This is a genomic window from Bergeyella anatis, assembly GCF_036016955.1.
In the GTDB taxonomy this organism is placed as follows: Bacteria; Bacteroidota; Bacteroidia; order Flavobacteriales; family Weeksellaceae; genus JAYWXI01.
This window is the reverse complement of the sequence record NZ_JAYWXI010000005.1, coordinates 1-114,235: the sequence shown is the minus strand read 5'-3', so window position 1 is coordinate 114,235 and position 114,235 is coordinate 1. Positions and strand designations below refer to the sequence as shown.

Here is a 114,235-nt window from a genome sequence, read left to right as displayed (position 1 = left end):
CTCCGATGGGAGCAAAATCCGGAAAACAAGCAGTATCTGATCAAAATGCTTTACTATCTTAAAGAAACCGGACGCATTAGCGTCGGTGATTTTTCGGAAGAAATCCTCTCTCTGCTGCAGCTCCCTTCCGACCACCAACGCCTGAAAGAAATCGAACGACGCTACAACCTAAACCTCCGTCACCCCAAAGGCGAACGGCTAAACCTCTACAATCATATCGAAAACTGCGTGATGGCATTTTCGGTAGAAGGCAAAGAAACCGATTTCCTGCTTAACTTTTTGGAGAACCTCTACGGCCTTACCCAAAACACCGGCGTAACCGTAAAGGATTTCATCAAATATTGGGATGAAGAAGCCCACTCGCTCGCCATACAAGCCAGCGAAAACGTAGATGCCATCAACCTGATGACCATCCACGCGGCTAAAGGATTAGAGTTCCCCGTGGTTTTCCTTCCCTTCCGCCACAGCCATAAAGATGGCGAATTCAACGAATGGCTGGAAGTCGAAGGCTTAAACCAACTTAAATCCGTCAACATCGAAGGATTCAAAAAAGAATTGGAAAGATACGACGAAGAAATCCTAAGCTTTAACGAAGAAAACGCCTACAAAAACAAAATCGACCGGCTCTGCCTCCAATACGTAGCCACCACACGCGCCGTAGAGCAACTTTTCCTCTATTTGGAACGACCGCCCAAAGCCGGAAGCAAACTGGAAATCTACGATTATATCGAATCCCTAAACCCTGAAGATTTGGACGAATTCGACCTCTATCCCGCCGAAAGCTTCGCCAAACACCACACCGAAAAAACTTCGCGGCAAGAGACCTTGGAAATCCCCTCCATTGCCTTTCCGAACCGAAAAAAAAGCCAAATCCTTATCGCTACCCCTTCCAAAAACTACCAAAACAAAAAAGAAGCCGTCCGCATCGGCATCCTCGCCCACAGCGTTTTGGAAAAGATCCGCACCACCGAAGATCTTCCGAAAGTCCTCAATCAGTACCTGATGGAAGGCCTGATTTCATCCGAAGACCTCGCCCAAATCCAATCCCGTCTAACAAACGTAATGAACGATAAAGAATGGGCTCCGTTATTTGCCCCCGGTTTAAAAATAATCAACGAAAAAGAAATTATGGTTACCGAAAACGGCCAAACCGAAATCTACCGCCCCGACCGACTGATTGAAACCCCCGAAGGCCTTATCCTTCTGGACTTCAAGACCGGTGCCGAACAACAAAAACACGAAAAACAAATCGAGCGCTACAAAGCCGTCATCGAAAAAACCGGACGAACCGTTTGCCAAACCCGCATCATCTACCTCTAACGGTAGAAATCACAAAGCAATGCCGGAATTTCGGATAAGTGACGCACCACCTTAACTCCGGGAGCCTGATTCCCCTCCCGAAACACGTCAAAAAAAACAGCCTTCATCCCGAAGGCAAAGCTCCCTTGCACATCCGCCACCCAGTCATCCCCTATCATCAGACTTTCGCCCTTCTGCGCCCCCGCTTTAGCCAAAGCGTAAGCAAAAATAGCCTCCTGAGGCTTGCGCACCTGAATTTCATCCGCACTGGTAATGGTATCAAAATAGCGCTTAATCCCCGAAAGTTCACATTTACGATGCGTTACCTCCTGAAAACCATTGGACAAAATATGCAAACGATACCCCCGGGAAGAAAGATCATCCAAAAGAGCTAACGCTCCGTCCACCAGCTCGTTATAGTAAAGAATTTCGTCTAAAAATTCGGATTCGAAACGATCCGCCAACGCCCTATCGTCAATCCCGAAAGCTAAAAACGTATCGTAAAAACGATGCGCCCTTAAATAAGCCTTATCGATCTCGCCATCCCTTATCTGAGCCCAAAGCCTTTCGTTAACGGTAAAATACACCCGATGAAAAGCCTCGAAATCCAAAGCGTAACGCATCGCCAATGCTTCCCGCCGAAAAAGTTCTTTTAAAGTCAAGTAAGCGTTTTTGCGGTGGTCCCAAAGCGTATTATCCAAATCAAAAAAAAGATGCCGTATCATAACGGCACAAAGGTAAGTTTTAATTTTTTGAAACCAAGGCCTGCCCAAACCGCCCGTCCAAAACCGTAACCGCTTTGGAAAAGCGAAGTAAAAAATCAATTGTTTTAGGGTGAGGCTTCAAGGTTTTCCGCTTCAAAGTGTCATTTTTTTTCATAGGCAAAATTATTTTCACACCCTTAGAAACGGATAAAATCGACAAATATTATTTAGTCAGAATAATTCGGTGCTCTTCCGCCATTTTCCTCAGGTTGATCAAGGCGTAACGAACCCGTCCCAAAGTCGTATTAATACTACTATCGGTCTGCTCGGCAATTTCCTTAAAACTCAAACCGTCAAAAAAACGCAACCGCAAAACTTCCTGTTGATTTTCGGGAAGGTGTTTCATCATCCGATTAAGATCCGAATAAATCTGAGCCGTTACCATACGATCCTCAACACTCTCCGAAGGCTCGCGAAGCAAATCAAAAATGGAATAATCCTCGTTCTCGAATGTCGTTTCCGATAATTTCGGATTCTTTGAACGGGCACGGTAATAATCAATGATCAAATTATGGGCAATACGCTTGGCCCAAAGCAAAAACTTCCCTTCTTCGTTGTAACGCTTTTCCTTCAACGTTACAATGATCTTCATAAAAGTATCCTGAAAAATATCATTGGACAAATCCTCATCCAACAACTTGTAGTAAATAAAAGCGTAAAGTTCTTTCTGATAGCGGTCGATCAACTCCGCCAAAGCCCCCTCGTTACCATTCTGATAACAAGAAACAAGCAAACTATCGGACCATGTTTTCATAACCTTATCGTTTACGGCAAATCCCCACAAGACGCCCCATGCAAGAAATTAAGCCTCAATAAATAGTAAAGTTATGCTTCGATAGTCAATTCGTTTTTTAGATTTTCCGGCGGTAAAATTAAAAAAAATCGTCAAAATTTAACTTATGTTAACAGAAAAATAGTTTTCCCCGCCAAACTCATTTTTTGAAAACCACCAAAGGCACATTGAGCGTTACCCCAAAATTAAGCCCTTCCAGCCGCTTTTCGTTTAGCCGGGCCGCACCAAAAGGAAGCGCATACCCCACGGAAAAATCCAAAAGCCCAAGCACGTTTAGCCCGGCTTTAGGCGATGCATATTTCGACGTGGCCTCCACCCCCACCAAAAAATAATACGGGTAAGAAACATCCCTCGGCGCACCAAAGTTAAACAAAACCTCCCCCTGAATCTTCGGAAGTACCGCCCCTTTGCCGTTAACCGAGCCCATCAATGCCGCCGCACCCGCCCGCCAAAGCACCTGATCCTTCCGAAGGAAAAGCACCCTTCCCCCCAGCTCACCGAAGCTCTGGTTTTGGTAAACATACCCCGCATGAACCAGAGGATGCACAGCCACCGCCTGCGCCGAGAAAAAACTCCCCCAAAACAACATGATCAACAAACCAACAATACTTTTCTTCATTTCTTCAAATCAATCTGTAACAGACCCCAAAATTAACAATAAAATAACCGGCACAAAAAAAACCGTTGCATTTTCGTCAGCCAAACGGTTTTCCAGGGATTCCGACGGGCGGGGAATCCTCATCGTCGTTTTCCCAAATACAGAGTATTTAACTAAAAAACAAAAATTTGCATAATCGAAATGCAATTTATAGATTTATCATCGAAAGTTAAAAATCATTACCTATTTATCTCATTAGAGGCTAAAATAGTATGTGATTTTTAGTAAAAGTAGTATCAACCTAATAAAAACAAGTAAAAATGGCACAAGAGAACACCATTTCTGTAAACTTCAGTACAGAAGAAATCAAAAAAGTGAAAGACGCTATCCGCACCATTGCCGGTGTTTTGGAAGGTAAAGTAAAGAGCCTTACGCCTACGGAAAGGCAAGGTTTCGGGCGGGTAAAGTACGAAAAGGAGATCTGGATCGACCGTGTGAAACTCCAAATGGACGCCAACCCGACCAAAGTCCCTGCTTATGTGGACAAAACGGAGTTCGACCAAGACTACGCCGCCCACAAACAACTCAACGAACTCATCAACCTCTTAGATCAACAGCTGCAACTGATGAAGGATACTAACCTTCTATTGGGCTACGATTTGGACGGAACGGCCCTGATGTTTTACCGTGCGATAAAGGTGGCCGCTACCAATAACGACCCCGGAGCAGGCACCATCTACACCGACCTTAAGCAACAATACCCCGGCGGAAGGGCAAAAGCCCCCGTTGCCAAGCCCTCCGAACCGACTAACTAACCCTTCTGATTCCCCTTGCTTACGGGTAAGGAGGTTCTATTTTAGGGGGACAGGAGGCGTTATTTAAAACCCCGCCCCCCCTTTGGAAGGGCTAAGCAACCCCTTCGGAAGGGGTAAAAAAGGGGTTGATAAGGGGGCAACAGGTCGTAAACTACGGGATAAAAGTCCGTTCCGAAGGGGACTAACCAATAAAAAACAATAACAAAAAAGATAAAACATGAAACAAAAATTAACCCTTTTGGGTCTGTCCGGTCTGCTGTTATTAGCAGGCTGTAGGGCAGACGACATGATAACCAATGCCAAACGGCAAGAGGATTTGGCAAAGAAATTCAGTGTCTTTACGAAGACAACCGATAATGAAATGATCGACTATCCCAGTGGATTTGCACGGTTGGCATTACGGTACGATAGTTTGCATCACAAAAACCTATCCGGGAGGCGTGCACTGGAGCGTCTTAAGACCCTTTCCAAAAAGAATGAAGTAGCTCCGACAGCGGTAGAAGCCGAAGCTTACATCGATTTTAATATCCGCTCTCAGACCATTGTTGAGAAAAATGGGGATAGGTGGGTCGTTTTCCCCAGAATAAAAGGCGGTAAGGTCGCAGAGTTGGTCGCCGGAGTGCTCTCGGAAGAGGAGACCCAGGTTCATTTCTACAGTCTAAAACCCGATACGGAAATTTATAAAACCAATGCGCATCTCTTCGAGGGAAAATACAGGAATAGATACGCCTCTAAGGTCAACCAGACTAATCTCTTTGAGCTGTTACCCCTGACGGTTTGCAGTAGAAAGCAAAATCAGATGGGTGAATGCATAATAGATGAAGTCATTATAGCCCCTCCCTTTCCTGATACAGGTGGCGGCGGCGGTGGTGGCGGTTGGTTTTTAGGTAGCGATGAGGGCAATGCGGGTGGAAGTGCTGGTGGTGGATGTACTAAGTACGCAATGTGTATGTCTGATAATAATAGCGGAGGTGGTGGCGGTGGCAGCGACAATAGCCAACCGCCTCCACCACAAAATCCGCCCACAGACCCTTGCGAAAAAGCCAAAACTGGTGTTAATAATGCCAACGAAATAGCAAAAAACACTAAATTTACCTCTGCTAAGAACGGGATAATGGCAGCATTTAATAATAACGGTAAAGAAAACGGGGTAGCCTTTGGTAAAGATTCTCCTAATGGAGCATTAAACGCTACAGAAGTACAGAATTACCAACAGAACAGCGGTACGGTAATCAGCCCTTACGCTTACCCCGTGGCAGACATGCATAACCACCCTAATGGTAACCCACCATCTGTAGGAGATGTTTATAGTATGATGCAACATCATCTGGAACATGGGAGTTTTAGCACCCGCTATGTAATAACTTCGGACGGCAGTATGTACGCACTAATAGTAACGGATACCGAAGCTATAAGAAAGTTTCTACAAGATTATCCGCCTTCCCAAATACCTGGGCACAACCCAAATTTTCCAGAAGCATTATCTAATGAATGGAATAACATAAGGTTTGATTTCTCTGAGTCAGGAGCATTAGCTCATATTCTAACCAAATATAATGCGGGAGTATCTTTGAGTAAGGCGGATAGCAATGGTAGATTTAGAAATATCAATGTTAATGAAAGACATGACCCACAAGGTCCAACTTATACTTATACACTATGTCCTTAAAAAAATTATTTATTATGAAACATTTATTGAAAACCACTTTGTTATTACTCTTATTAAGTTTTAATTTTTCTTGCTCTCAGCAATTACAAATGAAAACATTATCTGATGCTAAAAAAATTGAAATTAATAAAGCGAAATTCATAGGAAAGCCTTTGAGTTATTTATTGGCTACTATTAAAGTTCCTATTAAGTCAATACAAGCCGTTCCTAATAAAAATAAAAGTGAAATTAATACATTAACCTTTAGGTATATTACTTATGACGAATATCGTAGAGTATGGATTAAAAATAGTATTGAAGAAGGTCCCACTCAATTAGTTGTTAAATTTAATCAAAATTGGGAGACATTAGGCAACTTATGTAGACCTAAAGAAAATCCCCAATGTGCAGAGTGGTTGCCTGAAGATGAGAAAAATTTGGGAGATTTAATCGTTTATGATATAATTGTTCTCGGAAAAAACTAAAATAACAAAAGCCCAGCTTTATAAAGCTGGGCTTTTAGCAAAAACCATTATGAAACATTTATTAAAAACCATAGTTCTATTATGCTTATGTTTATTAAACTACGCATGTGCACAACAATTAAAAATTAAAGAACCTTCTGAAACAAGAAAATTAGAGATCAATAAGAAAGATTTTATAGGAAAACCTTTGAGCCAATTATTAGCAACTATCAAAGTTCCTATTAAGTCAATACAAGCCTATCCTAATAAAAATAAAAATGAAATCAACAGGCTTACTTTAAGATATATTACTTATAATGAGTACAATAAAATATGGAGCAAAAACAGTATTGAAGAAGGACCTACTCAATTAGTTATTATCTTTAATCAAAATTGGGATTTTATAGGACAGAGATGCTATCCTAATAAAAATCCCCAATGTGCAGAATGGCTACCTGAAGATGAGAAAAATTTGGGAAATTTAATCATTTATGATATAGCTGTTCTCGGAAAAAACTAAAATAACAATAGCCCAGCTTTATAAAGCTGGGCTTTTAGCAAAAACTATTATGAAACATTTATTGAAAACCACTTTGTTATTGCTCTTATTAAGTTTTAATTTTTCTTGCTCTCAGCAATTACAAATGAAAACATTATCTGATGCAAAAAAAATAGAGCTAAACAAAAAAGAATTTGTAGGAAAAAAACTCAATTATCTTCTCAAAAATGTAAATATAGAAATTCAATCCGTTATTCCTATGCCTAATAAAAAAGTTAATGAAGTTAATCGACTAAGTTTTCTTTTTGTTCCTATTGACACCTATAAAAAAGCGTATGGAACTCCTTTATCAAAACCGACAAGATTAGTAGTTATATTCAATCAAAATTGGGATTTTATAGGACAGAGATGCTATCCTAATAAAAATCCCCAATGTGCAGAATGGCTACCTGAAGATGAGAAAAATTTGGGAGATTTAATCGTTTATGATATAATTGTTCTCGGAAAAAACTAAAATAACAATAGTCCAGCTTTGTAAAGTTGGGCTTTTAGCAAAAACTATTATGAAACATTTATTAAAAACCACAGTCCTATTATGCTTATGTTTATTAAACTATGCATGTGCACAACAATTAAAAATTAAAGAACCTTCTGAAACAAGAAAATTAGAAATCAATAAGAAAGATTTTATAGGAAAACCTTTGAGCCAATTATTAGCAACTATTAAAGTTCCTATTAAATCTGTACAAGCTACACCTAACAAAAATAAAAATGAGGTTAACAGACTGAGATTTAGGTATATTACTTATGATGAGTATCGTAAAACATGGGGTAAGGAAATTGAGGATAGACCCACTCAGTTGGTAGTAGTATTTAACCAAAATTGGGAGCTAAATGGAGAAAGGTGTTTTGTAAAAGAAAATCCCCAGTGTGCAGAATGGCTGCCTGAAGATGAGAAAAATTTGGGAGATTTAATCATTTATGATATTTATGTTCTGGGAAGAAACTAAAATAACAATAGCCCAGCTTTATAAAGTTGGGCTTTTAGCAAAAACTATTATGAAACATTTATTAAAAACCACTTTGTTATTACTCTTATTAAGTTTTAATTTTTCTTGCTCTCAGCAATTACAAATGAAAACATTATCTGATGCTAAAAAAATTGAAATTAATAAAGCGAAATTCATAGGAAAACCTTTGAGCCAATTATTAGCAACTATTAAAGTGCCTATTAAATCTGTACAAGCTACACCTAACAAAAATAAAAATGAAGTTAACAGACTGACATTTAGGTATATTACTTATGATGAGTATCGTAAAACATGGGGTAAGGAAATTCAGGATAGACCTACTCAGTTGGTAGTAGTATTTAACCAAAATTGGGACACATTAGGCAATTTATGTAGACCTAAAGAAAACCCCCAATGTGCGGAATGGCTGCCAGAGGATGAGAAAAATTTGGGAGATTTAATCATTTATGATATTTATGTTTTGGGAAAAAATTAAAATAACAATAGTCCAGCTTTATAAAGCTGGGCTTTTAGCAAAAACTATTATGAAACATTTATTAAAAACCATAGTTCTATTATGCTTATGTTTATTAAACTACGCATGTGCACAACAATTAAAAATTAAAGAACCTTCTGAAACAAGAAAATTAGAAATCAATAAGAAAGATTTTATAGGAAAACCTTTGAGCCAATTATTAGCAACTATCAAAGTTCCTATTAGATCTGTACAAGCTACACCTAACAAAAATAAAAATGAGGTTAACAGACTGAGATTTAGGTATATTACTTATGATGAGTATCGTAAAACATGGGGTAAGGAAATTCAGGATAGACCTACTCAGTTGGTAGTAGTATTTAACCAAAATTGGGACACATTAGGCAATTTATGTAGACCTAAAGAAAACCCCCAATGTGCGGAATGGCTGCCAGAGGATGAGAAAAATTTGGGAAATTTAATCATTTATGATATAGCTGTTCTCGGAAAAAACTAAAAAAATAAAGCCCAGTCTTGTAAGACTGGGCTTTATTTTTTTAGTAAATATTGTCATTCATGACACACGAACCCAAAACGGAATTAAAGGTCAAAAACCTTCTTAATATCCTCTACTCTGTCTAATTTCTCCCAAGTAAAGAACTCCAGGTCTTTTATCGTTTTTTCATTCGAACGTCCTTTGTTAAAGGTTTTATCCGCCACGTAGGACTCGCGCCCCATATGCCCGTATGCCGCCGTTTCCTGATAAATGGGATGACGTAATTTCAAATTCTTTTCGATAGCGTAAGGCCTCAAATCAAAAATGGATAGTACTTTTTCGGCAATTTCTCCATCCGTAAGCCCCACTTTCGACGTCCCGTAAGTATTAATGTAAAGTCCGCAAGGCTCCGCCACTCCAATCGCATAAGACACCTGAACCAAAACCTCATCGGCCACCCCTGCCGCCACCAAGTTTTTAGCAATATGACGGGTAGCATAAGCCGCACTACGATCCACTTTAGAGGGGTCTTTACCCGAAAAAGCACCGCCTCCATGAGCGCCTTTCCCTCCATACGTATCTACAATAATCTTGCGCCCAGTAAGTCCCGTATCCCCATGAGGCCCACCAATAACAAATTTGCCGGTCGGGTTAATATGGTACTTAATCTGATCGTTAAAAAGATTCTGTATTTCCAATTTCTGCTTGGCTTTAACCCTCGGAATAAGAATATCGATTACATCTTTTCTTATCTTCGCAAGCATCGCCTCATCACTTCCGAATTCGTCGTGCTGAGTCGAGACTACGATAGAATCAATCCGAATGGGGCGATGATCGTCCGAATACTCTATCGTCACCTGGGATTTAGAATCCGGACGCAAGTACTTCACCGCATCGTTTTCCCGCCTAAGCGCCGCCAACTCCCTCAATATACTATGTGCCAAGTCCAAGGCCAACGGCATATAATTATCGGTCTCGTTGGTCGCATAACCAAACATCATGCCTTGATCCCCTGCTCCCTGAGCCTGAGCCTTAGCTTCAAAATCATCCTCGTCCACAATGCGATCCACCCCTTGGTTAATATCCGGTGATTGATCGTGTATCGCCGAGATAACCCCGCACGAATCCCCGTCAAACATGTATTCGCCTTTGGTGTAACCTATCGTCTTAATCACTTCCCGGGCAATCGACTGAACGTCCAAATAGGTTTCGGATTTAACTTCACCGGCCAAAACCACCTGCCCCGTTGTCACAAGCGTTTCACATGCGACCTTGGAATGAGGATCGTAAGCCAAAAAATGATCAATAAGCGCATCAGAAATTTGATCGGCAACTTTATCCGGATGTCCTTCCGAAACGGATTCGGATGTAAATAAATAAGGCATTTATCGTTTCTTTTATTTAAGATTAAAATTAAGAAAAATCCGTACCGTCGGCAGACTGCTAAAAGAAACTAAAATAGAAAAATCTGTTTTAGCATTTTTTAAAGAGGTTGCAATCAGTACAAATTTCTCCTCCTGAACTTTGTGCCTGCAAATTTATAAAAGATTTTATTTACAGCAAAAACTATTTAAGTTCATCATACTTTATTGCTTTCATATCTAACTTAAGATATTTTCCCTGATTATCAACGCCCTTAGGGTTACTTACTCCCATAAGCTCCAAAACGGTTTTGTAGACCATGCTTGTTGATACAACTTTATTTACCTCAACACCTCTATTTTTAGTTTTATATAGCGGTGAGTACCAAATAAAGAATGGCACCTGAACGGCTTCCCTATAATCTCCATGGATGTACTTATCGTCTTTTTTGATTTGGCCGTGGTCTGAAACATAAACTAATACGGCGTTGGTTTTCTCAATCTGCTTCATCACTTCCCCCATTACCTTATCGGTATATCTTATGGAATTGTCGTAACAATTATCCAATTGCCCTTGGTATTTCCAATACTCCTCTTTCTCTGGATATTTATCACAAGAATAAGGATGACTGCCATTGATGTGCATTACAATAACCTTCCTCCTTTTTGAGTTTTTATTTAGAGCCAATATACTCGACAGCTCCGGCAGCAAACTTTCATCAAACCCGCTAATCCATTTTTTATTTTTAGAGAAAGAAGCTATTGCCGTTATCCCAGCCGCCCCACCTTGCGTGCTCAGCCAATAGGTATCATACCCTTGGTGATTAGCTGCATTCACAATATTATCACTAATAGACAATATATTTTCTTTATAGTTATCTATATCAATATTACTTAGAATGATAGGCACTGCTAAATTCGTGATAGCCGCCGGAGAATAGGCATTATTATAAACTTCCATGTTATGCTTCTCAGAAACTGCTATAGGGGTAGTATTCCTTCCATAGCCGTACAACGACATATTTTGCTTCCTTGCAGACTCTCCAATTAAAATCACAATATTCTGAGGCAATCCTTCTTCACTATCCAACGGAGACAAATTATATTGTACTTTATTCTCCGTTATGAGCTTTAGCTCTTCTCTTAGATTATATGCTTTTTGTAAATCACTAGCATGGTAGAAGACATTTTTAATCATGCTTCCCCCGCCTTTATTACTAATATACTTATGTTTTGCATGAAAAAGCAGTGGCAACAATACCCAAACAAACGAATATAAATATATTGGTGCTCTTTTAAAGTTATATATTTTCTTTGATAGCTCTCTAATAAAAATAAATACTAAAACCACAAACAATACAGCCGCTATAATAGGTAGTATTAAAGTTTTAGACATACTAAGGCTTTCCGAGAGGTTAGTATCTAGTACGCTCATTATCATTCCTACATTAAACCCCTGTTCATATATAAACAGGCATGATGCGGAAATCATAAAATTAACACCCAACAAAAACAATAGTAAAAAAACTATCGATTTGAAAAAATAATTCCCTCTATATAAAATACTACAAAAAGTAATTATCGAAAAAAACATCACACCATACTCCACAACATTTCTTACCACATCCAATGCATTAACACTCTTAGAAGAACCGTCTAACAAATAAGGATACGACGAAAAAAAACCGACTATGTAGATTACAAAAGATAACAGTCCAAATAGATAGATTTTTTTACTATTAAATGTATTATAAAAGAAATCCATATTCTTTTTTAATCTGGTCTAATGTTAACATAATCTTTTGGAGCTTGTGTGTAGTTTAGTTTCGGCTGAACTGAATCTCTAATCATTTTAACCAACTCATCAATAATCTTCTGTTTATAGGTTGGCTTATAATACACCATGCTGATTTCCCGACAAGGAAACGGCTTTCTAAAGCGGAAAACCTTTTGTTTCTGCTCCTCAGAGAATTGATTTTTCGCTAACTCCGGAATGATAGAAACCCCTCCCACCTGGTCCACCATCTGAACCAAGGTATTAATATTAGAGGCTAGAAATTCCAAATTTTTAGGTTTAAGGGAATTTTCTTTCAAATGGCAAATATTCTCAAACTGAGTCCGCAAACAATTGCCTTCTTCCAACAGCCAAACCTTCTCCACATCGATATCTCCGGGAGCCACGAAACGGTCCTCTTTGTTTTGGCTGGAATAAATCATCAACTCTTCGTTGAAAAGAAAATCTTTATAAAACTCATTAGCCGCGTCATACGGTGTGGAAATAATCCCTGCATCCAACTCGCCCGATTTCAGCCCCCTGATGATGTTTTCCGTCGTCATTTCCTTAACTTTCATCTCAATTTTGGCGTTTTTCTCCAAAAAATCGAAAATCTCCACAGGAAGAATGAACGTCGATACCGTAGGTATAATCCCTAAATTGAGTTTCCCTCCCAATACGTTATTGAGAAGATCCGCTTTATTCCTTAATTCATTCACCGCATCGATAACCTTACGGGCTTGTTCGATAATCTGATGGCCTACATCCGTCGTCCGTATCGGATGGGTTGTCCGATCGAAAATCTTAACATCCAGCTCGTCTTCAAACTTCTGTATCATAGCACTCAGCGTCGGTTGCGTAATAAAGCAAGCCTGAGCCGCCTTGCCAAAGTGTTTATACTTGTCTACCGCTATAAGATACTCTAATTGCTGAATGTTCATGTAATTACTTATTATCTATCACAAAGATAGGACTTTTTGGATTATAAAGAAATTTTGCCCTAAATTTGAATACTGCAATAAAAACACGGTTCCGATGGATTCAAAAAAAATCACCAGCTCGTCAGGAGCACCCTACTATGAACATCAAGACTCCCAAAGCGTAGGCGCCAGGGGGCCGATTTTGCTTCAAGATTTCATGTTACAAGAAAATCTTGCCCACTTCGTAAGAGAGCGCATCCCCGAAAGAGTCGTTCATGCGAAAGGGACGGGAGCCTACGGAACATTTACCGTAACCAACGATATTACCTCCTACACCAGAGCAAAGCTTTTTTCCAAAGTCGGTAATACTTGCCACCTCTTCGCGCGTTTTTCCACCGTTGGCGGAGAGAAAGGAAGCGCCGATACCGAAAGAGACCCCAGAGGTTTTGCCGTGAAATTTTATACCGAGGATGGCAATTGGGATTTGGTCGGCAACAATACCCCGGTATTCTTCATCAAGGACGCCAAAAAGTTTCCCGACTTCATTCATACTCAAAAAAGACATCCGAAAACCAACCTGAAAAGCCCTACCATGATGTGGGACTATTGGTCGCTAAACCCCGAAAGTCTTCATCAGGTTCTTATACTGATGTCCGACAGAGGTACTCCGTTCGGCTACCGCCATATGCACGGTTTTGGTTCTCACACCTTTTCTATGATTAATCATCAGAACGAAAGAGTATGGGTTAAATTTCATTTTAAAACCAAGCAGGGCATCAAAAACTTCACTAGCGAAGAGGCCAATGCCATGAAAGGCGAAAACCCCGATTTTGCCCAAGAAGATCTCATCCGAGCCATCGAAAGCGGCAATTTCCCCAAATGGACCCTCTACATTCAGGTGATGACCGAAGAACAGTCGAAAGATTTCCGATGGAACCCCTTCGATGTTACCAAAGTATGGTTCCATGATGAATTTCCTCTGATTGAAGTGGGCGAAATGGAACTCAACGAAATCCCGACCAATTACTTTGCCCATGTGGAACAGGCCGCCTTTTCTCCGAGCAACCTCATTGACGGAATTTCATTTTCCCCTGACAAAATGCTTCAGGGAAGACTTTTTTCCTATCCCGATGCTCAGCGCTACCGACTCGGCGTTAACGCTCATCAATTAGAAGTCAACCGTTGCCCTTTCGGCGTTCATAATTACCAAAGGGATGGCCTGATGGCTGACGCCAAAAGCTATGGCGACGCCCCCAACTATTTCCCCAACAGTTTCGAGGACAGTAAAACACCGCCCTCCTACAAAAGCTACGATTACGAACTAGACAGCAACCAAGTCGCCCACTTCAACCGAAACGAAAACGACGACGACCATTACACCCAACCCGGTTTGCTCTATTCCAAAGCCATGAACGAAGACGAAAGAAAGAGTCTCGTTCGCAACATCGTAGAGCACATGAAAAAAATTGAAGGCCCCAAACAAAACGAAATCATCAGCCGACAACTATGCCATTTTTTCCGTGCAAACATCGAATTAGGCATGAAGATTGCCGTGGGATTAAACATCCGTATCGATTCGGATATGCTGAATCACACCCGCTTGTAAAACGCTAATTTTCATAAAATTTTAAACCAAAGTTTTAAAATTAAAATATATTTTACTACTTTGTCATTGCATAAAAAAAATTATCTCTCCGCTTATGAGCCATTTCGAAACGATTTCCCTATATCAAGATGCTTTTGTAACCACCATTACCATCAACCGTCCCGAAAGCCTAAATGCGCTGAATGCCCAAACCATAAGGGAATTAAGCCTTGCTTTGGATCAGGCCGGTAAGGATCGGCAATGCCGGGCAATTATTCTTACCGGGGGAGGCGAAAAGGCCTTCGTGGCAGGAGCTGACATTAAAGAGTTTGCCAACTACAATGCCTCGCAAGCCGAGAACATGGCTCGGGTTGGACAAGAGCTACTGTTTGATAAAATCGAGAACCTAAACAAACCCGTCATTGCAGCGATAAACGGATTTGCATTAGGCGGAGGATTGGAATTGGCGCTAAGTTGTCATTTTCGATACGCTTCCAGTCAAGCCAAACTGGGGCTTCCCGAGGTTACCCTTGGGCTCATTCCGGGATATGGTGGAACCCAAAGACTTCCCAAGCTCGTCGGTAAAGGCTTGGCCAACGAAATAATTTTTTCCGCCAAAATGATTTCCGCCTCACGAGCCAAAGAAATCGGACTCGTCAACGAAGTCTATCCGCCCGAAGAATTACTCGAAAAAACCAAAGAAACTGCCTTTCAAATTGCCAAAAATTCACCTATGGCTATTGAAGAAGCCATCAAAGCCGTAAACCTAAGCGACACCCCCAACGGGTTTTCCTACGAACAAAAAGCCTTCGGTGAACTTTTTGAAAAAGAAGATAAAACCGAAGGCGTTAGAGCCTTTCTCGAAAAAAGAAAACCCAACTTCTAAAGTTATGCACAACAAATTTGACATTGCGTACCTCAAAATGGCTTTGGAATGGGCCAAACTTTCCTACTGCAAAAGAAAGCAGGTTGGCGCCCTCATCGTAAAAGACCGCACCATCATTTCCGACGGTTACAACGGAACCCCCAGCGGATTTCCCAATCAGTGCGAGGACAAAAACGGGCAAACGCATTGGTACGTCCTCCACGCCGAAGCCAATGCCATACTGAAACTCGCCAGTTCCACCCAATCCGCTAAAGACGCCACCTTGTACATTACCTTATCGCCTTGCAAAGAATGCAGCAAACTGATTCTGCAAGCCGGCATTTCCCGTCTGGTATACATTGACGAATACTCGGATGACGATGGCATTTCCTTTCTGAAAGAACACCATATCGAAGTGGTAAGAATTCCGAAAGAAGACTTATAAACACAAAACAAACAAATGATGAATTGGGACGAAAAAATTAAAGACTTTGAAAACTTTTTAAAATTTGAACGCCATTTTTCCGACAACACACTCGACGCTTACCTCAGGGATATCCGAAAACTAAAAGAATACGCCGAAAATCACCTTCTTGTCGGCCCCGAAGAAATCTCTTACAATCATCTTCAAGAATTTTTGTTTCAATTATCGAAAGAAAAATTCAGCGAACGCTCCCAAGCCCGATGGGTCTCATCCGTCAAAGCTTTTTTCCGCTATTTGGTGGAAGATGAAGTACGCACGGACAACCCGGCTTCACTACTGGAAGGCCCCAAACTGGGACTCTACCTTCCCGATACCCTAAGCTCCGAAGACGTTAACCGCATCATCAAAGCCATCGACCGCTCCAACCCTTTGGGACAAAGAAACTATTGCATCATCGAAGTGCTTTATGGCTGCGGACTGCGGGTATCCGAACTTATTGATTTAAAAATTTCCAACATCAATTTCAAAGAAAATTACCTAAAAGTAGAAGGAAAAGGCGACAAAGTAAGATTCGTCCCTATGGCCGATTTTACCGCAACGCTCATTAAAGACTATATCGACAACGTAAGAGCCCACTACAAAATAAACAAAAAATGCGAAGATTTTCTCTTTCTAAACAGCAGAGGCTCAACCATGTCCCGCGTCATTGTATTCATCATCATTAAAGAATTGGCCGACAAAGCCGGAATCAGCAAAAAAATATCCCCTCACACCTTCCGTCATTCCTTTGCCACCCATCTCCTGCAAAACGGTGCCGACCTGAGATACATCCAAGAAATGTTAGGCCATTCCAGCATCACGACCACGGAGATCTATACCCATCTGAAAACGGAAGAACTTCGGGACGTCATCCTAAACTACCATCCAAGAAATAAAAATTAACTAACTTTCCAAACCGATGAAAGCCCTGACATACTGCCCCAAATGCGGCCAAAACACCCTATTGTGGGATGGCGAAAAGAAATGGTCCTGCCGCCATTGCGATTACGTGTTGTTTCATAACTGTGCTGCAGCCGTAGCGGTGGTCATCCGCTGTGGCGACGAAATCATGCTCACCAGACGCAACCAAAATCCGGGGCTCGGAAAACTCGATCTCGCAGGCGGTTTTGTCGACCCGAAAGAAAGCGCCGAAGAAGCCTGCATCCGTGAACTGAACGAAGAGCTAAAAATGGCTCTAAATCCAAAGCATCTCCGTCTGCTCATGACCTTGCCCAATGTTTACCATTACAAAGGCATCGATTACAACACTTTGGATATTTTTTTCGAATATTCCGTGGAAAATAAAACCTCGCTTTTAGACTTGGACTACAGCGAGGTTTCCGAAGTTGTTTGGCTTCACAAAAACGACCTGAATATGGACGACATCGCGTTCGATTCCCAAAAAAGATTTTTCGGACACTACCTCAACTCGTAGCTTCCCGAATCTAAAATCGACTGAAAATAATCCTCCAGCATTTTTTGCTCCTGAGGAGAAAGCCTCGCTTCCGGGTGCTTTGCCACATACCCCGGAACAGGCATCGAACGGCGATTGATACTAGCCACCGCCTTCTCCAACATGCCTTTTTTAAGCTCTTTATTATAATCGCCCCAAACGGAAAAATTAAGATGCCGACGCCCCCGATCCACATTATGGTTTATCGACCACGATACCGGAGCCACAAAAGCATAAAAAGGATAAACCGTCTCGTAAGAATGGCAATCGTAGCAAGCCCGGCGAAGCACCTGGCGAACCGGCGAGGGCGAATCAAAACGAACCACAAAACTTTTAGAAGCCTCCAAAGGAGGCGTCGTACGATCCACCGGGACAAACTGAATCAAAGCACCCACGATTATCACCCAGTAAAGCCCATTAAAAAACTTCTTCATCGTCTGTTGCAATTGAGTTATAGCGGTGTCACCTCCGACTCCACTTTCAAAGGAGCCGAGGTACTGCCCGTTTTTAAATCCCACACTTCCTTATTCTCCCAAAGCGGACGAATCTCCACAATTTTAGGAAATACGTAAACGCCTTCGGCTTCCACCTTGTTTTCAAAATCCGTCGGATCCCAATGCCCGTTTCTGTTATCATCCACCAAAAGGCGAAGCTGGTAGCGGCCGGGCTTCAACTCCGTAAAACGAACCAATGCCTCTTCGGAAAGCTTCGAAAACTGTACCTTGTCCCCCTTTTCACTGAGTAACTGCACCCAAAAAGGAGCTTCGGGCTTATGTTGCAAATCCAGCGTTAGGATTCCGTAGTTTTCGGCTTTGTCAATTTCAAAATTAAACTGATACGATTTTCCCACTCCGGTATAATAAGATTTCACCGTTTCCTTGGGAATGGTCAGGCTGTATTTTTTTCCGATTTCGAAGGCGGAACGAATTTTAATTTTAAAAGGATTGCGCTCAAGCGTCTCAACCGTAAACGGACGACTTGTCAAGCTGTCTTCCACAAGTTTCCATTTGGCAGATTCCAAATGGGCAATAGGATAATTGGCCTCAATTTCAAGAGCACTATTCGGAGGCAGCAGATTTCCGCTCGCATTAGACAAAGTCATCTCCTTAACCGCTCCCGCCCGATAAAACAAAGACGCTTCCCCCGATTTTCCATCGGCAGTATATGCAAACTTCAAATTCTCACTTCCCGAGACCCCGAGGTCTTGAGCCTGTGCATCAAACCAAAGACGAACGGTATCCGACTTAGGATGGTGGATAAGGTTATACGTTTTCAATTTCTCACTCAGAGGCTTAACCTCCACACGGCTGGGATTTCCTTCAAAAAGAAGCATCGCCCCGCCATCCATGTCTTTCATCTCCTTATAACGCAAGGGCTTTCGAACAGGAAATATCCTCAAATCCAACCCCGAAAGACTCTTCTGCAGCTCCAAAGGCTCCTTCAAAAAAGCCACCGCCTCTTTACCCACGTCATAAACCGAATTCTGATTCTCATCATTAAAAGCCAAAAGACGATAGCGCCCCGCCGAAAGATAATTCAATTCAAAATAACCATCGGGATCCACCTTGGCAATGTAATAAGGTTTCTTCGCATAATCCACCGTATCTTTTTCCTGATAAAGCCCAACCACGTAATTAGCCTTGTCGGCAGTTTCCTTTTTTTCGTTTTCGGATCGTCTTAGCATCCCGTCAAACACCTCCCCACTGACATAAAGATCATCCAAACGATCCCCCGTAGAAAAAGCAAAGTTATAATACGGCAGAATATTCCCTTCATTCAAATCCGCAATAGCATTCCCAAAGTTGAAATTATACGTCGTATTCGCCAATAAATCCCCCTCCCATTCAACCAAAACGTAACGGTTCCCCATCGAGGTTGGCAAAATCCGTTTTAATTTCAACGGAGGCGAAATAATAAGGTTCTTAGAAGCGTCTTTTAGCGTAATATACTCATCGAAATTCAAACGCAACTGTTTCAAATCCGTAGGCACCCCCACACGCGACGTATCGATATTAGAACTAACAAAACGAGGCGCCAAAGTATCCTTGGCTCCGCCCACAGGAGAGCCCACTCGTGCGCAAGCCCCCAGCATCAACCCCATCCATACTAATAGAAAAAAATTCTTCATCAAAAGATTTTGTACAAATTTAGGGAAATATTATTCGCTACCATCCCCTGCTTCCTCCGCCGACGGAAGCGTATCGCCCATTACCTGACGAAACTTCGCCATCTCATAAGGAAAAGGCTCGAACAAAGCCGAAAGCGCAAGCGCCGAATAAACCCGCTGAGAATATTTATTCCCAATCGCCACAATCGTTACCTTAGAATCCTGCAAATGAGCAAACACCGAATTACTCCCGTGCCACCACCCATTATGATACGTTAGGCGCCGCCCATCCTCAAAAATTTTCATCCTAAATCCCAAACCGTAATTATTCACGCCGGCCTTTTCATTGCTGTAAGGCACAAAAACCTGAGCCATCAAATCCTCCTTTAAAAATCCCTCAGTATACATCGCACGTGAAAAACGGTACAAATCCCTCGGGGTAGTATAAACGTTTTTGTCCCCATAGATTAAATCCAACCGATCATAAGGATAAACCCGAGGTCCTTTGCTGTAAAACGATTTTGAAGCCCGCAGCGTATCTTTAGCCTGAAAGACATAAGTATGGTTCATTTTCAGAGGGCGGAAGACCATTTGCCGCGCCGCTTCAGGAAAATCAACCCCCGTTACCTTCTCAACAATCAAAGCCAAAAGAGCATAATTGGTATTGCAATACATAAATCCAGTGTCAGGATTCCGAGCCGCCTCGGGTTTATACCGAATCAAAAGATCGAGCACCTCCGAGTTGTGAATAAATTTTTGAGACAACACAGGCTCCTTGGCCTCAATATGGTCAATAAAATGCTCGTACTTAGGAAGCCCGCTTCGATGATTCAAAAGCATTTTCACCGTGATTCCCGGATAAGGAAACTTCGGAAAAAAACGGGTCAAAGGATCGTCCAAACCCAACATTCCGGCTTCCGCCAACTTCAAAACCATCATGGCCGTTATCGTCTTGCTGACCGAAGCAACATGCAAGGGCGTATTTCCATCAATCGGTTGCGTCTGGCCTTCCTGAGCAAATCCACGGTAGTTTTCATACACGATCTCGTCGCCTTTCGCCACCAATAGCCCGCCCCACAAATCGCCGTCACTCCAAACCCGTTGGTAATATTCCGCCAGAGCCATCGTCAATGAATCCTCCTGCTTGCGAAGCACCGGCTCGTCCAAAACAACCCGCCCGAAGTTGGGAAGATTAGTGGCCGCTTCCCCTTCCGCCGTCCCTTCTTTTTTGGCGCAATGCCAAAAAGACCAAATAATCCCTAAACAAAAAATGCCTCTGAGTATCTTTTTCATTAGCCAACAAAAATCCACTTTGATTAAAGGTTGCAATTTAAGGGATTTTGAGAAATTCAAAAAAAATAAAATTATAACCTACACGCCCGAAAACCGATCTAAAATCTTATCGACAATCACCTGAGCCAATTTTTCTTTGCTCTGATGCGTCCAGCCAGCAATATGCGGTGTCACTAAAACTTTATCCGACTGTAAAAGATAGTGCAACTCTTCCTGACCTGCTTCCAAATGTTCGAAAGAAGATTTCTCAAACTCCAAGACATCCAGTGCAGCCCCTTTAATTTGCCCCGCCTCAATGGCTTTAACTAAATCTTTCGTTTTAACATTTTTCCCCCGTGCCGTATTCACCAAATAAAACGGTTTACGCATCTTGGCAATAAACGCCTCGTCCACCATGTAATGTGTCTTTTCCGTCAAAGGTACATGAAGCGAAACCACATCCGCCTCAGCCTGCAACACCTCCAAAGGAACCTGCGTAGCATAAGCATCGGACAAACCCGAAAGAATATCATGAAAAATCACCCGAACCCCGAATCCCGAAAGCCTCTTGGCCGTAGCCTTCCCCATATGCCCATAACCGATAAGCCCCACTGTTTTGCCGAGCAATTCGTCCCCGCGATTCTCCTCTCTCTTCCAAATGCCACGCTTCACCTCCTCGGACGCAATGAAAAGACGGTTCATCAAAACAAGCAAAGAGCCCAAAACCTGTTCGGCCACCGCATCCCGATTGCCCTCCGGAGAATTAATGAGCGCTATCCCCAAAGTCTCAGCCTTTGCCACATCGATATTCTCCATCCCCGCACCGACTCTCGCAATGAATTTAAGATGCGACGCCTGATCCAAAAAACGAGCATCAATCGGAATCCGGCTACGGAGAATAACCCCCTCGTAGTTCTTAATCTTGGACAAAACCTCATCGTAACAAGACGTATGATCCTCCTCCACCACAAAACCACGAGCCGAAAGCTGTGCCGAAATCAAAGGGTGATTATGATCCAACTGCAAAATCTTCATTCGCCGAAAAAATTTAATGATTTCCAGAATTAAGACTGGAAGAGTTTTTTCAGCTCCACCGAGTCGGCCGCCTTCATCCGTCCTGAAAGAATCAGAGACAACTCCTTACGCCGCAAAGCCGCATCGTACCGTTGCTGTTCCAACTCGGTCTCCGGCTCCATCTGAGGAATCGGCACCGGCTTGTTGAATTCATCCACCGCCACGAAAGTATAAATCCCCTCGTTGGTATGAATCTTTTTCCCCGCAATAGGATCATCCAACCAAACATCTACATAAACCTCCATCGAAGTAGAAAACGCACGCGAAACTTTCGACTCTAAAATCACAATCCCCCCTTCCGGAATAGGGTAATTAAACGACACATGATTAACCGACGCCGTAACCACCCGACGCTTGCAATGACGCGTCGCCGAAATCGAAGCGCAACGGTCCATCCTCGCCAAAAGCTCACCGCCGAACAAATTTCGAAGCGAGTTGGTCTCGTTAGGTAATACGATATTAGTCATCACCGTAAGTGATTCTGATGCTTTTTTGATCTTAGACATGAAAATATATTGTATTTTAAATTATCCGATTAACGCAGGCTATCCTTAACCTGCAATGAGTCTCCTAAACGAAAGGCCTCCGTAGAATCTCTTTTTAAGGAATCTTTTTGGGCTTGCTCTCGGTGAATCGGCACTTCATCCCCCCTATCCGGAAAAGACAACTTCCCAAAAAGCATCTCCCTTTGGGTAAAAGCCAAAATCAAAAATCCCCCCAAAGGCAAAATCAATAAAAAAGCCCACAACAAAGCATTTTTAATTTGATATTCGGTGGATTTCGGAGACGTTTTTCGTTTAAGCTGATGAAGATTAATTTCCTCCAAACCATAGAAATCAGGGGTCTCGTCCTGTACTCTCTCCCCTTCAAACCGCAAGCGTTCTTCCAAAAAAACAAATTTCCCCAAACCCTCCAGCGAAAAAGAGCGTTTCTCCGCCATATTCGCCTTCCAAAAAGTCACCACCTCAGAAATTAGCGTCAAAGCTTGCCCTCGGGAAACCCCTTGCTTCTCAGCAACATGATCCGCCAAAAGATTTCCTCCCTCCAAATCTCCCTCTTCAAAACGAACCTCTCGCGCCGGAGGAAGAAGATGACCAGTCGATTGATCCAACTTTGCCTGCCCTTTCCCCAAATAAAAAACGCCAAACGAAGGCACCTCCGCCCGCCCATAACGCCTTAAAAAAGATGCGATAATGATTACGATATCCATATTAAACGCAAATTTAGTCTTTTTTGGTAAACCGCCCGTCCGCCATCTAGTATTTTTCCACCGTAAAAAACCAAAGCCCAAACCAAAGCGTCCATACCGAACCTCTTTTTAAAACCAAAAAAGGGAGTGATTTTTTGTTCACTCCCTTAAACCAACCTATCCAAAAGTAAAACTACCTGAACTTCAAAGTCATCCCCAGCATATAATTAGTTCCCGCCTGAGGGTAAACAATCACCCCGTCATAAACATAACCGTTATTGGCGTACTTACGATTCAAGATATTATTGACCATCAAGTTAATCCCCAAATCATAACGATTAAACTCCATGCGATAGCCCACCAAGGCATCCAGCACATTATAACCCGGTAATTTCAACTGATCATTTTGGGTATTGTCAAGGTATTGGCGACCAACATACTGATTGGTTAAGGTCACATCCAGTTTCTCCAAAGGACGGTAAGCCACCGAAACCGAACTTATAAAGTTAGGCGAGTACGAAATCGCCGTATCACCATGGTTTTTCGCCACCAGCACCGTCGCTCCCGAAGCATCTGTATAAGAATCCTCCGTCTTGTAATTTTTGTTTCGGTTTTGGCTCAAGGTCATATTCCCCGAAAGTGTAAGGTTACGAGCAACTTTTGCCGATACAGCCGTTTCCAATCCCAACCGGTAAGACTCTCCGGAATTCTCCCGAATCATCGCTCCCACATCATTGATCTTCCCCGTTAAAACCAACTGGTTTTCGTAGTACATCAAATAACCGTTAGTGCTAAACGTCAGCCAACGCCCCACCTGCTTTTCAACGCCCAATTCGACATCGTGGAGCTTCTCCGCCTCGGTCTTCAGATTCGCAATCAAATCGCCTCGGTTAGGCTCACGATGCGCATGGGCATACGATAAATATACCTTCCCCTGTGGCAAACGGAAATTAACTCCCGCTTTCGGATTGAAAAACAACCAATTACGATCAATATCAGCTCCCTCCGAAGGATTATTCTTAATCTCCGTATGATAGCCTATGCCCCTAAACTGCACATCCGCAAACATATCAAAACGCCCCAAACGATACAAAGCCTTACCATACCAAGCCATTTCGTTTTTCAAAGAGCGATTAAGGTAATAGCGGTGTTTATTCGGAATATTAACCCCGTAATCCCGAACAGAAGTCACCTCCCCAAAATGATCCCCCAAATACTGATTGGTAGCCAACCCAAAATTAAGCTCCAAATCGCCCGTTTTGCCATAAAGGTTAGAAATCACACCATAAAAATGGTTATCCAACCATTTGTAACGAATCAAATCCGCACGGGAAACCGTAGCGCCTCCAAACTCAAAAGCCTCCAACTGGTAACGGTTCAAACGATCGTTCTGACGGTAATTTTCATAATACCCCTTCCCCCGGGTATAATGCACGGTGGTCGCCAAATTCCAATTCTCCGAAAAAGCCTGCTCCCAAAGCAAATGGTAGTGGTTCTGTCTGTAATTGTCCGTTTCGTTATCGTAATACCCCGTAACGCTACCATCCACACCATAAATCGCCCCAGAATAATTGGTTTTCGGATTTTTCAAAAAATCTTCCCAAGTAATTCCGTTCCAAGCCTGATACGTCTTCTCCTTCCCTCCGAAAGCCATAAACCGCAGTCGCATACGCCCCTCTTCAAACAAAGCCGTAAAATTATAGGATTTAAGATCCGAAAATGCCCGATCGATATAGCCGTCGGATTGCGTCATCGAATAACGCCCCATTAAGGAAAGTTTGTTATTGAATAATTTACCCGAGCCCAGTTCAAAGGCATGACGGCGGGTATTAAATGAACCGTACGATTGGTTCGTCAAAGCATACGCCTTATCTTCAGGATCTCTGGTGAGCACATTCACGCTGGCTCCGAAAGTCCCCACCCCATTCGTGGAAGATCCAACGCCGCGCTGGATAACGATATTGGAAGCCGAAGAAGCCAAATCCGACACATTGACAAAAAACGTCCCGAACGATTCGCTGTCGTTGTAAGGCACCCCGTTGAGCATAACGTTAATCCCTGCACCTCCCGTACCTCGAATCCGCCATCCCGTATACCCCACACCATTTCCTGCATCCGAAGTCGATACGACCGACATTTGGTTTTTCAACAAAATAGGAAGATCCTGAGCCAGATTCTTAACCCTCAAATCCCGTTCTACATTAATGATTTCTTTAGTCACCGGAAGGCGTTTAACGAAACTTACCGTTTCAATCGTTTCCACCTTTACAGAATCCTGCGCCTGTTCTTGCGCATACCACACCGCCGGACTTACACAAAGCCCCAAAATAAAAAATCCTTTCATTCTTTATAAATTGTTTTAAAATTTATCGGAATAAAAGGGGTTCTTTCAGATTATGTCGAGCCTTAACCTACGCCTAAAGATTCGAAAAACGCAAAATTTCAGCATCAAGCCGTCTCACCTCCCTAAACAGCATTACCTGTTCCAGGTTCATTGGGTATAATCTCAGCCGCCAGAGCAGCACCCCCTAAAATTCTGGTCGCGAAAATACAATTTTTTACCTTAAAAAAACAACCCCTATTTTGCACCTTTCTACCTAAGCAATTTAGTCAACCTAAGGATTCAATCCCACGGACAGATACTCAATACACCTTACGAAACATTCTCAAAAACAGTTCAAAAGAGTTTATTTCGAGAAACTTAGCGCTAAGAGTTTTAGCTTGTTATTTATACTAAATCTAAATTATACCTCTTTTCAAAATCCTTAATTATTTGTAATTTTGAAACTTTATTAGGTATTAACAATCCAAAAATTTTTAATGACATGATTTTTGACCTTGATATGATCAAAAAAGTGTACGCGCGCTACCCGGAAAGAATCGCAGCAGCGAGAAAAGCCGTAGGAAAACCGCTAACACTTGCCGAAAAAATCCTTTACGCCCACCTTTGGGAAGGAAATGCTACACAAGCCTACGAAAGAGGAAATTCCTATGTGGATTTTGCTCCGGACAGAGTGGCCATGCAAGACGCCACGGCTCAAATGGCATTGCTTCAGTTCATGCAAGCCGGCAAAAAGAAAGTAGCAGTGCCCTCCACGGCTCATGCCGACCACCTGATTCAGGCCAGGGTAGGCGCCGAAGCCGACCTTCAGGAGGGAATCAATAAAAACTCTGAAGTTTTCAATTTCTTAAGTTCCGTCTGCGACAAATACGGTATTGGCTTTTGGAAGCCCGGAGCCGGAATCATCCACCAAGTGGTATTGGAAAACTACGCCTTCCCCGGGGGAATGATGATCGGAACCGACTCGCATACCGTAAATGCCGGCGGACTCGGAATGGTTGCCATCGGCGTAGGTGGTGCCGATGCGGTTGACGTAATGGCCGGAATGCCTTGGGAGCTAAAAATGCCGAAACTTATCGGTATCAAACTAACCGGCAAAATGAACGGATGGACTTCGGCAAAAGACGTCATACTGAAAGTCGCCGGCATCCTTACCGTAAAAGGAGGAACCGGATGCATCGTTGAGTACTTCGGAGAAGGCGCCCAGTCTTTATCCGCAACAGGAAAAGGAACCATCTGTAACATGGGGGCCGAAATCGGAGCCACCACGTCGACTTTCGGTTACGACGATGCCATGAGAAGATACCTCGCCGCTACCGGAAGACAAGAAGTTGTAAACGAAGCCGATAAAATAGCCGAACACCTCACCGGTGATGCTGAAGTTTACGCTAATCCCGAACAATATTTCGATCAGGTTATCGAAATCAATCTTTCTGAACTCACTCCTCATCTTAACGGGCCTTTCACTCCGGATTTAGCCACTCCTGTCGCTGAATTTAGAGAAAAAGCGCAAGCCAACGGATGGCCTTTGGAGGTGGAATGGGCTCTGATTGGTTCTTGCACCAACTCGTCTTACGAAGACCTCTCCAGAGCAGCTTCCATCGTAGAAGATGCTGTTGCCAAAGGAGTTAAACCCAAAGCCATTCTTGGAATCAACCCTGGATCCGAGCAAGTAAAATTCACGGCTGAAAGAGACGGCTTCTTGGATTCGTTCCGAAAATTTGAAAATGCCAGAATCTTTACCAACGCTTGCGGACCGTGCATCGGCCAATGGGATAGAGAAGGTTCGGAAAAAGGAGAAAAAAACTCCATCATCCACTCATTCAACCGAAATTTTGCTAAAAGAGCCGACGGGAACCCCAACACGCACGCTTTCGTGGCATCTCCCGAAATGGTGGCTGCCGTAGCCATCTCTGGACGATTGGATTTCAACCCGATTACCGATACGCTAACCAACGAAGCCGGAGAGCAAGTTAAATTAGACGAACCTAAAGGCGCCGAACTTCCAGCCAAAGGTTTCGATGTGGACGACAACGGTTATCAAGCTCCATCTGAAGACGGTTCTGCCGTACAGGTTTTGGTCGACCCTCAGTCCGACAGGCTTCAACTTTTAGAGCCTTTCAAACCTTGGGACGGTAAAAATATCGAAGGAGCAAAAGTATTGATTAAAGCCTTCGGCAAATGCACCACAGACCACATCTCGATGGCTGGACCATGGTTGAAATACAGAGGTCATCTCGACAATATTTCCAACAACATGCTCATCGGTGCGGTCAACGCCTACAACATGGAAACCAACCTCGTGAAAAACCAATTGACCGGAGAATACGGAGAGGTTCCTGCTGTACAAAGAGCCTACAAAGCCGCTGGAGTTCCTTCTATTGTGGTAGGTGACGAAAATTACGGGGAAGGTTCTTCCAGAGAGCACGCCGCTATGGAACCAAGACACTTAGGCGTAAAAGCCGTACTGGTTAAATCCTTTGCAAGAATTCACGAAACCAACCTGAAAAAACAAGGGATGCTGGCACTGACGTTTGCCGATAAAGCCGACTACGATAAAATTCAGGAAGACGACACCATCAACTTCTTGGATTTGGATCAGTTCGCCCCAGGAAAACCGCTCACGTTAGAATTTATCCACGCCGACGGAAGCAAAGACACCGTCATTGCAAATCATACTTACAACGACCAGCAAATCGGATGGTTTAAGGCCGGATCAGCATTGAATCTCATCGCTGAAGAAGCCAAGAACAACTAACCCGAATGGCAATTTCGGTCAAAACAAAAAACGCTTCGTCCCAAGGACGAAGCGTTTTTTTTATCATTACTCACATCTAAATTAAATTCAGCATAAAAACCTCCCCTAGTGCTTACCCAAACTAAAATTTAGTCTTCACTTATCCCGTTTGACTTTAAGGCAAGCCTAAATTCTTTTTCAAATAAAATTCAAATTCCCTCTTCTATTCAACCGATTGTTCCAAAGCCGCCCAAACAACATCATTGGCAGGAACCGGCGCCGTTATTTCAATCGGATGTTTAGTCACCGGATGCACAAAAGAAAGCCTTCGAGCATGAAGAGAAATTCCGCCATCCGGATTCGACCGAGGAGCCCCATACTTCAAATCCCCCTTAATCGGAACCCCAATCTTGGACAACTGCGCCCGAATCTGATGATGACGCCCCGTTTCCAAATCAATCTCCAAAAGCTGATACCGCTCAAGAACATGAATTAATCGGTAAGATAAAATGGACTCCTTCGCCCCTTGCGTCGCACTAGAAAAAACAATCGCTTTATTGTTTTTTTCATTTTTCTTCAAATAATGAACCAACCGCTGAGAAACCGGTATCATCTCTTTAGGCACCACCGCCCAGTAAGTCTTCTTAATCTCCCTGTTTTTAACCATTTGAGTCAAACGGGTTAAGGCCTTTGACGTTTTAGCATAAATCACCAGCCCCGATGTCGGACGATCAATCCGGTGCACCAACCCCAAAAACACATTCCCCGGCTTGGCATCCCGCGCTTTGATAAACGCTTTAATACTTTCCAATAAAGACTCGTCCCCCGTCTTGTCGCCCTGTACCAGTTGTCCTGCTTTTTTATTCACCACCAAAAGATGATTGTCTTCATACACAATCTGAACCGCCTCAAACCCCTGTTGTCTATCCATAATTTACGTTTACTTAGGAGCGCCCCGAAATCCGTGGACGGTTAAAAATAGAAATCAAAACTCCGGCAAACAAACCAATACTCTTAATACCAGAAAAACGACTCTCCTCGGGAAGAAAAGCGCCCACCACGCAAAATAAAGCCGCCAAATACATCGGATAAACCATTTTCCGATTCACCAGCGAGGGCACCATCATAAAAAAACTCGCCCCGATAAGCACATAAAAAACCTGCCTATAAATAAAGTAATTAACCTCCGGAGAAAAAAGATTCAACCAGCCCACCACAATGCAAAACAAAGCGCCAATCGATAAAATCCCCTGAATTGTTCGACTATCCATCATTTAGTATTTTTCGTTTTCGTTGGGAAAATCTACCGCCTTCACGTCTGCCACATACCGAGACACCGCCCCCGTAATCTCCGAATAAAGATCAAGGTAGCGTCTCAAAAACTTAGGCGAAAACCCTTGATTCATCCCTATCATGTCATGATAAACCAAAACCTGACCATCGCAGTCCGCTCCCGCACCAATTCCTATCGTAGGAATGGTAAGACTCTCCGAAACCTTTTTCGCCAAAGTCGCAGGAATTTTTTCCAAAACCAATGCAAAACATCCCAAAGATTCCAAAAGTTTTGCCTCTTCCATTAGCTTTTCGGCCTCGGCTTCCTCCTTTGCCCGAACCTTATACGTTCCAAATTGATAGATGGATTGTGGCGTAAGCCCCAAATGCCCCATCACCGGAATCCCCGCATTTACAATTTTTCGGATGGATTTTTCAATCTCGGCCCCGCCTTCCACCTTAACCGCATGAGCCCCGCCTTCTTTCATCATCCGCACCGCCGAATCCAATGCTTTCTCCGGATTGCTTTGGTAAGTCCCGAAAGGCAAATCCGCCACCACCAACGCACGCTCAACCCCTCGGATAACACACTGAGTATGATAAATCATCTGCTCCAGAGTAATCGGCAAAGTCGTTTCGTGCCCCGCCATCACATTTGCAGCAGAATCGCCCACCAAAATAGCATCCACTCCGCCGGCATCCACCATTTTGGCCGTGGTATAATCGTAAGCCGTAAGCATCGTGATCTTCTCCTTGTCGAACTTCATTTTCCGCAAGGTTTCCGTCGTAATCTTCTTTATTTCCGAATGTACAGACATAATAATTTAGTATTTAAAACAAAAATTAAAGCCGGATGAAACTCCAGCTTTTTTTCTACATGACCACGTGTCCTAATTTTATCAGTTTCTCGTGGTTTAAAATCTTAATGTTACGCCCCTCCGTCTCAATCAGCCCGTCATGCTTAAATTCCGAAATAAGCCGTATCGCACTTTCCGTAGCCGTCCCGATGAGGTTGGCAATTTCTTCCCGAGTAAGCGAAATCTTTATGAATCCCTCCGGATCCGTCCCGAGTTTCAGCTCCAAAAGGAGTAAAATCTCAGCCAAACGCTCCCGAACCGTTTTCTGTGCCAAAAACGTAATCGTATTGGATGACTCTCCCAGTTCGTAAGCAAATTTCTGAAGCATCGTAAAAGACAGCTTGGAATCCACCTCCAACATATGAAGAAAGACCTCCCCGGGCACAAAAACAACCTCTACTTCGGACATGGCCTCGGCTTTCGCCTGAAAATTCTCACCGATTAACAAAGAACGATACCCAATCAGATCGCCCTCCTTTATAAATCTAAGAATTTGGTCTTTACCGTACACTCCCGATTTGGACAACTTAATCGTTCCCTTGGTAACGAAATAAACGCCATCTGCATCTTCATTCTCATCAAAGAGCATCTCTCCCTTGCGAAACGAAATCTCCTTACGAGCCTGGACATACTTATCAAAATCCTGCGGAGAAAGCATCTCGCGAAAAGCATTTTCATTGAAAACACTCAAAAGATTTTGCTCAATCAACTCCTGTTTCTCTATCGACATATAAATCTCATGATATTTATCAGCAAAAATACTACATTTTAAAATTTACAACAAAGTTTTTTGTTATATTTTTGCAAGTCAATTTCCAAAACACCGTGTCAAAATCATGTTACCACTGCGGTCAGCCCGCTGAAAAAGAGCAGATTAAATTCGACAACAAAACATTCTGCTGTAACGGATGCAAGTCGGTCTACGAGATTCTGAACATGAACAATCTCGGAAATTTCTACGCTCTGAACAAGAGTTCAGGCATTCGTCCCGACGAAAACGCCTCGCAATTCGACTACCTCGACACGCCCGCTGTTTTCGATAAAATAACCGATTTTTCCGAAGGAAATACCACTTTGGTCACCTTTAAAATCCCCGTGATTCATTGCAGTTCCTGCATTTGGCTTTTAGAAAGTCTCCAAACCCTGAATCCCGACATCCATTATACTCAGGTGCATTTCACCAAAAAAAACCTACAAATTTCCTTCAACCATCAAAATTTAAAACTCAGCGAACTAGCCAAATTCCTGACCAACTTAGGATACAAGCCCGTAATTAACCTGGAAACCGCCGACAAAAAAGAAGAAAAAATCGACAAATCCCTCCTTATCAAACTGGCCATTGCCGGCTTTACTTTTGGCAACGGAATGTTCTTCAGCTATCCTGAATACGCCGAAATACTAATGGGAACCACCGATTTTTGGATGGAAAAATACAAACACCTTTTCCGCTTCATCATGTTTCTTTTGGCTACCCCTGTGGTTTTCTATTCCGCATCCGACTACTACAAATCCGCTTGGTACGGTCTTAAAAACGGCATCATCAACATTGATGTTCCCATCGTGCTGGGGATTCTCGTACTCTACGGAAGAAGCATTTATGAAACCCTTACGGATTTCGGCCCCGGCTACTTCGACACCCTCTGCGGGCTCTTATTTTTCATGCTTTTAGGGAAAGTCTTTCAAAAAAGAACCTACAACGCCTTGGCTTACGATCGGGATTACAAATCGTTTTATCCGATTGCCGTTACCAAAGTGGAAACCGGCGGAAAACAAAACAACATTCTGCTCTCCGAGCTCAAAATCGGCGACCGAATCCTTGTAAGAAACCAAGAAATCATCCCCGTAGATAGCATCCTTATCAGTGGAGAGGGCCACATTGACAACAGTTTCATCACCGGTGAAAGTGCCACCATCGCCAAACAACCGGGCGATAAAATTTTCGCTGGAGGTAAGCAAATCGGCTCGGTATTAGAACTCGAAGTCATCAAAAACGTTGACCAAAGCTACCTCACCCAACTTTGGAACAAAGAAGCCTTCCGAAAACACGAAAACGGCCTCGACAACCTTACCAACAACATCAGTAAATATTTCACCCTCGTCATACTGGGCATCACTCTGATAGCAGCAATCTATTGGGGACGCCTCGATTTTGAAAAAATGTTCCAAGTCGTTTCGGCCGTCCTTATCGTCGCCTGTCCCTGCGCCCTGGCACTTTCAGCCCCCTTCACCCTGGGACACATCATGCGAATTATGGGACGAAACGAGTTTTATGTAAAAGACACCCTAACCATCGAAAAACTGGCCAAAATACAAACACTCGTTTTCGACAAAACAGGAACCATCACCCACAACAAAAAATCCCACCTGACCTATGAGGGGGAACCTCTTAGCGAATTCGACCTAAAGAACCTGAAAACCCTTTCTAAAAATTCCACCCATCCGCTTTCCAAAGCCTTGTACGAATTTTTGGACACGGAAGACGAATACTTCCCAACAGATAACTTTGCCGACACCCCAGGAAAAGGCTATACAGCAATAGTAAGAGGACACCAGTACAAAATAGGCTCAGCCGAGTTTAACGGCAAAACACCCCAAAACCTGGAGACCGCAGTCTACCTGAGTAAAGACCAGCACTTCTTGGGCAAATTCGTCTTTAAAAACGAATACCGCAACGGACTCCCCTCCTTGTTCAAACAATTGAAAAACTATAAAATCCACCTTTTGAGCGGCGACAACGAATCGGAAAAAAACAATCTGAAAACCATCCTCCCGCAAGATTCGGTAATGACTTTCAACCAAGACCCCGAAAGTAAACTCAATTACGTAAAAAAGCTACAAGAACAAGGGGAAAAGGTGGCCATGCTAGGCGATGGACTTAACGATGCCGGAGCCTTAAAACAAAGCAATGTTGGCATTGCCGTAGCCGACGACACCAACGCCTTCACCCCTTCCTCGGATATCATTATGGCCGGCTCCCGCGTTGCCTCGCTGAACCACTATCTCGACCTGAGCAAAGACGCCATCAAAATCGTAAAAATAACTTTTGCCATCAGCTTAATGTACAACGTAATCGGCATTTCGATTGCCGTTTTGGGCTACATGTCCCCTCTCATTGCCGCTATCCTGATGCCAATCAGCTCCATCAGCGTCGTGAGCTTCACCTCGGCAGCCACTTGGCTAAATGCCCGTAAGTATTTCAAAACCAAAAACTAATTTCACTCATTTTAATTTAGAAATATTATAAATTAACACTATTTAACATCGAATGATGAATATCATAAATTTTAACTAAATTTGGAGAAAATTTAAAATTAAATTTGCGACGCTATGGATATACTCTATTTGATGATCATTTGCAGTGTATCACTAGCCGTGGTTTTTTTGGTTATCTTCATTATTAATGCCCAAAAAGGTCAGTTTGAAGACGACGAATCGCCGGCCGTAAGAATCCTCTTGGACGACGAAGTTAAAAACGAAAACCCCGGAAAAGAGAAGGCCTCTGAACAAGAAAAAAAGTAATTAATATATATGGAAACACAAAAGTTTAGTTATGACAACAGCATTGTGCGTGCGTTCCTCTATGCCACCGTTATTTTCGGGGTTGTGGGGTTCCTGCTCGGACTGACTGCCGCACTAATGCTCTTCTATCCTGAGTTACCTGAATTCTTCTTCGGAACGGACGACCCGACCATTAAAAGTTTGGCCGCTGGTAACATCGAAGGTCTCATCAACACCAATGGTGCTTTCGGATTCGGTAGAATCAGAATGCTGCACACCAGCGCCGTAATTTTTGCGTTCGTTGGTAACTGCATCTTTGCGGGGATTTACTACTCTTTGCAAAGACTATTGAAAGCCAGAATGTTCAGCGACGCTTTGTCTTGGATTCACTTCTGGACTTGGCAGATCATGATTGTCGCCGTGGTCATCACCTTCTTCATGGGAATCAATACCTCGAAAGAATATGCCGAGCACGAATGGCCAATCGACATCCTTATTACTTTGTCTTGGGTGATTTTCGGTATCAATATGTTCGGAACCATCGCTAAACGAAGAGTAAGACACCTTTATGTGGCTATTTGGTTCTACATCGGTACTTGGATTGCCGTGGCCATGCTCCACATCTTTAACAACTTAGAGGTTCCTCTTTCTTTCACCGGATGGAAATCTTATTCTGCATATTCCGGAGTAAAAGATGCGTTGGTACAATGGTGGTACGGACACAACGCCGTAGCGTTCTTCCTTACAACGCCAGTGCTTGGTCTAATGTACTACTTCCTACCTAAAGCAGCTGACCGTCCCGTATTCTCTTATAAGTTATCCATCATCCACTTCTGGTCTTTGATTTTTGTTTACATCTGGGCCGGACCTCACCACTTGCAGTACACTGCCCTTCCAGGGTGGGCGCAAGCTCTAGGAACAGGATTCTCCGTGATGCTTATCGCTCCGTCTTGGGGAGGAATGTTGAACGGACTTTTAACCCTTAGAGGAGCTTGGGACAAAGTAAGAGAAGATCCTATCCTTAAGTTCTTTGTTGTGGCTGTAACCTGCTACGGTATGGCAACTTTTGAAGGGCCTCTATTGGCCACCAAAACCCTTAACAAAATCGGTCACTACACCGACTGGGTAATTGGTCACGTTCACATTGGTGCACTTGGCTGGAACGGATTCATCGCCTTCGGTATGATTTACTACCTACTTCCTATCATGTGGAGAACCAAGCTTTGGTCGCCTAAATTGGCCAACTGGCACTTTTGGTTGGGAACCTTAGGTATTATTTTCTATGCCGTTCCTCTATACATTGCCGGATTTACCCAAGGATTGATGTGGAAACAATTTAATCCGGACGGAACATTGGTTTGGAAAAACTGGCTGGATACCGTAACCGCGATTATCCCTTACTATGTAATGCGTTTCATCGGAGGTATCCTCTATATCCTAGGAGCTCTTCTTATGGTTGTTAACGTAATTGCCACCGTAAGAAAAGGATCCTTCCAAAAAGAAGTTCCTGCGGAAGCTCCTGCTTTAGCCAATATCGGCAGCGCAAGAAAAGAAGGCGAGGGCGCTCACCTTTGGTTGGAAAGAATGCCTCTTTACCTTTCAGTGTTGGCTTTTGTCGCCGTAGCCATCGGTGGTGCGGTACAAATCATCCCGACATTGACCGTAAAAGAAAATGTACCTACAATCACTGCGGTTAAACCTTATACGCCTTTGGAATTGGAAGGTAGAGACCTTTACATCCGCGAGGGTTGTAACTCTTGCCACTCTCAGATGATTCGTCCGTTCAGAGATGAAGTCGTACGATTCAACGGGAAAAACGGACAATACTCCAAGGCCGGAGAATTCGTTTACGACAGACCTTTCCTTTGGGGTTCTAAAAGAACCGGTCCGGATTTGCATAGACAAGGTGGAAAAAACCCTAGCTCTTGGCACTACAAACACATGTACAACCCAAGATCAACATCAGCGGGGTCCATCATGCCACGTTACCCTTGGTTGATTGCTAACGATTTGGACAGAAGCCAAATGGTAGACAAATTGAACCTTATGAAAGACGTATTTGATGTGCCTTACACCAAAGCAGAAATCGATACAGCTAATGCCTGGGCCGATAATCAAGCGAAACAAATCGTGAAGCAAATCTTCTCCGAAGCCGCTGACATCAAGGAAGCTTACGCTCAAAAACCAGCCGGAGAACTCGAGAAGAAAGAGATTATTGCGCTTATCGCTTACCTGCAAAGATTGGGTACCGACATTAAAACCACTCAGGTTCAAACCGCAAGCAATAATTAATCGTTTCATCCGCAAAGTATTAGCCGCATGATACCACAGAATTTTAAAGATATCATATCCAACGAAGCCTATACCGGTTTATTTCAGACCATTGCGCTTCTTATCTTTATGACATTCTTCATAGGGTTGGTGATTTACGTCTTCAGCAGACCGAAAAAACACTACTCCGATGCGGCTAATACCCCGCTGGATGACGAGGATAAATCCTTTAATTTATAAAATTAAAACATCATGAAACAAAGAACCCCCGTGATTGTCAATATACTTGTAATTCTTACCATCTTGTTTGTGGTTTATTACATGTTTGTACAAAACACCTCTTTCTTGTCTTCACCCTATTTTTGGGGAACAGTTGTTATCAGCTGTATTTTAGCCATGATCCACGGTGCTATCGGAGATCTTATCGAAAACAACAAGTTCCAAAAATTATCCGAAGCCGAAAGAGCGGCTTACATCGCAGAAAAGAAAAAACCTTACTTGAAGTCCCTTTGGGAAAGTGCCTTTAAAAAGCAATCCACCAAGGAGGAAAAAGACATCCTCATCGACCACGGTTTCGATGGCATTATGGAGTTGGACAACCAACTTCCCAAATGGTGGCTGGGACTCTTTTGGTTCGGTGTCGCTTACTGCGTGATTTACATTGTGGCTTTCAGTTTTACCGACTTTGCCGACCCAGGTAAAGAGTACGACGAAGAGTACAAAACCCAAATCGCTTCCGTAGAAGAATACATGAAAACCGCCCCACAAGCCACTCAGGAAACTGCGGCTTACTCTGCGGATAACATCGCCGAAGGTCAAGAAATCTTCAAAACCAACTGTGTTTCTTGCCATATGGACGGAGGTAAAGGAGGGATTGGACCAAACCTTACAGACAACTACTGGATTAACCAACCCGAACCTACATTGTTCAAAAGCATCTTCCACGTAGTGTATAATGGTTCTCCTAACAACCCTACCATGGTGGCTTTTGGTAAAAATGGGCAGCTAACCGGTAATGATATCGAAAAAGTAGCCGCTTACATCTACCACATCAATCAAGAGCAATCGCCTATTACTCCGGCGCAAGGAGGAGCCGCTCCTCAAGGAAATGAGGCTCACTGGGAAAAATAAAAAATTCATTTTTTTCAACTTCAAAAAAAAGACTGTCTCAGGACAGTCTTTTTTATTTTATACGCCTTCCGTTTTGGTAACAAAAATCACATTATGCTTTTTTTAAATTTTGCTACCTTTGCGTCTAAACATTTATTCTCTGTGCAATGTCTGAATTAGAAAATAAAGAAGAGATAAAAGGAGGCCAAGGCCAAGTCGTCGAGCCCGAAACCTTCCGCGATACCGTCAACACGATGGATCAATCCGGAAAAAGAAAATGGGTCTATCCACGTAAACCCAAAGGAAAGTACACCAATTACCGAACAATCGTCAGTTATCTCCTATTGGGCGTTTTCTTCGTTATTCCTTTTATCACAATCAATGATAATCCCCTGCTTCTGATTAACATTCTCGATCGGGATTTTTTCATCATGGGGCAGCCTTTCTATCCTCAAGACTTTTTTATTTTGGCATTGGGAGCCATCGCCTCTATCGTGTTCATCATTCTGTTCACCGTCGTATTTGGACGGATTTTTTGCGGATGGATTTGTCCTCAAACCATCTTTATGGAAATGATTTTCAGAAAGATTGAATACGCCATCGAAGGCGATCGAAATAAGCAGATAAAACTGGACAAGCAACCTTGGAATGCCGAAAAAATTTGGAAAAGAGGTTTAAAATGGAGTATTTACGGGCTCATCTCTTTGGTCATCACCCATTTCATGTTCATGTATATCGTCGGTCAGGAGGAGGTGCGACGCATCATGAGACAAGGGCCATTTGAACACCCGACCAACTTTTTGGTAATGATTCTTTTCACCGGAGCCTTTTATTTTGTGTTTGCCTGGTTCCGCGAACAGGTCTGCACCTTGGTTTGCCCCTACGGACGTCTGCAAGGCGTATTGATTGACAAACAAACCATTAATGTCTATTACGACTTCAAAAGAGGAGAAAACCGATCCAAATGGCGAAAAGGAGAAGACCGTAAAGCCGCAGGAAAAGGCGACTGTATCGACTGTAACCAGTGCGTTGTGGTTTGCCCTACGGGAATCGACATCCGAAACGGACAACAGCTCGAATGTGTAAACTGTACCGCCTGCATTGACGCCTGCGACGAAGTTATGGAAAGAGTCGGACTCCCCAAAGGTCTTATCCGCTACGCCACCGAAGACGAAATCGAAAAAGAAAGGCCTTTTAAGTTCACCAATAGAATGAAAGCCTACACCGTCGTCTTGTCCCTTTTGATTGGTTTTCTATGCTTTTTGCTTTACAACAGAGGAAGCATGGAAGCCAAGTTCATCAAACCGGCAGGCTCTACCTATTTCGTGAAAGACGGTCGCATAAGCAATAGTTATAATTACACCTTCCTCAACAAAACCAACGAGAACAAGAAAGTAACCATCAAAGTAATTTCGCCCAAAAACGGAGAAGTAACCTTCAGCGATACCAATGTTATTTTGCTTAAAAAAGACCAAATTACCAAAGGAACCGTTAACGTCAGCTTTCCCGAACAAGAAATTAAACTTTCCAAACAGAATCTCTCCATCGGAGTTTACGATGAAGACGGCAAGTTACTCGATAGTTTTGACACCTATTTTGAAGGTCCTTTTAAAATTCAATTTTAACCGTACGTTATGCTGAAAAAATTCACTTGGGCTCACGGCATCATGCTCGCACTCGGAGGGTTCATCGTTTTTATCCTTTCCATGATTTTCTTCTTTACCCGAGGCTGGCAAAATGCAGAGCTTGTCTCCAATGACTATTACGAAGAAGAATTGCATTATCAGGCGATTATCGATGCCAAAAACAATGCCGACGGACTCGCTGTAAAACCCGTCTATAAACAAACCTCCGAAGGCATTGTCGTTCATTTTCCGGAAGAAATAAAACCCGAAAACGGAAAAATCGACTTCCAACTTTTCAGAACGGACGACGCCAAACTTGACGTCAATAAGACCCTGCCCTTGGATGCCCAACAAAGTATAACCATCCCCAAATCCATTTTATTCCCCGGGTCTTACACCCTCAAAGTAAAATGGAAACAACAAAGCAAACCTTACCAAATCGATTACGACGTCCTATGGAAATAACCCTCATTCTATCGGCACTCGGACTGGGTCTCGCCTCCGGCTTTCATTGCATCGGAATGTGTGGTCCCATCGCCTTATCCATGGGATTCGCCAAACGGTCCAAATTCCATCTTCAAAATACCAGCTATAACCTGGGAAGAATTGTAACCTATACGCTTTTGGGCGCAACGGTAGGTATTCTCGGTAAAGGGTTTGAAATGGCCGGATTTCAAAAGTACCTTACCATCTCCGTGGGAATAGCCCTAATTGCAATGGCGCTATTCTCTTTCGGCGGAAACGATTTTGCCTCTAAAATCCCGTTTTTAAACCAAGCTCTCATGCAGGTGAAACGGTCGCTGGGCAAACAACTTCAAAAATCCGGGCTAAGCTCCCGTTTCTTCACCGGAATCCTCAACGGCTTTCTCCCTTGCGGTATGGTCTATATGGCTCTCACGGCTTCGTTGGCGGCCGGAGGAATTTTGCAAAGTGCACTTTTCATGGCGCTTTTCGGTTTAGGAACTTTTCCTTTCATGTTCGCGGTGGTTTTGGCCGGGAATCTGATGGGGCAAACGTTTCGTTTCAAACTTCTGAAAGTGATTCCTTTCTTCATGATTGTATTAGGCGGCCTCTTTGTCCTGCGCGGCATGGAACTGGGCATCCCTTACCTTTCCCCGAAAGAAGAAGCTTTAAAACTAAAAATCGACACTCCAAAAAACCAACACCAAAACGAACACTCCTCTTGCCATTAACTCCATGAAAAAATTGATTCTCCTAATTTGTGGTATTTTCGCAGGACTCTGCGCCCAATCTTGTCAAGTGTACACCGATATGGTTTTTCACAAAGACGCCTCCTACTCTTTTGAAACCAATGCCGATTTTTCGCTTATTATCGAAGCGATAAAAAAAGCAGACCATTCGGATAAGAAAAAAAGGAAAAGCAAGAAAAACAACAACGACTTAGAAAAGAATCTCGAAAAAATCCCTAACGAGTGGACCAGTCTCTACCAACTTCGAGCCGATGAAAAAAATAAAGCTCCGCTAAACGAAGATTCGGCAAGGGTATTGAAAAAGATTTTCATTAAAGGGCTTTTTGATCAAAACGAACTCTCGGGCATGGCCATCAAAGCAGACCGCCTAACCCAAGAAGACCACCGTCTTTACCTCAAAACCGAAGACCCTAAATCGCTCGACAGCCAATGGGACGGTAAAACCCTTATGCTTGACACCAAACAGTTTACCATAGAAGGGCTAAGCGAATTGCTCGAAAAAAACAAATTGACGGCGAAAGAAAAAAAAGAGGCTGAAAATATGCTCCACCTGCTTTTGAGCGACTTTGTCGTCAATCTCAAATTCGAATCCGATATTGAAGAAATTACAGGAAAGCACCCCTTCGTTACCCCATTGGATAAGCGTACCGTACAAATCAAAATTCTAAAGAAAAAGCCCGGCACCACCGAAGAAACCGCCGAAAAAGCCCCCGAGGATTCCCAAATCATCATCCGCACCCGATAAGCAAAAAGGGAGTCATCAGCTCATCTTTTTAAGCCGATGCCACCAAATCAACACGCCGGTTACAGGAAGCAGACTCCCCAATAAAGACACAAAAAAATAAAAAATAATACTGGGCAATCCCATGATTTCCCCCGTATGAAGAGGTTTGGCAAGCGAAGTAAATTGCTTATCCAAAGGTTTATCCATAAAAAGTATCTTGCTTTTCAAAACGCCTTTTTTATCAAAAGACAATTCGTCCGGAAGCAATGCCCCTAAAGCATTATCCGAATTGATTTTTCTTACCGTAAACCTCGGATTTTCCTCATTGGGAAACTCCACCATAACCGTCCCCGACGAAGGAAAAAGACGATCCGTCGCCGCCAAAATAACCCCAACCGATACCGGCTTTTCGTCTTTTAAAGTCGTTTTTTCCTTTTGGCGATTCAGCATATCCCCCATAATAGACGCAAACGCTTCATCCTTCACCTCCGCCTCATTCTTGATTTCACTCAAAGGTTCTCCGCCCAAAGAGACGATAAGGGCATTCTTCACCCAAGGGTAAGTTACATACAGCCCCGTAATCGCAATAAAAGCCAAAAACAACATCAGATAAAACCCCAGCACGTTATGCAAATCGTAATTAAGCCTCTGAAAACGCGCCTTAAACTTAATGGTAAGCCCCTGTTTCAAATATTTCATCTTTTTGGGAAACCATAAGACCAACCCCGACAACAAAAGTCCCAAGAACATCAAAACGCTGGCTCCCACCACCTGACGCCCCACCGAGCCAAGCATTAAATTACGATGCAAGTCCAAAACAACCTCAAAAAAACGATTCAGGCCGTCATCCCCCGTCCCAAGTTCTCGACGCATATAAGGGTCGTAAAAAACCGAACGGGAAGCCCCTCCTTCATCCAAGTAGCCTATCCCCCAAGAACGTCCAAAATCCTGAGGCAACACCAGCGATGTCATTGTTTTCCCTTCCGCCTCCAACGCCTGCTGAACCTCTTGCGCAGAAGCCCGCTCCTGACCTACCTCGACAAACACCTTATCGGCATTATACCACTCCGAAATCTGCGTTTTGAAAGCATAAAGACTTCCCGTAAAACAAAGGATAAATACCACAAGGGAAGACCAAAGCCCCAACCAAAGATGCAGCAAATACATTACGTATTTTAAGCGTGATTCGTTTTTTCTTCTCTTTCGGAAAAGACTTTTCAATATTCGTTTCATAGCCCAAAAACGGAAGCTGAATCTATCATGACAACAAATCCAGCTTCACAAACCTAATTGATATGATAAGGTAATTTTTTATTTTTTGCCCCGAGGAACGTATTTTTCATTCTTCACCACTTCGAGATAAGCCGAATACTGCTCTGCCGTCAATGCGTGTTTAATCGCCGCTTTCCTTTGGGCATCAAACCGCTCCCAATACTCCTTGGCCAACTCGCCGTTGCCGTGGTACACATCATGCGCATCCTGATAAGCCTTTTCAAAAGCATTGTTCGCCGCATGAACCACCTGCATCTGCTCTTCGTTCAGCCCCGCCTCTGTTTGAATTTTAGCCAATAACTCATCGTTATAGCGTGGTCTTTTTCTCGTGTTTTGGCTGACGAAAACCTTGTATTTTTCCATTTCCTGAGGCGTTAAAATCTTACCCACTTCCGCATCCTGCTGCTTCTGCATCTCTTCCATTTTGGTAAATAGAGCTACGCGGTCCGGCTTCTCTCCCATGGACTTGCGGTTCTCTTCCCTCATTTTGGCGTATTTCGCCACTACTTCGTCAAACTGTTTGGCTTTCTCGCCTTCCAGTTTCAATTCTTTTTTAATGATGCTGTAGTCGGCTCCTTTGGGTCTTTTATTATCTTCCCCGCTGCAAGAGAACATCACGGCCGACAGTGCCAAAGCCATTACGATACGATTCATTTTCATATTAATCTTTTTTTATTGTTTTTGAATTTAATTAAAACCGATAAGTGATCTGCCCCGAAAAATTTCTAGGCTGGATTTGGTCGATATACCCTCCCCTGAAGTAAGAGCTGTATCCCACCGCATCAAAAATATTCCCGAAAAACACCCGAAGTCCCCAATTACCCAATGTATACCCTACCTGAGCTTCCACCGTGGTATAAGCCTTCATGTCAAACGGTTTCATCCCCGGAGTTACGGAATTCACATGAGCCGTGATAATGGTTTTCTGGCTGTAGTTATCCACTGGACGCGCTCCCACATAATACGCCCCAAGCCCCAAATCCAAACAACGCAAAAACCCTTCTCGAAACTTATAATTCACCCAAGCATTCGCCGTATGTTCCGGAGTATTCATCGGTGCCGAACCATTGACAAACGCCGGACTGTCCCTGTACTGAGCATCCAAGTAAGCATACCCCGCCATAACCTGCAAATTCGGCAATACCCGGCCAATAAGCTCCACTTCCGCACCGCGACGTCTCAAATCTCCGGCCAAACCAAATTCGCCCGTCGCCGTACCGTCGCTGTTAAGAACCGAATAAGAAAGATTACCCGTATTGATATGGAACAACGTTACATTAAAACGTAATTTTTCGTCCAACCAGTCCGATTTTAAGCCAACCTCCACCTGATCCGTCCGGGAAGCCCCAACCGTACCGCCTCCATACAGCGGGTTAGCCGCACTACGCAAATCCGTTGTCGTGGTATAAGAGCCAAACAAATTCATATTCTCCCGAGGAGAAAACATAAGCCCCAACGAAGGGTTCCAAGCCTCGGCATACTGGCTGCCCTTACCTAATTCACGACTGTAACGAAGCCCAAAAGTTCCCTTAAAATATTTATTGAAAGTAATGACATCCTGAGCCATCAGCCCCGAATACATCGCCTTGGCATTGACCCGACGGGACAAATCGAAAATGGCATTGCTAAGCCCCGAAGGAAGATCATTGGAAATTGTCTCCAGCACGTTAATCCGATCCCTGAAAACCACCCCGTTGGCTAAAGCATAAGTGTCCGTATCCGTATCCGCCATCCGCCAGTCGAACCCGACCTGAAACGTATGTTTAATCTTCCCCGTATACACCTCCTGGCCTACAAAATCAAACTGGAACACCTGATTGCGATCCAACACCCCACTCTTAGCCAGTGTTCTGGATCTCACCGCATACCCCGTGGCAGCTTCGCCCCTGCCGATATTCGCTCCTACACTCTCCCGCTGCGCCGAAGAATTGAAATAAGCCGTACGAATTTTGAATTTATCGTTGAGTTTTCGTTCCGCCGTCGTCGAAAAATTGAAACTCTCCGTATGAACATAATCGGTAGAATACCCCAAAAACTTCCCTTTCGGCATATGATACAAAGCCTCTACGTCGCCTTCCGAAAGATTCACCGTCCCACGATCCGGAACGCCTTTATGTTTCAGATAATCCATCTCGACCACAATTTTGGTGCGATCGTCCGGCAAAAATGCCACGGAAGGATTAACATACACTCTATCGTTATACACATGAGCACGGAAGCTGTTACTGTCTTGATAAGCCGCATTGAAACGAACCGCCACACGCCCTTCACGATCCAAAACCCTCTGGAAGTCCAAAGTCGGCCTGTAAAAATCCCAACTGCCATAACGGAACCCAACTTTAGTTTCGTCCCTGAACTGAGGCGATTTGGTCACAACATTAATAACCCCGCCCGCAGAACCAAGTCCCGTACCAATCCCCTGCGTTACAGCCGCAGATCCCTTAATCACCTGAATGCTTTCCACCCCCTGCATATCCGTAAGCATCGAACCCGTACGAAAATCCGAATCCATAAGAACCCCGTTCTTCAAAACCGGAACCCCTCTAAATCCTCTAATACTCATACTCTCGCGAACTCCACCGTAGGACGCAAACAAAGTCACCCCGGGCACATTCTTCGCCACATCCGTCACCGTAAGCCCTCCCAAGTCCTCAATCACCTTATAAGAAATCACCGAAATACTCTGAATCTGATCCCTTGTTTTCAACGGCATCCGCGTAATAACCTCCAACCCTTCCTGATGCTTTTTGGACTCGCCAAACAACTGTACTTCATCAATACGACGCGTATGCCGCAACGTATCCAAATCCGTAACGTTTGGCTGGTAACTCATCTGAGCCGAAACCAAACCATAAGCCAACCAAAAAAAAGCACCCGCACCAAGTCGTTTCATAAGATCAATAATTTGATGCAAAGATATTATTTTTATTTATTCTAAATAATAGAAAAAGATGATTTTTATCATTTAATTTTTACTTATTCTAAATAATAGAAAAGTCCGCTCCAAAAAAGCAGACAAAATCAAAGAAAATTAAAACCCGATTAATCTTCCGATACCCTAAACGTCGCCCGTACCGGATAATGATCCGAAAACCGAATCTCCGTATTCACCGTATAATCCACCGGTTTAAATTCCGAGGAACAAAAAACATAATCAATCCGCAAAGGCACCGGAAGCTCGTAAAACGAAGCCCCACTGCCCCGACCCACCAGCTCAAAAGGATCCTGCAAAACCGCCCGAAAACGATAATATTCATACGAATTAGGAACCGCATTAAAATCCCCACCCAAAATCACCGGGTAAGGCGAATGCTCAATATAACGGTAAATCTTCTCAATCTGCAATTGATGAATCTTGAAAACCGGAAGCATCTTCGCCGCTACCCCAAACGCGTTAGAGCGGTTTTCCTCAAAAGAAGAACTAAGCCCCAACCTCGATTTCTCCAAAGTAAACGACTCCAAATAAACATTAATAAAACGAAAGACTCGCCCGTCAATCTCAATATCCGCATAAAGCGCATCGCCCACCCAACCCTCAGAATCATCCAAAATACGCGCCTGACGAAGCACCTTATGCTTCGTATAAAGCCCCACAAGCGGATATTTAATCGCCGTATAGCCTCCCGTCTCAATATCCCTTAAATCCATAAAATCCGGCTCCTGAAGAAAAAGAACATCCACCTCGTGTTTTAAAAGAAAAGCCTCTATTTCGTCCTCAAATTCATGATTGTTATACTCCACATTATAAGTCATCACCGAAATCTCCCGTTCGCCCTCCGACTGCCCCTTCAGATTAAAATACCGCTGCATCGGCAACAAACAACAAAGCGTAACCGGAACAAAAAACCAAGCCTTACGCTTCTTCCGCCATACCCAAAGAAAAAAAAGCCCCAAATGAACCCCAAAAAGAAAAGGAAACAAAAAAGGTAAAAAATTAAACAAAGGAAATACCGAAGGCGGAACGTAAGCATTAAGAAAATTAGCCAACAGCAACGCCGAAACCACCAAATGTACCCCAAACAAAGAAATTTTCGCCCATCCTTTCATCCCCCAGCTTTAGCAATCTCCGTACTAAACCCCTCAAATTGCACGTTTTTTAACAAACTTTAAAATTTAAAACCTCCAAAAAGCATTAACAGTCGGTTAACACCCGTCTGCTCCACCTCCTAAAGTTTAGTTAATTTTTAAATCCGGAATAATCCCAGCATACTATTTGATGCTTTTCCCACATAACCCTTTTTAAATTTTAAACCAATGAAAAAAATGATTACGGCCGTCGCCTTAACCCTCGGCCTCGCTTTAGGTTCCGCCCAACAAGCCCAACCCAAACCTCAGAAAGCCGCAAAAGAAACCGTGGCAAAAGACAAAAACAAAGCCGCCGAAAGCAAAACACCCCAGCTCCCAAAAGAGAAATCCTCTGCCCGCCCCCCCCTAAAGCCCCAAGCGGAGCAAAGCTAAAAAAAGACGGCACCCCCGATAAACGCTACAAAGAAGACCAACGCCTGAAAAAAGACGGCACGCCCGATAAAAGGTATAAAGAAAATAAACAACAAAAAACCTCCTTTCGAATAAGGAGGTTTTTTGTTGTTACAGTTACCAAATCACTTCTTATCAGGGTAAGTAACCGCCAAATTTAAGTCTATCGGATTATTATATCTTCTTAGATGATTTTGATATTTTAAGGTTTGTTCTCTTTTATCCATTTTTATCGGATTCCCCTCTTTATCCGTTACGATCATGTTTTCTTGCCCCTTTAGTGGATTATGAAAATCCTCTAACTTCAATTTCTGATAAACATCCAATTTAACAGGAAGTGCTTTTTTGCCATAATTGGTTTCCAAAAAATTATCGGTTTCTATTTTTTCTTTTTTAGGCACAATCCGATTAACAGAAAATATAAAGTTATCCTTTGTATCTCGTAATTCAAAGATAAGCCCAGGCAACCCTCTAAATTTATATGGTCCCTCTAAAACTGGATATTTATCCGAAAACCAAGCCTCCCAATCTCTTTTACCAAATCGGGTAACGGCTTTCCTCAATACAATACCGTTAACGGTTTTGGTTTCATCGACGATCGTCCAATTTTGGGTATCGTTAGACGATAACGCATAATAATCCATATAAACCGTTACATACTCTGTATTTTCAGAAGTATTAAGAGCCCTTTTAACTTTATACTCTAATTTGGGATAAGCAAAATTTATCTCATTCGTTTGCTTTTGGATAGAATCGGCTTTCAGATACTCTGTGGAATAAAATTTCACCTCATTTTTAGATATATCCAATACGGCTTCTTCCTTATTGAAGTGTTCTTGTAAAGAATCCAATTTAAAACTCACATTATAATACACCATTAACTCTTGAGCCGAAAGCCCAACAAAACCACAAAAGAATAAAAAGACTCCGATTAGTTTTTTCATCATAGCAGTTATAAGATTTAATTTAAGATAATGTTACAAAAAATATTCTACACAAAAAAACGCCTTCATCCAAATTCCCTATAGATGAAGGCGAAGATAGAGTTTCTATTAGTTTAATAAAATAAACCTTGTGAAAATAAAAAGCTTAATGGCTTTCTATCATAATTTTTTTCCTTACTCCAGTTCTATAGGGTTATAAGGTTTTTGAGGTCTTTTATGGGGCGAATTCAGTGTAATCTTCACTTCCGTAGAGGTGTTAATGTACTGAACCCAATCCTTACTTGCCCTCTCCTTGAGTTCGGTATATTTCTTTTTGGAAGTATTTACGGGTTTCACTTTCTCCCAAACCTGAAAAGAGTTTAACCCCTGCAAAGCAACAGCCTCAAATAAAAATTGCTTTTTGGTATCCTCAACTTTCAGTATCAGCCCCGGAAGCCCATTGAATTTATACGGACCGTCGGGAACCGGGATTTCCTCCGAAAACCACGCCACATAATCCCTGCCTGCGAAACGGCCTTTGGCTTTTCCCACCGAATAGCCCAACAAATCATCTTTTTCATCTTCGATACTCCAGTTAATTGTAGGGATTTTTTCGGTGTATTGATACGCCTCTGCTAAAATTTCATCGTAGAAAATTAAAGTGTCTTTTACAAAATCCTTAGTGATGCGGTAAGCATTTTTATCTAAGTGGTACTTATAGCGGTTCATTAAGAGCGTCATTTGGTCCATTCCATTTTCTTTATCTTTATTAAAAACAGAATCCCCCACCTTACGCAGGTGGCTGTAAAACACCGAACGTCCAGGTTTGGTTTCAAGCACCATCGTATCACTTTTCTGAGAATGCACCTCGGTAGAATCTTTTAAATAATGGTATTTATAAAAGATTTTAAAAGCGTTTTTCTCTTGTGAAAAAGCCCCAAAACTTACCAACAACAATACAAAAAATAGTATCTTTTTCATTTTATCATTTTTTTGGGTAAAAATCAGGATCATCTCATGAAATGAGACCTTCCAACTGAGCGTTAATAATTTTTATTTTTTAATTAACTTCTTGATGACAGTGTAATTATCTTTTGTGGATATTTTAACTAAATACATTCCTTTAGGCAGTTGTTGAATATCATATTGTTCTTGGGGAATATATGATTTTACCATTCTTCCCAAAGTATCAAAAACTTCAACCGTTTTTAATTGGTCTTCATGGCTTATCACAAAATGACTACTTGCAGGGTTAGGAGCTATAGAAATAGCTTTATCTTGTTTTGCCTCATGTACTAAAAGTTGCTCTATAGTTCCAATTTGAAGATTGTCTATACATAATACATTTATTTCGTTAGTAGGATTATAATTAGTTTTATATACGAATGCCAAATTATAAACACCATCTTCACCAAAAGATCCTATTTCTTCATCTACAACAACTAATTTATCAAATTCTTCAATATCCTTATGCCACAAATAACTCGGCCTATTTCCTCTTATATCATACGAATAAAGTGCAATTTGCGGTTCGGCCAAATTATTCACATGCATCATGTCAAATTTGATACGTATGTTAGCCCCTTTGGGAATAAATATTGGAGGTAAATAAAACTGATTAAAAGTAATGTCATCTGCGATAGATGAGGTCATAATAAATTTATTTTCACCTTGATCAAATATTTTTTTATCAGAGATAAGAAAGTCTTCGGCATAGATATTTTGTTTTAAAACATCCCCCTCAAAATCTTGTTTATAGGGTAGATTATAGGCCGTTCCAACGGGATAAGGTCCTATCCACATCGCATTAGATTTGTTGTCTTTCAGATACGCATGCCAAAGAGTGCCTTCTTCCAAATCATCTACAATGGTATAATCACCGTTTACTTTTATCCCCTTATCCGTAGAGCTTGGCACTTCATTATATTTCTTGAGCAATAGTTCCACATCTTTGCTTCCCTTCCATTTCATTTCAACAGACTTAGAGCTTGTTGCAGCATACTCTAACAAATTAGGATTAGAAATAGCTTTACCTCCTAAATAAATATTATCAATAGCGAGGAGAAACTTATCGGTAGAATTATTGATGAAAGCCACTCGAATGGTTTTTCCTATATATTCGCTTAAATCTAAACTTTTAAAAGTAGGCCGATTTGAAGCACTCTCTACCGAGTAAATTTCTTTTATAAAATCTTCCTTTTTATTACCCGCATTTTCTGAAACCTTTATTTTAAATCCATCCGGATTTTGAGGGTCCACCGCATATTCTTCCCAATACAACGTGTGGTTATCAGAAGTTACGGATATTACGGGAGAAACCATCCATCGATCTGCTTTTATACCACTATCGGTATACTTAGAGGTTGATATAGCAAATTTTTTAAACGGGTTTAGGTTATAGAGGTATAAATTTTTCTCAATCCAAGGTTCTTGGTAGTCTGCTACATAATACTCCGGCACCCCATTGTCTCCATAGAGCGTCCATTCCTGTAATCCCTTTCCAATACCGTCAAAGTTTTCTTGATACCCTTGAGCATCTATTAAAAAACCTGAAATCACTGATACAATTAGGTAAATTTTTTTCATATCGTAATAACTTATTTATTTAACACTCTACTAAAATAAACAAATCTTTCAAACGCAAAAAACTTTACATGATAAAATCACGATTAGATTATTTACATGAATTTTAAATACCCCCTTAACAAAACAAAGCCGCCCTCTATTGGCGGCTTTATCTTTCCAATCATTATAGCTTGTAGTTTTACTCCAACTCTATGGGATTGTACGGGCGAGGTTTCTTCCTAAAATTGATGGGGTTTCCTCCTGCATCATAAGCCGTTCCATCAATGAATTGCCCGGGATTTTCGTGATACACCCGCTCCAGCTTTTTGTATTTCTCACGCGTAACCTCAAGCACCTCTTTCCCGCTTCCTTTGGTCATCACAGTATCCAATTTCTCAATTTTAAACAGCGTAAAGGCATAATGATTTGCGGTATCTCTAATCTCCAAAATCAGACCCGGCAAACCTTGAAACAAATAAGGTCCGTAAGAAAACGGTATTTCTTGGGTAAACCAAGCCTCATAATTTCTGCCCGAATAGCGGGTGGTTGCTTTTACAGCCAAATAATCGCCTATTTTTTTGGTTGTAGAACTTATTTTCCACTCTAACTTTGGGATAGGAGCCGTATAAGTATAGTAATGAGACAATTCATTATTAAGCGTATAGACATTCTCTTTCGGATTGGAGTAAATCGTATAAGGAAACTTTGGTCTAAGTGCCAAAAGTTGGTTAAACTCCTTAGTTCTTATAGATTTTAGATACTGAAACTCATTCCTAAGCGAATCTGATTTATAGGTATTAGCATCTGCAAACTTTACGAAATTATCCCCTATCTGCAAAATCGTTACGGCTTCCCTAAAAGACGATGGTTGGTCTGCATTAAGCAAAAATTTTAGTTCATAAAAGACCTGATACCGCACACGGTCAATTTCTTTCTGTATAAACGGTTCCGGCGAAAAATTTAAGTTACCAGAAACCGTAGCAACCTGACTGTAAGCAATATTAACCACCAACAGCCCAAAAAAAATAACACAAAATTTAATTACACTTCGCATCATCAAAATAATCTACAGCTTTCATTAATTCTTTCATATTCTTATAGCTATCCGAACACAAATAATATCGTGCTCCACAAGAAGCGTCCACTGTAATCCAATTCGAACAAGCTCCTGCCGTTATAAAAGAAGGTATATTTACCTTTTCCACTCCTCCTAACTTTTTTATTGGTAGATACTCAATACTTTTTTTCGCATCATCTTTAATGCATTTTCTGTTAGGAGTACCTACTTTTGCACTCATTACACCAGCGACCAACAATGTAGCCACAAAAAATAATTTTTTCATAATATAATAATTTATTGGTTTAACATATCACAAATATAAATAAATTTTTCAAAAACAAAAATTTTTATATGATAAAAATCACATTTAATTTATTTATATAAATTTCAAACAACCCCTTAATAGAATAAAGCCGCCCTCTATTGGCGGCTTTACCATTCTCATCGTTAGCGTTTGTCCTCAATTCCAAACGCTTTCCATTGGGAGCTTTGGACATCTAATTTTACCCTCTTCTTGGCTTCAGAAGCCGTTTTCTGCAGGTTACTCATCAGTTCTTCTACTTTGGCGGTTTGCGTTTTTAAGTCGGCTTTCAATTTCTCTTGGAGATTGTTTGCCTGTACCAAGTCTTTCATCAAATCTTCCATCGTCTTTATAAAAGCAGCATCTAATCCTCTTGACGACAACTCCGACTGATGGGCTTTCAGCCCGCTCAACATAAGCTCTGCAGCATGTATTACTTCTGCAAGTCCTTTTTTTGGCATAATGAAACGGTTTTAAGTTAATACTCCAGACTTCACTTTTTGAAACTTATCAATAGTTAGAGCCTGCTGATACAAATTTAATATTATTTTCCACCTATCAAAATGAAATTTTCATTAAATAACTCGGGGAAAACCCTCCCCTCTTTGGGGCAACCGTCCCCCAACTTAAAAAACCGTCCCCCTATCTTGGGGACCTTATTTTCAACAATGGGGAAGCCTTTTTCTATAAAACAAAATCTATTCTTTAGCTAAAAAAAATGTTCCCCAAGATGGGGCGGCAGTTCCCCAACCCCAAAATTTTTATTTTTTATCCTAAAAAAAGCCCCCCTTAGATAGGGAGGCTTTAGTCTAAACAAATAAAACTAATCTTTCATAAACTTATGCACCGTGTAGCCTTGTCCGTTTTCCAGTTTCAGCAAGTACACGCCTCGGTTCAAGTCGCCCACCTCTACGGAAGCGTTGGTTTTGCCACTTTTTAGCACTCTCCCCGTAACATCAAGCACTTGGTAAGTGTAGGTTTGAGCCTTATCCGACAGGTACAGCTTATCCTTCGCCACCGTTGGATAGATGGAAACTTGGTCGGGTTTCTTAATTTCGGAAACAGCCATCGTCGCCGCATTGTAAATCACGGGATACCCCTCATTTACACCGCTTTCGAATTTCCATTTTTCAGGTGTTCGGTTATTATTCAGTAAATCTAAGAACGACTGCACTTTCATCGCTTCGGTGGTATGCCCCATAAGGTCCACTCCCGGAGCTGGAGCATCGCCATACCCTGACATCGGAGCCACGGTCTTGTTAAAATGAGTATTTTCAAGAACGCCTCCGCCTCCGATACTTCCCACAAATCCCCCTACCGTTCCCGAAGCGCCATCAACGGTACTCACAGAATACGAATTTTTAATTTTCCCTACCTGCAAACCGCCGTAAAAACCGCCCACGTGTTCAGTCCCCACGACTTCCGCCATCGCATAGCAATCCTCTATTAAAACCTCGGAATTAGGCGTGAAGGCAAAGGTACTGAACCCCGACAAACCGCCCACGAAATAAGCACCTATCACTTTTCCTTTGAAATAAGAGTTTTTTATCACGGCTTTGTTCCAAGGCGAGCCTACCAAGCCTCCCACCTGCTGGAAGCCTTTAATCACGCCTTCTGCCGAACAATAATCCACCACGCTGGAAGAAGTTACCGAACCGCACAGCAGCCCCACATTAAAGGCACTCGTGGTATAATTAGGGTCGTAAACGCCCAACAGTTTTCCGTTCTTGATATGGCAGTTGCTCATTGTAGCCCCCGAGGTGAAATTCCCTACCAGCACTCCAGCCGTGTCCTTCCCTCTGACCATCCCTCCGTCAATCGTCAAGTCTTTTAAATTCCCCGAAGCATAGTAGCCGAACAACCCCAGGAAATCCCCATTATCCCCTCGGTACACTTTTAGATTTTTAATGGTGTGATGCTTCCCGTCAAAATTACCAGAAAACGGCGTTCTGTAAGTGTAGCCAATCGCTGTCCAAAGGTGTTCGCCCAAGTCCAAATCATTCCCAAGACTAATGGTTTTTCCCGAAAAACTGTTGCCTTCCTTCACCAATTTGGACAGACCAGCGAGTTGCGCCTCGGTGGTTAAGGTAAACTCGTTAACCGCATCCGAATACCAAGACACATCGGCAAAAGTCTGCCATTCCGAAGTCGGAAACACCATATTATCCAACTCGGCATCATCCGCCATCGTAACTGGACTCACACTCTCGGCTAATGGAGCTTTATAGCCCTCTTGTCCATAGAGAGAACCCAAGCCAGCCCCTACCACACAAAATGCAATTGCTGTTTTTAATAAATTTCTTTTCATAGCTTTTTACTTTTATTGTTATGCTACGAATATAAAACTATTTTTTTATTGGCAATCTATTTTTCATAAAAAAAACGCCTCCCTTAATAATTAAGGGAGGCATCAGTTAACCTTTGAAAATCAAAACTTCATCCTCAAACTGATTGCACAACGCATACAAAATTTACAAGGATAACCATCGTCCTCAAATTTTCTGCCGAACCGTTGGGGAATAAAAAAATTTTGAACACTAATCAAGATAATTGTTTTTTCTATTTGCGTTTCTTTTTACCAGCTCCTGCTCTTCTTTCGACATGGTTTCCTTACGTAATAGGAGTTTAAGATTTCCGACAATGTTAGCCTTGGCTTCCGCCCTGGTTTTGATAAAGTTTTTATACGACAGCCATTTGCCCCCTCGAAACAAAGCCTCAGTGTCTTCCTTGCCAAAAGAACGCAGTTCAAAATAAAATAATTTTTTCTGGTCTTGCAAAGTAACGATTAAACCGGGCAACCCTTTAAAGGTATAGGGCCCTTCCGAAAAAGGAATCTCCGGAGTAAACCAAGCCTCATACGTCCTGCCATTATACTCGGTAACCGCATTCCTGCACTCATAACCATTAATCACTTTTTTATCCTTTAAAATCGTCCACTTCGGATGGTTTTCGGCAACGTACTGAAACCTGTAGGTAAGAATATCATCGGCAATGTACACACTATCGTTTATTTTTAAAACTTCATGTTTAATGTTTATTTTCGGTAGCTTTCTAAAATCAGCCATCAATACTTCCCCCGGTTTTACAGCCGCAATATTCTTCTCTAAGGTCTCGTGTTGCAACTTTTCAACCTGGTCTTTATTAAGACTTTTATAAAGGGACCGGTTTTCGCCGATGTACAACGCCATCTGCTCTTCCTTGGCAGAATAAACATCTGAGGTATCCCTTAAAAAAACGACATCGTATTTCGCTACATACCCCGACTTTACAAGGTCCTGACAAAGCAAGGTCGGCGATATTAACCAAAACAGCAATAAAAAAAATTTACTCTCCACAATAATACTCTTCATACATAGCCGAAGCTTTCATTAAACAATCTATCCCCCAACTTGAGCACCAAGAATCATACCCGATCAATCCGCAACTTGTGTGATAAGCTACTGTCCCACACCATTCATCGGCCAACAACTCGTCGGAAGAACCGTCAACCTGTACCTCCGGCGTAAGATCACCAAAAGACACTTCAGAGAGAACATGCTTTGCACTCACCAACCCTGCAACTCCAAGAGCTGCCATTAATAATAATTTTTTCATGATAAATCAACTAACGGGGTTTAATGTTAGCACTTCAAAGCTAAAGCTAAAATTAAAACTACGCAAATTTTACATGACAAAAATCATATAATGCCAAAAATTTTTATTTATTCCTAATAAAAATTCCCTCTACGTCTTTGCATAGAGGGAATTTATTATCCTAAAATGGGATTAAAATCACACTTTAATTTCGACATCTACTCCAGAAGGAAGCTCTAACTTCATCAGAGCATCTACCGTTTTAGAAGAAGAAGAGTAGATGTCCATCAAACGCTTGTGAGCTGAAAGTTGGAACTGCTCTCTCGCCTTCTTGTTAACGTGCGGCGATCTAAGAACCGTAAAGATTCTTTTATTGGTAGGCAACGGAATCGGACCATTTACTACGGCTCCGGTTGCTTTTACCGTTTTTACGATTTTCTCGGCAGATTTATCTACCAAATTGTAATCGTAAGACTTAAGTTTTATTCTGATTCTTTGTGACATTTTCAAAAATTTTAGAGATTAAGCTTTAGCTTTAGCGATTACCTCATCAGCGATGTTCTGCGGAGCCGCTTCGTATTTTTCGAACTCCATGGAAGAAGTCGCCCGACCTGAAGAAAGCGTTCTAAGAGACGTTACGTACCCGAACATTTCGGAAAGAGGAACAAAAGCCTTGATCACCTTAGCATTGTTTCTATCGTCCATACCGTTCACGGTACCTCTTCTTCGGTTAAGGTCGCCCACGATGTCGCCCATATACTCTTCCGGTGTTACCACCTCCAGTTTCATGATCGGCTCCATGATAACCGCCTTCGCTGCTCTTCCGGACTCTTTGAATCCTAGTTTCGCTGCCAATTCGAATGAAAGCTGATCGGAGTCCACCGCGTGGAATGAACCGTCCTTAAGGGTAACCTTCATCGAGTCCACCTCAAATCCGGCCAAAGGTCCGTTCTTCATTGCTTCTTTGAAACCTTTCTCCACTGAAGGGATAAATTCCTTCGGAATGTTTCCTCCCTTAATCTCGTTGATAAATTCAAGACCGGTTTTACCCTCGTCAGCAGGACCAATTTCGAAAACGATGTCGGCAAATTTACCACGTCCTCCAGACTGTTTCTTATAAACTTCTCTGTGGTTCGCCACCTGAGTCAATGCCTCTTTGTACTCTACCTGAGGTTGTCCTTGGTTAACTTCCACCTTGAACTCTCTCTTCAAACGGTCTACAATGATGTCCAAGTGAAGCTCTCCCATTCCTGAGATAATGGTTTGACCAGAAGCCTCGTCGGTTTTCACCTGGAAGGTAGGATCCTCTTCAGCCAATTTCGCAAGAGCGTTACCTAATTTATCTTGGTCTGCTTTGGTCTTAGGCTCTACCGCGATACCGATTACCGGATCAGGGAAGATCATAGATTCCAAAACGATTGGGTGTTTTTCATCCGAAAGCGTATCTCCGGTTTTGATGTCTTTAAAACCTACCGCTGCACCAATATCTCCCGCTTCGATATACTCCACAGGGTTTTGCTTGTTCGCGTGCATTTGGTAAATTCTTGAGATTCTTTCCTTGTTACCGGATCTCGTGTTAAGCACGTAAGATCCCGCATCCAAACGCCCAGAATAAGCTCTAAAGAAAGCCAAACGCCCTACGAAAGGATCGGTAGCAATCTTAAAGGCCAAGGCAGAGAAAGGCTCTTTAACATCCGGTTTTCTTTCGATTTCCGCATCGGTATTCGGATCGGTTCCCTTAATGTTGTCCTTATCCAATGGAGAAGGAAGGTATTTACATACCGCATCCAACATAAACTGAACCCCTTTGTTCTTGAAAGAAGATCCACAAGTCATCGGAATGATAGACAAGTCGATTGTCGCTGCTCTAAGTGCCGCATTAATTTCTTCTTCAGAAATAGAATCCGGATCCTCGAAGAATTTCTCCATCAAGGTCTCATCGTAATCAGCAACCGCTTCCACCAACTTCTCTCTGTAAAGCATCACTTCTTCCTTCATATCTTCAGGAATAGGCACTACCTCGAACGTGGCTCCTTGTCCAGCTTCATCCCAAACAATCGCTCTGTTCTTGATAAGATCAACCACCCCCTTGAAGTCTTCTTCCGCACCGATAGGCAAAACGATAGGCACCGCGTTGGATCCCAACATTTCTTTCACCTGATTCACTACGTTAAGGAAGTCCGCTCCTTGTCGGTCCATTTTATTAACGAATCCCATACGAGCCACCTTGTAGTTGTCCGCAAGTCTCCAGTTGGTCTCAGACTGAGGCTCTACCCCGTCTACCGCTGAAAACAAGAAAACCAACCCATCCAATACCCGAAGCGAACGGTTTACCTCTACGGTAAAATCCACGTGTCCCGGTGTATCGATGATGTTAAAGTGGTACCCTTTGGTTTCAGGAAGATTTTTTCCTTGATCGGTTGGGAAGTTCCAAGTACAAGTCGTTGCCGCAGAGGTAATCGTAATCCCTCTTTCAGCCTCTTGCTCCATCCAGTCCATGGTTGAAGCCCCTTCGTGAACCTCACCAATCTTGTGAGTCTTCCCGGTATAGAACAAAATTCTTTCTGTCGTGGTGGTTTTACCGGCATCAATGTGCGCAGCAATACCGATATTTCTTGTGTATTTAAGATCTCTTGCCATTTCAGATTAGAATTTAAAGTGTGAGAATGCTTTGTTAGCTTCTGCCATTTTGTGCGTATCGGTTTTCTTTTTGAACGCCGCACCTTCTTCCTTGGATGCCGCAATGATTTCAGCAGCCAATTTAAGAGCCATAGACTTATCGTTTCTGGCTTTTGCGTATTTAATCAACCACTTCATAGCCATAGAAATCTTTCTATCGGCACGAATCGGCATAGGAATTTGGAAGTTAGCACCACCCACTCTTCTTGAACGCACCTCAACGTGAGGCATAACGTTCGTTAGGGCGTCTTTCCATATTTCCAATGATGTTTTTTCGTTTTCTCCTTTTTTGGATTCTACGATATCCAACGCATCGTAAAAAATCTTAAACGCAATTGATTTTTTACCATCTAACATTAGATTATTAACGAATCTCGTTACCAATTGATCATTAAACTTTGGATCCGGTAACAACGGTCTTTTTTTCGCTTTTGTCTTTCTCATTGTTTCGTTTCTTAAAATTTAATGATTACTTTTTAGCAGCTCCTGCTTTTGGTCTCTTCGCTCCGTACTTAGATCTTCTTTGCGTTCTTCCATTAACACCAGCGGTATCCAAAGCACCTCTTACAATGTGATAACGTACTCCCGGTAGGTCTTTCACCCTTCCGCCACGCACCAATACTATCGAGTGCTCCTGAAGATTATGTCCTTCGCCCGGGATGTAAGCGTTGACTTCTTTTCCGTTAGAAAGTCTTACCCTCGCCACTTTTCTAAGTGCAGAGTTCGGTTTCTTCGGAGTGGTAGTATATACCCTAGTACATACTCCTCGTCTTTGTGGACAAGAATCAAGAGCAGCCGATTTGCTCTTCTTGGCAAGTGTGGCTCTTCCTTTTCTTACTAATTGTTGAATAGTAGGCATTTAATTGCTTTTTATTTTAGGGTGCAAAAATAACAATAAATTTTAAACTGACAAACACCCTGCAAGAATTATTCGTGAAATCTAACGAATTCATTCTCACCCGCTTTCCCTTCACCATTTCCTTAGCTCTAAAAACCATCGCCCAACCGTAGCCAATCCCGCCAATGAAAACACCGTGATAGAGAAACTCAATCGCAAAAACCCGCCCGAAGAATATTATTTGCAGAACTTTGCAAAAAAAAATCATGGACAACACTTCTATCATCGGCTTAAAAGAAGCCAACACCCAAATCATTACGGAAAAACTAAATTTGCTGCTCGCCAATTACTCCGTTTTCTACCAAAACACGAGAGGAGCCCATTGGAACATCAAAGGAGCTGATTTCTTCACCCTTCATCCCAAATTTGAAGAACTCTACGATGCTTTGGTGCTGAAAATCGACGAAATTGCAGAAAGAATCCTAACCCTTGGCGCCACCCCGAAACACAACTATTCGGAGTATTTGAAAATCTCCTCCATTAAAGAGAGCAAAGAAGTTTCCGATGGAAAAAAATGCGTGGAACAAATTCTTGCCTCCTTTAAAATTGTGATTGATTTGCAAAGAGAAATCTTAGAAATTGCAGGAGAGGCTGGCGACGAAGGCACCAACTCTCAAATGAGCGATTACATCAAAGAACAAGAAAAAGACGTTTGGATGTACAACGCTTTCTTGGGAAGGTAAATCCAGGCCCCTCAAAAAAACAAAACCCTGTACCATCACAGGGTTTTAATTTTATACTACAAAAAGTGTTTTAATCCTCCGTATTAAGGATTGACGCTCACGCCTCATCACCGGAGGATTCCTCTGCCTCGAAAAACGAAAAACTCACATTCCCGTATTTACGGGTTTCTACACATTGAGGATGCTCCATCTTCATGCGGCTTTGGTGTTCCACCACCAGCGTTCCCCCATCCTTTAAAAACCCATTGCTCAAAACCAGCGAAATCAACTCCTGATATTTTTTTTCTTCCGTATCGAAAGGCGCATCGGAAAAAACAATATCATAGGTCTTCTTATTACGGTTTTTCTTCAGCCATTCGTAAGCGTCCGCACGCTGCACATTCAACTGAAGCGCCATATCCAAATCCGCCGCCGTAGCGTTGATAAAAGCACAATGTTTAGGATTCATCTCCACAGAAGTAACATCCCCGCATCCTCTGGACGCAAACTCCAGCGAAATCGAACCTATCCCGGCAAACAAATCCAACACGGCGCAATACTCCAGATCGTAGCGATTTTCGAGAATACTGAACAATGCCTCCTTGGCAAAATCTGTGGTAGGCCTTACCTCAAAGTGTTTCGGCGCCGCGATCTTTTTAGCCTTCCAACGGCCTGAAATAATTCGGTACATCGTTTAATTTAAAATAAAGTGTTTTTTAGGAAGGTTATCAAAAATAATTTTCATATGCTCCGCAAACTTATCCAACTCCGAAATAAACGTCTGATTCTGAGAGGTTTCTCCATAGACAAAAAAATAGGTTTCTTTAAGCCCAAAGCCTATCTTACTCAAGGTAAACATGACGAAATAAAGAAAATCCACCTCCGAATTAAGATCCAAATTATTATAAAGCAAAACCTTACGATTCTCCAATGCAAAAAACTCGCACTGATTATGGTACAAATTAACATGAATTTCCTTCCCTCCCCTTGTGGAAATAGCATTGAGGAATTTATCGCCCGAAAAATTAAACGAGGCTTTCGGCATTCGACTTTTAATCAACTTATAAAAATCCAAAGGAAAAGAATAATAAAACTGTACGCCATACTTTTTGTTGACCGACAACATCAACTCCTCCTTCTCCCGATCGACATCGGAATTGAGAGCCAGCAAATCAAAACCCCTGTCATGCTCACTGAAACCCTCCGGAACCAGCGCAAAATGATTGTACGCCGAAAACACCATGATTTCGCCGTATTCTTTAGTCAGCAGTTCCGTGAGTCTTTCTTCCACAAACCCCGAAGGCGACCACTCGTCCCGCCCTGCATAATGTTCAGAAACCACAGATTTTCCTTTCAGCACCTGCGACCAAAGCCCATCCTCCGTAAAAAGCAACCTTAATTTTTCCATAATTTAGACCGGACAAAGGTATTAAAATAATCCCGTCTTGAAAACCGCCCCCTTCGACTTATTCAAATAAAACCATCACGGCTCCCGACTGGTGTTTTAAAATTTCCTTGTGATAAAAATCCACGCCCGTTTGGCTTTCCAAAACCTCGACCACCATATTCTGCAATGTTCCGTCCCCCACCCCATGGATAACCTCGAGTTTTTTCAAACGGTTGCGGCGGCAAAAATCCAACGTGTCCAAAAGTTTATCCCGCTGAATCCACAACCGTTCGTAACTGCTGTAAGCCGAAGGACGATCCACCAAACGGTCAAAATGCAAATCAAGCACCAAATGAGACTTCTGATGTTTTTGAGATTTCGGTTTAACCTCGTGCGGTTTTTCCACCGCCCCAATCGTCTCGTAAAGCCGCCGATTACGCCTCACCAAACGCACCGCCAAATACCGGTGCGTAAACCCGTGCTCGTCCATAAAAACCACTTCCGCACCATGCACGGAAGTAATCTTGCCGGACAAATCCTCATCAAGAACCGACACCTCGTCGCCTATTTTAAATGATTCGTTCTTCATTTTTCTTTAACGACCTCCCAATTCTATCACTTCAAGATTCCGAATCTCCTCCCCGTCAATTTCAAAACGCATCATCGTTCGAACTTTATGCCATCCGACTTTTCCGCACGCCCCCGGATTAAGATGCAAAAGCGCGTTTTTCGAATCGTACATCGCCTTCAGGATATGCGAATGCCCCGAAATAAAAAGCTTCGGAGCTTCTTCCGCAATTAAAGCCTTCGCCTTCGCCGTATATTTTTCGGGATACCCTCCGATATGAAGCATAACCACCCGAACCCCTTCACAGTCGAAAGATTGAAACTCCGGAACACGCCCCCTCAAATCGGCGCCGTCAATATTGCCATAAACCGCCCGGACTTCCGCCGTTCGTTCCAAAGCCGACAACACCTCCGCCGTACCCAAATCCCCGGCATGCCAAACCTCATCCGCTTGAGCCGCATACGCCAAAATCCGCTCGTCCACATAACCATGCGAATCCGAAAGCAATAGAATCTTAGTCAAAATATCTTATTTTTGCAGTTGCAAAATTACAAAATTGAGATACTTTATAGAATTTTCTTACGACGGTGCCTCCTATTTCGGCTACCAAATCCAACCCAATCAAATCTCCGTGCAAGAAACGCTGGAAAAAGCCCTCTCCACCATTCTTCGCGAAACGGTAAAAACCACCGGAGCCGGCCGTACCGACACCGGAGTGCACGCCAAAAAAATATTTGCCCACTTTGACACCTCGCGTCCCGTAAACGAAAATTTAGTCTATCAACTGAATGGTTTTCTCCCTCCCGACATTGCCGTAAAACGAATTTTTAAGGTGAAGGACGATTTCCATGCCCGGTTCGACGCCACCTATCGCACGTACGAATATTACATCACCTGCGAAAAAGAACCTTTTACCCGCAACTACGCTTGGCAAATTTGGAAAAAAAACCTCTCCCTCGAAGCAATGAATGAAGCCTGCCGCATCTTGTTCGAGTACGAAGATTTCGAAAGTTTCTCCAAAACGGGTGCCGACAACAAAACCACGCTGTGCCACATCTACAAGGCTCATTGGGAACCCTATCCCAATGGACTGAAGTTTACCATTTCGGCCAACCGTTTCCTCCGAAACATGGTGAGAGCCATTGTCGGAACCATGGTGGAAATCGGATCGGGAAAAAGAACCCCCGAAGACCTCAGAACCATCATCGAAGCCAAAAACCGTAACGCCGCAGGCATATCCGCACCCGCCCAAGGGCTTTTTTTGGTGGATGTGGGGTATGATTTTCAATAATTCTGCCCCGTCTATGCTCTCATTCTGAGTTATTTTTTTAGAAAAGTTTTATCTTTGTAAAAAACTATAATCCCTATGAAAAAATCTATTTTTTTCTCCTTCTAATTAATTTATTTTGGATTACCGGTTGTAGAAATGATGAAGTTTCGGTCAGCACGAAAAAGGAATCGCAAACAACCGAACAGCCCAAACCCCAAGAAGACTTTGCATCCATTGAGATTATCGCCCAAGGACGCCCCAACTACGAAAATATAGAGGTCATAATTTCTGAAATAAATGGGAAATCTCTACCCGTCATAAAACTCCAAAGCAACGGGCGGTCTTCAACCATTAACCTCAAAGAATACATAGGAAAAAAATTAAAAATAGAAGCCTTTGAAAAGAATGAAAACGGCACGAAAGCAATGGTTTCCAAAACAGAATACATTACTGTCGAAAAAAACAAAAACAGTGTCGTAACCATAACTATTGAAGCAAAAAAAATTTATGATGCCGATATAAAAGTTGATAAAAACAAGACCCCTCTCCCCGGCGTAAAGGTTTATGCCTTGGATGAATTACAAAAAAACGCCCTTATTCCTCTTATTCAACTCGGCGGCAGCAAAGCATTATCAGGTGCAACAAGCGTAACGACTGGCAATGATGGAATAGCAAGATTCTCTAATCTTCCTACCGGAGCACTTAATAACAAATACTTTTTTGTGGTCGTTACCAGAGAGCCTGTCATAGGCGCAGGAATTAATGGAGCTTATGAAATGATAAGTTTAACAATGGACGGCACAAAACAAACCGGTAACATCACGATAGAGAGTAATAGTTTCAGTGTAAACATCTCGTCAGTCGATAGCCCCAAAGGATTGACCGTAGGACTATACAAAGACGAAACACTTGCCTCTTTAGGAATGCTCCCCGCCTACTCTAAAACTTTAGAAGACGGAGAGAGCGTAAAGTTTGAGGATATAGAACCCGGAAATTACTTTTTGCGTGCGTCCGATAACCAAAGTTGTAGAACTTCCGAAATCGTTCCCATAACCATCGGGAAAAATACTTCAACATCCAAAACCCTATCCGTTGAAACGAAATCAGGATTAATTCTTAAAAACGCCTCTCTTAATCCCTACAATGTGAAAATATCGGATTCAAAAGGTCATACGATGACCTTTAAAATGGAAGGCAACACTTCTAAAAATGTATTACTCCCAATAGGTACTGCATCAATAGAAGTTACTCAGGTTAGTGGATACCTAATCTATCCTACCAAAGAAAAATTTAATCAAAAGATAGAATGCAAGAAAGTTCCTGGCACTTTGTGTTTCCCATCTGACCGGTGTAAATAAAAAACTCGACAAATTTAAAGACGAAGAGGGTTGTTACAATAGCTCTCTTCGTTTTTATTTTACAGAGAGTTTGAAATACAGACCCATTTAGTTTTATTACTTTTGCATGACGATTTATTTATTCCGAAAATGAAGAAGCAAAGCACTTGGCAGATTATCCGCAGGCTCTTTTCCATAGGCATGACCTTTAGGACATGGTTCATCTTGGCCCTCATCCTCTCCGTGGTGCTTTCGGTGGTGTCCACCTACCGCCCTTACCTGACCATGCAGATCGTTGATACCGACATCATCAAAAATCAGGATAAAACCACCATGATGAACCACATCTACTGGTTGGTTGGACTCGTCTTTCTGGAAACATTTCTCAACTTCTTTTTGGTTTATTTTTCCAATTTTATCTCACAAAATGTCATCCGAGACCTCCGCGAAAGACTCTACCACAAACTCATTTATTTCAAAACGTCTTTTTTCGACAAAACCCCTATCGGACAGTTGGTTACCCGAGCCGTAGGCGATGTCGAAACCATTGCCACCGTCTATACCGACGGTTTTCTAATGGTCTTTGGCGATATTCTTCGTATCGTTTTCGTGTTGGTTATGATGTACCGCACCGATACGCATTTGGCCTCCATCTCTTTAGCCATTCTCCCCTTGATGGTATTCATTACAAGGTTTTTCCAAAAAAGATTAAAAAAAGCCTTCGGCGACGAAAGAAATTGGACCGCTAACCAGAACGCCTTCGTCCAAGAACGTTTAGCGGGAATGCCCATTATTCAAGTATTCAATCGCGAGGAACAAGAGTTTCAAAAATTCGAGGCCATCAACCTCTCTCTGAAAAGAGCCCTCCTGAGAACCGTTTTTATTTTCTCACTCTTCTTCCCGGTAGTAGAACTCATCTCCTCCATCTTTATCGGTTTTATTCTGTTTTACGGAGGCTACGTCACCATCACCGCCGGTGTGGTCATTGCTTTTATCCAATACATCGCCATGCTCATCCGACCGCTAAGACAAATTGCCGACCGCTTCAATAACATCCAAAGAGGCATCGTAGGAGCAGAAAGAGTTCTCGGATTCATGGACGAAGATCTAACGCCCGAAAATAAAGGCACCATCAAAAAACAAGAATTCAAAGGCGAAATCGAATTCAAAAATGTAAAATTCGCCTACGACGAAAAACAAGAAGTCTTAAAAGGCATCCACTTCAAAGTCAACCCAGGCGAAACCGTCGCCATCGTAGGAGCCACGGGCGCAGGAAAATCCACCATCATTAGTCTCATCACCCGTCTTTACGACATTCAATCGGGGCAGATTACCATCGACGGCACCGACCTCAAAGCCTATGAACTCTATAATTTAAGACGCCATATCGGTGTGGTTCTTCAGGACGTTTTTCTCTTCCACGGCAGCATCTACGATAATTTGGCTTTCGGCGATCCTTCCATCACCCTTGAGCGAATGCGCGACGCCGCTAAAGAAATTGGCGTCGACGACTTCATTATGCAACTTCCCGGAGGATACGACTATGTCGTAAGCGAAAGAGGCGCCTCCATTTCTTTGGGCCAACGCCAACTGCTGTCTTTCCTAAGAGCCTATCTCTCCGACCCCAAAATTCTTATTTTGGACGAAGCCACCTCATCCATTGATCACGAAAGCGAAAAACTCATCCAAAAAGCCACCGAGCGCATTACTCAGAACCGCACCTCCATTATCATCGCCCACCGCCTATCCACCATCGAAAAAGCAGACAAAATTCTCGTGATGGACCAAGGTCTAATCGTGGAAGAAGGTTCACACCAAGCCCTTTTGACTCAAAACGGCTACTACGCTACCCTTTACAACGCCCAACTAACCAAGGCTTAAAAAACAGTTTTTTTCACCAAATCGTTTAGATGATATAAAAAAATAAGCCTCTAAAAACACAAAAAAGCTCTGTTCAGAAATCCCGAACAGAGCTTTTTATCATTAATTCTGATGCAATCTCTTACATCATTCCCGGCATACCACCACCCATTGGCGGCATCGCAGGCTCGTCTTTCTTCACCTCGGTAATCACGCACTCGGTTGTCAACAACATTCCTGCTACGGAAGCCGCGTTCTCCAAAGCCACACGGGTTACTTTAGTCGGGTCGATAATTCCGGCCTCCAACATATTAACATACTCGTCTGTTTTTGCATTGTATCCGAAATCGCCTTTCCCTTCGGCCACTTTCGCAACAATAACCGAACCTTCGCCACCAGCATTGGCCACAATTTGTCTCAACGGCTCTTCGATAGCTCTTTTCACAATCTTAATACCGGTAGATTCGTCCTGGTTGGAAGCATCCACTCCGTTCAATGCTTCAATCGCTCTTACAAGCGCCACACCTCCTCCAGCAACAATTCCTTCCTCAACCGCCGCTCTAGTCGCATGAAGCGCATCGTCCACACGATCCTTCTTCTCCTTCATTTCCACTTCAGAAGCTGCTCCCACATAAAGAACCGCGACTCCGCCAGCCAATTTAGCCAAACGTTCCTGAAGTTTTTCTCTGTCGTAATCGGAAGTCGTAGTCTCCATCTGTGCTTTGATTTGATTAACTCGACCTTTGATTTCCGCTTCGTTACCCGCACCGTTCACGATAGTGGTGTTGTCCTTATCAATTGACACCTTCTCTGCCGTACCCAACATATCGATAGTAGCGTTCTCCATGGTGAAACCTCTCTCTTCGGAAATCACCTGACCGCCAGTCAAGATAGCAATATCTTCCAACATCGCCTTTCTTCTATCCCCAAATCCAGGCGCTTTAACCGCCGCAATCTTCAATGAACCGCGTAATTTATTAACCACCAAGGTAGCCAACGCTTCGCCTTCCACTTCTTCGGAAATAATCAAAAGAGATTTTCCAGCCTGCGCCACAGGTTCAAGCACAGGAAGAAGCTCCTTCATAGAAGAAATTTTCTTCTCTACCAGAAGAATGTACGGGTTATCCAACTCCGCTACCATTTTCTCAGGGTTCGTCACAAAATAAGGCGACTGGTATCCACGGTCAAACTGCATCCCTTCCACCACGTCAACGGTAGTATCGATGCCTTTCGCCTCCTCCACAGTGATAACGCCTTCTTTACCAACCTTACCGAAAGCCTCCGCAATAAGAGCCCCGATGGTCTCGTCGTTATTAGCCGAAACAGAAGCCACCTGCTTGATTTTTTCGTTGGAATCCCCAACCTCCTGAGATTGAGACTTCAAATTGGCCACCACCATGGCTACAGCCTTATCAATCCCTCTTTTCAAATCCATAGGATTAGCGCCTGCCGCTACGTTTTTCAAGCCCTCGCGCACGATAGCCTGAGCCAAAACCGTTGCTGTAGTCGTACCGTCTCCGGCAATATCATTGGTTTTGGAAGCCACTTCCTTCACCATCTGAGCGCCCATGTTTTCCACTTTGTCTTCCAACTCGATTTCCTTAGCTACGGAAACCCCGTCTTTAGTCACATGAGGTGCACCGAACGATTTTTCAATGACCACATTACGCCCCTTAGGCCCCAAGGTTACCTTTACGGCGTTTGCCAAAGCATCTACTCCTCTTTTAAGAGCATCTCTAGACTCGATATCAAATTTTATGTCTTTTGCCATTTTTTTAGTTTTGATTTTAGCGGATATCCCCAGGCAGAAAATCCCCGCCGAATTGTTTTTGTTTTCGTTTTACGGCCATTTCCGAAGCGCTGCCCCTCTTGCGAAAAAAGCCATTATTTGTTTACCAGCCTTAGCCTACAATCCCCAACAAATCGCCTTCTTTCACTATCAGGTAATCCTTACCTTCCAATTTCAACTCTGTTCCGGCGTATTTCCCGTAAAGAACTCTATCTCCTACTTTTACGGTAGTCGGCTCATCCTTTTTTCCAGGGCCTACAGCCACCACGGTACCTTCCTGAGGTTTCTCTTTCGCAGTGTCCGGGATGATGATTCCTGAAGCAGTCGTCGTTTCGGCAGCATTCGGTTCAACAAGAACACGATCCGCCAATGGTTTGAAATTTACTGACATAACTTAATGTTTGTTTATGGTTTTTTAAATTCTTTGGTTTAAAATCTCTCCTGCACCGTCTCCAAAACTTTGCCAAGCAAACCTTCCGGCCTATTTAGCATTCAATTTGGCAGAAATCCCAACCCAACCATGAAAATTTGGCAGAAAAACAGACACCCCGGCCCCCTCGGAATGGCATACTTTTACCCCCCAAAAAAACACCCGGCCTAAAGCACTTCCAATTCCAAACGAATGCTCTTCCCGAAAAATTTTTTCGAAATTTTTTCAAAATTCTTGGTAATATCCGATAAGTAAAAATGGTATTCCGGCAAAGCCGCCGAATCGTTAAGCAACTGATGCTGCTCCAAAATCATTCGTAACTGATTAGCCACAATCCCCGGAGAATCAATCACCCGAACACGGTTGCCATAGTATTGTTTAATCTCATCCATCAACAAAGGGTAATGCGTACACCCCAAAATAAGCGTCTCGATGTTTTTCAGCTTATTGTTACTGAGATAATTGTAAATAATCGCATGAGTAATCGGATGATTTTTAAACCCCTCCTCAATCGCCGGAACCAAAAGAGGCGTAGCCAACTCGTCCACTTTAATGAACTTATTATGCTTACGAATGGACTTACGATAAAGCCCAGAATTAACCGTCGCCTTTGTCGCAATCACCCCCACGTTATTATGAATTTCATAAGCCACCTTTTCGGCCACAGGGTTAATCACGTCAATCACAGGCACCCGACCGTCCACCAACTCCACCACTTCGTTCAGAGCATTGGCCGTAGCCGAATTGCATGCAATAACCACCGCCTTGCAATTTTTTTCCAATAAAAAACGGGTGATTTTCGTGGCATAACCTACAATCGCCTCCCGAGATTTTTCCCCATAGGGAAGATTTTTAGTATCGCCAAAATAAATAAGATTCTCTTTGGGGAGCATCTCCTTGATTTCCTTGGCAAAAACCAACCCGCCAACCCCAGAGTCGAATACCCCAATAGGCTGCTCCGAAGACAAATGCGAATAATCCTGTTTTTTCTTTTTCAAGTGGACTTATTTTTATGCAAAAATAACAAAGATTTCAGAGAACTTCTCCGAAGCCGAGAAATTTTAATCATAAGACGAAAAGATCCGACGCTATCCCATCCGCCATAAACCAATGCCGTGAAGGAATCCTAAGCCGCCCCTGCGCCTCAGTTAAAAGCCCTGCCTCCAACTTACGCCCTGCCTCTTTACGGTAATGGCGCCGTATTTCCTCAGAAAACGCCGTATCCAAAAGGCTCAAATCCACACCGTCTGCCGTTCTAAGCCCAATCATCAACCATTCGTTGTAGCGGTCCTTCTCCGAAAGAAATTCCTGTTCCAAAGGAAGTTCCCCCGCCGAAAGGGCCTTAAGATAATGGGCATTATTTGCCACATTCCAGCTACGCCGTCCCTCTCCGTCATAAGAATGAGCCGAAGGCCCGATGCCCAAGTAAGGTTCATAGTTCCAATACGCCGAATTATGCCTGGAGCGAAATCCTTTCTTAGCAAAATTGGAAATCTCGTAATGTTCAAAACCCTCGCGAGTCAAAACATCAACCATATGAAAAAATTGGCGGTTCTGCGTTCCTTCCGAAGGAGCCTGAAGCCGTCCCTTTTGAACCCACGCTTGTAGAGCCGTTCGAGGTTCCACCGTTAAAGCATACGAAGAAACATGAGGCACCTCCAATGCCACCGCCCGATCCAAATTTGCCTCCCACTGCGAAAAATCCGAAACCGGAGAACCGTAGATCAAATCGATGCTGAGATTTTCGATTCCGGCATCCTGCGAACGCTTCACCGCCGCTTCCGCCTGTTGCCCAGAATGCGAGCGATTCATCAATTTTAAATCCTCGTCAAAAAAACTCTGAATCCCAACCGAAAGACGATTAACCCCCAACGAAACCAACCCTTTAAGAAAATCCGTCGAAAGATCTTCCGGATTCGCCTCCAAAGTTATTTCAGCCGTATCGGAAAAATCATAATACCGCTGAAGCACCTCCATTAATCCTCCCATTTCCGAAACAGACAAAAGCGACGGCGTCCCCCCACCAAAATAAAGAGAAGGCAAGACTTTCGCATTCAACTCTCCAGCCCTAAGCTCAATCTCTCTCCGAATAGCCAAAAGCATCTGCTCTTTCCACCGGAGAGAAGTCGAAAAATGAAAATTACAATAGCTGCACTTCTGCCTGCAAAAAGGAATATGAATATAAACCATGAAACCGCCAACCCTACTAAACTAAAAACACCATAACACCACCTTCCCAACAAAACCTAGCGGTAGCGGTACCCTCGGGTATTGATGAAATTCTCAAAACGGTACCCTACGCTCAACATAAATCCATTCCCTCCATAAGTCTGAATCTGCGAAAGTCCCATATGGTACGCCGCACCAAAAGTAAACCGCCCGGCTTCCCCTTTGATTAGTGGCGAAAGGCTCAACTGCTGGGTCCCCACGTTATCCTTTGCCGTCCTAAAACTCACCCCCGCCGCAAAAAGCCCAGAATCGCCATAAACCTTTCCCAAAAGATTAAAATCCAACATCCGAGAAGAATTGGTATTGAGATTCAACAGCAAGGAAGGCTCCACAGATACCCCTTCAGCCAACTCCCAATCGTACCCCGCATTAAATAAATATTTAGTCGGAGAAGGCTCAATACCGTTTACGATAGGACGGTCGTTCGACAAAGGAATATCCAAAACCGAAACCCATGCAAAAAAACGACTGTAAGTCGCCTGAAGCCCCAAATTAGCATAAGCCACAAAAATACTGTTCGTCCCCGATTGAAGCAAAGGATCACCACTTTGTTGCGGATTAAGCATCGCCAAATCCACATTCATATTGTAAAAATTAACCGCCGTACCGAAAGAGAACTGATCCCTACGATCTCCGTCATCACTTAACGGAATAAAATAAGCGGCTCCCGCCGTAATGCCATTGGCCGAAATAGGCCCGTTCTGATCCCTGAAAAAAGACACTCCCGCTCCCAACCGGTCGATTACATTCGCATGAAGCCCCACCGTCTGAACATTAGGCGACAAATCAAATTTAGAAAACTGCTTTTGATAAGTCCCATGCAGCACCACATCATCCGTCTCGCCATAGTGCGCCGGATTAATGAGGAACTTTCCGCCCAAAAGGTATTGTTGATAAACAGGCAAGGTCTCCTGGGTTAATCCCCAAACGCCCCATTGCAATAATAAAAAGACGGCTAATTTTTTCACGATACAGATGGTATTTCAGGACAAAGATAGGAATTATTGCTTCAATTATGCGCCAGATAAGTCCGCCACTTCTCTACAGCCTGCACCATATCTTCTGGCATAGGACTTTCAAAATACATTTCCTTTTTGGTTACCGGATGAATAAATCCGAGTGTATGAGCATGCAGCGCATGCCTAGGAAGCACCTCAAACACATTTTGGATGAATTGCTTATACTTAGGCAGATTCTGCCCCCGAAGCGGAATATGCCCCTCGTAACGCTCATCATTGAAAAGCGTATGTCCAATATGACGAAAATGCGCTCTAATCTGATGCGTACGCCCTGTCTCCAACTTACATTCCACCCAGGTCATATAACGAAACCGCTCAAGAACACGATAATGGGTTACCGCATGTTTTCCTTGGCTTCCGTCCTCGTAAACCGCCATCTGCATCCGGTTCTTCAAATGCCGCCCGATGTGCCCCCGAATCGTTCCTTCATCCTCCGAAAGATTCCCCCAAACAAATGCCCAATAGAGCCGCCGGGTTTTACGGTCAAAAAACTGCTTGGCCAAATGACTCAACGCATACTCGTTCTTGGCCACCACCAAAAGCCCTGAAGTATCCTTATCAATACGATGAACCAACCCTATGCGGTCCAAATCGGTCTTTAACCCCGACTGCTCAAAACGATAGGCCAATGCATTAACCAAAGTCCCATCCCAATTGCCATGCCCCGGGTGCACCACCATTCCCGCAGGTTTATCTACCACCAAAACATCTTCATCCTCATAAACCACATTCAGAGGAATCGCCTGAGGCACCACAACGTTTTCCCGAGGAGGCCTTGCCATAAGCACAGAAATCTCGTCCCCCGGCTTCACCCTGTAATTTTGCTTTACAGGCTTACCGTTCACCACCACATTTCCCGCCCTGCAAGTTTGGGAAATTTTGTTACGCGAAGAATTCTGCCTGAAAATCTGCAAGTATTTGTCAATCCTCAGCAATTCCTGCCCCGGATCCACCATAATGGACAAATGTTCATAAAGCCCCTCGTTTTCTTCTTCAATGGAAGCTTCCGCTTGGCTTCCCTGAGTTTCATCCTCAAAATAATCGTCTCTAAAATCCTCCATAGGTTGTTTTGCAAAAAAAAGCCTCAACCCTTTGTTGAAGCTTTTAAGCTTGTTTTATTCCACTATTACTTTTTTGGTTTTCGGTTTCTCCGGAGATTTTGCCGGTTCCGCAGCCGGAGATTTTGAAGATTTAGAATCCTCCGCAGGCTTCACTTCCGAAGCCTTGCCCGACGAAAGCGTTGGCGTCCGCTGGGGTAAAGGCTCTGGCGATACCGTTTCAGGCTGTTGGTACACCGGAATTTCCTCGTACCTTACCGGAGGAAGGGAAGTATCCATCTTCACACGGTACATGGAATTAAGCTGACGTATCTTGGCGCCCATTTCGGCCGGCGTCTTTCTGCTAGCCCAAAGGTCAATCTGCATCCCCTGATCCCGGATAGAACCTCCCTCGGGATCTTGATAATAAACAATATACGAATCATCTTGGCGACCATCCTCGTATTCCACCAACCCGACCTCAAACAAATTGTTAGCCACGACCGCCTTAGCCTCCTGAACAGTTAATCCGATAAGATTCGGAACCGTCACATTACGCTTTGGTCCCGTACCAATCACCAAATCAATCGTCGAAAATCTCGGCAGCAAAACACCGGGTTTCAAAATACTTCCGTTTCGCTGCATCCGAATTACCGCATCCCGTTGGATATTAGGTTCGTAGATGGTATCGCCCACAGAAAGCCCTACCGCTTCCAACTGCCTAAAAGCCAAACCTTTATACTTATCCAAAATATCAGGAACTTGCACCGGCGCCCAAGTTTTCGGGTTCACCCGCAAGATAATCGCACGGCCTCCTTTAACCCTTGCTCCCGGATTCGGATAAATCTGAAGCACCTGGTAAGGACGGTACTTCGGATCGTATTTAAAACTATCGACTTCGTAGTCCAACCCGGCATCATCCAATGCTTCTATAGCCTTGTGTACCGACATATTGACCACATTAGGCACAGGAATTTCCTTTCCGTGGTTAGTGTGGAACTTCAACCAATAAAAGGCCAGCCAAACCAACCCCGCGAATACCGCTGCCGCAAGCAACATATTCAGCAATACTTTCCAGTGGAAAAGCGACTTTAACATACGTTTATTTTATAATCAATCGTCGGGGCAAATATAACCAATATTTTCAGAATACACCCCCGTCTTTTTTCGCCTTCCGTTTTCTCACAAATTGCATTTCCCACTCCTGGATAAAACAATTTGTACTAAATTTGCCCTTTCAGAATCCGATTGTCATGAACAAACACAACATAGCCGTAGTCATGGGAGGCTATTCCGAAGAGTATAAAGTTTCGCTGAAAAGCGGCCAACTCATTTTCGATTCTCTGGATCGAACACTTTATAATGTTTACAAAGTCGTCATCCTCGCGGAAGAATGGTACATGCTAACCGAAAACGACCAAAAAATCCCACTAAACAAAGAGGATTTTTCCGTCACCACACCGGAAGGCTCTCGTCTGAAATTTGACGTGTGTTTCAACACCATTCACGGCAAACCCGGAGAAAATGGCGAACTGCAAGCCTACTGGAACACCATCGGCCAAAAATACACCGGATGCGGATTCTATCAAAGTGCTTTGACCTTCAACAAAAAGGATACGCTGGCGGTTTTAGCAAAATACGGCATCCCTTCCGCCAAAAGCATTTACTTGAGAAAGGGCGACCTCATCGCCCCTGAAAAAATCGCCGACGAATTAGGACTCCCTTGTTTTGTAAAACCCAATCAAAGCGGTTCTTCCCTCGGAATTTCAAAAGTTAAAACCCTCGAGGAATTCCCCAATGCCTTCGATTTGGCCTTTGCCGAAGACGACGAAATCATCATCGAAAGCTTTTTGGACGGCATGGAAGTTTCCGTGGGCGTTGTGGATTTCAACGGCGAACCCATCGTCCTAGGCATCACCGAAATTGTCCCCGAAAAAGAATTTTTCGATTACGAAGCCAAATACCTCGGAGCCTCAAAGGAAATAACCCCCGCCCGAATCGACGAAGAAACCAAAACCAAAGTGGAACACATCGCCAAACGTGCCTACCAATCGCTCGGCATGAGCGGCTTCTCCCGTTCGGAATACATCATCGTTAATGGAGAACCTTTCATGCTGGAAATGAATACCAACCCGGGATTCTCGCCGGCATCCATTCTTCCTCAACAAGCCCAGCATTACGGCATTTCCATAAAAGATTTGTGCGGCAACGAAGTAGAAAAAGCTTTAAACAAATAACCTCGGCCTCAACCCCCTATCGCTTAACACCAACAACATGAAAACAGCCGTATTTCCAGGTTCATTCGATCCAATCACCTTAGGGCATTACGACATCATCGAAAGAGCCGCCACCCTGTTCGACCGACTTATCATCGCCATCGGACAAAACTCCCAAAAAAAATACATGTTCCCTCTTGAAAAACGAATGGAGTTCATCCGAAAAGCCGTGGCGCACTTCGACAACGTGGAAGTGGATTATTTTGAAGGACTTACCGTCGATTACTGTTTCAAAAAAAACGCCCAGTTCATCCTAAGAGGTCTGAGAAACCCCGCCGATTTCGAATTTGAAAAAGCCATCGCTCACACCAACCGTACCATGGCCCATAAAAAACTCGAAACCGTCTTCCTGCTCACCTCCTCGGGAAAATCCTTTATCAGCAGCAGCATTGTAAGGGAAATCATCACCCACGGCGGCGAATACGAACTGCTCGTCCCTTCATCCGTTCGGTTGTAATTCACTCCTTTAATCCGAGGCTCTCACAGCCTCTTCTATATTCATGCACGAACCATTTAATTTCATCATCGAAATGCTCGGAACCATCTCCTTTGCCATGTCGGGAAGCTTCGCCGCCATGCAAAAAAGACTGGATCCGTTCGGCGTTCTGATTATCGCTTTCGTTACCTCGGTTGGCGGCGGTACCGTGAGAGACCTTCTTCTCGACGTTCCCGTCTTTTGGATGCACGACCTTTGGATATGCTCCCTCATCTTTATTACTTCTATCTTTTCCATGGTCTTTAAATCCATCGAAAAAAACTTCAAGGTTACCCTGTTTATTTTTGACAGTTTCGGACTGGGACTGTTCACCATCATAGGCATCCTCAAAGGCATCAACGCCGATTTACACCCCGTTATCTGCATGACTTTGGGCACCATTACCGGCTGTTTCGGCGGTATCATCCGCGATATTCTCCTCAATCGTATTCCGCTGATCTTCCGCAAGGAAATTTACGCCACAGCCTGCATCGTGGGCGGAGGAGTCTTCCTGCTTTTGGCGCATTACACTTCTCTATCCTCCACCCTCATCCAAATTGTTACCATTCTGCTTATTGTAGCCATACGAACCCTTGCCGTTAAATACCATTGGCAAATGCCCAAATTCTACGGCTACCATAACGACAACGAAATGTAACCCCCGAAATGTAAACTCCAACACCAAAAACAAAGCTGAAAGAAAATCTTTCAGCTTTATTAATTATATGCCTTTGAAAAAGAACGTTAAAAATATTTCCCTCTTTGCCGCATATGCGGATTATGCAAATGTTTCTGCATGGAAGGCATCTTCAACTGCTCCTTCATCATCTTGATTTGATCCGTCATCATGCCCGAAGTATCCAGACGCTTTGCCTCCTCAAGCAACCGCTGCCCCTCCTGACGACGCCCCTTGGATAGAGCCACAGCCGCCAAGTTAAGATTAGCCATTGCCCGGTCATGCTTCATATTAAGACCGTACTCCAATGCTTTTTTCATCAAAGGTTCTACTTTGGTCGGACTCTCCTGTGCCAACGTCAACCCCTGAAGATAATGGTAATAACCATACTGCGACCGATGCAACTGCGATTGGTAATTGCGTATCCCCGAGAGATATTCCGCCGCCTTAGCCATGTTTTGTTTTCTTAACTGCCAAAACGCCAGCAGAACATACTCGTTTTTAAAATAAAGAAGAATCGGGAACGCCGATAAAAAGAACACCACAATGCCCCACCCAATGTTACGGTTGAACATCATGTAAATCCCCAATCCCATAAGCAAAACTGCAATAACTAATTTTATGTTTTTATTCATTGTAAAATTTTAGTCGATTCGGCCGCAAAGATAAGCATTTTAGCGAAATTCCGTTTCCGTTAAGAAGGTTCGGCTACACGTTCAAAAGTCATAAAACACATTCCGTACTCGTTTTTTTCATCCTTCTCATGGCACTCTTCCCTTACCTTTTTCCACCAAGCTTCGTCGATTTCAGGAAAATAAGTATCCGCAGGAAGCTCTGCCTCCACTCGGGTGATTTCCAAACGATCGGCCACCGCCATCGTCTGCTCGTAGATATTACCCCCTCCGAGAACAAAAACCTCTGAATCAATCTTTTGGGCAAATTTAAGCGCCTCCTTCAGACTCCCCACAATAAGAATCCCTTCCTCAAACCAATCCGAACGTCGAGAAACCACAATATTGGTACGGTTAGGCAACGCCCGCCCAATGCTCTCATACGTCTTTCGTCCCATAATAACGGGATGCCCCTGAGTCAGGGTTTTAAAATGTTTCAAATCCCTCGGCAAATGCCAAAGCAACTGGTTTTTAGAACCAATTTCATTTTTCAACCCCAACGCCGCCACAATTGTTATCATCTATTTGTAAATTTTCCCAAAATTAGCACATAATTTGTATATTTGGGTAATGTCATTTAACATAAAAAAGATAAAACAATGAAAAACAAAGGTTGCATAAGCGCCGCCATCTTCGGCATCGCCTTACTGGTTATCGGAATTAGTTTCTTTTCCTGGGGAAAAGACAGCTACAACAGCTTCGTTAAAGAAGAACAGAATGTCAATGCCAAATGGTCTAACGTAGAAACCGTCTACCAAAAAAGAGTCAACCTCATCCCCAACCTGGAACGAACTCTGAAATCCTACACCAAATTCGAGCGGGAAACCTTGGTTAGTGTCATTGACGCCCGAAGCAAAGCCACCAGCATCACCATCGACCCGACTAATATGACCGAAGCCGACATGGCAAAATTTCAAGAAGCCCAAGGTCAGCTTAATGGCGCACTAAGCCGCCTTATGGCCGTCGTGGAACAATACCCCGACTTGAAAGCCGACCAGCAATACATTAATTTCCAAAGAGAATACACCGCCATCGAGAACAGCATTCGCGCGGAAACGGTAAACTATAACACCGCCGTTCAAAACTACAACGATCTGGTTCTTCGTTTCCCCAACAACCTTTTAGCCGGATTCTTCAATAAGAAAGAAAGACCGTACTACAAAGCCGAAGCCGGTTCCGAAAAAGCCCCTGAAGTATTCACCAACGAATAACCACCATGGATCATTTTCTTCCAGAGGAAGCCCTGGACCAAATCGTCAGCGCCATTAAAACCGCTGAACAAAACACAACCGGAGAAATCAGAGTGCACATCGACAACAATACCCTCTGCCGAAACGCCGAAAAAGCGTTCGAGGTGTTCACCCTGCTCTGCAAAGACCAAACCGCAGAGAAAAATGCCGTCTTGTTTCACATTAATTTCAGTCAAAAATACCTCACCATCATCGGCGACACAGGAATTCACCAAAAAGTTTGTCAGCATTTTTGGGATCGGCTGCACGACGAAACCACAGAAGAATTTGCGAAAGGAAACTTCGGCTCCGCCTTGGAAAAAGCCATCCTGAAAACGGGAAACGAACTCAAAAAACATTTCCCAAGCAATGAAAAAAATCCAAACGAACTCCCGGATGAAATCACGTTTTCTTAATTTTTCATCGGTTATTTTACTGTTCTTCTGCGGAATCTTTTGGGGTTCTGCCCAGTACACCGTACCGAAAAAACCCGACGTACTCTACCCCGTCTATGACGAAACCGGCTTGTTGAAAAAATCGGAAAAAGAAGCTTTAAACGAAAAATTGATTCGTTTTGCCGACTCCACCTCCACTCAAATTCAGGTGGTCATCATCCCGAGTACCAACGGAGAAGACGTTAATTTCGTCGCTTGGCAGTTCGGCGAACAATGGGGAATAAGAAATAAAACCGTCAACAACGGCATCGTTTTCCTGATTGCCACTAATGACCGTACGCTGTCCATCCAACAAGGACGCGATGTCGAACCCTACCTGAGCGCCTCACTCGCCGGGCAAATCATCGACTACATCGTTGTCCCTGATTTTAAAAAAGGACTATGGTACCAAGGCATCAACCGCGGGACCACTGCCATTATGGAAACCGTTCAGGGAAAATTTAAACCCATACCTCCAACGAAAAAAACCAACGAAAACCCCGATCCTGTTAGATTCTTGTTCACTCTATTAGTGGTTAAATTGATTGTAGGGCTGATTCTCTATCTTATTTTCAAGCAAAACGGTGGCGGTGGCAGTGGCTACGGAGGAGACGACGTCATCATCACTCGAAGAGGAAGAAGAAGCTATCCCGGAGGCGTTTTCACTTTTCCTTCGGGAGGCTTTGGAGGTGGAAGTAGTCGAAGCGGAGGTGGCTTTGGCGGATTCGGTGGTGGCGGATTCGGTGGCTTTGGCGGCGGTGGAGCCTCTGGAAGTTGGTAAGAAAAACAAAACTACCTACTAATAAAAAAGAGCCGTTAAAAAACCGCTCTTTTTTTATTCAACCTGTTGTTCCGATTTCCCTAGCGAATTTTCACCTCTCCTCCACTGCTTTCATCCCGTTGGACCGGTACGTTTGGCTGCGTTCGACCGACCTTAACGGAACCGCTCGAACTCGCCGAAGCCTTGGCCTCACCCGATACCGACACCGCAATCGAACCGGAACTTGAAGCCTGCAAAAGCGCTTTTTCCGTCACTAAATTTTTCGATTGAATCTCTCCCGAAGAAGACGCTTCCATTTGACTATTTTTCGCCTTCCCCTGAAGCGAAACCTCCCCTGAAGAACTCGTCGAAACCGAAAGATTAACCGCCCAAACATCCCCTTTGTACACCCCACTACTAGAAGCCTGAATCGATAAATCATTCGCCTCCAACGCCCCTTCGATCTCGCCGGCACTGCTCGCTCTAACACTCATTTTCTCCTGCACAAACTTATCCTTTAGAACAATATCTGCTGCGGAATTAGCCTCAATGAAAACAATATCTCGCGCATAAATCCGAGCTTTTACCCGATCCCGACGAACCCGATTAACCCCGGAAGCAAAACGAATATGCAAACGACCTTTCTCCACTTTAACCTCCACCTTATCCAAGACCTCCGAGTCGCCCTCCAAAATCACTTTTTCCACCTCCGAACGAAATACCTCCGCATCAATGCCCGTAGAGACTTCAATCCCCTCAAAATCCATCGTATACTCCCGGTCCCCCTTCGTAAACGAAGCCGACGACTCGGAAGTATTGAAGTTTTCTCGAACCGTAACCTTTCCTTCTTTGCTGGAACAAGCCGCCAAAAGCCAAACCGCCAATACCGTAATTACTCCTGTTTTCATAATTTTTGTTTTTTTTCAAATTTATTTAAAATAAGTATCTTTAGCACTCAAAAAACATAACAATTTTGACATGAAAAATATTACATCCCTATTTTTTATTTCTTCGCTGGCCGCTTTGACCGCCTGCACTTCCACTATGAACACATCAAGAAACAACGCTCCGACAGCACAATCTCTGCCATCCCCCGAGGCCTCACTTGCCGGTAATCCTTTCATGGTTAAAAGTACCCTCCAGTACCAAGCACCCGAATTTGACAAAATAAAAGACGAGCACTATAAACCCGCTTTCGATTACGGGCTGAAAGTTCAGTCTGCCGAAATAGCAAATATAGCCAACAATCCGGCCGCTCCAACTTTTGAAAATACCGTACTCGCCTTGGAAAACAGCGGCGAGGTCCTGCAAAGAGCCCAAACGATTTTCTACAATCTATCAGGTTCCAACACCAACCCTACCCTCCAAAAAATACAAGAGGAATACGCGCCCATTTTCTCCGCCCAGTCGGACAAAATCTTTCTGAACGACAAACTATACGCCCGTTTCAAAGCCATTGACACGTCGCGTTTGGATGCCGAAAGCAAAAGACTGACAGAATACTACCTCAAACGTTTCGAAATTGCAGGAGCAAATCTTTCTGCCGACAAAAAAGAAGAACTAAAAAAAATCAACTCCGAACTGGCCACCCTTTCCACCCAGTTTTCCAATAAGTTACTGGAAGCTCGAAAAAAAGGAGGCGTAGTCATTACCGACGTTAAAGAATTAGACGGCCTTTCCGAAGACCAAATCGCTGCAGCTGCTGCCGACGCCAAAAACGCCGGACTGGAAGGAAAATACCTTCTGTCCCTTCTAAATACCACCCAACAGCCTCTGCTCCAAAATCTAAAAGACCGAAAAACAAGAGAAAAGCTCTTCAAAGCCTCTTGGTATAGAGCCGAAAAAGGAGATGCCAATGATACCCGAGAAACCATCGAAAGAATTGCCCGTCTGAGACTAAGAAAAGCCAAACTCCAAGGGAAAAACTCTTTTGCCGAATGGAAACTGCAAGACCAAATGGCCCAATCGCCAGACAAAGCCATGAAACTTCTGCACCAACTGGCAACACCGGCCGTTGAAACAGCCAAAAAAGAAAAAGAAGAAATCCAAGCCCTGATTGACGCCCAAAAAGGAGGCTTCGAATTGGCTCCTTGGGACTGGAATTTCTATGCCGAACAAGTGAGAAAAGCCAAATACGACCTCGACGAGAACGAAATAAAACCGTATTTTGAAGTTAATACCGTACTGGAAAAAGGGGTTTTTTACGCTGCAGAAAAATTTTACGGCATCACTTTCAAGAAAAGAACCGATTTACCGGTCTACCATCCTGATGTGACCGTCTACGAGGTTTTCGACCGCGACGGAAAATCCATGGCCCTATACTACCTCGACTTCTATACCCGAAGCAACAAAGGCGGAGGCGCATGGATGAGCAACTTCGTGGAACAGTCCCACTTATTGAAGCAAAAGCCGGTAATCGTAAATGTCTTCAATTATCAAAAACCCGCTCCGGGAAAACCCTCCCTCATTTCTTACGATGACGTCGAAACCATGTTTCACGAATTCGGACATACTCTTCACGGTCTTTTCGCCAACCAAAAGTACGTCACCCTTTCCGGAACGGCAACCCCAAGGGATTTCGTAGAGTTCCCTTCGCAAATCAACGAATTTTTCGCCTTGGAACCTGAAGTTCTGAAAAATTACGCTCTGCATTACCAAACCCAAAAACCAATGCCCCAAGCCTTGGTGGAAAAAATAAAGAAAGCCCGCTCGTTCAACCAAGGGTACGCCACAACAGAGTTAGTTTCGGCTGCAACCATCGACATGGCTTGGCATTCTGTTACCGACGAAAATCAGCTTCTCCCCACTTTGGAGTTTGAAAAAAAGGCATTGGATCGATTCGGATTTACCCTTAGCCAAGTCCCACCAAGATACCACTCGCCCTACTTCGCCCATATTTTCGGGGGCGGCTATTCGGCAGGGTACTATGCCTATATGTGGTCCGACGTTCTTAATTCCGCCGCTTGGGATTACATCAAAACCCATGGAGGAATGACCCGTGAAAACGGCGACCGCTTCCGTCAATACATCCTTTCCGTAGGAAACTCGGTGGACTTGAACCAAGCCTTCAGAGAGTTTACCGGAAAAGACCCCGAAATCACCCCTCTACTAAAAGACAAAGGGTTCCTAAAATAAACCAATAAAGAACGGCTCAGTGAAGCCGTTCTTTAGTTTTATAGGTTTTTCGTTTTAACTAAAAGGCAGATGTCTCCCGACTTCTCAATCTTTCTCTAATTCACCGGTAATGATGGCCGCCGCCTTATCACTTGCTCCCTTCCCTCCCAAAATCTGACGAAGTTCGTGGTAATCCCGCAAAATTCTTTCCCGATCCCCCTGCAAAACCTTACCCAATTCCGAAACCAGATTCTCACGATTCAAGTCCCCTTGAATCAACTCTTTCACCACTTCACGGTCCATAATGAGATTCACCAACGAAATATAACGGATATGTTTCACCAAACGTTTAGCAATGGCATAGGACAAACGGCTCCCCCGATAACAAACCACTTCGGGAACTCCAAGCAATGCCGTCTCCAAAGTAGCCGTCCCCGAAGTAACCAGTGCCGCCTCCGAACACCGAAGCAAATCGTACGTTCTGTTAGAGACAAAATGCACGTCGTCATCCACATACTTTCGATAAAAAGATTCAGGAAGGCTCGGCGCCCCCGCAATAACAAACTGATAACGACTAAAATAAGGCCGAACCGAAAGCATCACCTCCAACATCTTTTCCACCTCCTGCGTTCGAGAGCCCGGAAGCAAAGCAATAATTTCCCTCTCGTCCAAACCATTCTCAGCCTTAAAGCCTTCCCTATCCAACGGAGCTAATCCCGAAATCGCATCCAATAAAGGGTGACCAACAAAATGAGCCTCCACGCCATGCTTTTGATAAAAAGCCTTTTCAAAAGGTAAAATCACCAGCATCTCGTCCACATACTTTTTCACGATCTCTACCCGGCCTTCCTTCCACGCCCAAAGCTGAGGCGAAATATAATAAACCACCTTAATACCCAAAGTCTTCGCAAAACGGGCTACCCTAAGATTAAACCCCGGATAATCCACCAAAATCAAAACATCCGGACGGCAGGCTTCCAAATCCGCTTTGCAAAATTTTATGTTGGAAAGAATGGTCCTGAGGTTCATTAACACTTCTACAAATCCCATAAACGCCAAATCCCGATAATGTTTTACCGGTTTATGCCCCGCAACAGAAGCCATCAAATCGCCACCCCAAAATCTGAATTCCGCCTGCGAATCCCTTACCTGAAGACGCTTCATCAAGTTACTGGCATGCAAATCGCCCGAGGCTTCCCCCGCTATGATATAATATTTCAAAATCGACTTTTTTAAGGTTTATACGTTTCAAATATTGCGCCTTTATTCTCCGACGCCAAACAAAGGTACAACAATTCTGTAAGCCGCTATTCTCCCGATTCTCTAATCCGAATTAAAATTCAAAATAGAAATCAATAATTTCTCTTAATTTTGCCCGGTTCATAAAATCCCGTCATGTCAAACGAATTTGAAATCAAAAATAAAGTAGCCGAAAGTGGTCTTATCAATTTCGACCTCTCCGAGCTCCTACCCAAAGGCCCCCGAAAAGGCATTGACCTAAAAGATTTTCTTTGGGAGGGACTGATTCTAAAGGAAAAAGATTTTCGCGAAAAAGTCGACGCCCTGAATCCTGAGCACTACAAAGACTGCTTTGTTTACCTCTATAATTCGGCCGAGGCTATCGTTCCTCTTTGGTCCTATTTTCTTTTAACCGCAAAACTCACCGGCCATGCCAAAAAAATCGTTTTCGGGAACCAAGAGGATTTAGAAACCCTATTAATGCATCAAGCCATGCAAAACCACGATTTTAGTCCTTTAAAAGATAAAAGGGTTTTGGTCAAAGGATGCAGCGATCAATCAATCCCCGAAAACGCTTACGTGGAACTGGTTGAACATCTGAAGCCTTTGGTAAAGTCCTTAATGTTCGGCGAAGCCTGCAGTAACGTTCCCATTTTCAAAAAAAAATAACCCCTTAAAAGTCAGAAACATAAACCCGGAAACAAAATATTTCTCTCGAAAACAAACGAAAGGAATATTTTTTGATGTTTTATTCCCGATTAATCTTTATACCTTCAAATCATGAATCTTATCGATCTCATTACCGGCAATACCGGAAATCAAGTTGCCGAACAGGCCGAGAACAAATTCGGAGTAAGCCGAAACCAGATCATTGCGCTTTTAGCCGTTGCTGCCCCGCTGATTATCTCCTACCTGAGAAAAAAATCGCAGGATGCCAAAGAGGCCGAAGCCCTAAATAACGCTTTAGACAAAAACCACGACGGTAGCATCCTAAACAACCCATCCCAAGCCTTGGAAAGAGAATCTGAAGGAAGTTCGATTTTGGATCACATCTTCGGAAGTCAAAAAGCCCAAGTGGAAAATTCACTCTCCCAAGAAACCGGAATCTCCGCAGGAAAAATAGGTCCTATTCTAGCCATGCTGGCTCCCATCATCATGGGCTACATTGGCAAACAAAAACAACAAAACAATGTGAATGCCGGTGGAATTGGTGATCTTTTAGGCAACCTTTTGGGCGGATCAACAGACAACACTCAAGATAGTCCTTTGGGTAGCATTTTAGGTCAAGTCTTAGGCGGTGGCCAAAGCGATTCAAACTCAAGCAATCCGTTAAACGATATTTTAGGAAGCGTGTTAGGAGGAAGCTCATCGCAAGACAAACAACAAGGTGGTTTAGGAAGTCTTTTAGGAGGTCTATTCGGAAACAAGTAAACAAATTCTCCCACCCTAATTAACAAAACAACCGGAAAGCTAAACTTTCCGGTTGTTTTGTTGTTAAAAATAAAAACGTCTATCAGGCTTTTTTCTCCGCTCTAGCTGCAGCTACCTTTTTTCTAGGTCTGGTTTTACCGTAACTTCCTGCTTTACGCTTTCCTCTTGCTGTTTTCTGATCTCCTTTTCCCATAATTTTAACATTTTATTTTTAATTGAACAAAAATAAAAAAATCCTCTAAAAACTCCAAAAACCGCTCTCCTTAACCTCTTTCTCTCATAAAAAAGGAATTTAACAACCATTTCATTTGCGCAACTCTCGACGTTGCTTCCGCCAATCCCAAGGCGCTACAGGATTCTCTTGCCGCCACAACCCTACCCGCTTTGCCTTAGCAGCAGACTCCAACTCCGCATACCCCGAATCCGAAGAATATTTCTTAAAATGCCAAGCCATCCCTTTACGAACCATGGCTTTGTTAAGGTTTTGATTTCTATAAAAAATCTCGGCAATCCACCGCCCGTAACGATCCGGCCGCCCCGAAACCACCACCTCCACCACCTGCCCAAAACACTGCGACGAAAGGTATTGTTTCGCTTTTTTACCGTAGGGCTGATTTTTTTCGGGAGCATCAATATGCGCCAAACGAACCACTCTGGCTAGCCCATTGTACAAAATTTCAACCGTATCGCCATCCTTCACCCCAATCACTTTCGCCTGATAATGCTGAGCCGATAAAACAAACGAAAATAAAATAAAACAAACGCAAAACAAAAACTTTTTCATCCCCGCAAAACTACATAAAAAACCATCCGTTTCCATTAACACCCCCAAAGATATTCCCCGACATTTTCCATCCAAAAACCTTATCTTTGCCTCCCTGACCGATAGGAACCCAAACGCCTATCTTTCAAATTTAAACCTACATTCAACAGACTATAGAAAAATGTTCAGAACGCACACCAACGGCGAATTAACGCTAAAAAACCTAAACGAAAAAGTAACCCTTTCGGGCTGGGTACAGACCATCCGAGACAAAGGCTTTGTTCTATGGATTGACCTAAGGGACCGCTACGGCATCACCCAACTGGTCTTTGACGAAGAACGCTCATCCAAAGAACTTTTGGAAAATGCTAAAAAACTGGGACGAGAATTCGTGATTCAAGTAACGGGAACCGTCATTGAACGCTCATCCAAGAATCCTAAAATTTCTACCGGAGAAATCGAAATCTTGGTTTCCGAACTTCGTCTTCTCAACGAGTCGCTTCTGCCCCCCTTTACCATCGAAGACCAAACCGATGGTGGGGAAGAGTTAAGAATGAAATACCGCTATTTGGACATCCGAAGAAATCCAGTAAAAGACAAACTGATCTTCCGCCACCAAATGGCGCAAAAAATACGTAACTACCTCTCCGATAAAGGTTTTATCGAAGTCGAAACGCCCGTATTGATTAAATCGACCCCGGAAGGCGCAAGGGACTTTGTTGTTCCCAGCCGAATGAATCCTGGGCAGTTCTACGCTCTGCCGCAATCGCCTCAAACGTTCAAACAGCTTCTCATGGTCGGCGGTATGGACCGTTATTTCCAAATCGTAAAGTGTTTCCGAGATGAGGATTTGCGCGCCGACCGCCAGCCCGAATTCACACAAATCGACTGCGAAATGGCCTTTGTGGAACAAGAAGACGTTTTGGAAATCTTCGAAGGATTAGTTTCCAAACTCCTGAAAGATCTCACGGGGCAGACTTTTGAGCGTTTTCCAAGAATTACGTTTGATGAAGCTATGAAAACCTATGGTAACGACAAACCCGACATCCGTTTCGGAATGAAATTCGTCGAACTAAACGAGGTGGTCAAAGGCAAAGATTTCAAGATTTTCGATGAAGCCGAACTGGTAGTGGGAATCAACGTGGAAGGCTGTGCCGACTATACCCGAAAACAAATCGACGCTTGGACCGAATGGGTAAAACGCCCACAAATAGGAGCTACAGGAATGGTTTGGATTAAATATCAAAACGACGGTACCCTGACCTCTTCCGTCAATAAATTCTATAATGAAGACGATTTAAAACGTATCGCCGAGCGCTTCGGAGCCCAACCTGGAGACCTTCTGCTAATCCTAAGCGGAGAAACCACGAAGGTAAGAACCCAGCTTTCCGCCCTCCGAATGGAGTTAGGCAACCAATTGGGTCTCCGAAAAGGAGATGAATTCGCCCCACTTTGGGTCGTAGATTTCCCCCTATTAGAATGGGACGAAGAATCCGGACGTTACCATGCCATGCACCATCCGTTTACTTCACCAAAACCCGAAGATATCGAACTACTCACTAGCAATCCGGGCAAGGCCAGAGCCAACGCATACGACATGGTATTGAACGGCAACGAAATTGGCGGAGGATCCGTCCGAATTTTCGACAAAGAACTTCAAAGCAAAATGTTTGACCTTCTGGGCTTTTCCAAAGAAGAAGCCGAAGCCCAATTCGGATTCCTCCTACAAGCCTTCCGCTACGGCGCACCTCCTCACGCCGGACTAGCCTTTGGTTTCGACCGATTGGTAGCTATTTTGGACGGTAACGAAGTTATACGCGATTACATTGCTTTCCCAAAAAACAACAGCGGAAGAGACGTCATGATAGACGCCCCTAGCCCAATCGCCAAAGAACAATTGGACGAACTTTACCTAAAGACCGAGGCCAAAGATTAATCGTCCCGAATCTTAAAAAAAACAAGCGAAGTTCTATAAAAGAGCTTCGCTTGTTTTAGTTAAAACATACCCCGCTTTTTCTTTTATTCTTTTTATAAATAAGCATAAAAAAACCCGAGGCAAAAGCTTCGGGATTTTTTTATTCAAACGTATTAAAAAACTATGCGTTTGGTTCTACAGATACAAAAGATCTGTTGTTTGCTTTCTTAGTAAAAACTACTTTACCGTCAACAAGCGCAAACAAAGTGTGATCCTTACCCATTCCCACGTTTTCACCCGGATGATGAGTCGTTCCTCTTTGTCTCACGATGATATTACCCGCGATTGCTTCCTGACCTCCGAAAATCTTTACCCCAAGTCTTTTGGAGTGCGATTCTCTACCGTTTTTGGAGCTACCAACTCCTTTCTTGTGTGCCATTTCTTCTTAGGGTTTTATTTTATGATTTTTTTGCTGCGAATTTCTCGATATTCTTCTCAATCAAAGCATCCACTTCCTCGTGCAAAAGAACATCTTTACCAGACTCCTCTTTCAAAGCCGTTCCCAAAGACACTAGCAATTCTCTATTGTCTTTAGACTGAGAAAGGTTAAACTTCTTTAGTTTGTAGTTCAATTCGTGATCCTCTCCCAAATCAACCGTTGCTCTGTCAGAAGCCTCAGCCTTTGCTGCTGTTTCTTTCTTTGCCGATGATTTTTTAGAACCTTCAAATCCTGTAATTCCAGTAATCACGATCTGAGTCAATTGCTGTCTGTGACCGTTCTTTTTAGCGTATCCTTTTCTTCTTTTTTTCTTGAAAACGATAACTTTATCCGCCTGAAAGTGATCCAAAATTTCAGCATCAACAGTGATACCGCTTACAGCCGGGGCGCCAACCGTTGTAGCACCGTTTACAGTAAGAAGAACTTTATCAAAAGAAACTTTGTCTCCTTTTTCTCCTTTCAAACGGTTTACAAACAACTTCTGGTCTTGCTCAACTTTGTATTGAAGCCCTGCTATCTCTACAATTGCAAACATTGTTTATAAATTTTTAGTTGTTAATATTCTATTTTGAGTTTGCAAAAATAAGATTTTTTTTCATAACACAAACAATTCCGAAGAAAATTCTGTCGCTATTTCTCTTCGTTTCAGCACAAAGGCTTTTTTACCCGTTTTATTCTCTCAAAAAAACACCAACAAAAATCTCCTTTCGATATTCTGAGGCTTTCACTATCTTTGAATCTCAGATTATAATTTATTTTCCCCCATGAAAAGAGATCTATACATTGACTTTGCCAAAGGCATGGCCACCCTTTCCATTATTTTCATCCATACCGTTTTTTGGTCCGGACAGTTCTACGTCCCTACGGAATGGCGCGTCCTCTCATTGCTTTTCGACGTTCCTTTGTTCTTTGCCCTAAGCGGAATCACCTCCGGCGGAAACCTCGAAAAAACGTTTTACCGCCTATTGAAGCTCCAAATCACTTTCATGATTTTCGTGACCTTTCTCTTCTTTTTGGACTACCTCTTCAAAGTAATCGGACTGCATTGGTTCGGCCTGAAATGGATGCAGGAATTCTACGCCACTTTCGGCTCAAAATACGTCCCTCAAAACATTTCTGACATTCCTCAGTGGCAAAATCTAGGCAACTGGTATCTTCACTCTTACACCAATGCCGACACCTTCCCTGTGGTTATGGGCAGCTTTTGGTACCTTAAAGTTTATTTTATTTTAACGGTTTTCGGCGTTCTTATTTTGAGGTTCTTCCCCAAACATCTCAACGGATTTATCGCCCTCTGCTTGGGGCTTTTCGTTCTTTTTAATCTTTTCCCTCAGTATTATCCTTCCGGTCAGGTAGGATACGTCGCCTTATACCTCGCCCTGTTCCTCGGAGCAAACAAAATGAAAGGAAAACGAATCCCCACCCAATGGATTCCCGTACTTTATGGAGGCATCGCCCTTGCTCTTGCTTTAATGTTTTGGCATTACGGCAGTGAAATTTTCTACAAAATGAACAAACAAAAATTTCCTCCGAAAATCCCCTACGCCCTGTGGGCCTTATTCTCTTTAGCAACCCTTTTCGTTCTTTACAACCGTCTAAAAATAACCAAGGACAATTTCATCAACTACATCGGACGGAATGCTATTTTTTATTATTTCGCCCAAGGAATCAGTTCGTCGTTGGTTTACTTTATCGTCGTTCCTCTAAAAGACAACCTTCATTGGGGAGTGCTCATGGTTAGCGTATATGCCATCAACGTCTTGTTGGCAATAGTCATTGCCGAAGGCCTGAAATGGGTGGATGCTAAAGGCTGGCAGTTTTTAAGCTTTTTAAGAGCGAAAACCGCCGACCGTTGAGAATCAAAATAGAGTTTTTTCTCTTTTGCTTTTATTAAAATTCCCTTATTTTTACGAAAAATTTCGGGGCGAATAGCAAAGCACCCCCCGTAGTAAATCTTTAAAAACAAAAAATAATGTTTAAATTAAAACTTCCGACCGATCCACGTTGGGCCAATATAGCCGAAGAAAACATCAGTGAAATCCTTACCGATCACGCCTGGTGCGAACAAAAAGCCGCCAGCAACGCCATCATGCTAATCACCATGCTTCCCGAGTACCCCGAAATCGTAACCGAGCTATTAGCCATCGCTCAGGAAGAACTGGAGCATTTCGGGCAAGTCCACGAAATCATCAAAAAAAGAGGCTACCAACTGGGACGTCAACGCAAGGACGATTACGTGAACGATCTGTTCAAATTCATCGTTCAGGGCAGCAGGGAAGAATTCATCATTGACAGAATGCTCTTTGCCGCCATGATTGAAGCCCGCAGCTGCGAACGATTCAAAGTCCTGACCGAAACCATAAAAGACGAAGAACTAAAAACCTTCTATCGCGAATTAATGATTTCCGAAGCCAACCACTACACCACCTTCATTGGTTTTGCAAGAGAATTGGGCGACCCCGAAAAAGTAAACCAAAGATGGGAAGAATGGCTGGAGTACGAAGCCAAAATCATCGCCGGCTACGGCACCAAAGAAACCATCCATGGTTAAATCAATCACCCGACAAACCCAATGAAACAAATAAAAACCGAAAGCATCATCAATCTTTTCCTGAAATATTTTTTTCAGGGACTGATGATTATCGGACCTTTCGGACTAACGATTTTCGTCATTTGGTATGTGGTTTCGGCCATTGACAGCAGCATTCCTTTTCTTTCGGAAAATCTTTACCCCGGAATCACTTTCCTACTGGTAATCACTGCGATTGTCGCCATCGGATTTCTCGGCAACAAACTCGTTTTCGGAAGGCTAATCTTCGACCGTTTGGACCACTTCCTGGAGCGGACCCCCGGAATAAAGCACATCTACACCCCTACCAAAGACGTCATGTCTTCTTTTGTGGGCGACAAAAAAAAATTCAAGCACCCCGTATGGGTAAAAACCAACGAGTCTCCCGAAATATGGCGCATCGGCTTTCTAACCCAAAACGACATGGGCGCCGTAGATAAATCCGACTACGTGGCCGTTTACCTTCCTCACAGCTACGCCATATCAGGATGGGTTATCATCACTCAAATCCAAAACACCAAACCCGTGGTCGGCATGTCTGCTGCTACCGCCATGAAATTCGCGGTGAGTGGAGGAATTGCAGGCTTCCATTCCGACGACAACGTCTTCAAGGCACCGGAATGAGACTGTGAAATTATTTAAGTTTTGTTTTGAAAGCGTTTAAAACCAACCCGTCTTAAACGATGACGCCCGAAAATCTCCGAGGCTATTTCCTTTTACATTTTAATTTCACAAAAAATCCGTTATGAAACTTCCTTACGCCGAACCCTACCGCATCAAAATGGTTGAAGCTATCCGCCAATCCACCCCCGAACAAAGGGAAGAATGGATAGCCGCCGCGCATTATAACCTCTTTAATTTAGAAAGTGACAAAGTCTTTATCGACCTGTTAACCGACAGCGGAACAGGAGCCATGAGCGACCGACAATGGGCCGCCATGATGACCGGGGACGAAAGCTACGCCGGCTCCAAGTCCTTCCTCGAATTAAAAAAAACCGTCCAGCAAATTACCGGCTTCACCCACCTGCTCCCCACTCATCAAGGACGAGCCGCCGAAAATATTCTTTTTTCCACCCTAATTAAAGAAGGGCACGTCGTGCCTGGAAACTCGCATTTCGACACTACCAAAGGCCATATCGAATTCCGAAAGGCCAAAGCCATCGACTGCACCATTGACGAAGCCTTCGACACCGCTCTTGGCCACCCTTTTAAAGGCAATTTAGACCTGAAAAAACTGGAGCAAGTCTACCAAACCTACCCCAAAGCGCAAATTCCATTCTGCTTAATTACCGTTACCTGCAATACTTCCGGCGGCCAACCCGTATCCATGGAAAACATAAAAGCCGTAAAAGCACTCTCCGACCGCTACGGCATCCCCATTTACTTCGACGCCGCCCGTTTTGCAGAAAACGCCTACTTCATTAAAAAAAGAGAAGAAGGCTACCAAAACAAAAGTATCAAAGAAATTTGCAAGGAAATGTTTTCCTACGGAGAAGGCATGACCATGAGCTCAAAAAAAGACGGATTAGTCAACATCGGGGGATTTATCGCCTTGAATAACGAGCACGTCTACCAAACCGCCGCCAATTTCACCATCATCTACGAAGGTTTCATCACTTACGGAGGAATGAGCGGAAGAGACATGGCCGCCCTGGCTGTCGGGTTGGACGAAAGCACGGAAATGGAATACCTCACCAGCCGGATTTCCCAAGTGGAATACCTCGGCAAACAACTGATTGACTACGGTATTCCCGTCCAACAACCGATTGGAGGCCATGCCGTATTTATCGACGCTCTGAAATTCTTACCTCATGTTCCAAGAGAGGAATTTCCCGCTCAAACCCTCGCCATAGCATTGTACAAAGAAGCCGGAATCCGAGGCGTGGAAATCGGAGCCATACTGGCCGACAGAGACCCTCAAACCCGAGAAAACCGCTATCCCGCAACCGAATTCGTACGGCTAGCCATCCCAAGACGAACCTACACCCAAAACCACATGGACTACGTGGCCACAGCCTTGAAAAAAGTTTACGACCAAAGAAACGAAATCCGAAAAGGGTATCAAATCGTTTGGGAACCCGACATCCTGCGACACTTCACGGTAAAACTTAAACCTTTATAAAAAATGAGGCCTTGAGCCTCATTTTTTATTCGATTTCTTTAGTTTCTACAACTTCCACTTCAATAATCTTGGAAGACGGTTTACGGTTAAAACGTTTGAGCTTCGACATCATTTTACGCCCCAAAACCAACACCGAAATCACAAGCACTACCGCCATGATAACCGCTACCACAGGCGCCATCATAGCCAAAACCGACATCACTCCTGCACCCGCCGTTTCCGTAGTCGCTACAGTCGAGTTGCCCAATCCTCCAGTAGTCGCCGTCGAAGCCACCCGAGTCCCCGCAAATCCCGAACTGATAACCGCCGCCGTTCCCCCTCCCGCAATCAGAGCGAGTGCCCACTGGGAAAATCCCCCAAGATCCGCAAATTGGCTGGCAAACAAAACCGAACCCGCTACCGTAGCTAAAGGCACCGAGAGCATATCCAAAAACGAATCCACCACGGGAATATAATAAGCCAAAACCTCCACCACCATCGCAATTCCCGTCGTAATGAGAACCGGCAATCCCGAAAGCCATTCAAATTGAGCATTCATCGGAATCCATCCCATATAGGACGCCAAACTAACCAAAAACATCGGCAAAAAAACACGAAACCCCGTCGCCGCCGCCAAACCTATCCCCATGAACGCACTAAGGAAATAAGGTAAATAAGGCATATTTTCAAACATATCAACTTTTTTCAGTTCTGTCCAACAAAAAACATGCTAATCCGCCGTTTTTTTCATTAACAAATCGCACAACTTGACCAACTCGGCCTCAACCTCCTTGTAATGCTTTGGGAAATCCTTGGAAACCCAAAAAATCATCGCCACCCCCTGCGCACCAAACGCCGAAGCAAATAAAGATTTATTCAAACGATACGCTTCCCTCAACAGACGTTTGATGCGATTGCGATCTGTCGCCCGTTTAAAATTCCGTTTGGAAACCGAAACCCCAACCTTCATTGTCCCCAATCCCTCAACGGGACAAGAAATAACCCGAAGCCGGCCACTGCTTTTCCACTTTCCCTTTTCAAAAAGCAAAGCCACTTGTTTTTTTTGTTTAAGCTTCTCCGTTTTGGAATACCCCTGTGTTTTCATCAGCCGCTGTCTCAGTGTTTCTTATCGTTTTTCAAAAGATAATTAAGAACTTCTGCCGCCGCAAAAAGCCCAAACGCCGCCGGAATAAAACTAATCGTACCGTAAAACGACCGCTTAAAATTAGTCCCGTCCGTCATTTTAAGGCTTTCCTCGTTTTGAAGTTCCGAAGAAAAAACACACTTAAACCCTTTCTGAAGTAAACTTTCACGCTTCAATCGTTTACGCACCTGTTTGGCCAAATAACAATTATACGTCTTGCTAATATCCTTCACCATGATTTTGGAAGGATCGGTTTTCCCACCAGCTCCCATACTGGAAATCAGCTTAATCTTCCGCCGCCGAGCCTCTTTTATCAGTTCCAGCTTCGGCGTCACGCTATCAATGCAATCCAAAACGTAATCAAACCGAGCCGAATCCAACACCGCCCCCATGCTCTCTGGATTGAGAAACTCCGTAAGCACCGTCAGTTCCAAATCCGGATTAATATCCAAAAGCCTCGCCGCAACCACTTCCGACTTGGTCTTGCCAACCGTAGAATGCAAAGCCGGAAGTTGTCGGTTGATATTGGTCACATCCACCGTATCGCCATCGACGATCGTCATACGGCCCACACCCGCCCGAGCCAAAAACTCCGCCGCGAACGAACCCACACCACCAAGCCCCACCACCAGTAAATGAGCCGCCTTTAATCGTTCAATTCCTTTTTCCTTTATCAGAAGCTCCGTGCGCTCCAACCACTTTTCACTCATTTTTTTCATTTTTTCAGTTTCTCTACATTTGGAATCCCTATCCTAAAAAGATTCTCGGCAATCTGCTCCTGAAGGTGAGCCAAAGAAAGCCCTCTAATCTCTGCCACTTTTTCGTAAACCGCCTCAATGGCCACCGCCCTATCATCCGTTTCCAAAAAAAACCGCTCCAAAGGAATCCGCTGCAATGTCTGCTGCAAAGATACATTGCTTAGCACTGCGCTTCCAAACGAGAGATAAAACCCCGCCTTCAATAAAACCTCCGCAATAGCCGCTTTTCGATTAAAACCATGAATCACAAGAGGGGTTTCCGCTTCACCTAAAAACTTCGGCATCTCCCCATAACATCTAACACAATGGACAATCACCGGTTTGGCCAATTCGTTTGCCCAGGCAAGTTGCCTCAAAAAAGCCTCCCGCTGCACCTCCAAAGGCGTCTGCACCAAAGCATCCAAACCGCTCTCTCCCAAAGCCACACAAAAAGGAGATTCCGCCACCGTCCTAACCCAATCCAAAGCCTCGGATGAAGCCGACGACACTTCTCTAGGATGAAGCCCCACCGAAAAAAAACGCTCGGGAACCTCCTCCCAAAGCGATAAATTATAAATCCCTCCCTCACGTAAACGGTGATGATGGTGAAAATCAAAACAATACATTCTCCAAATTTAAACAAAAAAAGAAATAGCCCGAACCATTGGTTGGCTTGCCAAAAAAAATTAATTTTACTCGAACCTAAAGGTAAAACGATGAAAAAGAAATTTACGGAGAAACAAATCCACATTTTGGACGTTGCCGAAGAACTGATCGCCCAAAAAGGCTTCGACGGAACTTCCGTAAGAGATATTTCCCAAAAAGCAGGCATCAACGTGGCCATGATTTCGTACTATTTCGGCTCAAAAGAAAAAATGTTGGCCTATCTCTACCAATACCGCGTGCAGCGTACAAGAGAAAGCTTCTCGGAATTCGCCCACACCATCCGCGAAGGCAAACCCGAAATGCAGATGAAGGAAATCATACGCTTCATCATCAACCAAATGTTTCGTTTTCATTACTTTCACGCTTTTGTGAAACAAGAAATCCGACACACCGAACTGGTGAAAGACGATCTGGTGGAATTCTACAAAACCGCCACCGAAAAAATTGACGAAGTCATTAAAAAAGGGATTGCCTCAGGGGTTTTTCATTACGCTCCCAAACCCGAAGACATCCTTACCTATATCATTGGGTCGGCCGTATTCGCCATAAGAAACCGAACCTTCTTTGAAAATTACCTCCCCGGAAAACCCGAAGATTTCATAAAACAAGCCGAGCAAAAAATAAAAGCCAGCAACTACCAAACGATTTTTTCGCTCTTAGGCTACCAACCCGACCCGATCCAGCGTTAAAGTATCATAAAAAAAAATCTATTGCCAAAAAAATTATATTTTTGCAAACGCATAGGAAGGCAAATTCCTGAAACCGAAAACAATTTATGAAAAGAGTAATTGCCCTGTTTTTAGTGGGGATTTTAGCGGCATCTTGCAACAAAGCATTCGATGACGCCATGAAAAGTGCAGATAAAGATTTTATCCTTAAAACAGCCAACAGCTATTTTGAACAAAAAAAATGGACCCAAGCCATCAGCCTCTACGAGAGACTTCCCAAACTGGTCGCCGGAACCGATGACGCCAAAACCGTGATTTTCAATACGGCTTTTGCGAACTACTACGACAAACAATACCGGGTGGCCGGCCATCACTTCAAAAACTTTTCCGTAACGTTTCCCGATGACCCAAGAGCCGAGGAGGCCGCCTATATGTCCGCCCTTTGCTACTACGAGGGATCGTTGGATTACAATCTAGACCAATCCAATACCGAGCTGGCCATCAACGAGTTGCAAAACTTCCTCAACAAATACCCCAATTCGGAGCGTTCCAAAAACATCAATACCCTGATCGAAGAGCTCTCCTACAAACAGGAATTCAAAGCCTACGAAAACGCCAGACAGTATTTTAAAATGGCTGAATATAAAGCTGCTGACGTAGCTTTCGAGAACGTTTTGGAAGATTTCCCGAGCACCAAACTACGGTTTACCATCTACGAGTACATCCTCAAATCCAAATACGAATTGGCTATCAATTCTTTATACGATAAAAAAGAAGACCGCCTGGAAAGCGCATTGGCTTACGCCAAATTTATCGAGAAAGAAAGAGCGGGATCCTCGCAAGCCGAAACGGCGGCCGACCTTCGGAAAAAATTAGAAGCCGAAAAAGTAAAATTCGCTAAAACCAAAGAACACGTAGAGGCCGAAAGGGAAAGAATTGCTAAAAAACAAAAAGAACTGCAAGCCGAGGAACAAGAGCGCGAAAAAAAGCGCGAAGCCAGCAAAATTGTTCATTGGGAAAAAGACCAGCAAAAACAAATCAGCAGAGATAGTGCTACCGCAGCAAGCCCAGCGCCGGCAGCGACTTTCAAGATTAGAAGAAATTAATTATCTTTGCAACCCTAAAAACAAACAAATCACTGACAATGAGTGTAAAAGATACCAAAGCCGAAGTTACCACGGTAACGTATGACCGAAACAAAATCGAAGAAAAAGTAGGTTCCATCTATGAAGCAATCGTCATCATGGGTAAAAGAGCCGAACAAATCAATGCGGAAATCCGTACCGAGCTTCACAACAAACTGGACGAATTCGCTGTACACAATACCACTTTGGAGGAAGTTTTCGAGAATAGAGAACAAATTGAAATCTCCAAACACTACGAAAAACTCCCTAAGCCCACTTCCATTGCCATCGAAGAATGGCTTAACGAGGAGGTTTATTTCCGAAAAACCGACGAGAAAAAATAATCGGCTTTTACGCAAAAACAATACCCCACAAGCCGCATCAGGAAATCTTCCCGATGGGGCTTGTGTTGTTTTTTGAAACAATTTCAGTAAATTCGCTACCAGCTTTTTCAAAACCATCACCATGCCGCTACAAGGAAAGCACATCCTATTGATCATTACCGGAGGAATTGCCGCTTATAAAACCAACATGTTGGTTCGAGATTTTGTAAAGAAAGGAGCCCAGGTCCGCATTGTAGCGACACCTTCATCCGCTCAGTTTGTTTCGTTTGCCACACTGGCCACCCTCTCCGGGAACGAAGTACTGAGTGAGTTTTGGACCAACCACCAAACCTGGAATAACCATGTCGATTTAGCCTTATGGGCCGATTTAATCCTTATTGCGCCATGCACCGCCAACACGTTAGGAAAACTAACCCACGGGTTATGCGATAATTTGGCCACAACCGTCTATATGTCCGCCAAATGCCCCGTGTTTATCGCTCCTGCCATGGATTTGGATATGTATGCCCATCCGACAACCAAGCAGAACTTAGAAAAGGCTCAAGCCTTCGGTCATACCATCATTCCTGCCGAATTCGGCGCACTTGCCAGTGGCTTGGAAGGGCAAGGCAGAATGGCCGAACCTGAAACCATCGCCCGAATGGTCTCCGAGCATTTCCAAACCACCCAAGTTTCCCATTTTTGGAAAAATAAAAAAGTTCTCATCACCGCCGGTCCTACTTATGAAGCCATTGACCCTGTCCGATTTATCGGGAATCATTCTTCGGGAAAAATGGGCTACGCCATAGCCGAAGAAGCCGCAAAAAGAGGAGCCGAAGTGATCTTAATCAGCGGACCGAGTTCTCTTTCTGTCCGCCACTCTAACATTACGCTTCGTCGCGTCGTTTCCGCCAAAGAAATGCATGATGAAGTTTTCCAGCATTACGCCTCGGCTCAAATTGCCATCGCCAGTGCCGCCGTAGCCGATTATGCTCCGAAAACCATTGCAAAGGAAAAAATAAAGAAAAACGAAAACAATCTCGTCATCGAACTCGTTAAAAACCCCGACATCCTAAAAGCCATGGGGGATCAAAAAAAAGACCATTTCTTGGTCGGTTTTGCCTTAGAAACCCAAAACGAAGAAGAAAACGCAAAGGATAAATTAAAACGGAAGAATCTGGACCTTATCGTCCTCAATTCTTTGAAAGATCCCGGTGCGGGCTTCCAAAACAGCACCAATAAAATAAAAATCATTTCTCCCGACCAAACCCTTGATTTCCCCTTAAAATCGAAAACCGACGTGGCCAAAGATTTACTGGACACCATCGAAGCAAAAGCCTCAAAATAATCCCCCGAAAAAAACGTTTGATAGTAACATAACTTTCCGAGTGATGAAAAAACTACTTCTCCTACTCTCCTTTACTCTTCTTAGCTATACCATCCATGCTCAGGAGCTTTTGGCAGGCGTTTCCGTCAACCACCAGCAAATGGGAGGAAGCAACGTCCAAGTGTACCAAACTTTGGAAAAAAGCCTCAAAAACTTCATCAACAATACCAGCTGGACAGGAAAAAACCTCCAAAATTTCGAAAAAATAAAATGCAACTTTTCCATCATCATCAACTCGCGGGAAGGCAACAACCGCTTTAAATCCTCCATCGTGGTGCAGGCCGTACGTCCCGTATTCAACAGCACGTATGAGACCCCTCTTCTCAACATCAACGACACCAATTTTGAATTCGAATACAACGAAAACGAAAATCTCGTCTTCAACGAAAGACAGTTTTCCGGAAAAAATCTCATCGACGTCGTTAGTTTTTACATTTACATGATATTGGGCTATGACGCCGACAGTTTCAGCCAAAACGGAGGACAGCAATGGTTTCAAACCGCTCAAAAAATTGCTCAAAACTCCCAAAACCAACGCTTTGGAGGATGGGCAATAACCGAAGGCCCTAGAAGCCGAGCCAACCTCATCGACAACCTTCTGAAACAAGACAGCAAAATCTTAAGAAGCACTTTCTACGCCTACCACCGCAACGGATTAGACAACCTTCATAACGCGAACCAAAGTTCTGCCAAGCGGGTCATCGGGCAATCGCTTCTCAACTTAAAGTACTACGAAAACAATTTTCAACTGAACTATCCGTTCAACCTGTTCATCGAAACCAAACGAAACGAAATCTACGATATTTTTGCCAACGGAGCCAATACAGAAGTTAATATCAGCGAACTCCGAAACCTGATGAATATATTTTCACCCAAAGACGCCGAAACCAAATGGAATAAATGGAAGTAAAGTCTTCCACTCTCCCCTCCCGGTTTGATTATAGGCAAATAAAGTAGTATTTTTACGCTTTCATTAATTTTGAAAGCCGCTATGCTGAACCGTATTTTCATACAGAATTTTGCTCTGATCGACTCGTTGGACATCACATTGGAAAAAGGCCTTCAGGTCATCACAGGGGAAACCGGCACAGGAAAATCCATCATTTTGGGAGCCCTTCGGCTACTGATGGGTGAGAGAGCCGACACCAAAGTTCTAAACCACACCGAACAAAAATCCGTTGTAGAAGCCGAATTTACCATCGCCGAAAATCTACGCCCTTTCTTCGATGAAAACGATTTGGACTACGATTCTCAAACCCTTGTCCGTCGGGAAATTCTTCCCAGCGGAAAGTCGCGCGCTTTCGTAAACGATGTTCCTGTCACCTTGGACGTCTTAAAACAACTGGCCGCCAACCTTATCGACATCCACTCCCAATTCGAAACCTCCGACCTCTTTAGCGAGGCCTATCAATTCGGGATTATCGACGGATTGGCCGATAATTCGGAAACCCTTAAACGTTACCAAAACGAGTTTCGCCAACTGAAACAATGGCAAACCCAACTCGAAGCCCTAAAGCAAAAACAAGCCGAAGGATTGCGCGAAAACGACTACAAACAGTTCCTACTCCAAGAGCTGGAAGAAGCCCAACTGGACGCGACCGATTGGGAACACCTGCAAGCCCAATTGGCCACGTTGGAAAATGCAGGAGCCATCTCCGAAAATCTAAACCTCATCTTAGTCAGGATGGATCAGGAAGAAATCGGACTACTGGATCAACTCAACGATATCCGAAGCCGATTGAGCCGCACTACGGAACTCTCCCATCACTTCGAACCGCTGAAAGAACGATTCGAAAGCCTCTTCATCGACTTCAAAGACCTGCTTTTTGAACTTCAGGACGAAGCCGAAAAAATCGACCTCAATCCCGAAACCCGCGAGCAACTCGCCCAGGCTTCCAACCGCCTCAATACGCTATTTTTGAAGCACAACGTCCAAACCGTGGAAGAACTCGTTACCCTACGCGACAATTTAGCAGAGGAGCAACTGGGATTCTCCGACGCGGAACAACACATTGCCGATACCGAAGCAAAAATCGAAAATCAAAAAAAGCTTCTGACCACCCTCTCGGACGAACTTTCAAAAAAAAGACAAAAGCACCGCTCCGATTTCATTCAAAAAACCGAAACCCTGCTCGCCAGCTTAGGATTGGAAAAAGCCAAAATTGAAGTTGAACTTTCGCCTTCTCCAGACTTTACGCCTTTCGGAAAAGAACACATTGCCATTCTTTTCCGCGCCAATGCAGGATTTCCTTTAAAACCAATCCATACCGCCATCTCCGGAGGAGAACGCTCCAGAGTGATGCTCGCCGTAAAGAAAATCATGGCCGAAAACAACCAATTGCCAACCCTTATTTTGGATGAAATCGACACCGGCGTTTCAGGAAAAGTAGCCGACGAAATGGGTAAAGTAATGAAAGAAATGGCGCAAAATCTCCAACTCATCGTCATTTCCCACCTCGCCCAAGTCGCAGCCAAAGGCGACCGCAACTACAAAGTCGTAAAAAAAGAAGTGGACGGAAAAACCCAATCCAATATCCTGGTTCTATCCCCGGAAGAAAAGCTTCAGGAAATCGCCCAACTGCTTTCCGGAGCCAAAATCACAGAAGCCGCTCTCAAACAAGCAGAAGCCTTAATAGAAAGCCCCGAATAAAACGAACCTCCCTTCGGCCAAATAAAAAAGCAGTCCTCAGTGGACTGCTTTTCGTTTTTCTAAGCTTTATTCGATGCCGACAATAATATTTTTTCCAAAATTTTAAGGGTAATCATATAAGTCGGTTTCACCCCCGTCAGCCCAAGCCCTCCCGAGGACAAGGTGCTTCCCGTCTCCAAAGGATTATCGGAAGCATAGTAAGCATAACAAACAAACAAATCCGGGGAAATGTGATGGCGAATCTTAGAAGCCACCTGAATAGCCTTCTGATAATGAGCCCCTTCCATCTCTAATCCTACAGCCTTCCAAGTCGTATTCATAAAATAAGATAAAATATCCTTGTTCTGAAGCGATGTCCCCAACACCGTAATCATGGAACCTTCATAAGCCTTAAGTTCGTCGTCCTGAAAATCCTCTAATTTCAAAGCGTTTTCAAACACGTAATTATCGGCCGTCCCCTCAAAGATATGGGAAGTAGGAATCATAATATCCCCCTTACCTCCAGTCAAAATACCCGCCTTACCCATAATCGAAACGGATTTCACCTTCATCGTATGCAACTGCTGCTCGTACTGGTAAGGGCGAAGAAGCTCGTCCATAATCTCGAAAGCCTGCTCCCCGAAAGCATAATCGAAAACCAAAACCACATCGTCTCCCTTATAATCCAAACCGCCGAAAGGCGTATTTTTAAGGTGGGTTTTGCTCAAATCAATAATCTGTACGTCAATATTGCTTCCGCTATCGTCGTCAATGTAAATCAATCCCGATTGCTCCGAGTAATTCAAAATTTTCTCCTGCAACGGTTTCTTATTGCTGATTTCCTCGTAAAGCCCATAATCCACTTCCTTCTGAAACTTCACCCCCAATGCATCATTAGCATAAAGCATATTCTTCACCGAATGCATATTCGCCGAAATAATATGCAAAGGCCGCATATGCAACTGATTCTCCACCAACACCTGTTTCACCTTATTGGCCCAACGCTCCCCGAAAAGATGGTGACCAACCCTTTCGCGCAGTATCGCACTAAAGAAAATCTCACGCTCGCGAAGCCCCAAAAGATCGTCCAAACTCACTTTCCCCAAATGGTAAATAATCTTAAACAAACGATCCGGGTTCTTATCGTCCCCAAAGTTATTGTAAGCAAGCAAAACCTCGTCGAACGTCCGCCCCAAAAGAGAAGACAAATGAATCAATGCCACTTCTTTTTCCTTCCGGCTCATTTTTTTCTCTCCTTTCGCCACCGACTCAATAATCGACCAAGCCCGGGTAGGACGATAATCCTCGTCCTTAAGGTAAGCCAAAGCCCGAATCTTATCTGCCTCGATGTACAAAAACGTAAGGTGCGTAAGAATATCATAAATCTCCGAACGTCCCAGTAAAACCTCAATATTCATCTGATGCTCGTCGATACGGTAACAATTGCGACGGCGCTTCTTCGGTACAATCACCTCAAAACTCCCCTTCGCAAACCCCTCATCAGAAGTCAAATGGACAAAGGCCGTCTCTTCAATCCCCTCAGGAAGGCGATCCAAGACATAAAGCAGCCCGTCCAACTCAACCTTATTGGGAGTGCTCATCGAACCGTAAATCTCCGGAGAGATAACCATCAATAAATTTCGTATAGTTTCGCCGGAAACACCGCCCGGCTTAAAGAACCCTCTATAAAAAAGGTGGCGCATAGTAACATAAAGACGTTCGATCGCTTCTGTCGTTTCGCGCGCTCTGGAATTTGTTGCCATAAATTATTTTGTTTTTGTAAATTTATAATTAATGACGCACAAAAGTACAAAAATTATTATTAACGAAAGGTAAACCCGAAAACAAGACCACCAAAACCACAAAAATACAACCAAAACCGCCCCAAACAATCGCTCCTTTTTTGGTACATTTGCTTTGACAAATCGTTTTCCCTAATCCAAAAACAAACCCATGCCCCAATCCAAACCGTTCATCCACTGCCTTCTTGTCGCCATTTTCCTACTTATCCCCATTCTTTCCTCCCCCGATCTGGACGAAAACCTCTCCATGCTGCGCGTCCCCATGTTTCAGAGAGAAATGCTGCAAACGGTTTTGCTTATCGCCCTTTTTCTACTTCAACATGCTTGTACTCATTCCTCGGTTTTTCAATCCAAAACGATACACCGTTTTTGTCTTTTCGGTTATTTGCAGCTTCGTGCTCATCAGCCTTCTCCCCCAAACCCTCATTGCCCTACCAACGGCGGAGCCTCCAAGCCACGAGCTCCAACTTTCGTCTCCAAAGCACCTCCATGCCAATAACCGAAGTTTTTGGACCACAATCTTTCGCTCTTTCCTGCCTTTTTCCTTTTCTTTTTTATGTTCTTTCTTTTGGTTTAAATCCATCGAACAACAAACCCTGGAACGAGCCAAAGCCAAAGCCGAACTTCTAAACCTGAAATACCAACTGCAACCCCACTTCTTATTCAATACCCTTAACTCGCTCTATTCCTTAGCTTTGACGAAATCCGATGACGCCCCCGAAGCCATCCTGAAACTCTCCAACGTCATGCGCTACGTTGTGCAAGAAAGCAGCAAAGACACCGTGGAACTGAAAAAAGAGCTCCAATACCTTAAAGACTACATCGCCCTTCAACTCATCCGCACCGACCACTCTTTAGACTATTCCTACACCGAGATTGGGCACGCCGAAAATGCAAAAATTGCACCGCTCATTTTGGTCAACTTCATCGAAAATGCATTCAAATACGGATTCAATCCCGAAGAAACCTCCAAAATAGACCTTAAAATCATCATCAACGAAAATCGTCTCGATCTGGAAGTTTTCAACTACATCGTCAATCACGCGGTAAACGAAACCGACCGCTCCCGCATCGGCCTGAAAAATACAATAGAAAGACTCCGCCAAATCTACCCTCAAAGCCATCAAATCCATATCCACGAAACCCCGTCCGAATACCACCTAAAATTAACCCTCCATCTCTAACCTTTAAAAATTCAACCTCATGATAAAAGCCATCGCTTTGGACGATGAAATCCTCGCCCTGAAAGTCATCGAAGCCTACGCCGAAAGAATTGACTACTTATCCTTGGAAAAAACATTTAATGCCGTAGGCGAAGCCCAAAAATACCTCAAAAAATTCCCCGTAGACCTGATTTTTCTCGACATTCAAATGCCCGCCCAAAACGGCTTGGCATTCTACAAAACCATCGACCAAAATACCAAAGTCATCTTCACCACCGCCTATACCGATTATGCCGTGGACGCCTTTGAAGTCAATGCCGTGGATTATCTGGTTAAGCCCTTCGCCTTCGACCGCTTCAAAAACGCCGTGGAAAAAGTAAGAAATCAAACCCATGAACAAGAAAACCAAACCCTTACCGTACGAGCAGACTACAAACTTCTCCACATTCGTCTCGAAGAAATTCTACTCATCGAAGGACTGGACGATTACGTCCAAATCCATACCGTCGGAAAAGGAAAAATAACCACACGCTCCTCCATGAAAGCCTTGATCGAAAAACTCCCCCCGAAAGAATTCATAAGGGTGCATCGTTCGTACATCATCCCCGTTAAAAACATTAGGTCCGTCGTCAACAAAAGCATAAACCTCGGCGATTTCGTCATCCCCGTAGGCGATACCTATCGGGAGGAAATCGCCAAAATACTGAAAATCTAAAGTCTTCAAAAAAAACGAATTCCCATCCAAAAGCCTCCCATTTCGGAAGGCTTTTTTTGACGGCTAACGCCAAAATCCAAAATTCACCTGCACATTTAAGGGGTTTACCTCTTTTTATTTTGCCGCTAAAACCAACCCATTACCTTTGATCAAAAATAAACCTGCCTCCAAAGAGCAGGTCATTTAAACCCTTTAAAAAATCATTTAAATGATGAAACCCATCAACCGAAAAAACTTTCTAAAAACCATGGGGCTTGCCGGCGTAACATTAGCCGCCGCTCCCGTTTTAGCCCATTGCAGAAGCGATGAAAATACCGACAGTAGCTCTTCGGAAAGTAGCTCAGGCTCCTCTTCCGGAAGCAGCAGCACAAATACCTGCACGGTAACCAACAAAGAAACCGAAGGTCCTTTCCCTACCAAACAACCCAATACCCTGGTCAGAAGCAACATCGTAGGCGACCGTACCGGTATCGACCTTAGCATCGTCATCACCATCCAAAATACCAATAACGCCTGCGCCCCTTTGGAAGGAGCCCTTGTGGACATTTGGCATTGCGACAAAGACGGCAACTATTCCGAGTACGGAGGTACAGCCATGCAATCCACCAACTACACCAGCAACCACTTCCTTAGAGGAAGACAAACCACCAATAGCAATGGACGGGTGAATTTCACCTCCATATTCCCGGGATGGTACCAAGGTCGAGCCACCCACATCCACGTCCACGTTTATAAAGCCGACGGCACTTCTCTTCTGGTTACCCAAATCGCTTTTCCCGAAGGAAGCAACAGCGCCGTAGTGCAAGTCAATTCGGCAACGTCCAAAGGTTACACCAAAGGACTAAGCGGCTACACCTACAATGCCAATGACAATGTCTTCGGCGACGGAACATCGACCGAAATGAGTAACATCACCGGAAGCGTAGACGCCGGATTTGCCCTCACGCATACCATAAACGTTTCCGCCTAAACCCAAAAAAATTAACCCTTCATAAAAACGGAGAACATGCTGGTACAAACCCCTTCCAAAATACTGAAAACCGACTTCCGCATTTGGGAAAACTTCAACCAAACCGCTTCGACATCCGTCCTAAGCGACGAAGAAAAAACCGGACGGCTGCAATCGGTTAAGGAAATCGTATTGAGTGAAAATGCAGACTATCATTTATCTTGCAATAAAGAATGTACCGCGGTTCTCCTTCCCCTCTATGGCGAAATCATTATCAACGACTACTACGAATCGGTAAAAGCCGGCGAAAGCCTAACCCTCGCGCGCTCTCCTCAATCTCCGATACACGTTAAAAACCTTCTCAACAATGAGGTTTCGGATATTTTAGTCCTTTATTTTGAGGCTCAACCTCCAAATAAGTCCCCTCAAAAAAACGTTTTGGCTTTCGAAGAAAAAAACCGCTTTTTCCCCTTTTCGGAGACAATAATCCTACCCAATTTCATCGGGCTATACGACGGTCGTAAAGAAGGCAACTACACGCCCCAAAAAAAGAACGCCACCCTTTTCGGAATGGTGCTCCACGGAGCCTTTGAGTTTCAAAACCGATTGATGGAAAACCGAGATGCCATCGTCCTTTGGGACACCGACGAATTGGAATTCGAAGCGCTAAGCGAAGATGCCCTCCTTCTATTTATCGAAGTCTGAATCATGAACGCTATTCTCTTCCGAAAAGAAACCGTCATCCGCTTTCTTCTGTCCTCCTCCGCCTTAGTCAGCGTGGATTTGGAAGACTTACAAGGCCACCGTGTCGCCAAAATTCTGGAAAAACTAAACCTGAAAGCCGGCACCCACGCCCTTACGCTAAGCCTAAGTAAAATCCCCAAAGGCCCTTACCGAGCCATTATCACCAAAGAACACCCCCGAAGCACCCAAGTGGAATGCCTGTCGGTACACCTCGAATAAATTTCACCCAATGAAAGCAAAAATAAAACTAGCCTTCCGCATCGTCATCACCCAAGAATCCGAACTCCCCTGGGATCGTTACGTCTTTGAAGATTCTTATCTCGAATACAAAATCCAGCACCAAACGTTCGACACCAAAGACAATCCCGTAAAAAACTACTGGGAACTTCTTGCCAAAAATCCGAACGCTGCACAAATTCCGTACCTGCTCTGCACTTCCATCAGCAATTACGTCACCCAACTGGGAGGTGTAATCAAAAGCCTCCCCGACGTCTTGGGTAATACTTTTTTCCCTATCGAAACTTTCAATTTGGATTTAATCGGATCCCACATCCAAGATCCCACCAAGCACCGCATCGGCCTAACGTTCTACACGCCAACGCTGCTTCTCATCGACCTTATCGACGGAAAATACCTCCTAAGCAAAGATGTCGCCTCCGAAAACCAATGCCGAGAAACCTTTATGTTCGCCTTCCATCCCCAAGTCGCCATCAGCCATTACGAACCCCTCTAACGGTCTAAAAAATCAGGATAGACAACATGAAAAATAAGCTTCTCTTTTCCCGCATTCCGCTTCCAAGTGTCCGTCATACCGTAACGCCAAGGTTTGGAAGAACGTTGGTAAAGCGATAAATCCTTCTGCATAATCCCCGCTAAAACATACTGATCCCCCAAAGTCATGATCGTATAAGAGGCCGAATCTTTCGCCGTAGAACCATTTTTGATAACCGTCTCCACCAGCTTAGAAAACTGAAGCCCCCGAAGAGCATGATTTTTACTTTCAGGATCCTTCTGCGAATACGCATGAGTCAGCAACCCCAAAAGCTCCAAATCAGTAGGATTATCATACACCAATCGCTCGCCCTCTTCAATGGCTTTGTCATAAGCGCCTTTTCTCATCCATTCGATAAACTCAAACTTATCCGAAACCGCCGAAGAGCGAGAACCCGAAAAAGAACGCCCATAATACAAATGTTTGGCCTCCAAGGAATCTATTGCCGTCGGATTAAATTGGAAACGATAAAGCATCCGCTCATAAAAATAAGTGGAAGCCGAATCCGTTACCGCCTTTCTAATCCCATCAAAATCAATAGCTTTATGCGATTGCGCACCCAACCAAATCCCCAAAAGGATAAAAAACAAAACTGTCCCTCGTTTCATAATACCTAAAAATTTAGTCTTTAAGATAGCGGTCGAAATAATCCGTTACCTTCTGCATTAAATGCACCCGATCTTTCCCCAAAACATTATGAGCATGCCCCGGATAAACAAAATAGTCCACCTGCACCCCATGATCCACCGCCGACTTCAGAAAATTAATCGAATGCTGCCAAACCACCACATCATCCTGAGCCCCGTGAATCACCAATAAATTTCCTTTCAAATTAGCCGTTTTATCCAAAAGATTCGCCGTCTTATAACCTTCAGGGTTGTTTTGAGGCGCTCCCATATAACGTTCGGTATACATAATCTCATACATCCCCCAGTCCATCACCGGACCTCCGGCCACACCGACTTTGAAAACGTCCGGATGGCGCAACATAAGACTGGTCGTCATAAAGCCGCCAAAACTCCATCCGTGCACTCCCATCCGCTCGGAATCCACAAAAGGCAAGGATTTTAAATAAGCAACCCCTTTCAACTGATCGTCCATCTCCACTGTTCCAAGCCGGCCATAAACCGCCTGTTCAAACTTCAAACCTCGATTACTCGATCCCCTTCCGTCCATCGTGAAAACCACATAACCATTCTGAGCCAAGTACTCGTACCAAAGATTCCCCGAAGAAGGAAACCCATTGGTCACCAACTGCACGTGAGGACCATTGTAAAGGTACACAATAACAGGGTATTTCTTAGAAGCCTCAAATCGGGTCGGCAAAATCAACTTCCCATAAAGCGGTGTGCCGTCTTCTGCCTTCAGGGTTACGTTCTGCACCCGAGGCCGATCGTAATTTACCAACGGATCCTCCGCTTCCAAAATCGTACGCCCCTTAAGCGTTTGGGTGTTCAAAACCCGTCCCACTCTGGGGGTTTCCGCATTGCTGTAGGTATCGTACAGCCAGTTTCCGCTACGGCTCAAAACCCCGGTATGCATCCCCGGAGCCGCCGTAAGTTTTTGCATTTTCAGCGTACTCCAATTCACACTATACAAATGCCTCTCCAGCGGTGTTTCTTTAGTCGAAGCAAAGTAAACTTCTTTCTTTTTTTCGTTAAAGCCCAACACACTCGTCACCAACCAGTCTCCTTTGGTAAGCTGGGCCACCAATCCCTTATCCAAGTGGTAGTGAAACAAATGGTTATACCCCGTTCTCTGGCTCTGCCATATAAACTCTTTAGTCGAACCCGGCAAAAACAACAAAGAATGCTGCGGCTCCACATATTTTTCATCTTTTTCTTCAAAAAGCGTTTTCACAAAACCACCCGTAAACGCATCGTACTGATTCATCTTAAGGTGATTCTGAGCCCGATTAAGCACCCCCACAAAAATAAATTTGGAATCGGGACTCCACGTTACCGCCGTAAGGTACTGCTCCTTATCCCCCTCAATAGTCAAAAACCTTTTGGTTTTGGTACGAACGTCATAAATACCCAAGCTAACCTCATGGGACTTTGCACCAGCCATCGGGTATTTGATGGTATGATTTTGCGCCGGCGTAACCGACCAATCCACAATCGGATAATCAGCCACCATACGCTCATCCATTCGGTAAAATGCAATTTGAGAACGATCCGGAGACCAAAAAATTCCACCATCAATCCCAAATTCGTTGCGATGCACAGATTGACCGCTAATAATATGAGGCTCTTTCTCCTCAGTAATCGCCGTAGCCACCCCGTTTTCGTAATAGTACAAGTTATTATCCACGGTATACACCGCTGCATTTTTTTCAGGAGAAAGCTGGACGTTCGCTGCATTCTCCGGCAACGCCATCCACAAATGACAACGCCATCCCGAACGTTCCTTCACCAAACGGTAATACGTCCCCTTATCTTGGAAATAAGCACGATCGGTCGCCCAAAAAGTAACCGAAGGCAAACGTTTCAACGTCTTATCCGACGGCATCAAACGGTTCATTTGAGACAAAGATAAAAGAGTGTCTTGCTTCATCGTATGCAAATCGGTGCGAAGATACCCCTTCTCCGTCCGATGGATGGAAGATTTATCGTCCTGAGCAAACGAAAATTGAGCCACGGACTTCACCGCCAAATTACTCCTCAAGCCATTGACCGCCTCGGTCATGGTAAATTTTTGGCTCTGAGCTTGAATCACCGGTCCCAATGCCATAGCCAACATAAAAATACGGAATCCTTTCATCTCGTCGTATGTAAATGATTATAACCACCAAATTTAATAAAAATAATTCCACCATTAAAAAACACGACATCCCCAGCCTTTTCCCGCTTAAAATGCCCTCCAGCATAAGTTATCCACAAGGCTGAAGACTCTCACTTTTTTTACTAATTTTGACCCCTCAACCCCTTTGTACTCCGATGAATTTCGAACGCCTAAAAGAAAAACTGGAAATCCTTGCCGACGCCGCCAAGTACGACGTCTCCTGCTCTTCCAGCGGCGGAAAAAGAATCAACAAAGGAGGCTTAGGAAACAGTCACACTTCCGGCATCTGCCACAGTTATACGAAGACGGAAGATGCATCTCCCTGCTCAAAATACTCTTGACCAACCACTGCATCTACGACTGCGCCTACTGCGTGTCCCGAAAGTCCAATGACATCCAAAGAGCCGCCTTTACCGTAGAAGAAGTGGTGGAACTTACCCTAAATTTTTATCGGAGAAACTATATCGAGGGGCTCTTCCTTAGTTCGGGCATTTTCAAAGATCCCGACACCACAATGGAACGTTTAGTGCGAATTGCAAAAAAACTCCGAACCGAACACCGTTTTTTCGGTTACATCCACCTCAAATCCATCCCCGGTGCCAGCGACGAACTGAAGCCTGCCTCTATGCCGACCGCCTGTCCGTCAATTTGGAAATCCCCACCGAAAGTGGGCTGAAACTGCTCGCCCCCGAAAAATCTCATATAGAATTGGTAAAACCCATGGGGCTCATCAAAACCCAACTGCAGCGCTACCAAGAAGAAAAAAAACGCTTCCGACAAGCCCCCCGATTCGCTCCCGCAGGGCAAAGCACCCAAATGATTGTTGGCGCCACCAATGAAACCGATTTAAAAATCATTAAAGTCGCCGATCATTTTTACAAAAACTTCGGAATGAAAAGGGTTTATTACTCCGGCTACGTCCCCGTCATTGAAGATGCCAGACTGCCGTCGGTCTTCTCCCAAGTCCCGCTGCAAAGAGAAAACCGACTCTACCAAGCCGATTGGCCAATGCGCTTCTACGGCTTTAACGCCGAAGAAATTGTAGACCAAAGCCATCCTTTTCTGGACTTGGAACTTGACCCCAAACTGGCATGGGCAATAAGAAATCGCGAAAAATTCCCCATAGACCTCAACACCGCCCCCTTGGAAATGATACTGCGCATCCCGGGCATAGGCCATCGCTCCGCCTATAAAATCGTCCAAGCCCGACGCTTCCAAAAACTAGACCTCTCCCACCTAAAAAAAATGGGCGTTGCCACCAACCGAGCCAAATATTTCATGGAAATAGCCGGAACAAATCCTTTCAACCGTTTCATTGACGACGTCCATTTTCGGCAAATGATCGTCAATAGCGTTCAATCCAAATGGAAAAATCCTTTCAGCCAACAACTCTCCCTCTTCTAACCCTTCAAAACAAAAAAAATGAACACCCTCCTCTACGACGGCAGTTTTGAAGGCCTCTTAACCGCCGTTTTCAAAACCTTTGAATACCGCTACCAAGACGTCGAAATACTCCCCGAAGCCCGACACCATCAGAACCGTCTCTTCGCCGAAACCGAACCGATACAAACCGAACCCGCACTGGCCGAAAGAGTCATCAACCGTGTATTTCAACTCGCTGGAAAAGAAGGCTGTTCCTGTTTATTTTACGTTTACCTCTCCGAAAATCCCCAAGCGGAAAACCTCATCCTGCACGCCATAAAAACCCTAATTCAACACCCCAAAGCCAATGCCCTGCTCAACTTTGCAGACCCCCTCATCGCCCAAACCAACCAAATCGTAAAAAGCGTTCAAAGAGAGACCCATCGGATGAAAGCCTTTGTTCGGTTCGAAAAACTCAAAGACGAAATGTTTTTTGCCAAAATAGATCCCGACTTCAATGTCCTCCCCCTGCTAACCTCCCATTTCCAAAAAAGATACGCCGACCAAAAATGGATGATTTTTGATACCCGAAGGCATTACGGCCTGCTCTACGACCTGAACCAAACCGACTTCTTCCTCCCTCAAAGCCCCCTAACAAACCTCCACGAAAACCTCCACGAAGAAGAAAAAGCCTACCAAAAACTATGGCAGCGCTATTTCATAAAACAGGTATCGCCGCCAGAAAAAATCCGAAACTCCACCTTCAAAACCTCCCCAAACGCTACTGGAAATACCTCACCGAAAAACACTAATCCTCCATCTCCAAAGCAATCGACTCCCAAAGCTGCATCGCCTCGGAAAGTTCCTGCTTCAGCGCCTCGTATTTCGCCAATTCTTCCGCCGTAGGATTGGATTTGGCAAAAAACGCCTCCAACTGGGCAATTTCTTTTTCGTAATCGGCAATTTTCTCCTCCGTCTTTTTCAATTTGTTTTGCAACTGTTTCTGAGCCTTAGACAAAAACGGTTTCGCCCCCGCCGCAACATTCTCCTCCCGAGGCTCCTCTTTGGATTCAGCCAACGCCACCGGCAGTCCCTTTTTCTCCTCCAACTTGGATTTTTCCATCGAAATTTCCCTTATCGATTCCTTCTGACGGTATTCCAAATAATCATCAATCGTTCCCAAAAATTCCTTCATCCTGCCATCCCTGAACTCAAAAATCTTATCGCAAAGTCCCTGTAAAAACTCCCTGTCGTGAGAAATTACAATCAACGTCCCCTCAAACTTCTGCAACGCCAATTTGATGATTTCCTTCGACTGGATATCCAAGTGGTTGGTCGGCTCGTCCATAATCAACGTATTGAAAGGACGCAAAAGCAACTTACACAAAGCCAGACGATTACGTTCACCCCCAGAAAGCACCTGCGTCTTTTTCTGAACATCCTCACCCGAAAACAAAAAATTACCCAACAAATCGCGAACCCGAGGACGAGTCTCTTCCGTCGCCGCATCCTCAGCCTCCTCCAAAACCGTCTTGCCCGGCGTAAGAACCTCCTCCTGATTCTGAGCAAAATACCCAATATTCACATTATGCCCCAAATTCCAATTTCCCGAATAGTCCTTAATCGCACCGGTAAGAATCTTAGCCAATGTCGTTTTGCCCTGCCCATTCTGCCCCAGCAAAGCAATCCGATCCCCTCGCTCCACAAAAAAATCAACCTCATCAAATATCTTTTTCTCACCATACGATTTACCCAAACCTTCTGCCTCAAAAATCACTTTCCCAGGAACAACCGATTGAACAAAACGAATATTAAACTTCGACACATCCTCGTTATCGATCTCTATCCGCTCAATCTTCTCCAACTTCTTAATCAACGACTGCGCAAAAGAAGCCTTCGTCGCCGATGCCCGAAAACGATTGATATTATCCTCCATCTGCTTGATTTCCGCATCTTGGTTTTTCTTCGCCTGCTCCAATTTTTCGCGACGCTCCTTACGCAACTCCAAATACTTGGTATAGTTCGCCTTATAGTCGTCAATCTTCTTATTATTCACATCAAACGTCCGATTGCAAACCGACGTCATAAACTGCTTGTCGTGAGAAACCAAAACAATAGCCCCACGGTACTCCTTTAAAAAATTCTCCAACCAAATAATAGATTCCATATCCAAATGGTTGGTCGGCTCATCCAAAAGAAGCAAATCGTTATTCTGCAACAAAAGCTTCGCCAGCTCAATGCGCATCCGCCAACCGCCCGAAAACGTATCCGTCACACGGTCGAAATCCGCCGCCTTAAACCCCAACCCCAAAAGCACCTTCTCCATATCCCCCTCCAAATTGTACGCGTCATGATGATGCAGTAAATCATTAAGATCGGTCATCCGGTGAATCAATTGGTGATAATCTTCACTTTCATAATCCGTACGAGTCGCCAACTGGTGATTCACCTCCTCCAGCTCCTCTTTCCATGCGTTAATCTGCTCAAAAGCCTGCTTGGTTTCTTCCCAAACCGTACGCCCCTTCACAAACTCCAAATCCTGCTTCAAAAAACCAATCGTAATATTTCCTTCCGGAACAACCTGACCCTCATAAAAATTAATCTCCCCCGAAAGAATTTTCAAAAGCGTAGATTTTCCCGCCCCGTTTTTCCCCACCAAACCGATTTTATCATCCCGTTTAATAGTAAAATTAACGTCCCTGAAAAGATAGTTTCCCGCATGATGAAGGCCAAGCCCCTGAACTGATAACATATAGTATAATAGCGTTAGTAAATTAAATTAGATTCAACTTATAAAAGTAACTTTCCGTTGTTATTAATAGTTTTCAAATATACTTGTTTTGGACTTAAAAATCCAAATCTTTTGCGTGGTCTTGTATTCAAAATTTCTTGAACTTCCTTTAATCGTTCTTGTGTTATCAGGCTAAAATCATAACCTTTTGGAAAATAATATCTTAGTAATTTGTTATAGTTTTCATTTGAGCCTCTTTCCCAACTGTGATAAGGATGAGCAAAGTAATAATCAAAATTTAAACGCTCTGAAAGCTCCTTGTGCTTTGCAAACTCCTTCCCATTATCAGTAGTTAAAGTATGTATAGTCAATTGATTTTCAGTAATTATTCTTTCTATTTTCAACTGGACTTCTTCCGCAGATTTGCCTTGTAAAAGTTCTAAAAAAGTGTATCCTGTAGCTCGGTCATTCATCGTTA

118 protein-coding genes and 2 pseudogenes (1 of these 120 cut by a window edge) are annotated in these 114,235 nt (G+C 43.7%); 57 read left to right on the top strand and 63 right to left on the bottom strand.

Annotation, left to right across the window (positions count from 1 at the left end):
* Positions 1–1,320 carry the 3' end of a UvrD-helicase domain-containing protein gene (locus VQ048_RS05395; protein ID WP_327610675.1) on the top strand. It extends 1,833 nt beyond the left edge of the window, so the window shows 1,320 of its 3,153 coding nt (coding positions 1,834–3,153); its start codon lies beyond the left edge, outside the window; its stop codon occupies positions 1,318–1,320.
* On the opposite strand, the gene VQ048_RS05390 is transcribed toward VQ048_RS05395, so the two are convergent.
* The 4 genes from VQ048_RS05390 to VQ048_RS05375 form a co-directional block, all read right to left on the bottom strand.
* A complete protein-coding gene (locus tag VQ048_RS05390) occupies positions 1,317–2,024 on the bottom strand; it encodes a YjjG family noncanonical pyrimidine nucleotidase (RefSeq protein ID WP_327610674.1) in 708 nt (235 codons plus the stop codon). The genes VQ048_RS05395 and VQ048_RS05390 overlap by 4 nt on opposite strands.
* A 19-nt stretch (positions 2,025–2,043) precedes the next feature.
* Entirely contained in the window at positions 2,044–2,178 is a 135-nt protein-coding gene (locus tag VQ048_RS05385) for a hypothetical protein (protein WP_327610673.1), read from the bottom strand.
* Positions 2,179–2,226: 48 nt separating this feature from the next.
* Complete coding sequence (locus tag VQ048_RS05380; protein ID WP_327610672.1) at positions 2,227–2,817, bottom strand: RNA polymerase sigma factor; 591 nt, start codon at positions 2,815–2,817, stop codon at positions 2,227–2,229.
* Between the two features lie 178 nt (positions 2,818–2,995).
* A complete protein-coding gene (locus VQ048_RS05375; protein WP_327610671.1) occupies positions 2,996–3,475 on the bottom strand; it encodes a hypothetical protein in 480 nt (159 codons plus the stop codon).
* Between the two features lie 299 nt (positions 3,476–3,774).
* Here VQ048_RS05375 and VQ048_RS05370 point away from each other — a divergent pair, with 299 nt between their 5' ends.
* From VQ048_RS05370 to VQ048_RS05335, 8 genes are all read left to right on the top strand, one after another.
* Positions 3,775–4,269, top strand: coding sequence for a hypothetical protein (locus VQ048_RS05370; RefSeq protein ID WP_327610670.1), 495 nt, complete (start codon positions 3,775–3,777; stop codon positions 4,267–4,269).
* Positions 4,270–4,486: 217 nt separating this feature from the next.
* Entirely contained in the window at positions 4,487–5,938 is a 1,452-nt protein-coding gene (locus VQ048_RS05365) for a hypothetical protein (RefSeq protein ID WP_327610669.1), read from the top strand.
* Between the two features lie 14 nt (positions 5,939–5,952).
* The gene (locus VQ048_RS05360) at positions 5,953–6,402 is read left to right on the top strand and encodes a hypothetical protein (RefSeq protein ID WP_327610668.1); all 450 of its coding nucleotides are present in this window, start codon (positions 5,953–5,955) and stop codon (positions 6,400–6,402) included.
* Between the two features lie 49 nt (positions 6,403–6,451).
* Positions 6,452–6,901, top strand: a complete 450-nt coding sequence (locus tag VQ048_RS05355) for a hypothetical protein (protein ID WP_327610667.1) — start codon at positions 6,452–6,454, stop codon at positions 6,899–6,901.
* A 49-nt stretch (positions 6,902–6,950) separates the two neighbouring features.
* Complete coding sequence (locus VQ048_RS05350) at positions 6,951–7,394, top strand: hypothetical protein (protein WP_327610666.1); 444 nt, start codon at positions 6,951–6,953, stop codon at positions 7,392–7,394.
* Between the two features lie 49 nt (positions 7,395–7,443).
* Complete coding sequence (locus tag VQ048_RS05345; RefSeq protein WP_327610665.1) at positions 7,444–7,890, top strand: hypothetical protein; 447 nt, start codon at positions 7,444–7,446, stop codon at positions 7,888–7,890.
* Positions 7,871–8,386, top strand: a complete 516-nt coding sequence (locus VQ048_RS05340) for a hypothetical protein (protein ID WP_327610664.1) — start codon at positions 7,871–7,873, stop codon at positions 8,384–8,386. The genes VQ048_RS05345 and VQ048_RS05340 overlap by 20 nt, the downstream gene beginning before the upstream one ends.
* Complete coding sequence (locus tag VQ048_RS05335) at positions 8,367–8,882, top strand: hypothetical protein (RefSeq protein ID WP_327610663.1); 516 nt, start codon at positions 8,367–8,369, stop codon at positions 8,880–8,882. The genes VQ048_RS05340 and VQ048_RS05335 overlap by 20 nt, the downstream gene beginning before the upstream one ends.
* An 83-nt stretch (positions 8,883–8,965) precedes the next feature.
* On the opposite strand, the gene metK is transcribed toward VQ048_RS05335, so the two are convergent.
* From metK to VQ048_RS05320, 3 genes are all read right to left on the bottom strand, one after another.
* Positions 8,966–10,246 (bottom strand): methionine adenosyltransferase, encoded by a 1,281-nt coding sequence (metK, locus tag VQ048_RS05330; protein WP_327610662.1) that lies wholly within the window; start codon positions 10,244–10,246, stop codon positions 8,966–8,968.
* A gap of 181 nt (positions 10,247–10,427) precedes the next feature.
* Entirely contained in the window at positions 10,428–11,987 is a 1,560-nt protein-coding gene (locus tag VQ048_RS05325) for a phosphoethanolamine transferase (RefSeq protein WP_327610661.1), read from the bottom strand.
* Positions 11,988–11,995: 8 nt separating this feature from the next.
* Positions 11,996–12,937, bottom strand: coding sequence for a hydrogen peroxide-inducible genes activator (locus tag VQ048_RS05320; RefSeq protein ID WP_327610660.1), 942 nt, complete (start codon positions 12,935–12,937; stop codon positions 11,996–11,998).
* A gap of 94 nt (positions 12,938–13,031) precedes the next feature.
* Here VQ048_RS05320 and VQ048_RS05315 point away from each other — a divergent pair, with 94 nt between their 5' ends.
* From VQ048_RS05315 to VQ048_RS05295, 5 genes are all read left to right on the top strand, one after another.
* The gene (locus tag VQ048_RS05315; RefSeq protein WP_327610659.1) at positions 13,032–14,522 is read left to right on the top strand and encodes a catalase; all 1,491 of its coding nucleotides are present in this window, start codon (positions 13,032–13,034) and stop codon (positions 14,520–14,522) included.
* Between the two features lie 94 nt (positions 14,523–14,616).
* Positions 14,617–15,387, top strand: coding sequence for an enoyl-CoA hydratase/isomerase family protein (locus VQ048_RS05310; RefSeq protein ID WP_327610658.1), 771 nt, complete (start codon positions 14,617–14,619; stop codon positions 15,385–15,387).
* A gap of 4 nt (positions 15,388–15,391) precedes the next feature.
* Positions 15,392–15,811: a deoxycytidylate deaminase gene (locus VQ048_RS05305; RefSeq protein WP_327610657.1), complete on the top strand. Its 420-nt coding sequence runs from the start codon at positions 15,392–15,394 to the stop codon at positions 15,809–15,811.
* An 18-nt stretch (positions 15,812–15,829) separates the two neighbouring features.
* Complete coding sequence (gene xerD / locus VQ048_RS05300) at positions 15,830–16,732, top strand: site-specific tyrosine recombinase XerD (RefSeq protein ID WP_327610707.1); 903 nt, start codon at positions 15,830–15,832, stop codon at positions 16,730–16,732.
* A gap of 16 nt (positions 16,733–16,748) precedes the next feature.
* Positions 16,749–17,264 (top strand): NUDIX hydrolase, encoded by a 516-nt coding sequence (locus VQ048_RS05295; RefSeq protein ID WP_327610656.1) that lies wholly within the window; start codon positions 16,749–16,751, stop codon positions 17,262–17,264.
* Here the strand turns inward: VQ048_RS05295 and VQ048_RS05290 are convergent.
* The 7 genes from VQ048_RS05290 to VQ048_RS05260 form a co-directional block, all read right to left on the bottom strand.
* Positions 17,249–17,716: a heme-binding domain-containing protein gene (locus VQ048_RS05290; protein ID WP_327610655.1), complete on the bottom strand. Its 468-nt coding sequence runs from the start codon at positions 17,714–17,716 to the stop codon at positions 17,249–17,251. The genes VQ048_RS05295 and VQ048_RS05290 overlap by 16 nt on opposite strands.
* A 17-nt stretch (positions 17,717–17,733) precedes the next feature.
* Positions 17,734–19,410: an Ig-like domain-containing domain gene (locus tag VQ048_RS05285; RefSeq protein ID WP_327610654.1), complete on the bottom strand. Its 1,677-nt coding sequence runs from the start codon at positions 19,408–19,410 to the stop codon at positions 17,734–17,736.
* Between the two features lie 30 nt (positions 19,411–19,440).
* A complete protein-coding gene (locus tag VQ048_RS05280) occupies positions 19,441–20,682 on the bottom strand; it encodes a serine hydrolase domain-containing protein (RefSeq protein WP_327610653.1) in 1,242 nt (413 codons plus the stop codon).
* A 78-nt stretch (positions 20,683–20,760) separates the two neighbouring features.
* Positions 20,761–21,696, bottom strand: coding sequence for a 2-hydroxyacid dehydrogenase (locus tag VQ048_RS05275; protein ID WP_327610652.1), 936 nt, complete (start codon positions 21,694–21,696; stop codon positions 20,761–20,763).
* A gap of 29 nt (positions 21,697–21,725) precedes the next feature.
* Positions 21,726–22,241: an acyl-CoA thioesterase gene (locus VQ048_RS05270; protein WP_327610651.1), complete on the bottom strand. Its 516-nt coding sequence runs from the start codon at positions 22,239–22,241 to the stop codon at positions 21,726–21,728.
* A gap of 29 nt (positions 22,242–22,270) precedes the next feature.
* The gene (locus VQ048_RS05265) at positions 22,271–22,945 is read right to left on the bottom strand and encodes a hypothetical protein (protein WP_327610650.1); all 675 of its coding nucleotides are present in this window, start codon (positions 22,943–22,945) and stop codon (positions 22,271–22,273) included.
* A 172-nt stretch (positions 22,946–23,117) separates the two neighbouring features.
* Positions 23,118–25,268 (bottom strand): TonB-dependent receptor, encoded by a 2,151-nt coding sequence (locus tag VQ048_RS05260; protein ID WP_327610649.1) that lies wholly within the window; start codon positions 25,266–25,268, stop codon positions 23,118–23,120.
* Positions 25,269–25,749: 481 nt separating this feature from the next.
* On the opposite strand from VQ048_RS05260, the gene VQ048_RS05255 reads away from it, so the two are divergent.
* Complete coding sequence (locus VQ048_RS05255) at positions 25,750–28,023, top strand: aconitate hydratase (protein WP_327610648.1); 2,274 nt, start codon at positions 25,750–25,752, stop codon at positions 28,021–28,023.
* A 202-nt stretch (positions 28,024–28,225) separates the two neighbouring features.
* Here VQ048_RS05255 and VQ048_RS05250 read toward each other — a convergent pair whose 3' ends face one another.
* Genes VQ048_RS05250 through VQ048_RS05235 form a run of 4 tightly spaced genes read right to left on the bottom strand, consistent with a single transcriptional unit; the run spans position 28,226 to position 30,861 of the window.
* The gene (locus tag VQ048_RS05250) at positions 28,226–28,933 is read right to left on the bottom strand and encodes an RluA family pseudouridine synthase (RefSeq protein ID WP_327610647.1); all 708 of its coding nucleotides are present in this window, start codon (positions 28,931–28,933) and stop codon (positions 28,226–28,228) included.
* A gap of 13 nt (positions 28,934–28,946) precedes the next feature.
* Positions 28,947–29,276 (bottom strand): hypothetical protein, encoded by a 330-nt coding sequence (locus VQ048_RS05245; protein WP_327610646.1) that lies wholly within the window; start codon positions 29,274–29,276, stop codon positions 28,947–28,949.
* Complete coding sequence (gene panB, locus VQ048_RS05240; protein ID WP_327610645.1) at positions 29,277–30,092, bottom strand: 3-methyl-2-oxobutanoate hydroxymethyltransferase; 816 nt, start codon at positions 30,090–30,092, stop codon at positions 29,277–29,279. It lies immediately after the preceding gene.
* Positions 30,093–30,147: 55 nt separating this feature from the next.
* A complete protein-coding gene (locus VQ048_RS05235; RefSeq protein WP_327610644.1) occupies positions 30,148–30,861 on the bottom strand; it encodes a Crp/Fnr family transcriptional regulator in 714 nt (237 codons plus the stop codon).
* Positions 30,862–30,956: 95 nt separating this feature from the next.
* On the opposite strand from VQ048_RS05235, the gene VQ048_RS05230 reads away from it, so the two are divergent.
* The 9 genes from VQ048_RS05230 to VQ048_RS05190 all read left to right on the top strand — a co-directional run bounded on the left by VQ048_RS05230 (position 30,957) and on the right by VQ048_RS05190 (position 40,591).
* Positions 30,957–33,344, top strand: a complete 2,388-nt coding sequence (locus tag VQ048_RS05230; protein ID WP_327610643.1) for a heavy metal translocating P-type ATPase — start codon at positions 30,957–30,959, stop codon at positions 33,342–33,344.
* A gap of 114 nt (positions 33,345–33,458) precedes the next feature.
* The gene (ccoS, locus tag VQ048_RS05225; protein WP_327610642.1) at positions 33,459–33,650 is read left to right on the top strand and encodes a cbb3-type cytochrome oxidase assembly protein CcoS; all 192 of its coding nucleotides are present in this window, start codon (positions 33,459–33,461) and stop codon (positions 33,648–33,650) included.
* A 9-nt stretch (positions 33,651–33,659) separates the two neighbouring features.
* On the top strand, positions 33,660–35,921 hold the full coding sequence (gene ccoN / locus VQ048_RS05220) for a cytochrome-c oxidase, cbb3-type subunit I (RefSeq protein ID WP_327610641.1): 2,262 nt from the start codon (positions 33,660–33,662) through the stop codon (positions 35,919–35,921).
* Between the two features lie 27 nt (positions 35,922–35,948).
* A complete protein-coding gene (locus VQ048_RS05215; protein ID WP_327610640.1) occupies positions 35,949–36,140 on the top strand; it encodes a cbb3-type cytochrome oxidase subunit 3 in 192 nt (63 codons plus the stop codon).
* A 12-nt stretch (positions 36,141–36,152) separates the two neighbouring features.
* Positions 36,153–37,031 carry a c-type cytochrome gene (locus VQ048_RS05210; protein ID WP_327610639.1) on the top strand — a complete coding sequence of 293 codons (879 nt, stop codon included), beginning with the start codon at positions 36,153–36,155 and terminating at the stop codon, positions 37,029–37,031.
* A gap of 146 nt (positions 37,032–37,177) precedes the next feature.
* Positions 37,178–38,635, top strand: a complete 1,458-nt coding sequence (ccoG, locus tag VQ048_RS05205) for a cytochrome c oxidase accessory protein CcoG (protein ID WP_327610638.1) — start codon at positions 37,178–37,180, stop codon at positions 38,633–38,635.
* Between the two features lie 9 nt (positions 38,636–38,644).
* Positions 38,645–39,100: a FixH family protein gene (locus tag VQ048_RS05200; RefSeq protein WP_327610637.1), complete on the top strand. Its 456-nt coding sequence runs from the start codon at positions 38,645–38,647 to the stop codon at positions 39,098–39,100.
* A complete protein-coding gene (locus VQ048_RS05195; RefSeq protein ID WP_327610636.1) occupies positions 39,091–39,828 on the top strand; it encodes a sulfite exporter TauE/SafE family protein in 738 nt (245 codons plus the stop codon). Before VQ048_RS05200 ends, VQ048_RS05195 begins: the two co-directional genes overlap by 10 nt.
* 4 nt (positions 39,829–39,832) lie before the next feature.
* Positions 39,833–40,591 carry a hypothetical protein gene (locus VQ048_RS05190; RefSeq protein WP_327610635.1) on the top strand — a complete coding sequence of 253 codons (759 nt, stop codon included), beginning with the start codon at positions 39,833–39,835 and terminating at the stop codon, positions 40,589–40,591.
* Positions 40,592–40,606: 15 nt separating this feature from the next.
* On the opposite strand, the gene VQ048_RS05185 is transcribed toward VQ048_RS05190, so the two are convergent.
* From VQ048_RS05185 to VQ048_RS05170, 4 genes are all read right to left on the bottom strand, one after another.
* The gene (locus VQ048_RS05185; protein WP_327610634.1) at positions 40,607–41,803 is read right to left on the bottom strand and encodes a PepSY-associated TM helix domain-containing protein; all 1,197 of its coding nucleotides are present in this window, start codon (positions 41,801–41,803) and stop codon (positions 40,607–40,609) included.
* Positions 41,804–41,881: 78 nt separating this feature from the next.
* The gene (locus tag VQ048_RS05180) at positions 41,882–42,502 is read right to left on the bottom strand and encodes a hypothetical protein (protein WP_327610633.1); all 621 of its coding nucleotides are present in this window, start codon (positions 42,500–42,502) and stop codon (positions 41,882–41,884) included.
* A 31-nt stretch (positions 42,503–42,533) separates the two neighbouring features.
* Positions 42,534–44,735 (bottom strand): TonB-dependent siderophore receptor, encoded by a 2,202-nt coding sequence (locus VQ048_RS05175; RefSeq protein WP_327610632.1) that lies wholly within the window; start codon positions 44,733–44,735, stop codon positions 42,534–42,536.
* Between the two features lie 149 nt (positions 44,736–44,884).
* Complete coding sequence (locus VQ048_RS05170; RefSeq protein ID WP_327610631.1) at positions 44,885–45,889, bottom strand: endonuclease/exonuclease/phosphatase family protein; 1,005 nt, start codon at positions 45,887–45,889, stop codon at positions 44,885–44,887.
* A gap of 207 nt (positions 45,890–46,096) precedes the next feature.
* Between VQ048_RS05170 and VQ048_RS05165 the strand changes: the two genes are divergently transcribed.
* The gene (locus VQ048_RS05165) at positions 46,097–46,300 is read left to right on the top strand and encodes a hypothetical protein (protein ID WP_327610630.1); all 204 of its coding nucleotides are present in this window, start codon (positions 46,097–46,099) and stop codon (positions 46,298–46,300) included.
* 143 nt (positions 46,301–46,443) lie between these two features.
* On the opposite strand, the gene VQ048_RS05160 is transcribed toward VQ048_RS05165, so the two are convergent.
* From VQ048_RS05160 to rpsL, 13 genes are all read right to left on the bottom strand, one after another.
* On the bottom strand, positions 46,444–47,265 hold the full coding sequence (locus VQ048_RS05160; RefSeq protein WP_327610629.1) for a GLPGLI family protein: 822 nt from the start codon (positions 47,263–47,265) through the stop codon (positions 46,444–46,446).
* A gap of 171 nt (positions 47,266–47,436) precedes the next feature.
* Positions 47,437–48,222, bottom strand: coding sequence for a GLPGLI family protein (locus VQ048_RS05155; protein WP_327610628.1), 786 nt, complete (start codon positions 48,220–48,222; stop codon positions 47,437–47,439).
* A 72-nt stretch (positions 48,223–48,294) separates the two neighbouring features.
* Positions 48,295–49,827, bottom strand: coding sequence for a T9SS-dependent choice-of-anchor J family protein (locus VQ048_RS05150; RefSeq protein WP_327610627.1), 1,533 nt, complete (start codon positions 49,825–49,827; stop codon positions 48,295–48,297).
* Between the two features lie 178 nt (positions 49,828–50,005).
* A complete protein-coding gene (locus VQ048_RS05145; protein WP_236627953.1) occupies positions 50,006–50,863 on the bottom strand; it encodes a GLPGLI family protein in 858 nt (285 codons plus the stop codon).
* Complete coding sequence (locus VQ048_RS05140; protein ID WP_014937527.1) at positions 50,844–51,149, bottom strand: hypothetical protein; 306 nt, start codon at positions 51,147–51,149, stop codon at positions 50,844–50,846. The genes VQ048_RS05145 and VQ048_RS05140 overlap by 20 nt, the downstream gene beginning before the upstream one ends.
* A 164-nt stretch (positions 51,150–51,313) precedes the next feature.
* On the bottom strand, positions 51,314–51,628 hold the full coding sequence (locus tag VQ048_RS05135) for a hypothetical protein (protein ID WP_014937529.1): 315 nt from the start codon (positions 51,626–51,628) through the stop codon (positions 51,314–51,316).
* 362 nt (positions 51,629–51,990) lie between these two features.
* On the bottom strand, positions 51,991–53,475 hold the full coding sequence (locus VQ048_RS05130) for a GLUG motif-containing protein (RefSeq protein ID WP_327610626.1): 1,485 nt from the start codon (positions 53,473–53,475) through the stop codon (positions 51,991–51,993).
* 229 nt (positions 53,476–53,704) lie between these two features.
* Positions 53,705–54,517 carry a GLPGLI family protein gene (locus VQ048_RS05125; RefSeq protein WP_327610625.1) on the bottom strand — a complete coding sequence of 271 codons (813 nt, stop codon included), beginning with the start codon at positions 54,515–54,517 and terminating at the stop codon, positions 53,705–53,707.
* Positions 54,492–54,761 carry a hypothetical protein gene (locus VQ048_RS05120; RefSeq protein ID WP_327610624.1) on the bottom strand — a complete coding sequence of 90 codons (270 nt, stop codon included), beginning with the start codon at positions 54,759–54,761 and terminating at the stop codon, positions 54,492–54,494. Before VQ048_RS05120 ends, VQ048_RS05125 begins: the two co-directional genes overlap by 26 nt.
* A 177-nt stretch (positions 54,762–54,938) precedes the next feature.
* Positions 54,939–55,244 carry a 30S ribosomal protein S10 gene (gene rpsJ / locus VQ048_RS05115; RefSeq protein WP_002661363.1) on the bottom strand — a complete coding sequence of 102 codons (306 nt, stop codon included), beginning with the start codon at positions 55,242–55,244 and terminating at the stop codon, positions 54,939–54,941.
* 18 nt (positions 55,245–55,262) lie between these two features.
* Entirely contained in the window at positions 55,263–57,380 is a 2,118-nt protein-coding gene (gene fusA, locus VQ048_RS05110; RefSeq protein ID WP_327610623.1) for an elongation factor G, read from the bottom strand.
* A 6-nt stretch (positions 57,381–57,386) separates the two neighbouring features.
* Complete coding sequence (gene rpsG, locus VQ048_RS05105) at positions 57,387–57,863, bottom strand: 30S ribosomal protein S7 (protein WP_327610622.1); 477 nt, start codon at positions 57,861–57,863, stop codon at positions 57,387–57,389.
* Between the two features lie 25 nt (positions 57,864–57,888).
* Entirely contained in the window at positions 57,889–58,278 is a 390-nt protein-coding gene (gene rpsL / locus VQ048_RS05100) for a 30S ribosomal protein S12 (protein ID WP_327610621.1), read from the bottom strand.
* Between the two features lie 245 nt (positions 58,279–58,523).
* Between rpsL and VQ048_RS05095 the strand changes: the two genes are divergently transcribed.
* Positions 58,524–59,000 carry a Dps family protein gene (locus tag VQ048_RS05095; protein ID WP_327610620.1) on the top strand — a complete coding sequence of 159 codons (477 nt, stop codon included), beginning with the start codon at positions 58,524–58,526 and terminating at the stop codon, positions 58,998–59,000.
* A 97-nt stretch (positions 59,001–59,097) separates the two neighbouring features.
* Here VQ048_RS05095 and rsmD read toward each other — a convergent pair whose 3' ends face one another.
* The 4 genes from rsmD to VQ048_RS05075 are packed head-to-tail and all read right to left on the bottom strand — an operon-like array spanning position 59,098 to position 61,456.
* Positions 59,098–59,670: a 16S rRNA (guanine(966)-N(2))-methyltransferase RsmD gene (rsmD, locus tag VQ048_RS05090; protein WP_327610619.1), complete on the bottom strand. Its 573-nt coding sequence runs from the start codon at positions 59,668–59,670 to the stop codon at positions 59,098–59,100.
* 3 nt (positions 59,671–59,673) lie between these two features.
* The gene (locus VQ048_RS05085; RefSeq protein ID WP_327610618.1) at positions 59,674–60,387 is read right to left on the bottom strand and encodes a DUF3822 family protein; all 714 of its coding nucleotides are present in this window, start codon (positions 60,385–60,387) and stop codon (positions 59,674–59,676) included.
* A gap of 58 nt (positions 60,388–60,445) precedes the next feature.
* Positions 60,446–60,955: a Smr/MutS family protein gene (locus VQ048_RS05080; RefSeq protein ID WP_327610617.1), complete on the bottom strand. Its 510-nt coding sequence runs from the start codon at positions 60,953–60,955 to the stop codon at positions 60,446–60,448.
* 6 nt (positions 60,956–60,961) lie between these two features.
* Positions 60,962–61,456: a metallophosphoesterase family protein gene (locus VQ048_RS05075; protein ID WP_327610616.1), complete on the bottom strand. Its 495-nt coding sequence runs from the start codon at positions 61,454–61,456 to the stop codon at positions 60,962–60,964.
* Positions 61,457–61,490: 34 nt separating this feature from the next.
* Here VQ048_RS05075 and truA point away from each other — a divergent pair, with 34 nt between their 5' ends.
* The 3 genes from truA (at position 61,491) to VQ048_RS05060 (ending at position 65,422) form a co-directional block, all read left to right on the top strand.
* Positions 61,491–62,225, top strand: coding sequence for a tRNA pseudouridine(38-40) synthase TruA (gene truA / locus VQ048_RS05070; RefSeq protein ID WP_327610615.1), 735 nt, complete (start codon positions 61,491–61,493; stop codon positions 62,223–62,225).
* Between the two features lie 404 nt (positions 62,226–62,629).
* Positions 62,630–63,562 carry a collagen binding domain-containing protein gene (locus VQ048_RS05065; protein WP_327610614.1) on the top strand — a complete coding sequence of 311 codons (933 nt, stop codon included), beginning with the start codon at positions 62,630–62,632 and terminating at the stop codon, positions 63,560–63,562.
* A 129-nt stretch (positions 63,563–63,691) separates the two neighbouring features.
* On the top strand, positions 63,692–65,422 hold the full coding sequence (locus tag VQ048_RS05060) for an ABC transporter ATP-binding protein (RefSeq protein WP_327610613.1): 1,731 nt from the start codon (positions 63,692–63,694) through the stop codon (positions 65,420–65,422).
* Between the two features lie 121 nt (positions 65,423–65,543).
* Here VQ048_RS05060 and groL read toward each other — a convergent pair whose 3' ends face one another.
* From groL to VQ048_RS05025, 7 genes are all read right to left on the bottom strand, one after another.
* Complete coding sequence (gene groL / locus VQ048_RS05055) at positions 65,544–67,172, bottom strand: chaperonin GroEL (protein ID WP_327610612.1); 1,629 nt, start codon at positions 67,170–67,172, stop codon at positions 65,544–65,546.
* 130 nt (positions 67,173–67,302) lie between these two features.
* The gene (locus tag VQ048_RS05050; RefSeq protein ID WP_327610611.1) at positions 67,303–67,581 is read right to left on the bottom strand and encodes a co-chaperone GroES; all 279 of its coding nucleotides are present in this window, start codon (positions 67,579–67,581) and stop codon (positions 67,303–67,305) included.
* A 206-nt stretch (positions 67,582–67,787) separates the two neighbouring features.
* Positions 67,788–68,618, bottom strand: a complete 831-nt coding sequence (murI, locus tag VQ048_RS05045; RefSeq protein ID WP_327610610.1) for a glutamate racemase — start codon at positions 68,616–68,618, stop codon at positions 67,788–67,790.
* Positions 68,619–68,685: 67 nt separating this feature from the next.
* Positions 68,686–69,810: a radical SAM family heme chaperone HemW gene (gene hemW, locus VQ048_RS05040; RefSeq protein ID WP_327610609.1), complete on the bottom strand. Its 1,125-nt coding sequence runs from the start codon at positions 69,808–69,810 to the stop codon at positions 68,686–68,688.
* 56 nt (positions 69,811–69,866) lie between these two features.
* Positions 69,867–70,817, bottom strand: coding sequence for a PorP/SprF family type IX secretion system membrane protein (locus tag VQ048_RS05035; RefSeq protein ID WP_327610608.1), 951 nt, complete (start codon positions 70,815–70,817; stop codon positions 69,867–69,869).
* A 41-nt stretch (positions 70,818–70,858) separates the two neighbouring features.
* Positions 70,859–71,929 carry an RluA family pseudouridine synthase gene (locus VQ048_RS05030; protein WP_327610607.1) on the bottom strand — a complete coding sequence of 357 codons (1,071 nt, stop codon included), beginning with the start codon at positions 71,927–71,929 and terminating at the stop codon, positions 70,859–70,861.
* Between the two features lie 54 nt (positions 71,930–71,983).
* Positions 71,984–73,003, bottom strand: coding sequence for a PASTA domain-containing protein (locus VQ048_RS05025; protein ID WP_327610606.1), 1,020 nt, complete (start codon positions 73,001–73,003; stop codon positions 71,984–71,986).
* Positions 73,004–73,158: 155 nt separating this feature from the next.
* Between VQ048_RS05025 and VQ048_RS05020 the strand changes: the two genes are divergently transcribed.
* Genes VQ048_RS05020 through VQ048_RS05010 form a run of 3 tightly spaced genes read left to right on the top strand, consistent with a single transcriptional unit; the run spans position 73,159 to position 75,314 of the window.
* Positions 73,159–74,142, top strand: coding sequence for a D-alanine--D-alanine ligase (locus VQ048_RS05020; RefSeq protein ID WP_327610605.1), 984 nt, complete (start codon positions 73,159–73,161; stop codon positions 74,140–74,142).
* A gap of 37 nt (positions 74,143–74,179) precedes the next feature.
* Positions 74,180–74,638: a pantetheine-phosphate adenylyltransferase gene (gene coaD, locus VQ048_RS05015; RefSeq protein WP_327610604.1), complete on the top strand. Its 459-nt coding sequence runs from the start codon at positions 74,180–74,182 to the stop codon at positions 74,636–74,638.
* A 43-nt stretch (positions 74,639–74,681) separates the two neighbouring features.
* Positions 74,682–75,314, top strand: a complete 633-nt coding sequence (locus tag VQ048_RS05010) for a trimeric intracellular cation channel family protein (protein WP_327610603.1) — start codon at positions 74,682–74,684, stop codon at positions 75,312–75,314.
* A gap of 86 nt (positions 75,315–75,400) precedes the next feature.
* Here the strand turns inward: VQ048_RS05010 and VQ048_RS05005 are convergent, their stop codons facing one another.
* Both VQ048_RS05005 and VQ048_RS05000 read right to left on the bottom strand, forming a co-directional pair.
* Positions 75,401–75,967, bottom strand: coding sequence for a DUF2892 domain-containing protein (locus tag VQ048_RS05005; protein WP_327610602.1), 567 nt, complete (start codon positions 75,965–75,967; stop codon positions 75,401–75,403).
* A gap of 59 nt (positions 75,968–76,026) precedes the next feature.
* Positions 76,027–76,524 carry a dihydrofolate reductase gene (locus tag VQ048_RS05000; protein ID WP_327610601.1) on the bottom strand — a complete coding sequence of 166 codons (498 nt, stop codon included), beginning with the start codon at positions 76,522–76,524 and terminating at the stop codon, positions 76,027–76,029.
* 78 nt (positions 76,525–76,602) lie between these two features.
* Here VQ048_RS05000 and VQ048_RS04995 point away from each other — a divergent pair, with 78 nt between their 5' ends.
* Genes VQ048_RS04995 through VQ048_RS04985 form a run of 3 tightly spaced genes read left to right on the top strand, consistent with a single transcriptional unit; the run spans position 76,603 to position 78,447 of the window.
* Entirely contained in the window at positions 76,603–77,214 is a 612-nt protein-coding gene (locus tag VQ048_RS04995; RefSeq protein WP_327610600.1) for a LemA family protein, read from the top strand.
* A 5-nt stretch (positions 77,215–77,219) separates the two neighbouring features.
* Positions 77,220–77,648, top strand: coding sequence for a TPM domain-containing protein (locus tag VQ048_RS04990; RefSeq protein WP_327610599.1), 429 nt, complete (start codon positions 77,220–77,222; stop codon positions 77,646–77,648).
* On the top strand, positions 77,629–78,447 hold the full coding sequence (locus VQ048_RS04985) for a TPM domain-containing protein (protein ID WP_327610598.1): 819 nt from the start codon (positions 77,629–77,631) through the stop codon (positions 78,445–78,447). The genes VQ048_RS04990 and VQ048_RS04985 overlap by 20 nt, the downstream gene beginning before the upstream one ends.
* Positions 78,448–78,527: 80 nt before the next feature.
* Here VQ048_RS04985 and VQ048_RS04980 read toward each other — a convergent pair whose 3' ends face one another.
* Complete coding sequence (locus tag VQ048_RS04980) at positions 78,528–79,334, bottom strand: head GIN domain-containing protein (RefSeq protein ID WP_327610597.1); 807 nt, start codon at positions 79,332–79,334, stop codon at positions 78,528–78,530.
* A gap of 70 nt (positions 79,335–79,404) precedes the next feature.
* Here VQ048_RS04980 and VQ048_RS04975 point away from each other — a divergent pair, with 70 nt between their 5' ends.
* Positions 79,405–81,561 carry a M3 family metallopeptidase gene (locus VQ048_RS04975; RefSeq protein ID WP_327610596.1) on the top strand — a complete coding sequence of 719 codons (2,157 nt, stop codon included), beginning with the start codon at positions 79,405–79,407 and terminating at the stop codon, positions 81,559–81,561.
* An 84-nt stretch (positions 81,562–81,645) separates the two neighbouring features.
* Here the strand turns inward: VQ048_RS04975 and lpxB are convergent, their stop codons facing one another.
* On the bottom strand, positions 81,646–82,761 hold the full coding sequence (gene lpxB / locus VQ048_RS04970) for a lipid-A-disaccharide synthase (RefSeq protein WP_327610595.1): 1,116 nt from the start codon (positions 82,759–82,761) through the stop codon (positions 81,646–81,648).
* Positions 82,762–82,935: 174 nt separating this feature from the next.
* Here lpxB and VQ048_RS04965 point away from each other — a divergent pair, with 174 nt between their 5' ends.
* The gene (locus VQ048_RS04965; RefSeq protein WP_327610594.1) at positions 82,936–83,448 is read left to right on the top strand and encodes a DUF2480 family protein; all 513 of its coding nucleotides are present in this window, start codon (positions 82,936–82,938) and stop codon (positions 83,446–83,448) included.
* A 111-nt stretch (positions 83,449–83,559) separates the two neighbouring features.
* Complete coding sequence (locus tag VQ048_RS04960; RefSeq protein ID WP_327610593.1) at positions 83,560–84,210, top strand: DUF937 domain-containing protein; 651 nt, start codon at positions 83,560–83,562, stop codon at positions 84,208–84,210.
* Positions 84,211–84,292: 82 nt separating this feature from the next.
* Here the strand turns inward: VQ048_RS04960 and VQ048_RS04955 are convergent, their stop codons facing one another.
* Both VQ048_RS04955 and VQ048_RS04950 read right to left on the bottom strand, forming a co-directional pair.
* A complete protein-coding gene (locus VQ048_RS04955) occupies positions 84,293–84,403 on the bottom strand; it encodes a 30S ribosomal protein THX (protein ID WP_327610592.1) in 111 nt (36 codons plus the stop codon).
* A gap of 111 nt (positions 84,404–84,514) precedes the next feature.
* Positions 84,515–84,994 carry a thermonuclease family protein gene (locus tag VQ048_RS04950; protein ID WP_327610591.1) on the bottom strand — a complete coding sequence of 160 codons (480 nt, stop codon included), beginning with the start codon at positions 84,992–84,994 and terminating at the stop codon, positions 84,515–84,517.
* 160 nt (positions 84,995–85,154) lie between these two features.
* Between VQ048_RS04950 and aspS the strand changes: the two genes are divergently transcribed.
* Entirely contained in the window at positions 85,155–86,909 is a 1,755-nt protein-coding gene (gene aspS, locus VQ048_RS04945; RefSeq protein WP_327610590.1) for an aspartate--tRNA ligase, read from the top strand.
* Between the two features lie 160 nt (positions 86,910–87,069).
* On the opposite strand, the gene rpmA is transcribed toward aspS, so the two are convergent.
* Together rpmA and rplU are read right to left on the bottom strand one after the other, a co-directional pair.
* Entirely contained in the window at positions 87,070–87,327 is a 258-nt protein-coding gene (gene rpmA, locus VQ048_RS04940; protein ID WP_327610589.1) for a 50S ribosomal protein L27, read from the bottom strand.
* A gap of 19 nt (positions 87,328–87,346) precedes the next feature.
* Positions 87,347–87,922: a 50S ribosomal protein L21 gene (gene rplU / locus VQ048_RS04935; protein WP_327610588.1), complete on the bottom strand. Its 576-nt coding sequence runs from the start codon at positions 87,920–87,922 to the stop codon at positions 87,347–87,349.
* 229 nt (positions 87,923–88,151) lie between these two features.
* Between rplU and VQ048_RS04930 the strand changes: the two genes are divergently transcribed.
* From VQ048_RS04930 to tnaA, 4 genes are all read left to right on the top strand, one after another.
* Positions 88,152–89,243 (top strand): acyltransferase family protein, encoded by a 1,092-nt coding sequence (locus VQ048_RS04930; protein WP_327610587.1) that lies wholly within the window; start codon positions 88,152–88,154, stop codon positions 89,241–89,243.
* Between the two features lie 116 nt (positions 89,244–89,359).
* Positions 89,360–89,938, top strand: a complete 579-nt coding sequence (locus VQ048_RS04925) for a MiaE family protein (RefSeq protein WP_327610586.1) — start codon at positions 89,360–89,362, stop codon at positions 89,936–89,938.
* 21 nt (positions 89,939–89,959) lie between these two features.
* Positions 89,960–90,580 carry a DUF502 domain-containing protein gene (locus tag VQ048_RS04920; protein WP_327610585.1) on the top strand — a complete coding sequence of 207 codons (621 nt, stop codon included), beginning with the start codon at positions 89,960–89,962 and terminating at the stop codon, positions 90,578–90,580.
* A 121-nt stretch (positions 90,581–90,701) separates the two neighbouring features.
* On the top strand, positions 90,702–92,078 hold the full coding sequence (tnaA, locus tag VQ048_RS04915) for a tryptophanase TnaA (protein WP_327610584.1): 1,377 nt from the start codon (positions 90,702–90,704) through the stop codon (positions 92,076–92,078).
* Between the two features lie 25 nt (positions 92,079–92,103).
* Here tnaA and VQ048_RS04910 read toward each other — a convergent pair whose 3' ends face one another.
* Genes VQ048_RS04910 through VQ048_RS04895 form a run of 4 tightly spaced genes read right to left on the bottom strand, consistent with a single transcriptional unit; the run spans position 92,104 to position 94,564 of the window.
* Positions 92,104–92,751 (bottom strand): DUF4126 domain-containing protein, encoded by a 648-nt coding sequence (locus tag VQ048_RS04910; protein ID WP_327610583.1) that lies wholly within the window; start codon positions 92,749–92,751, stop codon positions 92,104–92,106.
* A gap of 36 nt (positions 92,752–92,787) precedes the next feature.
* Complete coding sequence (rnpA, locus tag VQ048_RS04905; protein WP_327610582.1) at positions 92,788–93,162, bottom strand: ribonuclease P protein component; 375 nt, start codon at positions 93,160–93,162, stop codon at positions 92,788–92,790.
* 11 nt (positions 93,163–93,173) lie between these two features.
* Positions 93,174–93,911 (bottom strand): tRNA threonylcarbamoyladenosine dehydratase, encoded by a 738-nt coding sequence (locus VQ048_RS04900; RefSeq protein WP_327610581.1) that lies wholly within the window; start codon positions 93,909–93,911, stop codon positions 93,174–93,176.
* Positions 93,912–93,916: 5 nt separating this feature from the next.
* A complete protein-coding gene (locus VQ048_RS04895) occupies positions 93,917–94,564 on the bottom strand; it encodes a TatD family hydrolase (RefSeq protein ID WP_327610580.1) in 648 nt (215 codons plus the stop codon).
* A gap of 90 nt (positions 94,565–94,654) precedes the next feature.
* Here VQ048_RS04895 and VQ048_RS04890 point away from each other — a divergent pair, with 90 nt between their 5' ends.
* From VQ048_RS04890 to VQ048_RS04865, 6 genes are all read left to right on the top strand, one after another.
* The gene (locus VQ048_RS04890; protein WP_327610579.1) at positions 94,655–95,293 is read left to right on the top strand and encodes a TetR/AcrR family transcriptional regulator; all 639 of its coding nucleotides are present in this window, start codon (positions 94,655–94,657) and stop codon (positions 95,291–95,293) included.
* A gap of 86 nt (positions 95,294–95,379) precedes the next feature.
* A complete protein-coding gene (locus tag VQ048_RS04885; protein ID WP_327610578.1) occupies positions 95,380–96,378 on the top strand; it encodes an outer membrane protein assembly factor BamD in 999 nt (332 codons plus the stop codon).
* Positions 96,379–96,416: 38 nt separating this feature from the next.
* Complete coding sequence (locus VQ048_RS04880) at positions 96,417–96,740, top strand: DNA-directed RNA polymerase subunit omega (RefSeq protein WP_327610577.1); 324 nt, start codon at positions 96,417–96,419, stop codon at positions 96,738–96,740.
* 121 nt (positions 96,741–96,861) lie between these two features.
* Positions 96,862–98,067, top strand: coding sequence for a bifunctional phosphopantothenoylcysteine decarboxylase/phosphopantothenate--cysteine ligase CoaBC (coaBC, locus tag VQ048_RS04875; RefSeq protein ID WP_327610576.1), 1,206 nt, complete (start codon positions 96,862–96,864; stop codon positions 98,065–98,067).
* A gap of 43 nt (positions 98,068–98,110) precedes the next feature.
* Positions 98,111–99,016: a type IX secretion system protein PorD gene (gene porD / locus VQ048_RS04870; RefSeq protein WP_327610575.1), complete on the top strand. Its 906-nt coding sequence runs from the start codon at positions 98,111–98,113 to the stop codon at positions 99,014–99,016.
* A gap of 81 nt (positions 99,017–99,097) precedes the next feature.
* The gene (locus tag VQ048_RS04865) at positions 99,098–100,756 is read left to right on the top strand and encodes a DNA repair protein RecN (protein WP_327610574.1); all 1,659 of its coding nucleotides are present in this window, start codon (positions 99,098–99,100) and stop codon (positions 100,754–100,756) included.
* Positions 100,757–100,815: 59 nt separating this feature from the next.
* On the opposite strand, the gene VQ048_RS04860 is transcribed toward VQ048_RS04865, so the two are convergent.
* Positions 100,816–102,498 (bottom strand): DUF6909 family protein, encoded by a 1,683-nt coding sequence (locus VQ048_RS04860; RefSeq protein ID WP_327610573.1) that lies wholly within the window; start codon positions 102,496–102,498, stop codon positions 100,816–100,818.
* Positions 102,499–102,857: 359 nt separating this feature from the next.
* Here VQ048_RS04860 and VQ048_RS04855 point away from each other — a divergent pair, with 359 nt between their 5' ends.
* The 6 genes from VQ048_RS04855 (at position 102,858) to VQ048_RS04830 (ending at position 106,841) form a co-directional block, all read left to right on the top strand.
* The gene (locus VQ048_RS04855) at positions 102,858–103,721 is read left to right on the top strand and encodes a sensor histidine kinase (protein WP_327610572.1); all 864 of its coding nucleotides are present in this window, start codon (positions 102,858–102,860) and stop codon (positions 103,719–103,721) included.
* A 19-nt stretch (positions 103,722–103,740) separates the two neighbouring features.
* Positions 103,741–104,415 carry a LytR/AlgR family response regulator transcription factor gene (locus VQ048_RS04850; RefSeq protein WP_327610571.1) on the top strand — a complete coding sequence of 225 codons (675 nt, stop codon included), beginning with the start codon at positions 103,741–103,743 and terminating at the stop codon, positions 104,413–104,415.
* A gap of 208 nt (positions 104,416–104,623) precedes the next feature.
* Positions 104,624–105,385, top strand: coding sequence for a dioxygenase family protein (locus VQ048_RS04845; RefSeq protein ID WP_327610570.1), 762 nt, complete (start codon positions 104,624–104,626; stop codon positions 105,383–105,385).
* 36 nt (positions 105,386–105,421) lie between these two features.
* A complete protein-coding gene (locus tag VQ048_RS04840; protein WP_327610569.1) occupies positions 105,422–106,069 on the top strand; it encodes a pirin family protein in 648 nt (215 codons plus the stop codon).
* A gap of 3 nt (positions 106,070–106,072) precedes the next feature.
* Positions 106,073–106,327 carry a hypothetical protein gene (locus VQ048_RS04835; protein ID WP_327610568.1) on the top strand — a complete coding sequence of 85 codons (255 nt, stop codon included), beginning with the start codon at positions 106,073–106,075 and terminating at the stop codon, positions 106,325–106,327.
* A gap of 10 nt (positions 106,328–106,337) precedes the next feature.
* Positions 106,338–106,841, top strand: a complete 504-nt coding sequence (locus VQ048_RS04830; protein WP_327610567.1) for a hypothetical protein — start codon at positions 106,338–106,340, stop codon at positions 106,839–106,841.
* Here the strand turns inward: VQ048_RS04830 and VQ048_RS04825 are convergent.
* Both VQ048_RS04825 and VQ048_RS04820 read right to left on the bottom strand, forming a co-directional pair.
* The gene (locus VQ048_RS04825; protein WP_327610566.1) at positions 106,838–107,488 is read right to left on the bottom strand and encodes a DUF4919 domain-containing protein; all 651 of its coding nucleotides are present in this window, start codon (positions 107,486–107,488) and stop codon (positions 106,838–106,840) included. The genes VQ048_RS04830 and VQ048_RS04825 overlap by 4 nt on opposite strands.
* A gap of 13 nt (positions 107,489–107,501) precedes the next feature.
* Complete coding sequence (locus VQ048_RS04820; RefSeq protein ID WP_327610565.1) at positions 107,502–109,643, bottom strand: S9 family peptidase; 2,142 nt, start codon at positions 109,641–109,643, stop codon at positions 107,502–107,504.
* A gap of 176 nt (positions 109,644–109,819) precedes the next feature.
* Here VQ048_RS04820 and VQ048_RS04815 point away from each other — a divergent pair.
* Together VQ048_RS04815 and VQ048_RS04810 are read left to right on the top strand one after the other, a co-directional pair.
* Positions 109,820–111,068 (top strand): annotated as a pseudogene (locus VQ048_RS04815) (putative DNA modification/repair radical SAM protein).
* 18 nt (positions 111,069–111,086) lie between these two features.
* A pseudogene (locus VQ048_RS04810) lies at positions 111,087–111,838 on the top strand (TIGR03915 family putative DNA repair protein).
* On the opposite strand, the gene VQ048_RS04805 reads toward VQ048_RS04810, so the two are convergent.
* Positions 111,835–113,778, bottom strand: a complete 1,944-nt coding sequence (locus VQ048_RS04805; protein ID WP_327610563.1) for an ABC-F family ATP-binding cassette domain-containing protein — start codon at positions 113,776–113,778, stop codon at positions 111,835–111,837. The pseudogene VQ048_RS04810 and the gene VQ048_RS04805 sit on opposite strands and share 4 nt — an antisense overlap.
* Before the next feature lie 38 nt (positions 113,779–113,816).
* Positions 113,817–114,235: IS30 family transposase (locus VQ048_RS04800; protein ID WP_327610562.1), on the bottom strand; the 419-nt coding region annotated here is incomplete at its 5' end.

Bases quoted from the DNA above. Each gene is read 5' to 3' on its own strand.
- VQ048_RS05390 (WP_327610674.1), bottom strand. From the start codon at position 2,024: ATGATACGGCATCTTTTTTTTGATTTGGATAATACGCTTTGGGACCAC.
- VQ048_RS05385 (WP_327610673.1), bottom strand. From the start codon at position 2,178: ATGAAAAAAAATGACACTTTGAAGCGGAAAACCTTGAAGCCTCACCCT.
- VQ048_RS05380 (WP_327610672.1), bottom strand. From the start codon at position 2,817: ATGAAAACATGGTCCGATAGTTTGCTTGTTTCTTGTTATCAGAATGGT.
- VQ048_RS05375 (WP_327610671.1), bottom strand. From the start codon at position 3,475: ATGAAGAAAAGTATTGTTGGTTTGTTGATCATGTTGTTTTGGGGGAGT.
- VQ048_RS05370 (WP_327610670.1), top strand. From the start codon at position 3,775: ATGGCACAAGAGAACACCATTTCTGTAAACTTCAGTACAGAAGAAATC.
- VQ048_RS05365 (WP_327610669.1), top strand. From the start codon at position 4,487: ATGAAACAAAAATTAACCCTTTTGGGTCTGTCCGGTCTGCTGTTATTA.
- VQ048_RS05360 (WP_327610668.1), top strand. From the start codon at position 5,953: ATGAAACATTTATTGAAAACCACTTTGTTATTACTCTTATTAAGTTTT.
- VQ048_RS05355 (WP_327610667.1), top strand. From the start codon at position 6,452: ATGAAACATTTATTAAAAACCATAGTTCTATTATGCTTATGTTTATTA.
- VQ048_RS05350 (WP_327610666.1), top strand. From the start codon at position 6,951: ATGAAACATTTATTGAAAACCACTTTGTTATTGCTCTTATTAAGTTTT.
- VQ048_RS05345 (WP_327610665.1), top strand. From the start codon at position 7,444: ATGAAACATTTATTAAAAACCACAGTCCTATTATGCTTATGTTTATTA.
- VQ048_RS05340 (WP_327610664.1), top strand. From the start codon at position 7,871: ATGTTCTGGGAAGAAACTAAAATAACAATAGCCCAGCTTTATAAAGTT.
- VQ048_RS05335 (WP_327610663.1), top strand. From the start codon at position 8,367: ATGTTTTGGGAAAAAATTAAAATAACAATAGTCCAGCTTTATAAAGCT.
- metK (WP_327610662.1), bottom strand. From the start codon at position 10,246: ATGCCTTATTTATTTACATCCGAATCCGTTTCGGAAGGACATCCGGAT.
- VQ048_RS05325 (WP_327610661.1), bottom strand. From the start codon at position 11,987: ATGGATTTCTTTTATAATACATTTAATAGTAAAAAAATCTATCTATTT.
- VQ048_RS05320 (WP_327610660.1), bottom strand. From the start codon at position 12,937: ATGAACATTCAGCAATTAGAGTATCTTATAGCGGTAGACAAGTATAAA.
- VQ048_RS05315 (WP_327610659.1), top strand. From the start codon at position 13,032: ATGGATTCAAAAAAAATCACCAGCTCGTCAGGAGCACCCTACTATGAA.
- VQ048_RS05310 (WP_327610658.1), top strand. From the start codon at position 14,617: ATGAGCCATTTCGAAACGATTTCCCTATATCAAGATGCTTTTGTAACC.
- VQ048_RS05305 (WP_327610657.1), top strand. From the start codon at position 15,392: ATGCACAACAAATTTGACATTGCGTACCTCAAAATGGCTTTGGAATGG.
- xerD (WP_327610707.1), top strand. From the start codon at position 15,830: ATGAATTGGGACGAAAAAATTAAAGACTTTGAAAACTTTTTAAAATTT.
- VQ048_RS05295 (WP_327610656.1), top strand. From the start codon at position 16,749: ATGAAAGCCCTGACATACTGCCCCAAATGCGGCCAAAACACCCTATTG.
- VQ048_RS05290 (WP_327610655.1), bottom strand. From the start codon at position 17,716: ATGAAGAAGTTTTTTAATGGGCTTTACTGGGTGATAATCGTGGGTGCT.
- VQ048_RS05285 (WP_327610654.1), bottom strand. From the start codon at position 19,410: ATGAAGAATTTTTTTCTATTAGTATGGATGGGGTTGATGCTGGGGGCT.
- VQ048_RS05280 (WP_327610653.1), bottom strand. From the start codon at position 20,682: ATGAAAAAGATACTCAGAGGCATTTTTTGTTTAGGGATTATTTGGTCT.
- VQ048_RS05275 (WP_327610652.1), bottom strand. From the start codon at position 21,696: ATGAAGATTTTGCAGTTGGATCATAATCACCCTTTGATTTCGGCACAG.
- VQ048_RS05270 (WP_327610651.1), bottom strand. From the start codon at position 22,241: ATGTCTAAGATCAAAAAAGCATCAGAATCACTTACGGTGATGACTAAT.
- VQ048_RS05265 (WP_327610650.1), bottom strand. From the start codon at position 22,945: ATGGATATCGTAATCATTATCGCATCTTTTTTAAGGCGTTATGGGCGG.
- VQ048_RS05260 (WP_327610649.1), bottom strand. From the start codon at position 25,268: ATGAAAGGATTTTTTATTTTGGGGCTTTGTGTAAGTCCGGCGGTGTGG.
- VQ048_RS05255 (WP_327610648.1), top strand. From the start codon at position 25,750: ATGATTTTTGACCTTGATATGATCAAAAAAGTGTACGCGCGCTACCCG.
- VQ048_RS05250 (WP_327610647.1), bottom strand. From the start codon at position 28,933: ATGGATAGACAACAGGGGTTTGAGGCGGTTCAGATTGTGTATGAAGAC.
- VQ048_RS05245 (WP_327610646.1), bottom strand. From the start codon at position 29,276: ATGATGGATAGTCGAACAATTCAGGGGATTTTATCGATTGGCGCTTTG.
- panB (WP_327610645.1), bottom strand. From the start codon at position 30,092: ATGTCTGTACATTCGGAAATAAAGAAGATTACGACGGAAACCTTGCGG.
- VQ048_RS05235 (WP_327610644.1), bottom strand. From the start codon at position 30,861: ATGTCGATAGAGAAACAGGAGTTGATTGAGCAAAATCTTTTGAGTGTT.
- ccoS (WP_327610642.1), top strand. From the start codon at position 33,459: ATGGATATACTCTATTTGATGATCATTTGCAGTGTATCACTAGCCGTG.
- ccoN (WP_327610641.1), top strand. From the start codon at position 33,660: ATGGAAACACAAAAGTTTAGTTATGACAACAGCATTGTGCGTGCGTTC.
- VQ048_RS05215 (WP_327610640.1), top strand. From the start codon at position 35,949: ATGATACCACAGAATTTTAAAGATATCATATCCAACGAAGCCTATACC.
- VQ048_RS05210 (WP_327610639.1), top strand. From the start codon at position 36,153: ATGAAACAAAGAACCCCCGTGATTGTCAATATACTTGTAATTCTTACC.
- ccoG (WP_327610638.1), top strand. From the start codon at position 37,178: ATGTCTGAATTAGAAAATAAAGAAGAGATAAAAGGAGGCCAAGGCCAA.
- VQ048_RS05200 (WP_327610637.1), top strand. From the start codon at position 38,645: ATGCTGAAAAAATTCACTTGGGCTCACGGCATCATGCTCGCACTCGGA.
- VQ048_RS05195 (WP_327610636.1), top strand. From the start codon at position 39,091: ATGGAAATAACCCTCATTCTATCGGCACTCGGACTGGGTCTCGCCTCC.
- VQ048_RS05190 (WP_327610635.1), top strand. From the start codon at position 39,833: ATGAAAAAATTGATTCTCCTAATTTGTGGTATTTTCGCAGGACTCTGC.
- VQ048_RS05185 (WP_327610634.1), bottom strand. From the start codon at position 41,803: ATGAAACGAATATTGAAAAGTCTTTTCCGAAAGAGAAGAAAAAACGAA.
- VQ048_RS05180 (WP_327610633.1), bottom strand. From the start codon at position 42,502: ATGAAAATGAATCGTATCGTAATGGCTTTGGCACTGTCGGCCGTGATG.
- VQ048_RS05175 (WP_327610632.1), bottom strand. From the start codon at position 44,735: ATGAAACGACTTGGTGCGGGTGCTTTTTTTTGGTTGGCTTATGGTTTG.
- VQ048_RS05170 (WP_327610631.1), bottom strand. From the start codon at position 45,889: ATGAAAGGATGGGCGAAAATTTCTTTGTTTGGGGTACATTTGGTGGTT.
- VQ048_RS05165 (WP_327610630.1), top strand. From the start codon at position 46,097: ATGAAAAAAATGATTACGGCCGTCGCCTTAACCCTCGGCCTCGCTTTA.
- VQ048_RS05160 (WP_327610629.1), bottom strand. From the start codon at position 47,265: ATGATGAAAAAACTAATCGGAGTCTTTTTATTCTTTTGTGGTTTTGTT.
- VQ048_RS05155 (WP_327610628.1), bottom strand. From the start codon at position 48,222: ATGAAAAAGATACTATTTTTTGTATTGTTGTTGGTAAGTTTTGGGGCT.
- VQ048_RS05150 (WP_327610627.1), bottom strand. From the start codon at position 49,827: ATGAAAAAAATTTACCTAATTGTATCAGTGATTTCAGGTTTTTTAATA.
- VQ048_RS05145 (WP_236627953.1), bottom strand. From the start codon at position 50,863: ATGATGCGAAGTGTAATTAAATTTTGTGTTATTTTTTTTGGGCTGTTG.
- VQ048_RS05140 (WP_014937527.1), bottom strand. From the start codon at position 51,149: ATGAAAAAATTATTTTTTGTGGCTACATTGTTGGTCGCTGGTGTAATG.
- VQ048_RS05135 (WP_014937529.1), bottom strand. From the start codon at position 51,628: ATGCCAAAAAAAGGACTTGCAGAAGTAATACATGCTGCAGAGCTTATG.
- VQ048_RS05130 (WP_327610626.1), bottom strand. From the start codon at position 53,475: ATGAAAAGAAATTTATTAAAAACAGCAATTGCATTTTGTGTGGTAGGG.
- VQ048_RS05125 (WP_327610625.1), bottom strand. From the start codon at position 54,517: ATGAAGAGTATTATTGTGGAGAGTAAATTTTTTTTATTGCTGTTTTGG.
- VQ048_RS05120 (WP_327610624.1), bottom strand. From the start codon at position 54,761: ATGAAAAAATTATTATTAATGGCAGCTCTTGGAGTTGCAGGGTTGGTG.
- rpsJ (WP_002661363.1), bottom strand. From the start codon at position 55,244: ATGTCACAAAGAATCAGAATAAAACTTAAGTCTTACGATTACAATTTG.
- fusA (WP_327610623.1), bottom strand. From the start codon at position 57,380: ATGGCAAGAGATCTTAAATACACAAGAAATATCGGTATTGCTGCGCAC.
- rpsG (WP_327610622.1), bottom strand. From the start codon at position 57,863: ATGAGAAAGACAAAAGCGAAAAAAAGACCGTTGTTACCGGATCCAAAG.
- rpsL (WP_327610621.1), bottom strand. From the start codon at position 58,278: ATGCCTACTATTCAACAATTAGTAAGAAAAGGAAGAGCCACACTTGCC.
- VQ048_RS05095 (WP_327610620.1), top strand. From the start codon at position 58,524: ATGGACAACACTTCTATCATCGGCTTAAAAGAAGCCAACACCCAAATC.
- rsmD (WP_327610619.1), bottom strand. From the start codon at position 59,670: ATGTACCGAATTATTTCAGGCCGTTGGAAGGCTAAAAAGATCGCGGCG.
- VQ048_RS05085 (WP_327610618.1), bottom strand. From the start codon at position 60,387: ATGGAAAAATTAAGGTTGCTTTTTACGGAGGATGGGCTTTGGTCGCAG.
- VQ048_RS05080 (WP_327610617.1), bottom strand. From the start codon at position 60,955: ATGAAGAACGAATCATTTAAAATAGGCGACGAGGTGTCGGTTCTTGAT.
- VQ048_RS05065 (WP_327610614.1), top strand. From the start codon at position 62,630: ATGGTTTCCAAAACAGAATACATTACTGTCGAAAAAAACAAAAACAGT.
- VQ048_RS05060 (WP_327610613.1), top strand. From the start codon at position 63,692: ATGAAGAAGCAAAGCACTTGGCAGATTATCCGCAGGCTCTTTTCCATA.
- groL (WP_327610612.1), bottom strand. From the start codon at position 67,172: ATGGCAAAAGACATAAAATTTGATATCGAGTCTAGAGATGCTCTTAAA.
- VQ048_RS05050 (WP_327610611.1), bottom strand. From the start codon at position 67,581: ATGTCAGTAAATTTCAAACCATTGGCGGATCGTGTTCTTGTTGAACCG.
- hemW (WP_327610609.1), bottom strand. From the start codon at position 69,810: ATGGTTTATATTCATATTCCTTTTTGCAGGCAGAAGTGCAGCTATTGT.
- VQ048_RS05030 (WP_327610607.1), bottom strand. From the start codon at position 71,929: ATGGAGGATTTTAGAGACGATTATTTTGAGGATGAAACTCAGGGAAGC.
- VQ048_RS05025 (WP_327610606.1), bottom strand. From the start codon at position 73,003: ATGTTAAAGTCGCTTTTCCACTGGAAAGTATTGCTGAATATGTTGCTT.
- VQ048_RS05020 (WP_327610605.1), top strand. From the start codon at position 73,159: ATGAACAAACACAACATAGCCGTAGTCATGGGAGGCTATTCCGAAGAG.
- coaD (WP_327610604.1), top strand. From the start codon at position 74,180: ATGAAAACAGCCGTATTTCCAGGTTCATTCGATCCAATCACCTTAGGG.
- VQ048_RS05010 (WP_327610603.1), top strand. From the start codon at position 74,682: ATGCACGAACCATTTAATTTCATCATCGAAATGCTCGGAACCATCTCC.
- VQ048_RS05005 (WP_327610602.1), bottom strand. From the start codon at position 75,967: ATGAATAAAAACATAAAATTAGTTATTGCAGTTTTGCTTATGGGATTG.
- VQ048_RS05000 (WP_327610601.1), bottom strand. From the start codon at position 76,524: ATGATAACAATTGTGGCGGCGTTGGGGTTGAAAAATGAAATTGGTTCT.
- VQ048_RS04995 (WP_327610600.1), top strand. From the start codon at position 76,603: ATGAAAAACAAAGGTTGCATAAGCGCCGCCATCTTCGGCATCGCCTTA.
- VQ048_RS04990 (WP_327610599.1), top strand. From the start codon at position 77,220: ATGGATCATTTTCTTCCAGAGGAAGCCCTGGACCAAATCGTCAGCGCC.
- VQ048_RS04985 (WP_327610598.1), top strand. From the start codon at position 77,629: ATGAAATCACGTTTTCTTAATTTTTCATCGGTTATTTTACTGTTCTTC.
- VQ048_RS04980 (WP_327610597.1), bottom strand. From the start codon at position 79,334: ATGAAAACAGGAGTAATTACGGTATTGGCGGTTTGGCTTTTGGCGGCT.
- VQ048_RS04975 (WP_327610596.1), top strand. From the start codon at position 79,405: ATGAAAAATATTACATCCCTATTTTTTATTTCTTCGCTGGCCGCTTTG.
- VQ048_RS04965 (WP_327610594.1), top strand. From the start codon at position 82,936: ATGTCAAACGAATTTGAAATCAAAAATAAAGTAGCCGAAAGTGGTCTT.
- VQ048_RS04960 (WP_327610593.1), top strand. From the start codon at position 83,560: ATGAATCTTATCGATCTCATTACCGGCAATACCGGAAATCAAGTTGCC.
- VQ048_RS04955 (WP_327610592.1), bottom strand. From the start codon at position 84,403: ATGGGAAAAGGAGATCAGAAAACAGCAAGAGGAAAGCGTAAAGCAGGA.
- VQ048_RS04950 (WP_327610591.1), bottom strand. From the start codon at position 84,994: ATGAAAAAGTTTTTGTTTTGCGTTTGTTTTATTTTATTTTCGTTTGTT.
- aspS (WP_327610590.1), top strand. From the start codon at position 85,155: ATGTTCAGAACGCACACCAACGGCGAATTAACGCTAAAAAACCTAAAC.
- rpmA (WP_327610589.1), bottom strand. From the start codon at position 87,327: ATGGCACACAAGAAAGGAGTTGGTAGCTCCAAAAACGGTAGAGAATCG.
- rplU (WP_327610588.1), bottom strand. From the start codon at position 87,922: ATGTTTGCAATTGTAGAGATAGCAGGGCTTCAATACAAAGTTGAGCAA.
- VQ048_RS04930 (WP_327610587.1), top strand. From the start codon at position 88,152: ATGAAAAGAGATCTATACATTGACTTTGCCAAAGGCATGGCCACCCTT.
- VQ048_RS04925 (WP_327610586.1), top strand. From the start codon at position 89,360: ATGTTTAAATTAAAACTTCCGACCGATCCACGTTGGGCCAATATAGCC.
- VQ048_RS04920 (WP_327610585.1), top strand. From the start codon at position 89,960: ATGAAACAAATAAAAACCGAAAGCATCATCAATCTTTTCCTGAAATAT.
- tnaA (WP_327610584.1), top strand. From the start codon at position 90,702: ATGAAACTTCCTTACGCCGAACCCTACCGCATCAAAATGGTTGAAGCT.
- VQ048_RS04910 (WP_327610583.1), bottom strand. From the start codon at position 92,751: ATGTTTGAAAATATGCCTTATTTACCTTATTTCCTTAGTGCGTTCATG.
- rnpA (WP_327610582.1), bottom strand. From the start codon at position 93,162: ATGAAAACACAGGGGTATTCCAAAACGGAGAAGCTTAAACAAAAAAAA.
- VQ048_RS04900 (WP_327610581.1), bottom strand. From the start codon at position 93,911: ATGAGTGAAAAGTGGTTGGAGCGCACGGAGCTTCTGATAAAGGAAAAA.
- VQ048_RS04895 (WP_327610580.1), bottom strand. From the start codon at position 94,564: ATGTATTGTTTTGATTTTCACCATCATCACCGTTTACGTGAGGGAGGG.
- VQ048_RS04890 (WP_327610579.1), top strand. From the start codon at position 94,655: ATGAAAAAGAAATTTACGGAGAAACAAATCCACATTTTGGACGTTGCC.
- VQ048_RS04885 (WP_327610578.1), top strand. From the start codon at position 95,380: ATGAAAAGAGTAATTGCCCTGTTTTTAGTGGGGATTTTAGCGGCATCT.
- VQ048_RS04880 (WP_327610577.1), top strand. From the start codon at position 96,417: ATGAGTGTAAAAGATACCAAAGCCGAAGTTACCACGGTAACGTATGAC.
- coaBC (WP_327610576.1), top strand. From the start codon at position 96,862: ATGCCGCTACAAGGAAAGCACATCCTATTGATCATTACCGGAGGAATT.
- porD (WP_327610575.1), top strand. From the start codon at position 98,111: ATGAAAAAACTACTTCTCCTACTCTCCTTTACTCTTCTTAGCTATACC.
- VQ048_RS04865 (WP_327610574.1), top strand. From the start codon at position 99,098: ATGCTGAACCGTATTTTCATACAGAATTTTGCTCTGATCGACTCGTTG.
- VQ048_RS04860 (WP_327610573.1), bottom strand. From the start codon at position 102,498: ATGGCAACAAATTCCAGAGCGCGCGAAACGACAGAAGCGATCGAACGT.
- VQ048_RS04855 (WP_327610572.1), top strand. From the start codon at position 102,858: ATGCTTGTACTCATTCCTCGGTTTTTCAATCCAAAACGATACACCGTT.
- VQ048_RS04850 (WP_327610571.1), top strand. From the start codon at position 103,741: ATGATAAAAGCCATCGCTTTGGACGATGAAATCCTCGCCCTGAAAGTC.
- VQ048_RS04845 (WP_327610570.1), top strand. From the start codon at position 104,624: ATGATGAAACCCATCAACCGAAAAAACTTTCTAAAAACCATGGGGCTT.
- VQ048_RS04840 (WP_327610569.1), top strand. From the start codon at position 105,422: ATGCTGGTACAAACCCCTTCCAAAATACTGAAAACCGACTTCCGCATT.
- VQ048_RS04835 (WP_327610568.1), top strand. From the start codon at position 106,073: ATGAACGCTATTCTCTTCCGAAAAGAAACCGTCATCCGCTTTCTTCTG.
- VQ048_RS04830 (WP_327610567.1), top strand. From the start codon at position 106,338: ATGAAAGCAAAAATAAAACTAGCCTTCCGCATCGTCATCACCCAAGAA.
- VQ048_RS04825 (WP_327610566.1), bottom strand. From the start codon at position 107,488: ATGAAACGAGGGACAGTTTTGTTTTTTATCCTTTTGGGGATTTGGTTG.
- VQ048_RS04820 (WP_327610565.1), bottom strand. From the start codon at position 109,643: ATGAAAGGATTCCGTATTTTTATGTTGGCTATGGCATTGGGACCGGTG.
- VQ048_RS04805 (WP_327610563.1), bottom strand. From the start codon at position 113,778: ATGTTATCAGTTCAGGGGCTTGGCCTTCATCATGCGGGAAACTATCTT.